The sequence below is a fragment of the Clostridium sp. LBM24168 genome (assembly GCF_052953915.1).
Genome location: NZ_CP196861.1, coordinates 1,153,428 through 1,268,770, shown reverse-complemented (window position 1 = coordinate 1,268,770; position 115,343 = coordinate 1,153,428). Strand labels below are relative to the sequence as shown.

117 protein-coding genes and 1 other annotated feature (2 of these 118 cut by a window edge) are annotated in these 115,343 nt (G+C 31.9%); of the genes, 6 read left to right on the top strand and 111 right to left on the bottom strand.

Features of this window, described 5'->3' with window-relative positions; genetic code table 11:
* The 9 genes from ACSVC9_RS06350 to dprA form a co-directional block, all read right to left on the bottom strand.
* A protein-coding gene (locus tag ACSVC9_RS06350; RefSeq protein ID WP_446899507.1) for a phosphatidate cytidylyltransferase crosses the window boundary here: on the bottom strand, window positions 1-569 show its 5' portion. 229 nt of this gene lie to the left of the window's left edge; 569 of the gene's 798 nt are visible here — the first part of the coding sequence; it begins with the start codon at window positions 567-569; its stop codon lies off the left edge, out of view.
* Between the two features lie 40 nt (window positions 570-609).
* Complete coding sequence (locus ACSVC9_RS06345; protein ID WP_446899506.1) at window positions 610-1,371, bottom strand: isoprenyl transferase; 762 nt, start codon at window positions 1,369-1,371, stop codon at window positions 610-612.
* A gap of 90 nt (window positions 1,372-1,461) precedes the next feature.
* Window positions 1,462-2,019: a ribosome recycling factor gene (frr, locus tag ACSVC9_RS06340; protein ID WP_446899505.1), complete on the bottom strand. Its 558-nt coding sequence runs from the start codon at window positions 2,017-2,019 to the stop codon at window positions 1,462-1,464.
* A gap of 18 nt (window positions 2,020-2,037) precedes the next feature.
* Window positions 2,038-2,751 carry a UMP kinase gene (pyrH, locus tag ACSVC9_RS06335; protein WP_446899504.1) on the bottom strand — a complete coding sequence of 238 codons (714 nt, stop codon included), beginning with the start codon at window positions 2,749-2,751 and terminating at the stop codon, window positions 2,038-2,040.
* 87 nt (window positions 2,752-2,838) lie between these two features.
* Entirely contained in the window at window positions 2,839-3,759 is a 921-nt protein-coding gene (tsf, locus tag ACSVC9_RS06330) for a translation elongation factor Ts (protein WP_446899503.1), read from the bottom strand.
* Window positions 3,760-3,856: 97 nt separating this feature from the next.
* Window positions 3,857-4,558 (bottom strand): 30S ribosomal protein S2, encoded by a 702-nt coding sequence (gene rpsB / locus ACSVC9_RS06325; protein WP_446899502.1) that lies wholly within the window; start codon window positions 4,556-4,558, stop codon window positions 3,857-3,859.
* Between the two features lie 141 nt (window positions 4,559-4,699).
* The gene (codY, locus tag ACSVC9_RS06320) at window positions 4,700-5,476 is read right to left on the bottom strand and encodes a GTP-sensing pleiotropic transcriptional regulator CodY (RefSeq protein WP_446899501.1); all 777 of its coding nucleotides are present in this window, start codon (window positions 5,474-5,476) and stop codon (window positions 4,700-4,702) included.
* Between the two features lie 328 nt (window positions 5,477-5,804).
* Complete coding sequence (gene topA / locus ACSVC9_RS06315) at window positions 5,805-7,919, bottom strand: type I DNA topoisomerase (protein ID WP_446899500.1); 2,115 nt, start codon at window positions 7,917-7,919, stop codon at window positions 5,805-5,807.
* Between the two features lie 109 nt (window positions 7,920-8,028).
* The gene (gene dprA, locus ACSVC9_RS06310) at window positions 8,029-9,147 is read right to left on the bottom strand and encodes a DNA-processing protein DprA (RefSeq protein ID WP_446899499.1); all 1,119 of its coding nucleotides are present in this window, start codon (window positions 9,145-9,147) and stop codon (window positions 8,029-8,031) included.
* A 145-nt stretch (window positions 9,148-9,292) separates the two neighbouring features.
* Between dprA and ACSVC9_RS06305 the strand changes: the two genes are divergently transcribed.
* Together ACSVC9_RS06305 and ACSVC9_RS06300 are read left to right on the top strand one after the other, a co-directional pair.
* Complete coding sequence (locus ACSVC9_RS06305) at window positions 9,293-10,810, top strand: YifB family Mg chelatase-like AAA ATPase (protein WP_446899498.1); 1,518 nt, start codon at window positions 9,293-9,295, stop codon at window positions 10,808-10,810.
* 304 nt (window positions 10,811-11,114) lie between these two features.
* Window positions 11,115-11,483: a YraN family protein gene (locus ACSVC9_RS06300; protein ID WP_446899497.1), complete on the top strand. Its 369-nt coding sequence runs from the start codon at window positions 11,115-11,117 to the stop codon at window positions 11,481-11,483.
* Window positions 11,484-11,487: 4 nt separating this feature from the next.
* Here the strand turns inward: ACSVC9_RS06300 and ACSVC9_RS06295 are convergent, their stop codons facing one another.
* From ACSVC9_RS06295 to pta, 21 genes are all read right to left on the bottom strand, one after another.
* On the bottom strand, window positions 11,488-12,276 hold the full coding sequence (locus ACSVC9_RS06295) for a ribonuclease HII (RefSeq protein WP_446899813.1): 789 nt from the start codon (window positions 12,274-12,276) through the stop codon (window positions 11,488-11,490).
* Window positions 12,277-12,374: 98 nt separating this feature from the next.
* The gene (gene ylqF / locus ACSVC9_RS06290) at window positions 12,375-13,220 is read right to left on the bottom strand and encodes a ribosome biogenesis GTPase YlqF (protein ID WP_446899496.1); all 846 of its coding nucleotides are present in this window, start codon (window positions 13,218-13,220) and stop codon (window positions 12,375-12,377) included.
* 47 nt (window positions 13,221-13,267) lie between these two features.
* Window positions 13,268-13,789 carry a signal peptidase I gene (lepB, locus tag ACSVC9_RS06285; protein WP_446899495.1) on the bottom strand — a complete coding sequence of 174 codons (522 nt, stop codon included), beginning with the start codon at window positions 13,787-13,789 and terminating at the stop codon, window positions 13,268-13,270.
* Window positions 13,790-13,848: 59 nt separating this feature from the next.
* Window positions 13,849-14,196, bottom strand: coding sequence for a 50S ribosomal protein L19 (rplS, locus tag ACSVC9_RS06280; RefSeq protein WP_446899494.1), 348 nt, complete (start codon window positions 14,194-14,196; stop codon window positions 13,849-13,851).
* 128 nt (window positions 14,197-14,324) lie between these two features.
* Window positions 14,325-15,053 carry a tRNA (guanosine(37)-N1)-methyltransferase TrmD gene (gene trmD / locus ACSVC9_RS06275; RefSeq protein ID WP_446899493.1) on the bottom strand — a complete coding sequence of 243 codons (729 nt, stop codon included), beginning with the start codon at window positions 15,051-15,053 and terminating at the stop codon, window positions 14,325-14,327.
* Window positions 15,038-15,532 carry a ribosome maturation factor RimM gene (gene rimM / locus ACSVC9_RS06270; RefSeq protein WP_446899492.1) on the bottom strand — a complete coding sequence of 165 codons (495 nt, stop codon included), beginning with the start codon at window positions 15,530-15,532 and terminating at the stop codon, window positions 15,038-15,040. The genes trmD and rimM overlap by 16 nt, the downstream gene beginning before the upstream one ends.
* A 58-nt stretch (window positions 15,533-15,590) precedes the next feature.
* On the bottom strand, window positions 15,591-15,818 hold the full coding sequence (locus ACSVC9_RS06265; RefSeq protein WP_291719745.1) for a KH domain-containing protein: 228 nt from the start codon (window positions 15,816-15,818) through the stop codon (window positions 15,591-15,593).
* 18 nt (window positions 15,819-15,836) lie between these two features.
* Entirely contained in the window at window positions 15,837-16,094 is a 258-nt protein-coding gene (rpsP, locus tag ACSVC9_RS06260) for a 30S ribosomal protein S16 (protein WP_446899491.1), read from the bottom strand.
* A 43-nt stretch (window positions 16,095-16,137) separates the two neighbouring features.
* Window positions 16,138-17,493, bottom strand: a complete 1,356-nt coding sequence (ffh, locus tag ACSVC9_RS06255; RefSeq protein WP_446899490.1) for a signal recognition particle protein — start codon at window positions 17,491-17,493, stop codon at window positions 16,138-16,140.
* Between the two features lie 13 nt (window positions 17,494-17,506).
* Entirely contained in the window at window positions 17,507-17,842 is a 336-nt protein-coding gene (locus tag ACSVC9_RS06250) for a putative DNA-binding protein (protein ID WP_446899489.1), read from the bottom strand.
* Window positions 17,843-17,986: 144 nt separating this feature from the next.
* Window positions 17,987-18,898, bottom strand: a complete 912-nt coding sequence (gene ftsY, locus ACSVC9_RS06245) for a signal recognition particle-docking protein FtsY (RefSeq protein ID WP_446899488.1) — start codon at window positions 18,896-18,898, stop codon at window positions 17,987-17,989.
* A 29-nt stretch (window positions 18,899-18,927) separates the two neighbouring features.
* Complete coding sequence (gene smc / locus ACSVC9_RS06240; RefSeq protein WP_446899487.1) at window positions 18,928-22,494, bottom strand: chromosome segregation protein SMC; 3,567 nt, start codon at window positions 22,492-22,494, stop codon at window positions 18,928-18,930.
* A gap of 6 nt (window positions 22,495-22,500) precedes the next feature.
* Window positions 22,501-22,599 carry a DUF4044 domain-containing protein gene (locus ACSVC9_RS06235; RefSeq protein ID WP_446899486.1) on the bottom strand — a complete coding sequence of 33 codons (99 nt, stop codon included), beginning with the start codon at window positions 22,597-22,599 and terminating at the stop codon, window positions 22,501-22,503.
* A complete protein-coding gene (locus ACSVC9_RS06230) occupies window positions 22,596-23,684 on the bottom strand; it encodes an elongator complex protein 3 (protein WP_446899485.1) in 1,089 nt (362 codons plus the stop codon). Before ACSVC9_RS06230 ends, ACSVC9_RS06235 begins: the two co-directional genes overlap by 4 nt.
* Before the next feature lie 28 nt (window positions 23,685-23,712).
* Window positions 23,713-24,429, bottom strand: coding sequence for a ribonuclease III (gene rnc, locus ACSVC9_RS06225; RefSeq protein WP_446899484.1), 717 nt, complete (start codon window positions 24,427-24,429; stop codon window positions 23,713-23,715).
* Between the two features lie 123 nt (window positions 24,430-24,552).
* On the bottom strand, window positions 24,553-24,786 hold the full coding sequence (acpP, locus tag ACSVC9_RS06220; protein WP_446899483.1) for an acyl carrier protein: 234 nt from the start codon (window positions 24,784-24,786) through the stop codon (window positions 24,553-24,555).
* 136 nt (window positions 24,787-24,922) lie between these two features.
* A complete protein-coding gene (plsX, locus tag ACSVC9_RS06215) occupies window positions 24,923-25,924 on the bottom strand; it encodes a phosphate acyltransferase PlsX (RefSeq protein ID WP_446899482.1) in 1,002 nt (333 codons plus the stop codon).
* A gap of 110 nt (window positions 25,925-26,034) precedes the next feature.
* Window positions 26,035-26,217 carry a 50S ribosomal protein L32 gene (gene rpmF, locus ACSVC9_RS06210; RefSeq protein ID WP_446899481.1) on the bottom strand — a complete coding sequence of 61 codons (183 nt, stop codon included), beginning with the start codon at window positions 26,215-26,217 and terminating at the stop codon, window positions 26,035-26,037.
* A gap of 14 nt (window positions 26,218-26,231) precedes the next feature.
* Window positions 26,232-26,738, bottom strand: coding sequence for a YceD family protein (locus ACSVC9_RS06205; protein ID WP_446899480.1), 507 nt, complete (start codon window positions 26,736-26,738; stop codon window positions 26,232-26,234).
* 79 nt (window positions 26,739-26,817) lie between these two features.
* Window positions 26,818-28,017, bottom strand: coding sequence for an acetate/propionate family kinase (locus tag ACSVC9_RS06200; protein WP_446899479.1), 1,200 nt, complete (start codon window positions 28,015-28,017; stop codon window positions 26,818-26,820).
* 40 nt (window positions 28,018-28,057) lie between these two features.
* Window positions 28,058-29,062 carry a phosphate acetyltransferase gene (gene pta, locus ACSVC9_RS06195; RefSeq protein ID WP_446899478.1) on the bottom strand — a complete coding sequence of 335 codons (1,005 nt, stop codon included), beginning with the start codon at window positions 29,060-29,062 and terminating at the stop codon, window positions 28,058-28,060.
* Window positions 29,063-29,250: 188 nt separating this feature from the next.
* Here pta and ACSVC9_RS06190 point away from each other — a divergent pair, with 188 nt between their 5' ends.
* Together ACSVC9_RS06190 and ylbJ are read left to right on the top strand one after the other, a co-directional pair.
* Window positions 29,251-30,477 carry a nucleotidyltransferase gene (locus ACSVC9_RS06190; protein WP_446899477.1) on the top strand — a complete coding sequence of 409 codons (1,227 nt, stop codon included), beginning with the start codon at window positions 29,251-29,253 and terminating at the stop codon, window positions 30,475-30,477.
* A 111-nt stretch (window positions 30,478-30,588) separates the two neighbouring features.
* Window positions 30,589-31,755: a sporulation integral membrane protein YlbJ gene (gene ylbJ / locus ACSVC9_RS06185; protein WP_446899476.1), complete on the top strand. Its 1,167-nt coding sequence runs from the start codon at window positions 30,589-30,591 to the stop codon at window positions 31,753-31,755.
* Here ylbJ and ACSVC9_RS06180 read toward each other — a convergent pair.
* The 6 genes from ACSVC9_RS06180 to ACSVC9_RS06155 form a co-directional block, all read right to left on the bottom strand.
* Window positions 31,738-32,262 (bottom strand): ATPase, encoded by a 525-nt coding sequence (locus ACSVC9_RS06180; RefSeq protein WP_446899475.1) that lies wholly within the window; start codon window positions 32,260-32,262, stop codon window positions 31,738-31,740. The genes ylbJ and ACSVC9_RS06180 overlap by 18 nt on opposite strands.
* Window positions 32,263-32,280: 18 nt before the next feature.
* Entirely contained in the window at window positions 32,281-32,775 is a 495-nt protein-coding gene (gene coaD, locus ACSVC9_RS06175) for a pantetheine-phosphate adenylyltransferase (RefSeq protein ID WP_446899474.1), read from the bottom strand.
* 1 nt (window position 32,776) lies between these two features.
* A complete protein-coding gene (rsmD, locus tag ACSVC9_RS06170) occupies window positions 32,777-33,343 on the bottom strand; it encodes a 16S rRNA (guanine(966)-N(2))-methyltransferase RsmD (protein WP_446899473.1) in 567 nt (188 codons plus the stop codon).
* A 98-nt stretch (window positions 33,344-33,441) separates the two neighbouring features.
* A complete protein-coding gene (recG, locus tag ACSVC9_RS06165) occupies window positions 33,442-35,466 on the bottom strand; it encodes an ATP-dependent DNA helicase RecG (RefSeq protein ID WP_446899472.1) in 2,025 nt (674 codons plus the stop codon).
* A 55-nt stretch (window positions 35,467-35,521) separates the two neighbouring features.
* Window positions 35,522-37,168 carry a DAK2 domain-containing protein gene (locus ACSVC9_RS06160; RefSeq protein WP_446899471.1) on the bottom strand — a complete coding sequence of 549 codons (1,647 nt, stop codon included), beginning with the start codon at window positions 37,166-37,168 and terminating at the stop codon, window positions 35,522-35,524.
* A gap of 16 nt (window positions 37,169-37,184) precedes the next feature.
* Window positions 37,185-37,535, bottom strand: coding sequence for an Asp23/Gls24 family envelope stress response protein (locus tag ACSVC9_RS06155; RefSeq protein WP_446899470.1), 351 nt, complete (start codon window positions 37,533-37,535; stop codon window positions 37,185-37,187).
* A gap of 282 nt (window positions 37,536-37,817) precedes the next feature.
* On the opposite strand from ACSVC9_RS06155, the gene rpmB reads away from it, so the two are divergent.
* The gene (gene rpmB, locus ACSVC9_RS06150) at window positions 37,818-38,009 is read left to right on the top strand and encodes a 50S ribosomal protein L28 (RefSeq protein WP_446899469.1); all 192 of its coding nucleotides are present in this window, start codon (window positions 37,818-37,820) and stop codon (window positions 38,007-38,009) included.
* A 151-nt stretch (window positions 38,010-38,160) separates the two neighbouring features.
* Here the strand turns inward: rpmB and ACSVC9_RS06145 are convergent, their stop codons facing one another.
* The 33 genes from ACSVC9_RS06145 to ACSVC9_RS05985 form a co-directional block, all read right to left on the bottom strand.
* Window positions 38,161-38,331: a hypothetical protein gene (locus ACSVC9_RS06145; protein ID WP_446899468.1), complete on the bottom strand. Its 171-nt coding sequence runs from the start codon at window positions 38,329-38,331 to the stop codon at window positions 38,161-38,163.
* 68 nt (window positions 38,332-38,399) lie between these two features.
* Window positions 38,400-39,035 (bottom strand): thiamine diphosphokinase, encoded by a 636-nt coding sequence (locus ACSVC9_RS06140; RefSeq protein ID WP_446899467.1) that lies wholly within the window; start codon window positions 39,033-39,035, stop codon window positions 38,400-38,402.
* A 2-nt stretch (window positions 39,036-39,037) separates the two neighbouring features.
* Window positions 39,038-39,688, bottom strand: coding sequence for a ribulose-phosphate 3-epimerase (gene rpe, locus ACSVC9_RS06135; protein WP_446899466.1), 651 nt, complete (start codon window positions 39,686-39,688; stop codon window positions 39,038-39,040).
* A gap of 35 nt (window positions 39,689-39,723) precedes the next feature.
* On the bottom strand, window positions 39,724-40,593 hold the full coding sequence (rsgA, locus tag ACSVC9_RS06130; protein WP_446899812.1) for a ribosome small subunit-dependent GTPase A: 870 nt from the start codon (window positions 40,591-40,593) through the stop codon (window positions 39,724-39,726).
* A gap of 30 nt (window positions 40,594-40,623) precedes the next feature.
* Window positions 40,624-42,471 carry a Stk1 family PASTA domain-containing Ser/Thr kinase gene (gene pknB, locus ACSVC9_RS06125; protein ID WP_446899465.1) on the bottom strand — a complete coding sequence of 616 codons (1,848 nt, stop codon included), beginning with the start codon at window positions 42,469-42,471 and terminating at the stop codon, window positions 40,624-40,626.
* Complete coding sequence (locus ACSVC9_RS06120; protein ID WP_446899464.1) at window positions 42,446-43,195, bottom strand: Stp1/IreP family PP2C-type Ser/Thr phosphatase; 750 nt, start codon at window positions 43,193-43,195, stop codon at window positions 42,446-42,448. The genes pknB and ACSVC9_RS06120 overlap by 26 nt, the downstream gene beginning before the upstream one ends.
* A gap of 14 nt (window positions 43,196-43,209) precedes the next feature.
* Window positions 43,210-44,247 carry a 23S rRNA (adenine(2503)-C(2))-methyltransferase RlmN gene (gene rlmN / locus ACSVC9_RS06115; RefSeq protein WP_446899463.1) on the bottom strand — a complete coding sequence of 346 codons (1,038 nt, stop codon included), beginning with the start codon at window positions 44,245-44,247 and terminating at the stop codon, window positions 43,210-43,212.
* A 13-nt stretch (window positions 44,248-44,260) separates the two neighbouring features.
* Window positions 44,261-45,586, bottom strand: coding sequence for a 16S rRNA (cytosine(967)-C(5))-methyltransferase RsmB (gene rsmB, locus ACSVC9_RS06110; RefSeq protein ID WP_446899462.1), 1,326 nt, complete (start codon window positions 45,584-45,586; stop codon window positions 44,261-44,263).
* A gap of 22 nt (window positions 45,587-45,608) precedes the next feature.
* Entirely contained in the window at window positions 45,609-46,286 is a 678-nt protein-coding gene (locus tag ACSVC9_RS06105) for a zinc metallopeptidase (protein WP_446899461.1), read from the bottom strand.
* Window positions 46,287-46,308: 22 nt separating this feature from the next.
* Window positions 46,309-47,244, bottom strand: a complete 936-nt coding sequence (gene fmt, locus ACSVC9_RS06100) for a methionyl-tRNA formyltransferase (RefSeq protein ID WP_446899460.1) — start codon at window positions 47,242-47,244, stop codon at window positions 46,309-46,311.
* Between the two features lie 3 nt (window positions 47,245-47,247).
* On the bottom strand, window positions 47,248-47,703 hold the full coding sequence (def, locus tag ACSVC9_RS06095) for a peptide deformylase (RefSeq protein ID WP_446899459.1): 456 nt from the start codon (window positions 47,701-47,703) through the stop codon (window positions 47,248-47,250).
* Window positions 47,704-47,733: 30 nt separating this feature from the next.
* A complete protein-coding gene (priA, locus tag ACSVC9_RS06090) occupies window positions 47,734-49,941 on the bottom strand; it encodes a primosomal protein N' (RefSeq protein ID WP_446899458.1) in 2,208 nt (735 codons plus the stop codon).
* A gap of 58 nt (window positions 49,942-49,999) precedes the next feature.
* Entirely contained in the window at window positions 50,000-51,193 is a 1,194-nt protein-coding gene (gene coaBC, locus ACSVC9_RS06085; protein WP_446899457.1) for a bifunctional phosphopantothenoylcysteine decarboxylase/phosphopantothenate--cysteine ligase CoaBC, read from the bottom strand.
* Complete coding sequence (rpoZ, locus tag ACSVC9_RS06080; protein WP_446899456.1) at window positions 51,193-51,411, bottom strand: DNA-directed RNA polymerase subunit omega; 219 nt, start codon at window positions 51,409-51,411, stop codon at window positions 51,193-51,195. Before rpoZ ends, coaBC begins: the two co-directional genes overlap by 1 nt.
* Entirely contained in the window at window positions 51,404-52,021 is a 618-nt protein-coding gene (gene gmk, locus ACSVC9_RS06075; protein WP_446899455.1) for a guanylate kinase, read from the bottom strand. Before gmk ends, rpoZ begins: the two co-directional genes overlap by 8 nt.
* On the bottom strand, window positions 52,021-52,299 hold the full coding sequence (gene remA / locus ACSVC9_RS06070; protein ID WP_446899454.1) for an extracellular matrix/biofilm regulator RemA: 279 nt from the start codon (window positions 52,297-52,299) through the stop codon (window positions 52,021-52,023). Before remA ends, gmk begins: the two co-directional genes overlap by 1 nt.
* 19 nt (window positions 52,300-52,318) lie before the next feature.
* A complete protein-coding gene (locus tag ACSVC9_RS06065; RefSeq protein ID WP_446899453.1) occupies window positions 52,319-53,197 on the bottom strand; it encodes a YicC/YloC family endoribonuclease in 879 nt (292 codons plus the stop codon).
* A 250-nt stretch (window positions 53,198-53,447) separates the two neighbouring features.
* Entirely contained in the window at window positions 53,448-54,926 is a 1,479-nt protein-coding gene (gene spoIVA / locus ACSVC9_RS06060; RefSeq protein ID WP_446899452.1) for a stage IV sporulation protein A, read from the bottom strand.
* Between the two features lie 83 nt (window positions 54,927-55,009).
* Window positions 55,010-56,008 carry an NAD(P)H-dependent glycerol-3-phosphate dehydrogenase gene (locus ACSVC9_RS06055; RefSeq protein ID WP_446899451.1) on the bottom strand — a complete coding sequence of 333 codons (999 nt, stop codon included), beginning with the start codon at window positions 56,006-56,008 and terminating at the stop codon, window positions 55,010-55,012.
* A gap of 2 nt (window positions 56,009-56,010) precedes the next feature.
* Complete coding sequence (gene der / locus ACSVC9_RS06050) at window positions 56,011-57,327, bottom strand: ribosome biogenesis GTPase Der (RefSeq protein WP_446899450.1); 1,317 nt, start codon at window positions 57,325-57,327, stop codon at window positions 56,011-56,013.
* Between the two features lie 20 nt (window positions 57,328-57,347).
* Window positions 57,348-58,688 carry a DUF512 domain-containing protein gene (locus tag ACSVC9_RS06045; protein ID WP_446899449.1) on the bottom strand — a complete coding sequence of 447 codons (1,341 nt, stop codon included), beginning with the start codon at window positions 58,686-58,688 and terminating at the stop codon, window positions 57,348-57,350.
* 105 nt (window positions 58,689-58,793) lie between these two features.
* The gene (locus tag ACSVC9_RS06040) at window positions 58,794-59,792 is read right to left on the bottom strand and encodes an anion permease (RefSeq protein ID WP_446899448.1); all 999 of its coding nucleotides are present in this window, start codon (window positions 59,790-59,792) and stop codon (window positions 58,794-58,796) included.
* A complete protein-coding gene (locus ACSVC9_RS06035) occupies window positions 59,785-60,408 on the bottom strand; it encodes a DUF47 domain-containing protein (RefSeq protein WP_446899447.1) in 624 nt (207 codons plus the stop codon). The genes ACSVC9_RS06040 and ACSVC9_RS06035 overlap by 8 nt, the downstream gene beginning before the upstream one ends.
* A 153-nt stretch (window positions 60,409-60,561) precedes the next feature.
* Entirely contained in the window at window positions 60,562-61,266 is a 705-nt protein-coding gene (locus ACSVC9_RS06030) for a glycerophosphodiester phosphodiesterase (RefSeq protein WP_446899446.1), read from the bottom strand.
* Window positions 61,267-61,416: 150 nt separating this feature from the next.
* On the bottom strand, window positions 61,417-62,073 hold the full coding sequence (phoU, locus tag ACSVC9_RS06025; protein WP_446899445.1) for a phosphate signaling complex protein PhoU: 657 nt from the start codon (window positions 62,071-62,073) through the stop codon (window positions 61,417-61,419).
* Between the two features lie 77 nt (window positions 62,074-62,150).
* A complete protein-coding gene (gene pstB / locus ACSVC9_RS06020) occupies window positions 62,151-62,900 on the bottom strand; it encodes a phosphate ABC transporter ATP-binding protein PstB (protein ID WP_446899444.1) in 750 nt (249 codons plus the stop codon).
* Window positions 62,901-62,914: 14 nt separating this feature from the next.
* Window positions 62,915-63,802 carry a phosphate ABC transporter permease PstA gene (gene pstA / locus ACSVC9_RS06015; protein ID WP_446899443.1) on the bottom strand — a complete coding sequence of 296 codons (888 nt, stop codon included), beginning with the start codon at window positions 63,800-63,802 and terminating at the stop codon, window positions 62,915-62,917.
* Window positions 63,802-64,695, bottom strand: coding sequence for a phosphate ABC transporter permease subunit PstC (pstC, locus tag ACSVC9_RS06010; RefSeq protein WP_446899442.1), 894 nt, complete (start codon window positions 64,693-64,695; stop codon window positions 63,802-63,804). Before pstC ends, pstA begins: the two co-directional genes overlap by 1 nt.
* Window positions 64,696-64,780: 85 nt before the next feature.
* Window positions 64,781-65,683: a phosphate ABC transporter substrate-binding protein PstS family protein gene (locus ACSVC9_RS06005; protein WP_446899441.1), complete on the bottom strand. Its 903-nt coding sequence runs from the start codon at window positions 65,681-65,683 to the stop codon at window positions 64,781-64,783.
* A gap of 130 nt (window positions 65,684-65,813) precedes the next feature.
* Window positions 65,814-67,526 carry a two-component system histidine kinase PnpS gene (gene pnpS / locus ACSVC9_RS06000; RefSeq protein ID WP_446899440.1) on the bottom strand — a complete coding sequence of 571 codons (1,713 nt, stop codon included), beginning with the start codon at window positions 67,524-67,526 and terminating at the stop codon, window positions 65,814-65,816.
* A gap of 10 nt (window positions 67,527-67,536) precedes the next feature.
* Window positions 67,537-68,232 carry a response regulator gene (locus ACSVC9_RS05995; protein WP_446899439.1) on the bottom strand — a complete coding sequence of 232 codons (696 nt, stop codon included), beginning with the start codon at window positions 68,230-68,232 and terminating at the stop codon, window positions 67,537-67,539.
* A 41-nt stretch (window positions 68,233-68,273) separates the two neighbouring features.
* Complete coding sequence (gene pgeF / locus ACSVC9_RS05990) at window positions 68,274-68,981, bottom strand: peptidoglycan editing factor PgeF (RefSeq protein ID WP_446899438.1); 708 nt, start codon at window positions 68,979-68,981, stop codon at window positions 68,274-68,276.
* A gap of 208 nt (window positions 68,982-69,189) precedes the next feature.
* Window positions 69,190-72,057 (bottom strand): cell wall-binding repeat-containing protein, encoded by a 2,868-nt coding sequence (locus ACSVC9_RS05985; protein ID WP_446899437.1) that lies wholly within the window; start codon window positions 72,055-72,057, stop codon window positions 69,190-69,192.
* A 241-nt stretch (window positions 72,058-72,298) separates the two neighbouring features.
* On the opposite strand from ACSVC9_RS05985, the gene ACSVC9_RS05980 reads away from it, so the two are divergent.
* Window positions 72,299-73,456, top strand: a complete 1,158-nt coding sequence (locus ACSVC9_RS05980) for a YibE/F family protein (protein WP_446899436.1) — start codon at window positions 72,299-72,301, stop codon at window positions 73,454-73,456.
* On the opposite strand, the gene ACSVC9_RS05975 is transcribed toward ACSVC9_RS05980, so the two are convergent.
* From ACSVC9_RS05975 to ACSVC9_RS05770, 42 genes are all read right to left on the bottom strand, one after another.
* Window positions 73,453-75,579 carry a methyl-accepting chemotaxis protein gene (locus ACSVC9_RS05975; RefSeq protein ID WP_446899435.1) on the bottom strand — a complete coding sequence of 709 codons (2,127 nt, stop codon included), beginning with the start codon at window positions 75,577-75,579 and terminating at the stop codon, window positions 73,453-73,455. The genes ACSVC9_RS05980 and ACSVC9_RS05975 overlap by 4 nt on opposite strands.
* Before the next feature lie 20 nt (window positions 75,580-75,599).
* Window positions 75,600-77,375 carry an EAL domain-containing protein gene (locus ACSVC9_RS05970; RefSeq protein ID WP_446899434.1) on the bottom strand — a complete coding sequence of 592 codons (1,776 nt, stop codon included), beginning with the start codon at window positions 77,373-77,375 and terminating at the stop codon, window positions 75,600-75,602.
* A gap of 203 nt (window positions 77,376-77,578) precedes the next feature.
* Complete coding sequence (locus ACSVC9_RS05965; RefSeq protein ID WP_446899433.1) at window positions 77,579-77,986, bottom strand: group II intron maturase-specific domain-containing protein; 408 nt, start codon at window positions 77,984-77,986, stop codon at window positions 77,579-77,581.
* A gap of 348 nt (window positions 77,987-78,334) precedes the next feature.
* A complete protein-coding gene (nrdR, locus tag ACSVC9_RS05960) occupies window positions 78,335-78,790 on the bottom strand; it encodes a transcriptional regulator NrdR (RefSeq protein WP_446899432.1) in 456 nt (151 codons plus the stop codon).
* A 108-nt stretch (window positions 78,791-78,898) separates the two neighbouring features.
* On the bottom strand, window positions 78,899-79,174 hold the full coding sequence (locus tag ACSVC9_RS05955) for a YlmC/YmxH family sporulation protein (protein ID WP_446899431.1): 276 nt from the start codon (window positions 79,172-79,174) through the stop codon (window positions 78,899-78,901).
* A 47-nt stretch (window positions 79,175-79,221) separates the two neighbouring features.
* Window positions 79,222-79,995: an RNA polymerase sporulation sigma factor SigG gene (gene sigG / locus ACSVC9_RS05950; protein ID WP_446899430.1), complete on the bottom strand. Its 774-nt coding sequence runs from the start codon at window positions 79,993-79,995 to the stop codon at window positions 79,222-79,224.
* 73 nt (window positions 79,996-80,068) lie between these two features.
* A complete protein-coding gene (sigE, locus tag ACSVC9_RS05945; RefSeq protein WP_446899429.1) occupies window positions 80,069-80,776 on the bottom strand; it encodes an RNA polymerase sporulation sigma factor SigE in 708 nt (235 codons plus the stop codon).
* 85 nt (window positions 80,777-80,861) lie between these two features.
* Complete coding sequence (gene spoIIGA / locus ACSVC9_RS05940; protein ID WP_446899428.1) at window positions 80,862-81,647, bottom strand: sigma-E processing peptidase SpoIIGA; 786 nt, start codon at window positions 81,645-81,647, stop codon at window positions 80,862-80,864.
* A 264-nt stretch (window positions 81,648-81,911) separates the two neighbouring features.
* Entirely contained in the window at window positions 81,912-83,045 is a 1,134-nt protein-coding gene (gene ftsZ, locus ACSVC9_RS05935) for a cell division protein FtsZ (protein ID WP_446899427.1), read from the bottom strand.
* 16 nt (window positions 83,046-83,061) lie between these two features.
* A complete protein-coding gene (ftsA, locus tag ACSVC9_RS05930; RefSeq protein ID WP_446899426.1) occupies window positions 83,062-84,339 on the bottom strand; it encodes a cell division protein FtsA in 1,278 nt (425 codons plus the stop codon).
* A 170-nt stretch (window positions 84,340-84,509) separates the two neighbouring features.
* Window positions 84,510-85,784, bottom strand: a complete 1,275-nt coding sequence (locus ACSVC9_RS05925) for a glycosyltransferase family 2 protein (RefSeq protein ID WP_446899425.1) — start codon at window positions 85,782-85,784, stop codon at window positions 84,510-84,512.
* A gap of 135 nt (window positions 85,785-85,919) precedes the next feature.
* The gene (locus ACSVC9_RS05920) at window positions 85,920-86,975 is read right to left on the bottom strand and encodes a type IV pilus twitching motility protein PilT (protein ID WP_446899424.1); all 1,056 of its coding nucleotides are present in this window, start codon (window positions 86,973-86,975) and stop codon (window positions 85,920-85,922) included.
* A 156-nt stretch (window positions 86,976-87,131) separates the two neighbouring features.
* A complete protein-coding gene (gene sigK, locus ACSVC9_RS05915; RefSeq protein WP_446899423.1) occupies window positions 87,132-87,836 on the bottom strand; it encodes an RNA polymerase sporulation sigma factor SigK in 705 nt (234 codons plus the stop codon).
* Between the two features lie 71 nt (window positions 87,837-87,907).
* Window positions 87,908-89,590, bottom strand: a complete 1,683-nt coding sequence (locus ACSVC9_RS05910; protein ID WP_446899422.1) for a penicillin-binding transpeptidase domain-containing protein — start codon at window positions 89,588-89,590, stop codon at window positions 87,908-87,910.
* Window positions 89,591-89,666: 76 nt separating this feature from the next.
* Entirely contained in the window at window positions 89,667-90,905 is a 1,239-nt protein-coding gene (locus ACSVC9_RS05905) for a peptidase U32 family protein (protein ID WP_446899421.1), read from the bottom strand.
* A gap of 1 nt (window position 90,906) precedes the next feature.
* Window positions 90,907-91,557, bottom strand: a complete 651-nt coding sequence (locus tag ACSVC9_RS05900) for an O-methyltransferase (protein ID WP_446899811.1) — start codon at window positions 91,555-91,557, stop codon at window positions 90,907-90,909.
* Between the two features lie 14 nt (window positions 91,558-91,571).
* Window positions 91,572-92,528 carry an endolytic transglycosylase MltG gene (mltG, locus tag ACSVC9_RS05895; RefSeq protein WP_446899420.1) on the bottom strand — a complete coding sequence of 319 codons (957 nt, stop codon included), beginning with the start codon at window positions 92,526-92,528 and terminating at the stop codon, window positions 91,572-91,574.
* An 81-nt stretch (window positions 92,529-92,609) separates the two neighbouring features.
* Window positions 92,610-94,433: a translational GTPase TypA gene (gene typA / locus ACSVC9_RS05890; protein WP_446899419.1), complete on the bottom strand. Its 1,824-nt coding sequence runs from the start codon at window positions 94,431-94,433 to the stop codon at window positions 92,610-92,612.
* Between the two features lie 173 nt (window positions 94,434-94,606).
* Window positions 94,607-94,966, bottom strand: coding sequence for a YlbF family regulator (locus ACSVC9_RS05885; RefSeq protein WP_446899418.1), 360 nt, complete (start codon window positions 94,964-94,966; stop codon window positions 94,607-94,609).
* Window positions 94,967-94,994: 28 nt separating this feature from the next.
* Window positions 94,995-96,662: a ribonuclease J gene (locus tag ACSVC9_RS05880; protein ID WP_446899417.1), complete on the bottom strand. Its 1,668-nt coding sequence runs from the start codon at window positions 96,660-96,662 to the stop codon at window positions 94,995-94,997.
* 21 nt (window positions 96,663-96,683) lie between these two features.
* The gene (locus tag ACSVC9_RS05875) at window positions 96,684-97,148 is read right to left on the bottom strand and encodes a Fur family transcriptional regulator (protein WP_446899416.1); all 465 of its coding nucleotides are present in this window, start codon (window positions 97,146-97,148) and stop codon (window positions 96,684-96,686) included.
* A gap of 159 nt (window positions 97,149-97,307) precedes the next feature.
* Window positions 97,308-97,568 carry a DUF1292 domain-containing protein gene (locus tag ACSVC9_RS05870; RefSeq protein WP_446899415.1) on the bottom strand — a complete coding sequence of 87 codons (261 nt, stop codon included), beginning with the start codon at window positions 97,566-97,568 and terminating at the stop codon, window positions 97,308-97,310.
* 15 nt (window positions 97,569-97,583) lie between these two features.
* Window positions 97,584-98,009: a Holliday junction resolvase RuvX gene (gene ruvX / locus ACSVC9_RS05865; RefSeq protein WP_446899414.1), complete on the bottom strand. Its 426-nt coding sequence runs from the start codon at window positions 98,007-98,009 to the stop codon at window positions 97,584-97,586.
* A gap of 56 nt (window positions 98,010-98,065) precedes the next feature.
* A complete protein-coding gene (locus ACSVC9_RS05860; RefSeq protein WP_446899413.1) occupies window positions 98,066-98,317 on the bottom strand; it encodes an IreB family regulatory phosphoprotein in 252 nt (83 codons plus the stop codon).
* A gap of 62 nt (window positions 98,318-98,379) precedes the next feature.
* A complete protein-coding gene (gene alaS, locus ACSVC9_RS05855; RefSeq protein ID WP_446899412.1) occupies window positions 98,380-101,019 on the bottom strand; it encodes an alanine--tRNA ligase in 2,640 nt (879 codons plus the stop codon).
* A gap of 61 nt (window positions 101,020-101,080) precedes the next feature.
* Window positions 101,081-101,261: a binding site (T-box leader), on the bottom strand.
* 73 nt (window positions 101,262-101,334) lie between these two features.
* On the bottom strand, window positions 101,335-102,360 hold the full coding sequence (locus ACSVC9_RS05850) for an AI-2E family transporter (RefSeq protein ID WP_446899411.1): 1,026 nt from the start codon (window positions 102,358-102,360) through the stop codon (window positions 101,335-101,337).
* 17 nt (window positions 102,361-102,377) lie between these two features.
* A complete protein-coding gene (locus tag ACSVC9_RS05845; RefSeq protein ID WP_446899410.1) occupies window positions 102,378-102,821 on the bottom strand; it encodes a PRC-barrel domain-containing protein in 444 nt (147 codons plus the stop codon).
* Between the two features lie 121 nt (window positions 102,822-102,942).
* Window positions 102,943-103,389 carry an RrF2 family transcriptional regulator gene (locus ACSVC9_RS05840; RefSeq protein ID WP_446899409.1) on the bottom strand — a complete coding sequence of 149 codons (447 nt, stop codon included), beginning with the start codon at window positions 103,387-103,389 and terminating at the stop codon, window positions 102,943-102,945.
* Window positions 103,390-103,485: 96 nt separating this feature from the next.
* Window positions 103,486-104,247 carry a histidinol phosphate phosphatase gene (locus ACSVC9_RS05835; protein ID WP_446899408.1) on the bottom strand — a complete coding sequence of 254 codons (762 nt, stop codon included), beginning with the start codon at window positions 104,245-104,247 and terminating at the stop codon, window positions 103,486-103,488.
* A gap of 57 nt (window positions 104,248-104,304) precedes the next feature.
* Complete coding sequence (locus ACSVC9_RS05830) at window positions 104,305-105,231, bottom strand: AEC family transporter (RefSeq protein WP_446899407.1); 927 nt, start codon at window positions 105,229-105,231, stop codon at window positions 104,305-104,307.
* A 96-nt stretch (window positions 105,232-105,327) separates the two neighbouring features.
* Complete coding sequence (locus tag ACSVC9_RS05825; protein ID WP_446899406.1) at window positions 105,328-105,942, bottom strand: phosphatase PAP2 family protein; 615 nt, start codon at window positions 105,940-105,942, stop codon at window positions 105,328-105,330.
* Window positions 105,943-106,106: 164 nt separating this feature from the next.
* Window positions 106,107-106,439, bottom strand: coding sequence for a phosphoribosyl-ATP diphosphatase (gene hisE, locus ACSVC9_RS05820; RefSeq protein ID WP_446899405.1), 333 nt, complete (start codon window positions 106,437-106,439; stop codon window positions 106,107-106,109).
* A 32-nt stretch (window positions 106,440-106,471) separates the two neighbouring features.
* Window positions 106,472-106,819 (bottom strand): phosphoribosyl-AMP cyclohydrolase, encoded by a 348-nt coding sequence (gene hisI / locus ACSVC9_RS05815; protein ID WP_446899404.1) that lies wholly within the window; start codon window positions 106,817-106,819, stop codon window positions 106,472-106,474.
* A 13-nt stretch (window positions 106,820-106,832) separates the two neighbouring features.
* Window positions 106,833-107,594, bottom strand: a complete 762-nt coding sequence (gene hisF / locus ACSVC9_RS05810; RefSeq protein ID WP_291719949.1) for an imidazole glycerol phosphate synthase subunit HisF — start codon at window positions 107,592-107,594, stop codon at window positions 106,833-106,835.
* 5 nt (window positions 107,595-107,599) lie between these two features.
* Entirely contained in the window at window positions 107,600-108,664 is a 1,065-nt protein-coding gene (gene hisC, locus ACSVC9_RS05805; RefSeq protein WP_446899403.1) for a histidinol-phosphate transaminase, read from the bottom strand.
* A gap of 31 nt (window positions 108,665-108,695) precedes the next feature.
* Window positions 108,696-109,409, bottom strand: a complete 714-nt coding sequence (gene hisA, locus ACSVC9_RS05800) for a 1-(5-phosphoribosyl)-5-[(5-phosphoribosylamino)methylideneamino]imidazole-4-carboxamide isomerase (protein WP_446899402.1) — start codon at window positions 109,407-109,409, stop codon at window positions 108,696-108,698.
* Window positions 109,406-110,011, bottom strand: a complete 606-nt coding sequence (gene hisH / locus ACSVC9_RS05795; RefSeq protein ID WP_446899401.1) for an imidazole glycerol phosphate synthase subunit HisH — start codon at window positions 110,009-110,011, stop codon at window positions 109,406-109,408. Before hisH ends, hisA begins: the two co-directional genes overlap by 4 nt.
* 36 nt (window positions 110,012-110,047) lie before the next feature.
* A complete protein-coding gene (gene hisB / locus ACSVC9_RS05790) occupies window positions 110,048-110,647 on the bottom strand; it encodes an imidazoleglycerol-phosphate dehydratase HisB (RefSeq protein ID WP_446899400.1) in 600 nt (199 codons plus the stop codon).
* 13 nt (window positions 110,648-110,660) lie between these two features.
* Window positions 110,661-111,953: a histidinol dehydrogenase gene (gene hisD, locus ACSVC9_RS05785; protein ID WP_446899399.1), complete on the bottom strand. Its 1,293-nt coding sequence runs from the start codon at window positions 111,951-111,953 to the stop codon at window positions 110,661-110,663.
* Window positions 111,950-112,630 carry an ATP phosphoribosyltransferase gene (hisG, locus tag ACSVC9_RS05780; protein ID WP_446899398.1) on the bottom strand — a complete coding sequence of 227 codons (681 nt, stop codon included), beginning with the start codon at window positions 112,628-112,630 and terminating at the stop codon, window positions 111,950-111,952. Before hisG ends, hisD begins: the two co-directional genes overlap by 4 nt.
* A gap of 32 nt (window positions 112,631-112,662) precedes the next feature.
* On the bottom strand, window positions 112,663-113,838 hold the full coding sequence (gene hisZ / locus ACSVC9_RS05775; protein ID WP_446899397.1) for an ATP phosphoribosyltransferase regulatory subunit: 1,176 nt from the start codon (window positions 113,836-113,838) through the stop codon (window positions 112,663-112,665).
* Window positions 113,839-113,993: 155 nt separating this feature from the next.
* Window positions 113,994-115,343, bottom strand: the 3' portion of a protein-coding gene (locus tag ACSVC9_RS05770; RefSeq protein ID WP_446899396.1) for a VanW family protein. Its footprint extends 33 nt past the window's final position; 1,350 of the gene's 1,383 nt are visible here — the last part of the coding sequence; its start codon lies beyond the right edge, outside the window; it ends in the stop codon at window positions 113,994-113,996.

The window sequence follows — 115,343 nt, the reverse complement described above, 5'->3', positions numbered from 1 at the left end:
TTTGCAAAAATTCCAAACAATGTACAACTTATAGTACTTCCAATAATACCTCCTATAGAACCTTCAACAGTCTTTTTAGGGCTTAACTTAGGGCAAAGCTTCTTTTTTCCTAAAAATCTACCTGTGTAATATGCAGTAGTATCACAAATCCAGGATGAAATAAATATAACCCACACTAAATATCTTCCATAGTTTACATTGCTTACAAGTACTATAAAACTAAAAAATACAGGTACATATAAAAATCCAAATACAGTAATAGAAATATCAATAAAATTATATTTTAAATCCAGCACCGCTGTACACATAAGAATAAATACTAATATTATCAATGACAGAAATATAAACTTGTAATTCACCTCATATCCTATTGAAACATAATATACTATACATATCAGATATCCTATTATATTGATTGATTTTATTTCTTTTTTTTCAGCCGCATTGTAGAATTCATACATTCCCATAAGCGATATTATCATAATTGCATATTTTAAATATACACCACCTACAATCAGAAATAAAATAAAAGGAGCTATTAAAACTGCCCCTAAATATCTATTATTCACAATAACACCTCCCCAAAATGAATTAACAGTATAATTTTATCTATTTAATTCCACCAAATCTTCTATCCCTGTTTTGATAATCATATATGGCTTTTAAAAGATCATCCTTTCTAAAATCAGGCCAGTATATATCTGAATACCAGAATTCACAATATGCACACTGCCACAGGAAAAAATTGCTTAATCTTTTCTCACCACTTGGTCTTATTATAATATCTGGATCAGGCATATTCCTAGTATACATATAATTTGAAACTGTCTTTTCATCTATATTCTCATTTTTTAACAATCCATTTTTTATATCTATAGCCATCAATCTAAATGCCCTTACAATCTCAGCCCTTCCACCATAATTCAAAGCTAAATTCAAGACAAGTCCAGTATTGTTTTTCGTATTTTCATATGCCCTTTCCAATTCTTTTTGACAAAGCTCTGGAAGTTTTGATATATCTCCAATATGGTTTATTAAAACATTATTCTTATTCAGTTCATTAAATTCTTTCCTCAAATACTGAACTAGAAGTCTCATAAGCGCAGATATTTCATCTTTAGGCCTACTCCAGTTTTCTGTAGAAAATGCATATAATGTCAAATACTTAACTCCTATATTGTTACACTCCTTTACAATTTCTCTTATGTTTTCAACTCCAGCTCTATGCCCAAAAGTTCTCGGAAGGTTTCGTTCTTTAGCCCATCTTCCATTTCCATCCATTATAATTCCTATATGCTTAGGTATATTATTCTTGTCAATATGTATTATAGTATTTGCATTATTTGTATTTATATTAAAATTTTCTGCCACTTTTAAGTTTCTCCTTTCAATAAAATAGTATTTTTAGGTAGCCATATCTTAATAAAACCTGCGAACTCGCAGGTTTAAAAACATTACAAATTATATTGACATAATTTCCTTTTCTTTAGCTTCAACTATGTTTTCTATATCCTTTATAAAGCTATCAGTTTTCTTTTGTATGTCGTCCTCTGACTTCTTTAACTGATCTTCAGTTATTTCATTATTTTTCTTTAATGACTTCAATTTATCATTGCAATCTCTTCTTATAGATCTTATTGCAACTTTGGAATTTTCCTCAGCTTTCTTAACATTTTTAACTATTTCTTTTCTGGTCTCCTCTGTAAGCTCAGGTACTACTAATCTTATTACTTCACCATCATTTGATGGATTAATACCTAAATCAGACTTCAGTATAGCTTTTTCTATAGCTTTAATAGAACTTTTATCCCATGGCTGAATGGCAAGTATCCTTGACTCCGGTATTGATATATTCCCAAGCTGATTTATAGGGGTATTAGTACCATAATACTCGGCTTCTATTCTATCAAGCATTGCTGCATTAGCTCTTCCAGCCTTCATGGATGCCAATTCCTTTTTTAAAGTTTCTGTAGTTTTCTTCATCTTTTCATCTGCAGTTTTTAAAATATCTTTAATCATAGAAATACCTCCTAAAATTTATTCTTTACACACAATCGTACCAATCTCTTCTCCAATGACAGCTCTTGTTATATTTTCCGGATTATCAAGTCCAAATACCAATATAGGAATATCATTGTCCATGCAAAGTGAAGTTGCAGTAGAATCCATTACCTGAAGTCCCTTTTCAAGCACCTCAATATACGATAATTTATTAAATTTTTTAGCATCATAACATATATGTGGGTCTTTATCATACACTCCATCAACTTTTTTTGCAAGGAGTATTACATCAGCCTCTATTTCTGCAGCACGTAAAGCCGCAGTAGTATCTGTAGAAAAATATGGGTTACCAGTTCCTGCCGCAAATATAACTACTCTATCTTTTTCAAGATGTCTCATAGCTCTTCTTCTTATAAATGGTTCTGCTACTTCTCTCATTTCAATGGCCGTCTGTACTCTAGTATTAATTCCTAAATTTTCAAGTGAATCTTGAAGTGCAAGTGCATTTATACAAGTAGCAAGCATTCCCATATAATCTGCTGTAGTTCTGTCCATATCTCCTCCATTTCTTCCTCTCCAGATATTTCCACCACCTACAACAGCTCCAACTTTAACTTTCATATCTACTAATTTACTTATTTGTTCAGCTATTTTTCTGGTTACATCAAAATCTATACCATATCCATTCTTTCCTGCAAGAGCCTCTCCTGAAAGCTTAAGCATAACTCTTTTATATTTAGCATTGCTCATCCAACATACCTCCAATAATTAAAAGTTAGACTTCATGACGTTCCCTGCTCTAAAAAAAGAGAACACCCAGTGTTCTCTTTTCAGTTTCTATTTACCTTCCATCTGCTTTTTTACTTCCTCGGCAAAGTCTTCAATCTTTTTCTCTATTCCTTCACCTTTTTCGAATCTTTCAAAAGCAGTAACCTTTATAGGCGCTCCAATTTCTTTGGATTTGTTTTGAAGATATTTACTAATAGTCAAATCCGAATCCTTTATCCAGACTTGATCCACCAGACAATTTTCCTTATAGAATTTTTTTATTCTTCCCAAAATCATCTTCTCGATAATCTTTTCAGGCTTACCTTCATTTAACGCCTGTACTTTATATATTTCCTTTTCCTTATTTAAGACATTTTCATCTACCGAATTTTCATCTAAAAACATTGGATTAGTCGCAGCAACTTGCATAGCTATATCTTTTGCAACCTCACCTAGCACTTCACTCTGTTTATCACTTTCAACCTTCACTAAAACTCCAATTCTTCCACCGCCATGTATATAGCTTTCAATTATTCCATTTTTAACGGATAGTTTTCTAAATCTTCTTACTGCCATATTTTCACCAAGCTTTGAAATAAGATCGGTAAGAGCCTGTGATATAGTTTTTGCTTCATCTAACAAATATTTTTCTTCTACAAATTTCTCCAGTGAATCTGCATTTGTAGATGCTGCCTGTTTTACTACTGTATCAGCAAATTTTACAAATTCATCATTGACAGCTACAAAATCTGTTTCACAATTTATTTCAACTATTGAAGCATTCTTTCCATCCTCTGAAACATAAGTCTTAACAAGACCTTCAGCTGCTATTCTTCCTGCCTTTTTAGCTGCTGCAGCCAACCCTTTTTCTCTCAATATCTCAATAGCCTTATCTACATCTCCATTTGCTTCAGACAAAGCTTTTTTGCAGTTCATCATGCCTGCACCAGTTCTCTCTCTTAAATCCTTTACCATTTTTGCAGTTATCATAAGTATCGCCCGACTTTAACACTATTAAAAGCAAATGTTAAATTACGGTTTTCAACTCCCTTCAATATCTGTATTTAATCCTTTTATATAATATAAACTACTCAGCCAATTGTTCTCCCTGTCTTCCCTCAACTACCGCGTCAGCCATCTTTGAAGTAATTAATTTTACCGCTCTTATAGCATCATCATTTCCGGGTATTACATAATCCACTTCATCAGGATCACAATTAGTATCTACAATTGCTACAACTGGAATTCCAAGAATTTTAGCCTCTGATATTGCATTTCTTTCTTTCCTTGGATCTACTACAAATATTGCCCCAATATTATTTGCATCCATAGCTTTAATTCCACCTAAGTTCTTCTCAAGCTTTTGCTGTTCATTTTTAAGATTAATAACCTCTTTTTTTGGAAGAACATCAAACGTACCATCCTCTTCCATTTTTTCTAAATTTCCCAATTTCTGGATTCTTGTTTTTATAGTCTGAAAATTTGTAAGCATTCCACCTAACCATCTATTGTTAACATAAAACATGTCACATCTTGTTGCTTCCTGTGCAATTGCCTCTTGTGCCTGTTTTTTAGTTCCAACAAATAGTACATCTTTTCCACTAAGTGCAACTTCTTTTACAAACTCATAAGCTTTTTCAACTTTTTTAACAGTTTTTTGTAAATCTATTATATAGATTCCATTTCTCTCTGTAAAAATATAAGGAGCCATTTTAGGATTCCATCTTCTCGTCTGATGGCCAAAATGAACGCCTGCTTCTAATAATTGTTTCATCGAAATAATTGACATAATTTTCCCTCCTAGGTTTTTTCCTCCATTACCTTCATACTTTATAGGTACACCTTATGGCACCTGCCTATAAATTAGATAATGTGTGTAATTATTACTGTAAGTAGTATATCACAACAAACCCATCTGTTCAATAAAATTCTACTTTATTTTTTTAAGTTCATCTAAAAGTTTATCATTTAATATCTTTATATGAGTTCCTTTCATACCAAGTGATCTAGACTCAATTACACCTGCACTTTCAAATTTTCTAAGTGCATTTACAATTACAGATCTTGTTATTCCAACTTTATCTGCTATTTTAGAAGCCACAAGTAATCCTTCATTTCCATCTAGTTCATTAAATATATGCTCAACAGCCTCTAATTCAGAATATGAAAGAGTACCTATAGCCAGCTGTACTACTGCTTTCTTTCTAGCTTCCTCCTCAATCTGATCATTTTTGGCTTTTAGAATCTCAATTCCTATTATAGTAGCACTATATTCTCCTAATATAAGATCTTCATCTGTAAACTTTTCGTCAAACCTGGCAAGAAACAAAGTAGCAAGTCTTTTTCCACTACCCATTATTGGAACCACTGTTAAAAATTTATCATCAGGCCTTAATTCGTTTTCATCATTAAATTTAAATATTTCTTTACTTCTTATATTTGAAACTGTTTCATCTGAACTTAACAATTTATTATTATATTTTTCAGGAAATTTCTTATTATCTATAAAACTGCTTACAAAAGTATTATTGTCAAAACTTTCAGAAAAGTTATCGCCTAATACTTCACCATCTTTGCTTATAATGTATACATTACAATTCAATACTTCACCCAGTAAGCCGCATATATCATTAAAAACTACCAGCTCAACACCTGATTTTTGCAATATTTTATTTAACATTCTTGTCTTATTTAACAAAGACATCATTAAAAATTCCTCCTTAGGACAATTTATATTTAACATTAAAATCTGTGAATATGTTTACTTAATTATAAAAACAATTACAAGTAGACAAATATAATACTTATACACATAAATTTCGCATAGACATTAAATTAAAATCTACTAGATTTTTTTAAATATTTAGAATTATTCCATATCCTTAAACATGATACCATAACATATACTATAATTCAACAATATTTTTTAATTTAATTGTATAGTAATATAAATTTAAACATGCTTAATTTGATAGAAAATATATCAAAACATTTTAGATACATTTTCTATCAATCAAGCACATCATATTAATATTTTATTTTATATCATTACTGCTGCTATTTTGTTCACTTTCTACATTATATTCTCTATGTTTGCATTCACTATTAGAACATTCAAGATAGTTTCCCTTTGATTTACTATATTTCTTTACCATATAACTACCACAAGAAGGACATTTCCTATTTGTAGGTTCAAACCAACTTACAAAATCACAATCCGGATAATTAGTGCACCCATAAAACTTTCTCCCTTTTCTACTTCTTTTCTCCACTACTTTTCCTTCACATTTAGGACATTTTACATCTAGCTCCTTAACTATAGGCTTTGTATTTTTGCATTCAGGATATCCCGGGCAGGCTAAGAAATCACCAAATCTTCCGTGTTTTATAACCATAAATCTTCCACATTTATCACACTTTATATCTGTAACCTTATCTTCTATTGTTATTTTAGCAACTTCTTTTTCAGCTATATCAATAGATTTTTTCAAAGGTTCAAAAAAACTGCCTACAACTTTTCTCCAATTCTCTTTACCCTCCTCTATGCTGTCCAATTTATTTTCCATGTCTGCTGTAAATTCCATATCAACTATCTGTTTAAAGTACTCACTTAATATATTATTTACTATATTTCCTAATTCCGTTGGTAACAGCGTTCTTTTATCCCTTTCTACGTATTTTCTATCAAGTAAAGTAGATATTATAGGTGAATAGGTACTTGGCCTTCCTATACCGTTTTCCTCAAGAGTTTTTACAAGGGATGCCTCTGAATATCTAGCTGGTGGCTGTGTAAAATGTTGTTTTCCATCAATAGATTTTCTCATAAGCACCTCATCTACAGTCAATTCAGGCAAATTAGAATTATCTTTTTCATCTTCCGTAGAATAATCATAGACCTTCATAAACCCATCGAAATTTACTTTTGAGCCAGTAGCTCTAAGACCATACTTACCATTTACTATGTCTATTGATTTTACATCAATTATACTAGAAGACATCTGGCTTGCAACAAATCTCTTCCATATAAGATTATATAGTTTATATTGTTCTGGTTTTAAACTTTCTTTAACTATATCCGGTGTTATAGATATATTTGTAGGTCTTACAGCTTCATGTGCATCCTGTATATTTTTCTTTCCTTTGAAATTTCTTGGACTCTCCGGTATATACTTACCTCCAAAATTATCCGTAATAAAGTTTCTGCAGTCCTTCTGTGCCTCTTCCGCAATTCTTACCGAATCAGTTCTCATATAAGTTATAAGTCCTATTGTCCCATATTTTTTAATGTCCACACCTTCATATAATTGCTGTGCTATTGACATGGTTCTCTTTGTAGAAAAATTTAACTTTTTATATGCATCCTGTTGAAGTGTACTCGTTGTAAATGGTGGCATTGGATTTTTGTTTTTTGATGTCTTCTTTATACTTTTTACTATAAAATCTCCAGATTTCAAGTCTTCTATTATTTTATAGGCTTGCTCCTTATTTTTGATTTCAAGCTTCTTTTTATTTAAAGTTGTAAGCTTAACTTTAAAATCCTTTGTGGAAGAGTTTTTGCTTAAAAAACATTCAATTGTCCAATACTCTTCTGGTACAAATTCTTTTATTTGCTTTTCTCTTTCACATATCATTTTAAGTGCTACAGACTGAACTCTTCCTGCACTTAATCCCCATTTTACTTTTCTCCAAAGTATTGGGCTTATCTTGTATCCTACAAGTCTATCTAATACCCTTCGTGCCTGTTGGGCATTTACTAGATTCAAATTTATCTGCCTGGCATTTTTTATAGATCCTTTTACAGCTGACTTTGTTATTTCATGAAACTCTATTCTGCACTTTTCACTGTCATCCATTTTAAGAACATGGGCCAGATGCCATGAAATGGCTTCTCCTTCTCTATCAGGGTCTGTTGCCAAATATACTTTATCACTTTTTTTAGCTTCTTTCCTTAATTTATTTAAAAGTTCACCCTTGCCTCTTATAGTTATATATTTAGGATCATAATTATTATCTACATTGACTCCAAGCTGACTTTTGGGGAGATCTCTTACATGACCCATAGAAGCTTCTACTACATAGTTTTTCCCTAAATACTTGCCTATTGTTTTAGCTTTTGCCGGTGATTCAACTATAACTAATTTTTGTCCCATATCTAACTCTGGCTAAAATTAAACCAGAGTATCACACCCCCTCATTTTTTCAAGTATAAAATAATCATTTATAATTTATCTATCAATAATTCTGTATTCCAAGAATATATCAATTTATAATTAAGCCTTTCTCCGGTTCTTTAACATAATAATTGCCGGGAAGGCATATTATTTGTTTTTTTAACTGCAATTCAAATAATAACTCATATAATTGTTTTATGTCAATATTAGTTATTCTAGAAATATCATCCATATGAATTGGAGTATCTCCTAAAATACTACAGATTTTTTGCCCATTTTTTGTTAGAACATCTTGTTTTTTGGCACTTTCAGTCGACTTTGTATCATATTCAATTTTTAATAGTTGAAACAAGTCTTCAAAGTTTGTAAATGGATATGCCCCATCTTTTATTAATCTGTTTGTTCCCTTGCTTTCCTCGGAAAAAATCGACCCAGGAACTGCCATAATACTTTTTCCTTGTTCCAAAGCCATATCTGCAGTTATTAAAGCTCCACTTCTTTCTGCAGCTTCTACTACAATCAATACATCACTTAATCCACTTATTATTCTATTTCTTTTAGGAAAATTGTATGACAAGGGCTTAACACCAGGCATAAATTCTGAAATAACAACACCATTTACTAAAATATCTTCATATAATTTTCTGTTTTCTTTTGGATATACAACATCTACTCCTGACCCAAACACCGCACAAGTATATCCATTGGCCATAATACAACCTCTATGAGCAAAGGAATCTATTCCCCTTGCCATACCACTAATAACATTAATTTGATTCCTAGATATTTCTTTACTTATTATTTCAGCAGCCCTACTGCCATATATACTGCACTTTCTAGCACCTACTATACCTACATTTAAATTTTTATCTAATTTTACTATATTTCCTATATAAAATAAAACAGCCGGAGAATCCTCATAATATTTTAATCTTGAAGGATAGCAAGCATCATTGAAATTTATACTATTTATGCCTTTTTTATAGCAATTTTCAGCTTCTAACTCTAGTTTATCCCTATTCCACGCACTTTTTAATGCTGTAATTATTTTCATATTCTCATATTTATTTTCACACAAGTCCATTATAGTATTATCATGAATTATATTAATCCATACTTCCTCTATGCTATCAAATTTTTTCAATATATTTAGTTTTAATCTATTGGATATTGCCACTGAAGAAAACCATATATCATAGATATTCATTTAAATTTTATCCTCCATTTTAAGAATTGATATTTTAATTATTAACACTACCCACAATTTTATTCCACCATCTTTTTAAAAATAATATTGAAGTTTTCAGTTTAGTTTGAATTATTTATGGCAATAATTAAGCAGAGGTGATACTATGGCTGTAAAAATCAACACCGCTTTTATTTTAGGAATAGTTGGAAACATAATATCTGTAGAGATAAATATTGAAAATGGATTTCCATGTTTCAATATAGTTGGATTGGCAGATACTTCCGTAAGGGAATCCAGAGATAGAGTTAGAGCCTCCATAATAAATTCCGGTTTTAATTTTCCGATAAAAAAAATAACAGTAAATTTGGCACCAGCTGACATAAAAAAAGCTGGTTCTCTATTTGACCTTCCCATAGCGTTGGGCATACTATATGCCACAGGTCAGATAGAATTCAAAGACTCCGAAGATTTTATAGTACTTGGCGAATTATCTCTTTTCGGAAACTTAAATGGAGTCACTGGAGTTCTGCCAATAACAATCGAAGGCATTAAAAACAATATTAGAAATTTCATAGTACCTTCTGACAATTCTGAAGAATGTTCTGTTGTAAAAGGAATACATTGTTATCCCTTCAACAATTTAAAAGAAGTAGTATGCTTTATAAAAAATAGAAACATACGTCCATATGTAAATAAGGGCTTCAAAAAAAATACAAGGTACAAATTGGACTTTGAAGATGTACTTGGTCAGGAAAGTTGTAAGAGAGCTATAGAAGTCGCTGCTGCCGGCCACCACAATATATTTATGATTGGTCCAGCAGGATCCGGGAAAACTATGCTTGCCAGAAGAATACCATCAATACTTCCCAATTTAAACTATAATGATGCATTAGATGTAACTAAAATATACAGTATTGCCGGTATACTCAGGAAAGATCAATCCCTTATCCAGGAGCCTCCTTTCAGAAATCCACATCACACTACAACTCCCATTGCACTCATAGGTGGCGGTTCCAACTTGATGCCAGGAGAAATTTCACTTGCCCATAACGGAATATTATTTTTAGATGAAATACTTGAATTTAAAAGAAATGTCATTGAAGCACTAAGACAGCCTATAGAAAAAAATTTCATAACTATAAGCAGATCAAACAGAAAAGTAAGTTATCCTTGTAATTTTATAACAGTAATGGCTGCAAATCCCTGTAAATGTGGAAATTTTGGTTCTAATAAACATTGCAGCTGCACAGAATATGAAAGAAAGCGCTATATATCTAAGCTTTCAACACCTTTACTTGATAGACTCGATATATTTATTTTCGTAAATACACCTTCTTTTACAGATTTGAAAGGCAGCTATAAAAATAAAAATTCCACAAGTATGAAAAAAAGAGTTATATCATCCAGGAAAATTCAAAGGGAAAGGTTAAAAAATGAAAATATACAGTATAATTCACAGATGAATGGTAAACTCATAAAAAAATATTGTCTGCTTGATGATAAGACAAACAAATTGCTGAATAAGATATTTTCAAGATATGATTTAAGTGCAAGAGCCTATAATAAAATACTTAAAGTATCTAGAACTATAGCTGATCTAGATAATAAGGAACTAATAGAAGAACAACATGTAATAGAAGCTCTTTACTATAGAAAATTTATGAATAATAAAATAATATAATATTTTTTAATATTCTCTTTTATTTAGGATCACAAGATATTATAATATTTTATATATAAGGTATTTTTTACCAATAACTACAGATAAATTTTTATAGATAGGAGTTAATGTAAATGAATTTTTCTATAATCATATTATTTTTAATATTAAGTTTTTTATTGTTTATACTTGGCCTAAAAAACAAAAATTATCACATGATAACATCAAGTGGAGTTATAATAGTATTTCTTTTATTGATATCCGTCAATATATATATTACACCCATATTAAGCGCATTCAAAAAATAAATTTTAAAGGAGAAGCTATGAAAACTTCCAATAAATATATAGGTGATCTAGGCGAATCCATAGCTGAAATTTACTTGTCATCAATTGGTTATAAAATACTCGAACAAAATTTTAGATGCAGGATAGGAGAAGTAGATATAATAGGAAAAGACAAAAATTTTTTATGCTTTATAGAGGTCAAAACCAGAAAATCAAAAAAATACGGATTACCTGGTGAAGCCGTAAATCACAGAAAAAAAGTAAAAATTTATAAAGCCGCAAATATATATATTTTAAAAAACAAGCTATATAATTGCAACTTCAGATTTGATATAGTAGAAATTATGTTGAACACAAATTACAATACTCACAATATACGATTAATCAAAAATGCCTTTCATTTATAATGTTTTAAATTATATTCTTCAAAAAACTCAACCTGTGAAGCTTACATACTCCATATTTTTTTATAGCTTCAATATGTTCCTTCGTTCCATAACCCGAATTGCTTGAAAAATTATAATAGGGGTAAACCTTATCATATTCCTCCATAAGTTTATCCCTATAAACCTTGGCTATAATAGATGCTGCAGCTATACTAACACTCTTAGCATCCCCCTTTATTATAAATTTATTGTCTATGTCTAAATTATTCACAGCATAGCCATCGGATAACACCATGTCTACAGGTACTTTTAATCCTTTAACTGCCCTTCTTAAAACTTCATTATTACACCATGATATTCCTCTTCCATCTATTTCACTGTTATTTATAATCGCAATACTATAGCTTACAGCTCTTTCTTTTATAATTTCAGAAAGCTGCTCTCTTTTCTTAGGTGATAGTTTTTTTGAATCTTTAATTCCAAGTATTAGGTCACTATCTTTCCTGCAATTTAAATTAAATACAACAGCTCCGGCAGCAATAGGTCCTGCAAGAGGCCCTCTTCCTACCTCATCAACTCCAGCTATGTATATATAATTTCCAAAGGAATTATCAAAACTATACATCTTTTTTACTCTGCTAATTTCATCTTTTCTTTTTTCAGCAAAATTCATCAAATTTTTTGATAAATTTTTCACATTTTTTCTACTATCCGAACTCAATGAATCAACTATTTTTTTTAGAACACTATCATCAAGATCAAAATAATTGAGCTTCAATTTTCTAACCATATTATTTATGTCCGAAAAACTCATACTAGATCTCCCAGTTAAAATAGCCCGCTGTATCACTTGTATATCAAATTCTTCTGCATCAGTATTTTCCATTACGTCCAACCTTCCTATATTAAAAGTCAATTCGGAATCTCAAGAGAGATATTTCCAAGCTTTCCCGATCTATATTCATCTAAAATTATATTTGAAACTCTATTATAATCTATCTCTCCACCACGCATTATAGCCCCTCTTTTTCTAGCTATATTGTCAATATTTTCTATTGCATTTTCACTTAACGAATCAAGTTTATATCTCTTAATAATTCTGTCACCATAATTTTTAGATAATACCTCTATGAGATTTAAGGCCAGTTCCTCTATATCCATTACTTCATCCTTTATAGCACCAGTAAAAGCCAAATTCAACTGCACCTCCTTGCTTTCAAGCTTAGGCCACAGTATTCCCGGAGTATCCATAAGCTCTATTCCAATCTTAGTCTTGATCCACTGTTTTGATTTTGTTACACCTGGCCTATTTCCTGTCTTAGCTATTTTACTTCTAGCTATCTTATTTATAAGAGAGGATTTCCCCACATTGGGTATACCAACTACCATAACTCTGTCTATTATATTTTTTATGCCTTTTGATTTCAATTTCTCATGTTTAGACTTCAAAAGATTATTCAATGTAGGTTTTATATAATTCAGACCAAATCCCGTATTACAATTAATTGAAAGTACACTAACATTATCAGATGACAGAATTTCAGACCATTTTTTTGTTATACTTTCCTCAGCTAGATCACATTTATTTAAAAGAATTATTCTAGGTTTATCTTTGCACAAATAGTCTATTTCTGGATTTTTACTTGATATGACTATTCTAGCATCTCTCATTTCTATTACGGCATCTACAAGCTTTATACTTGCACTTATTTCCTTTTTTGTCTTCACCATATGCCCTGGAAACCAATTTATATTCATACAAATAAACCTCCTTTAATTATTTATCTTTTAATAAAATAGTCTACTTATCTATAGGCCTTAAATGTTCCCATTTTATTAAATGGATATAGTCTAAAGGCAGCTCTTCCAACTATTAATTTATATTTTACAAAACCTACATCTGAAAATCTACTATCCCGACTGTTGTTTCTATTATCCCCCAGTACAAAAATCGTATTGTTAGGTACTGTAACTTCTCCAAAATCTCCAAGCATAGTTTCTAGTATATATGGTTCATCTTTAATTTTATCATTTATATAAAGTTTTCCATTTTGAATTTTTACTCTATCCCCACCTACAGCAATTACTCGCTTAATGAACTTTTCACTTGGATTAGCAGGATATTTTATTACCACTATATCTCCAGGCTTCGGATCTCTAAAATAATAACTGACCTTTTCCACTATAAGCCTATCTCCATTACTTAGAGTTGGATCCATTGAATGACCATCAACACTTACAGTTTCAAATATAAAAGTTATAATTAAAAAAGCAGCAACTACTGCAATCAATACTGATTTACCAACATCGAGCAATTCCTTTAACAAATTCGACACCACCTTAATATACAAAAAGGGGACTATTACAAGCCCCATTTAAATTCATCTTATTTTAATATTTCTTTCACCTTTGCTGCTTTGCCAACCCTGTCTCTTAAGTAATACAATTTAGCTCTTCTTACCTTACCTTTTCTTATAACCTCTATCTTATCTATTATAGGCGCATTAACCGGAAATGTCCTTTCAACGCCAACACCATAGGCAACTCTTCTTACTGTAAATGTCTCTCTTAAGCCTCCATTTTGCCTCTTTAAAACTACACCTTCAAATACCTGTATTCTCTCCCTATTTCCTTCACTTATCTTTACATGAACCTTTACCGTATCACCAACATTAAATTCTGGCAAATCATTTCTAATCTGTTCTGCTTCTATTGCTTTTATTACATCTAACACTGTGCATTACCTCCTTATGATTACTAAACGTTCATATCCAGTATAATACAGACAGAGGACCGTTCGTGCAGCACAAAGTTCATTTTATCATATTCAAGATTCATTTTCAATATATATTTTCAATTTTCCTATTTATCCGATATATAGCTCTCCAATAATTTTATGTCTTCCTTTGAAAGTTGTATTTTTTTTAAAAGGTCAGGTCTTTTTTCTCTTGTTATCAAAATAGACTTAAGTCTCCTCCATTTTCTTATATTCTCGTGATGTCCTGATATCAAAACCTGTGGGACTGATTCATTTTCAAAGTATTCAGGTCTTGTATACTGAGGATATTCTAAAAGTCCATTGTAGAAAGACTCCTCGACATAACTTTCACTGCTTTTAAGTACCCCTGGAATCATTCTGCATATACTATCTACAATTGGTATACAAGCAGATTCACCTCCTGTAAGGACAAAATCACCTAATGATATTTCCATATCTATATGCTTATAAACTCTTTCATCTATGCCCTCATAGTGTCCACATAAAAATATAAGTTCCTTTTCTTTTGAAAGATGCTTTGCCATTTCCTGATTGAACGTCCTACCCCTTGGTCCCAAAAATATTACGTTTCCACTATTTACTTTCCTAACGGCTTTTATACAATCCACTATGGGCTGAGCAGCCATTATCATACCTGCTCCTCCTCCATAAGGATAATCATCAACTTTCCTATGTTTGTCTTTTGTATAGTCTCTTATATCAACTGTATTTATATGCAAAATGCCTTTTTCTTTTGCCCTACCAATTATACTATAGTTGAATAAGTTAAACATATCTGGGAAAAGTGTTAATATATCTATTCTGACATCCATGTACTCACCGGCTTTATAAGTATTCTAGATTTTTTTATATCTATATCCAAAATTATATCTTCCAGTGCCGGAATCAGAAGTTCTTTTTCCTCTTTTATCCAATAAACATCATTATTAGGAGTATGTATCACATCTGCAATCTTTCCGTAATTTACTCCATTGCTATCTAAAACACTGCATCCTACTATATCCGAAATAAAATAACTACCTTCTTGAAGTTCTACTGCATCTTCTCTCTTAACTTTAATGTAATTTTCTTTATAAATGCTGGCCTCTTCTATTGAATCTATACCTTCTATTTTCAATACAGCTCTTTTCGCTTGTAATTTACAACTTAATATTTTTCTCACTTTTCCATCGATATACACATATGTCAATTCTTTAAATCTTTCTAAATCATCAGTAAGTGGATATATCTTCAATTCACCTTTTATTCCATGAGTATTCACTATTTTACCTATTGTAATGAATTGTTCCATAAGGATATTCACCTCTTTCAACTGATAATGCCAATATAAGAGTTAGGCAGCCTAACTCTTATATTATCTCTACAACAACTCTCTTGTTTTCCTTTATAGCTGCCGCCTTTACTACAGTTCTTATAGCCTTAGCTATCCTTCCTTGTTTTCCTATTACTTTTCCCATGTCTTCTTGTGCAACTTTCAATTCAAGAATTATAGATTGTTCTCCTGCAATTTCATTTACCTGAACCATATCTGGGTTATCTACTAATGATTTAGCTATGATTTCAACTAATTCTTTCAAGTTATCCACCCCCAGTAGCTACTTAGCAACTTTTTCATTTAATCCAGCCTGCGTAAAAAGCCTTTTTACAACATCAGTTGGTTGAGCACCATTTTTTATCCATTTTAAAGCTTTCTCTTCATCAAATTTTATAGTAGTTGGATCTGTTGTAGGATTGTAAAATCCTAACTCTTCTATAAATCTTCCATCTCTTGGGAACCTTGAATCTGCAACAACTATTCTATAAAATGGAGCCTTTTTTGCACCCATTCTCCTCAATCTTATCTTTACTGCCATTTATATCACCTCCTTAACTGTACTAAAATACATACATTTATTTTTAAAAAGGCAGCTTTCCAAACATACCTTTATTAAATCCTTTCTTACTATTCATTCCATTAAATTGCTTCATCATCTTCTTGATTTTCTCAAAATCTTTTAGCAATCTATTAACCTGTTGTATAGTAGTTCCTGATCCAGATGCAATTCTCTTTTTTCTTGAAGAAGAGCTACTTATAATAGCTGGATTAGCCCTCTCCCTTACAGTCATCGATTTTATTATAGATTCCTTTATCTTTAGATCTTTTTCTCCTTGCGAGAGATCTACTCCACGAAGCATCTTTGAATCTACGCCTGGTATCATTTCCACAAGTTTGTTGATCGGTCCGAGTTTCTTAGTTTGTTGCATTAGGTTTAGAAAATCCTGAAAATTGAATTCCTTGTTTAACATTCTCTTTCCAAGCTCTTTAGCTTCATCCTTGTCTATGGACTGTTCAGCCTTTTCTATAAGTGAAAGCACATCTCCCATTCCAAGTATCCTGGATGCCATCCTATCTGGATGAAAAATCTGAAAGTCATTCATCTTTTCGCCCACACCTACAAACTTTATAGGTGTTCCTGTCATTGCCTTTATGGAAAGTGCAGCTCCACCTCTAGTATCGCCGTCTAACTTTGTAAGTATTACGCCACTTATGCCTATTTGTTCATTAAAAGCTTTGGCAACATTAACTGCATCCTGACCTGTCATCGAATCTACAACCAACATAGTTTCACCCGGATGAACGGAATCTTTTATATTTTTAAGTTCATCCATGAGTTCTTCATCTACCTGAAGCCTTCCTGCAGTATCTATTATTATTACATTTAAATTATTACTCTTTGCATATTCAACTGCCCCTTTAGCTATATCTACAGCAGTCACCTTATCTCCCATTGAAAATACAGGAATGTCTATTTGTTTTCCAACTACCTGAAGCTGTTTTATTGCTGCAGGCCTATATATATCACAGGCTACTAGCAATGGTTTTTTATTCTTTTTTCTGAGTTCCAGAGCCAATTTACCACACATTGTAGTTTTACCTGCTCCCTGAAGACCAATAAGCATTATTACTGTTAATCCGCTAGACGAATATTCAAGAGAGCTCTCACTGCTACCCATCAAATTAGTTAATTCTTCATTTACAATTTTTATAACTTGCTGTGCCGGGGTTAAACTCTTGAGTACTTCTTCTCCAAGACATTTCTCACTGACACTTTTTATAAAATTACGTACAACTTTGTAGTTAACATCTGCTTCTAAAAGTGCCAATTTTACTTCCCTCATAGCATCCTTTATATCTTTTTCTGAAAGTTTACCTTTTCCTCTAAGCTTTTTCAATGTATCCTGAAGCTTAGATGCCAATCCTTCAAAAGCCATGTTAATCCTCCTACTAAATATTATCCATTATATATTTCTTTATATCGTCTATTTTAGCCTTGTTCTCAGTATTCTCAATAGAATTAAGCATTTTTAAAATATCATTTATGCTTTTTTTTAATTTCAATTTTCTATCCATCAAAGTAAGCTTTCTTTCATACTGCACCAGAAGTCTGTTACATCTCCTGATAATATCATATACTGCCTGCCTGCTTGTATTTGTATGCTCAGCTATTTCAGACAATGACAGATCAAAATTATAATACAAATCCATTATATTTTTCTGCTTATCCGTCAATAGTTTTCCATATATATCTAATAGCATAGAAAATTGCACTTTTTTTTCCATGAAATATCCGGCAAATAATGCCTTCTCACTTCCCTAAAAACTTATTCAAATTCACTAAAGCTTATAACTGACTGCTGACAGAAACTATGATATCAAAATTATCAGGAGCTGTCAAGTAAATTTACTTAACAGCTCCTGGCCATATTAAAACAGTGCTTCCACAAAACTCTTCGGATTAAATTCCTGGAGATCTTCAATACCTTCACCTATACCTATTAATTTAACAGGTATATCAAGAGAATGTTTTATTGATATTATAATACCACCTTTTGCAGTGCCATCTAATTTAGTCAGGATTATACCATCTATTTTACATACTTCCATAAATTGCTTTGCCTGTTGTACAGCATTTTGTCCTGTTGTAGCATCTAAAACCAGAAGTGTTTCCCTATGAGCTTCCTGATATTCCCTATCAATAACCCTGTTTATCTTTCCAAGTTCATCCATTAAATTTTTTTTGTTATGAAGTCTTCCCGCAGTATCACATATTAGTACATCAACTTTTCTGGCCTTGGCTGCCTGAACAGCATCAAATATTACAGCGGCAGGATCTGAACCTTCTTGATGTTTTACTATATCCACACCGGCCCTGCTGCTCCATATTTCAAGCTGATCTATAGCAGCGGCCCTAAAGGTGTCCGCAGCCGCCATAAGAACTTTATAACCACCATTTTTAAATTTTGAACTTATTTTTCCTATTGATGTCGTCTTTCCCACTCCATTTACTCCTATAACCAAAACAACCTCTGGTATTTTCACAGGCTTTATGCTACCATTTTCTGTACCTAATATATCTAAGATGACTTCTTTTAAGCAGTCCTTCACAAGTGCAGGTTCCTTTATCTTTTTCTCCTTTATATTATCTTTTAATCTATCTATTATGTATAGCGTCGTATCCACGCCTATATCAGCTGTTATAAGTATTTCTTCAAGTTCTTCATAAAGATCATCATCTATGGAAATTGATCCACTAAGTACTTCCATTATTCTTCCCGTAAAATTATCTTTAGTTTTTATAAGGCCACTTTTTAATTTATCAAAAAATCCCTGTAACATACAAATTACCTCTTTTCATATATAATCTATTAGGATACTTTTTCATTTAAATCTACAGATACAATTTTAGATACTCCTTTTTCTTCCATGGTAACTCCATACATAACATCACTGGCTTCCATTGTTCCTTTCCTATGTGTTATTACGATAAATTGAGTATCTTTTGAAAATTTTCTGAGAAATTCTGCATATCTTGATACATTAACATCATCAAGTGCAGCCTCTATTTCATCCAATATACAAAAAGGTGAGGGCTTCATCTTAAGTATTGCGAACAAAAGCGCTATTGCAGATAATCCTTTTTCACCACCAGACATGAGATTTATATTTTGAAGCTTTTTGCCAGGTGGCTGAACAGTTATATCTATATTACCGGTAAGTTCATCACCATCTATAAGCTTCAAATCTGCACTTCCACCCTTAAACAATTCCATAAAGGTTTCATTAAAATTTTTTCTCAGTGTGACAAAATTTTTACTGAATAATGTTTTCATCTTTTTAGTCATCTCAAAGATTACATTTTCTAATTCTCTACCTCCATTTATTAAATCTTCTTTTTGAAGATTCATAAACTCAACTTTTTCCCTTACTTCCTTATATTCCTCAATAGCTCCCAAATTCACTGATCCTATACTGGATATCTCTTTTTTTAAAAAATCTATTTTCTTTTTAAATGCATCTATATTTTTTATGTACGTCCTATATTTTATTCCATCTTCATACGTTATTTCAAGATCTGAATTCAATTTTAAATTTAAATTTTTCTTTTCAGTAGAAAATTTAGTCAGCCTAAGCTGATACTTATGAATTTCATCTTCAGTTTTATTTATCCTAATCGCCAGTGACCTTGAGTTTTCATCACTATTTCTTATTTTTTCTTTAATACTTATCTGTTCCTTTTTTAATTTGTCTATATTATGTTCAAATTCACATATATTTCCCTCTATAGTTTTTATTTTAATTTTATTATCATCAATTTTTAGAATAAAACTTTCCCTGCTACTATTCAGCTCTTTCTTTTCAGTTTCTAGATTACTCATTCTAAGCTTCATTTCCTCAATGTTATTTTCAATCTCTTTAATAGAATTAGATTTATTAGTTAAACCTTCTCCAAGTTTTGCCTTTTTTATCTTCATTTCTGTAAGGCTATTTCTAAAATCATCAATATTCGAGTTTTTTTCTTTTAATTCTTTTTCCAAATCCAGTATATTTTTGTTATTAGCTTCCTGCTTTAAATTTAACTCCTTCAAATTATGCCGTTTGTTTTTAAGTTCAGAAATAAATCTTTTTATATTCTCAGATATATTAGATATTTCATTTCTAGATACATTTATGTTCTTATTTAATTTCACATTTTCATTGTTTATATTATTGATCTTTTCCTTTAATTTAATTAAATCTATATTTTTAGAATATATTTCATCTTTTAAATTTAAATTTGCTTCATCATACTCTTGTACATTATTTTGATATTTACTTATAATATTTCCTATAGACTTTTTATTTTTCTCCATAACTTTGATTTTATTCTCTAAATCACATATTTCCCTTTTTCTACCAAGTACATTTCCTGTCCTGGATTTCAAACTTCCTCCAGTCATGGATCCACCAGGACTTATGATTTCTCCTTTCAAAGTAACTATCTTTATAGTATAATTTGTGGATTTTGCTATCTTCAATGCACTATCCAAATCGGCTGAAATTATAGTCCTACCCAAAACACTTTCAACTGCATTCTTAAACTTTGGATCATAGTTTACAATATCACTTGCAATTCCTAAATATCCATCTATATTGTAAGGGCATCTAGATTTTGGAATTTTTCTGCTTTTAATTATATTAAGTGGTAAAAAAGTAGCCCTACCAATATTATTGACTTTCAAATAAATTATAAGTTTCCTAGCAAGATTTTCATCTAAAGTTATTATATCTGAAATAGCTGCCCCTAGGACTATTTCAACGGCAATTTCAAATTTCTTTTCAACTTCAATTACTTCTCCCAGTAAAAAGCAACTATCACTATTCACTTTGGCCTTGCCTGATTTTATATCTGTCATAAGAATCTTAGCTGCCCTATTGTATCCTTCATATTGTTTATCTAAACTAATAAGCATATTACGGCTTGTAGTGAATTTCATATAATCATCATTAATTTCTTTTAGTTCATCTGTATACTTTTTTAAAAATTGTCTAAAATTTTCAATCTCACATTTATTTTTTCTAATTGCAGTTTTATCCTCTTCTACTTTTTTTTCTATATCTTCTATTTGAGATTTAATAACAGATATGGTTGCAATATTTATTTTTATAGAGTTTTCATAATTACTACAGGATTTCTTTATGTAATCCTCCTTATCCTTTATCTTTTTTATATCTTCTTCAAGAGAAATTATATTATTTTTAATATTTGATATAGAACTTAAATATTCTATTCCATTGTCTTTTAAATTTTTAACTAAAGTATCTTTATCATATATATTCTTTATGATTTTATTTAGAGTCATTTCCCTTTTATATATTTCACTAATCAGTTTCTTCTGTATTTTAATTTGTGTAGAAAATTCACTTTCCCGTAAATCCTTTTGCTTAACAGCAGCAATAAATTTATTTTTAATTGTCTCATGCTCCAAAACAATTTTTTCAATATTCTTTTCTGCATTTGATATCTTTTCTTTCAAAATATCTATATCCGAATTCAAGGCCTGAACCTTTGATTTGCTTTCATAATATTTCTTTTCATGATCCATTTTATCCTTCTCTATATCGGATAATCTTTTATTATAATTATCTACATCACATTTTAATAGAGCAAAATCTAAATTCAATTTTTTTACACAATTTTTGCCTTCTACAATTACCTTATCTAAATTATCAATTTCTATTTGTAATTTATCTATTGAATTTATTAATAAATTTATTTCTTTTTCCCTTAATCCTTCTGAAAGCTTTAAAAATCTAACCGCCTTTTTATTTTCAACATTTAATGGTCCAAGTCTTTCTCTGTAAGTTCCAAGTATATCCTCTATTCTAGTAAGATTTTCATTAGTACTTTTAAGTTTCTTCTCCGATTCTTCCTTTCTCCACTTGAATTTTACAATTCCAGCTGCTTCCTCTAAAAGCCTTCTTCTGTCTTCGGGCTTTCCACTTAACACTGCATCAATTTTTCCTTGTCCTATTATTGAATAACCTTCTTTTCCTATACCTGTATCCATAAAAAGTTCATATATATCCTTTAATCTGCACTTAGTATTGTTTATATAATACTCACTTTCTCCAGATCTATAGATCCTTCTCAAAATAGTAACAGAAGCATATTCCAATGGTAGTAATTTATCCTCATTGTCCAGAGTCAAAGAAACCTGACATAATCCTACAGGTTTTCTAAACTGTGTTCCTGAAAAAATAACATCCTCCATCTTGCCTCCTCTTAGATTTTTTACACTCTGCTCCCCCAGTACCCACCTAACTGCATCGGAAATATTGCTTTTACCACTTCCATTTGGCCCAACTATTGATGTAATTCCATTTGTAAATGTCAATTCAGTCCTATCTGCAAAAGATTTGAATCCTCTCAGTTCTATACTCTTTAAAAACATACTAATCTATCTCCCAAACAGCATTGGAAGTAATCCAATTATAAACATAATCGCTATGCCTATTGCAAATATTTTAGTCATTTTTGTTCTAGTGTTCTTTTTCATATTTTACACTCCTTTAATTTATTTCTTACTTCATCCATGTAATTCTTCAAAAATATCGTACTTTCTTTTTCCCCAAGGACTAATTTTAAACTTTCTCTTTCTATGGATTCATCTTGAATCACTGGAATAGAAGACAATCTTAGATTAGATTTCATATTTTTAAAAAACTTTTTGCCATCAGCATATAATCTTGATACATCCCGTGGATTTATCCTTATTTTCACCAAATCACTATATCCTTCAGGTACAATGGATTGCAACATTTCGCTATAAAGGCTTCCAAATACAAGTTCTTTAAATGCAGGATGAAAAGGCCCACCTACAACCTCAGCTCCTAAATTTATTTCTTCTGTAGGCTGAAGCCCAATTCTTATCACATTTATTCCTTCAGATACAAGCATACAATACAATATCTTACTTATATAGACTGCGTCATAAAGGCTATATGGATTATAAATTCCTTTATTGTACATGTACTCCATAGGAGTACCTTTTATTATAAGTGCTGGATAAATTCTATAGATATCTGGTTCCATATCTATTGATTTTTTAACTGTGGTTATATCCTTGTCAAATTTGTCGCCTGGAAGTCCAAGCATAATTTGATGTCCTAATATAAATCCATACTTTTTGATTAACAAGGAAGCTTTTCTCACATCCTCTTCTGAATGTCCCCTTCCCGATTTTAAAAGCACTTCCTTATCCAGAGACTGAACTCCAAGCTCTATAACATCAACGCCATAATATTTTAGATTATCTAAAATTGGAGCATCTATATAATCTGGCCTCGTAGAAAGATGAATAAAATCTATAAGTCCTCTATCTTTATATTGTTTAGCTACCTTTAAAAGTTCAATTTGCTTTTGAATATCTATTGCAGTAAAAGTTCCACCAAAAAAAGATACTTCTATACAAGCTTCCCGATTTTTTATTGTATCAAGATAAGTATTTATAGTATTCCTAGTAAAAGCTGCATCCACCTTTTCCTCATTACCTGTAATCTTTTTCTGGTCGCAAAACACACAATTATGTAGACAGCCTTCGTTTGGAACAAATATAGGAATTATATAGTGTCTATTGCCCATTCACATTCACCTCCATTAAAACAGCAAATCAAATTAAAGAATGATCATCATTAATTCTTATATTTTCAAGTGCCCTATATGCGGCATCCTGTTCAGACTGTTTTTTGCTGTATCCTATTCCCATTGCAAGTACATTGTTATCCACAACTACCTGAGTATAGAATTTTCTTCTATGAGGCGGACCTTCAAATTTAACGAGTTCATAACCTATATACACTTCTCCTTTTTGTTGCATAATTTCTTGGAGCTTTGTCTTATAGTCAAGTACTATTTCATCTTTTACAGCCTTTTCTATAATGTCATAGAAATTTTTTATTATAAATTCGTCAACCTTTTTGTACCCATTGTCTATATAAAAGGCTGCAATTATTGCTTCAACACAGTCCGCAAGTATCGAGACTCTTTTCCTTCCACCAGTCATCTCTTCACCTTTGCTCATCTTTATATACTTTCCTATGTCCCATTTCTTTGCTATTTCATAAAGCGACGTCTCACATACTATAATCGACCTTTTCTTTGTAAGAACCCCTTCTGGTTCATCCTTATAATTCAAGAACAAATGCTCAGATATAGCAAGCTGAAGTACTGCATCTCCTAGGAATTCTAGTCGTTCATTAAACTTTATAAATTTTTTTCCATTTGCATAGGAACTGTGCGTAAGTGCAATTTCTAAGATTTTCTTATCCTTAAAATGTACATTTAACTTTTCTTCTAAATCTTCAAGACTATCTGAAATATTCTCCATTTTCTCTCCTTTTTGAAGTTTATTCCTCAGTCTGTTCTATTAAGGACAAATTCAAGAATAAACTACCTATTAAATCATTATAAAATTTAAAGCCCCGCAATATAAAAAACGGGACTTGCCTTTCTACTCCTCTGTATGAGCTTTTATGTACTCAACTACATCCCCTACAGTAGATATTTTCTCTGCTTCTTCATCTGGTATCTCTAAATCAAATTCTGTCTCAAGAGCCATAATCAATTCGACTATATCAAGTGAATCTGCACCTAAATCATCTATAAAAGATGATTCCATAGCTATTTCCTCTTCACCAATTCCAAGTTGCTCAGATATTATTTTTTGTATCTTTTCAAAAATCATAGTTCCACCTCCTAAAAATTTATACATAAATAATATTACACAAATATTTTATACCGTCAATATTAATTAATGTCAAATTTATTATAACAAGTTATTTTACATTAATACATTTATATTATAACTTTTTTATATTATTCTAAATGTTTCCAGACAAGTTCTCTATTTCAGACTTTATTTTATCTATAACTGAATTTTCTACACATTTTTCAGCCTGAAGAATAGCATTTTTAAATGCCCTGATATCAGAACTTCCATGGGCTTTTACACATATTCCTCTTGATCCCAGAAACGCTGAACCTCCATACTCTGAATAATCAAATTTTATCTTTAATTTTTTAAAAATATTTTTCATAAACAAGGCACCTATTTTTGCGGAGGATGACTTCATTATTTCTTCTTTTAACATCCCAATTACATTCAGAGATACTCCCTCATACATCTTCAAAACAGTATTACCAATAAAACCATCACATACCAATATATTAACATCTCCATCTGATATATTCCTAGGCTCCACATTTCCAACAAAATTTAAATTGGTATCCTTCAAAAGCTTGTATACTGTTTTCGTAAGCTCATTTCCTTTTTCTTCCTCAATGCCTATATTTATAAGCCCTATAGATGGGTTATTTATCTTAAGCACATTTTCAAAATATATTTTTCCCATCATAGCAAACTGAAGCAAATACTTTGGTTTGCAGTCCACATTAGCTCCAGAATCTATAACCATAAAGTTTCCATTTCTACCTGGCATTACAGGTGCAAGAGCAACTCTATCTATGCCTTTGATTCTACCAACTATCAGCGTAGCTCCGGTCATAAAAGCCCCTGTACTTCCGGCAGAAACAACAGCTTCAGCTTCACCACCAGATACAATATTCAACGCCCTGACAAGGCTTGAGTTCTTTTTTTTCCTTATTGCCATAACCGGTGGTTCATTAGTATCTATTACTTCCCTTGCATCAATAACGCTTATTTTATTCTTGTCATATTTATATTTTTCAAGTTCTTTATTTATTTCTTCTTTCTTACCTGTGATTGCAACTTGTATATCACGTTCTTGTGAAGCTTCAACTGCACCCCCTACAGCCGCCATTGGTGCTAAATCTCCACCCATACCGTCTACAATGATTTTCATTTACTCACATCCTAACTGATTATGCTTCCCTAAGTTAAATTTAATTATATCATATATATATATAACTAATGTATAAAGTCAAAAAAAGAAAGTCTACCGACTTTCTTTAGCTATTTTCCAACTGAAATAACTTCTTTACCATCATAATAACCGCAACTTTTGCAAACTCTATGAGCAAGCTTCATTTCATGACATTGTGGACATTCTACAATTCCTGGCAATCCTAATTTAAATGTCTGTGCCTTTCTTGCGTCTCTTCTTGCTTTCGATGCCTTTCTTGCTGGACTTGTCACAGTAAAACACCTCCTTAATCTGTAGAAAAAATATTTTTTAATTCTTCCCATCTTGGATCAATTTCATCCTTATGGCAATTGCAGGCCGCAATATTTAAATTAGCGCCACACTTATGGCATAATCCCTTGCAATCCTCCCTGCAGAGTCTCTTTATAGGCAGAATCAATATAATATCATTTTCTAACACTTCAGTAATATCTATACAGTTGTTATCAATAAAGGTAATATCTTCATCACCTTCATTAATTATTCTCCTATCTGTAAATTGATCTTTTATATTAATATTTACAGTATAGGCAAATTTACTTAAACATCTTGAGCATATAAGTTCCAGAACAGTATTTACTTTACCATCTAATATAAATATATCTCCAACTTTCTTCAAAGTTCCTGAAAACCTAATTGGTTCTAAAATATTAATGTACTCATTACCATCATAAAAATTATCTTCTTTCAAAACCATATTTAATTCTTCCGTATTTAATTCTCTATTTGACAGTTCAGATACATCAAATTTCATAATGCTCACCTCTATATATTAGCCACAATCAATTATATAGAGATGAGCATTAAAAGTCAAGAGCTATTTAATTACTATTCTATCTACTGGATTCAGCTATTCTTTTCGTATCTCTCGCTATCATTAACTCCTCATTAGTAGGTATAGCAAGCACTTTGACCTTAGAATCTGATGCACTGATTTCAGCAGCCTTTCCTGCTATATCATTTCTTTTTTCATCCAACTTAACTCCAAGATATGCAAGGCCCTCACATATTCTAAGTCTTGCAGATGAAGAATTTTCTCCGAGGCCCGCTGTAAATACTATACAGTCAACTCCATTTAATACTGCAGCATAAGAACCAACTACAGATCTAACCCTATAATAAAACAAATCAAGGGCAAGTTTTGCTCTTTTATTTCCTTTATCTGCTTCAGCTTCGACATCCCTAAAGTCACTACTTACTCCTGATATTCCCAATATTCCTGATTTCTTATTCATTAAATTATCCACTTCATCAACTGTCATTCCAACTGTCTTTTGAAGGAAAGGTACTACAGCTGGATCTATATCACCACATCTCGTTCCCATACATATACCTGCAAGTGGAGTAAATCCCATACTTGTATCAACAGATTTTCCACCATCTACAGCACATATGCTTCCACCATTTCCAAGATGACAGGTTATAATTTTAAGAGATTTTATATCCTTATTCAGCATCTTAGCTGCCTCACCAGAAACAAATCTATGTGAAGTTCCATGGAAGCCATATTTTCTGACACCATATTTTTCATAGAGTTCATAAGGAATAGCATATGTGTATGCATAATCAGGAAGAGTTTGATGGAATGCAGTATCAAATACAGCTATCATAGGAACATCAGGCATTAGCTCCTTGCATGCATTTATTCCTATCAAATTAGGTCCATTATGAAGAGGAGCCAATTTGATACAATCCTCTATGACCTTTATTACATTATCATCTATAAGTACTGATTCAGCATACTTTTCTCCGCCATGAACTACTCTATGACCTACAGCAGATATTTCAGACATATCTTTAATTACTCCATGTTTCTTATCTACAAGGGCATTGAGCACAAGTTTTATAGCCACTTTATGATCTTCCATCGGCTGCTTAATAACGTGTTTTTCTCCATTCACTTTATGTGTTAATATGGATCCTTCTATTCCTATCCTTTCAACAAGTCCTTTTGCAAGCACCTTTTCATCTTCCATATTTATCAATTGATATTTTAGAGATGAACTACCACAATTTATTACTAAAACTTTCATAATAATAACTCTCCTTACCTTTATTTTCCTATATGTAAAATTATTTTCCTGCTGATTGAGCCTGTACTGCTGTTACTGCTACAACATTTACTATATCATCTGAACTGCATCCTCTGGACAAATCATTTATAGGCTTTGCAAATCCCTGACATATTGGTCCTATAGCTTCTGCTTTTGCAAATCTTTGAACAAGCTTATATCCTATATTTCCTGATTGAAGTTCCGGAAATACAAGTACATTGGCCTTACCTGCCACAGGGCTACCTGGTGCCTTTAAGTTTGCAACTTCTTCCACTATGGATGCATCAAGCTGAAGTTCTCCATCTATTTTAAGTTCAGGATCCATTTCTTTTGCAAGCTCAGTTGCTTTTCTAACCTTATCTACAACTTCATGCTGGGCACTACCTTTGGTTGAAAATGAAAGCATAGCTATTTTAGGATCCATATCACATAACTCTTTAGCAGTCTTTGCAGTGCTTACAGCTATTGCTGCCAATTGCTCCATAGATGGATTAGGATTTACGGCACAATCTGAAAACAGCAGCATTCCATGATTACCATAATCACAATTTGGAACCTCCATCATAAATACACTAGAAACAACTGAAGTCCCGGGAGCAGTTTTTATAATTTGAAGACCTGGCCTTAAAAGATCTCCTGTAGTATGTATAGATCCAGAAACTAATCCATCTGCTGCCCCAACCTTAACCATCATAGTTGCAAAATAAAGGGGATCTCTAACTATCTTATCAGCTTTCTCTGGTGTCATACCTTTTTTCTTTCTAAGTTCATAAAACTCATTGGCATATGTTTTTAGAGATTCTGAAGTTTCAGGGTCTTCCAACTCAACGCCTGTTAAATCCACTCCCAATTTTTTAGCTTTTTCTGTTATTATATCCTTATTACCAACCATTATTACATTTGCTAGTCCATTTTTAACTATTTTTTCACTAGCTTTAATATTCCTTTCTTCTTCTCCCTCTGCTAAGACAATTTTCTTCTTATCCACTTTAGCCTTAGCCCATATTTGTTTCATTAATTCCATTTTCGTTTCTCCCTTCAGATACTAAATTAATAAAAAATATATATTATAATTTTAATATAATCATTTTTGAGCTCAGATTTCAATAAAGGTAACCAAAATTTGAGCTTCATAAACAAATTTTTTACTGCTATAATAATTATACATGAAAAAATCAATTATTACAAAAAAACAGGAGGATAAATATAATAATGAATATAACTGGAATCATAGCTGAGTATAATCCTTTTCACAATGGCCATATATATCATATCAAAAATACATCTAAATTGACAGAGTGCCAGGGAATTATAGCCGTAATAAGCGGTAATTTCGTTCAAAGAGGAATACCCTCCATAATCGATAAATGGAACAAAACAAAAATTGCACTTTTAAATGGAATTGATCTAGTAATAGAACTTCCCGTTCTATACAGCACATCTTCCGCTGAGTTTTTTTCTAACGGTGCAGTAAGTCTTTTAAATAGTCTTGGAATTGTAGATAATCTTTGCTTTGGAAGTGAATGTAGTGACATTAAAATATTAAATTTAATATCCGAAATTCTATTGAATGAATCATTAGAATTGAAATCACATCTAAAAAATGAACTTAAAACTGGCAAATCTTATGCCAAAGCCAGAAGCAATTCCATAATTGCTATCTTAAATGAAAAATATAATTACAATACATCCATTAATTTGGAATCAATATTGTCTTCCCCAAACAATATACTTGCAATAGAATATATAAAAAAGCTGAAAAAATCACACAGTGATATAAAAATTTTTACCGTGAAAAGACATGGTGAGAATTATAATAGTGAAACCATAGATGAAAATTTTTCAAGTTCGTCTGCAATTAGAAATTTTTTAAAGTCAGGAAATGACATTAAAAAAATTCGTTGTAATCTTCCCAATGAAACCTATAATCTTATAAATAAACTTTACAACTGTAATTATAATTTCTCCATGGAAGATTCAATTGTACCCTATTTAAAATATAAATGTTTTTTTAAGAAAAAAAGTATAAGAAATCTTCCCGATGTTTCAGAAGGAATAGAAAATAGAATTTTTAAGGCAATAGAAAATAATTCCTTATACAACGACATAATACTTTCTTCTAAATCCAAAAGATATGCTTATACAAGAATAAGCAGAATACTGTGTCAATTTTTCCTTGGATTCGAAGATTTTAATACTGCAGACCTTAGGCAGCAGAACTGTCCTTATGCTAGAGTCCTTGGTTTCAACGAAAAAGGAATGAAAATATTAAAAAAATTAAAAAGTACATCTTCCATACCAATTTATACAAAATTACCCCATAAATTAAATGACTTTTTAAATCTTGACTTACTTGCTACAAAGGCATACAGTCTTTTAAACAGATATGTAAGCTTTGATTCTGATTACAAAAACGGACCAATTGTATTTAAAAATTGATATATGTGTCACAAACAATATTTATATGGCGGTAATAAGTACCACTGCTTTTTAATATAATCTAATATATTTATATAAAATTCAATTGATGAAAAAGCAGGTGTTTTATTCATGGAAATATTGTTTTATATACTTCTAATAATAATAATATTATTATTATTCTTTCTTTTAAAGGATAGGAACTTATTTATCACTATAATATGTTCTATTTTTATAATACAGATAATACTTGCTCCCAAGATCTGCATTGATGGTGCAATAAATGGAGTCCTACTTTTTTTCTACAAGGTATTTCCATCTTTATTTTCTTTTTTAATAGTCTCCAACATAATAATAAACTGTGATGGAATACACATATATGCAAAATTATTTGGGAAAATATTGTGCCGTCCTTTGAAACTGCCACAAAATTGTAGTTTTACACTCATTATAAGCATGCTGTGTGGATATCCTCTAGGTGCAAAATATGCCTGCGATCTGTATGAAAGCAAATCAATACACTTAAATACACTTCAAAGGCTTCTTAATATTGCCTCTAATTCAAGTCCTCTATTTATGCTTGGTTCCATAGGAATCTCCATGTTTAAAAGTACTTCTATAGGATACATATTTTTGCTGTCAAATTTAATATCATGCATGATTATGGGGGTAATGCTCCCATCTGAGCAAAATTATAAAAATATAAACTATATAAAAAACTCATCACATTCAAAAGATACTGCAGTTGGTATATTTAAAACCAGCATAGAAAATTCCGTAAAAACCTGTCTTTCCATAGGAGGTTTTGTTACTACTTTTTCAGTTGTAAACAATATATTGAATCACAACTCAATATTCAATTTAATTACTATGAAGATTTCAAGTATTCTTGGTATTTCAAAGGATGTGGTATCAGGAACATTACTTGGAATAGTAGAAATGACAAATGGCTGCAATCTAGTTTCCAGTTCTGATACAGATATATACATAAAAATATTCATAGTAAGCTTTCTATTTACATTCAGCGGTTTTTCTATAATATCCCAGGTGTATTCTTTTACATATAAATTCAATGTCTCCATGAAAATATATACTATAAGGAAAATACTTCATGGAATAATATGTTCATCTATAAGTATAGTGATATTCAAAATCTACGAAACTGTAGCCTCTACAGAAATATTTTCCTATTACTATGAATCAAGTGATGGTAGAAACGGACTCTTTATAATCATATTATTTATACTAATACTTCCAATTGTAATATCTGAATTCAAAAAACTATTTCATATTATTTAATTCCTTTATATTTTCTTTTATAGAATCCGTATTCAATCTTATATTGCCATCAAGGTTGTCTATAAAATGCTGAAATTGTAATTTTAAACCTGAAAGCATTTCTTTACTTTTAATATCTATTTCGGCATCTAATTGTTTTAATATGTCATTTGCATAATCTCTTGCTCCAATACGTATAGCCTTTGCATTTTTCTTTGCAGATGATATTATCTCTGCGGATTTTCTGTTTGCCTCTTTTGTTATATCATGATTTTCTATTTGACGCCTCAGTATATTCAAATTTTCCTTTTTCATATTCTCAGCTTCCTGTATGGCATCACTGAGTATCCTTTCTTTTTCTTCTACTACCCATTGTGCTTTTTTAAAATCGGCGGGAAGATAATTTAATATCTTGTTTAGTATGTCAAGTATTTCTTTTTTATTTACCATTACTTTTCCCGTCATAGGTACCTTAGCAGACGTTTCTATAATTTCTTCAAGGTATTCTAGCAACTTGATAGTTTCCATAATTTTTCCTCCTAAGGATCAACTTTCTATATGATATTTATTAGTTTTCTCTACTATATCAGGTACAATTTCATCTGGGACAAGATCATTAATACATCCTCCAAACATTGCAACCTGTTTTACTGCCGAAGAACTCAAATATGAATTTATTGCACTGGTCATCATAAATACAGTTTCTATTTCAGGACAAAGTTTTTTGTTCATAAGTGACATTTGAAATTCATATTCAAAGTCGGATATTGCCCTAAGACCTTTTATTATAATTCTTGCATTTTTTCGTTTCATAAAATCTATAAGAAGTCCACTGAAACTATCCACCTGTACATTCGGGATATCACGTACAACTCTTCTTATCAAATTTACTCTTTCATCCTTATTAAAAAGCCCTCTTTTATCTGGGTTAATGAGAACAGTCACTATTAATTGATCAAATACTTTAGATGACCTTTTTATTATATCCAGATGTCCATTTGTAATTGGATCAAAGCTTCCAGGATAAACTGCTATATTCACTTCATTTAGTCCCCCTTAATTTTTTATAAATACAAACAGTCGTTTTTCCATATTTTCTATGTTGATTTAAAACAATTGACTCATTATCATCATATATATCTTCTCTACTGTCAATTTTTGTAATTATAATACCATCTTCATTAAGCATATCATTGTCTTCAATTTTTTCTATAGCTCTTGGAATCATATTTTTTCTATAAGGTGGATCTATAAATATTAGATCAAATTTTATATTTTTACTCGCAAGTTCTTCCAGTGCCTCATAGGAATCCATATTCAGACATTTGCATTTCCCTTGGAATTTTAAATTTGTCACATTTTCTTTTAGAAGCGAAAAAGTTTCTCTGCTACCCTCCACCAGATAACAGAATTTTGATTCTCTACTTACAGCTTCTAATCCGAGACTTCCTGTCCCTGCAAATACATCCAGCACTACTGAATCCCTTATTTTATTTTGAATTATGCTGAACATGGCCTCTTTAACTCTATCCAAAGTGGGTCTCGTAATATTATACCCATTTGGGGACAATAGCTTTCTCCCTTTTGCAAGTCCTGCAATTATCCTCATTCATAATTCCTCCCTAAAGTACACTTTTTATTACACAATATAATATCGATAACATTTTAACACAAATATAGTTTATACACAAAATTATAAAACAAAGATCAATTAAAACATATATATTTTGAACTTCTCTTTATTTTATCCAATATTCCATTTTTAATCTGTAAATCATCATATTTATTACTCATTATAAGTTTTCTAGCTTCTAAATTAGCTGCTTTAAATATATCTAAATCTGAAATCATAAGATTATCTTGACCATGCTGCCTGAATCCAAAAATTTCACCAGAGCCTCTTATTTTTAAATCTTGTTCTGATATAAAAAAGCCATCCGTACTGCTTTTCATAATTTCCATCCTTTTTTTTATTATATCATTTTTTATATCAGCAATAAGAATACAATAAGATTTATATATTCCCCTTCCCACTCTTCCCCGCAGCTGATGAAGCTGGGCAAGTCCGAATCTCTCTGCATTTTCTATTATAATCAAAGAGGCATTTGGAACATTTATTCCCACTTCTATAACAGTTGTAGATATTATAACTTTAATTTCTCCCTTTTTAAATTTATTCATTATTTCTTCTTTAATTTTTGATGGCATTTTACCATATAATATTTCAGAGGATATATTTTTAAAATATTTGTCATTTAATTCTTTATATAAATCTTCCACAGAAGTCAAATCTATATCTTCATTTTTATCTACCAAAGGACATACTATATATACCTGTCGTCCCTTTTTTATCTCCTTTATCGCAAATTCATAGGCTCTATTTCTACAGGCCTTATTAATATAATAGGTTTCTACTTTCTTTCTTCCTGGAGGCAGCATATCTATATTAGAAACATTTAGATCTCCATATAGATACAAAGTCAATGTCCTTGGAATAGGAGTAGCTGTCATTACCAGAATATCGGCATTTCTGCCCTTGTTTAGAAGTTTATTCCTCTGCATTACTCCAAATCTATGTTGCTCATCTGTAACTATAATTCCAAGATTTTTAAATTCCACGTCATCTTCGATAAGTGCATGAGTTCCTATTATAATATCTATATCTCCATTTTTTAATCTTTGCTTTATAATGTTCTTATTTTTTTTAGAAGTACTGCCACATAAAATATCTATACTTATGCCAAATCCTTTCAGTATAGCTACAGTTTCGTTATAATGCTGTTTCGCCAGTATTTCCGTAGGTACCATTAATGCAGCTTGATATCCATTTTTAATTACATTAAAAATGGCAATTAATGCAACTATAGTTTTCCCACTTCCAACATCGCCCTGAACCAATCTGTTCATAGGTATATCTTTTTTCTCATCTACAAGTATTTCCCTTATAACTTTGTTTTGTGATTCTGTAAGGCTGTATGGAAGTTCCTCTTTTAACTCCACAAGATCTTTTGAAATCTTGAATGCTATACCACTTTTACTTTTATTATAATACTCTTTTATCATTAAAATCTTAAGCGAATAAGTAAATAGTTCCTGAAACTTTAACCTTTTTATAGCTTCTTTTAGATCCTCAAAATTAGCAGGACGATGAATCACCCTCAAGGAGCTATCAAGACTGCAGAGTTTATATTTCTCTATTATCCACCCTGGAAGGTTTTCAGATATATCAATAGACTTTAATATGTTAGAAATTAATTTGATAAATAGGTTATTTGTCAAACCATCTTTTAATGGATATACAGGTAATATCTCACCTTTAATTTCTAAGTTTTTATAGTTTGCCACTATATTAGGATTTATTATGTATAACTTCCCCCTAAATTCCTGAAATTTCCCGATTAGAGTATAATCACAATTTATTCTAAATTTCTTCTTGATATAAGGTTGATTAAACCATTTTCCAGTAAAACTTCCCTTTTCATTTTCAAATATAATTGTAGATATTATTTTACCATTTCTGGTTCTTATATCCTTTTTAATAGATTTAACTCTACACTTAAATACAACTTTATTATTTTTATAATCCGCATCCTGTAAAGTTGATATACTTTTGTAATCCCTTGGGAAATAGAGAAGCAGGTCCAATATACTAAATATATAACATTTATTTAGACTTTTTAAAGTTTTTGGACCGACTCCCTTTAAAGTGGCTACATCATCATATACATTCATAAAATCACCAGTCCCTTTCTTTCAGATATAAATAAAAAAAGCCATATGGCTTTTTTTATTCAACTGAAACTATAAAATAATACAGAGGTTGCTGTCCATTATAACATTGTATATCCATATTAGGATAAATTTTTTCCACTTCTTCTGTAAATGATTTAACCTTCTCTAAATCACAATCTTTGCCATAATATATGCTTACAAGATCACTGTTTTCATTTATCATATCTGCTATAATATTTTTACACACTTGAAACATATCATTTCCAACCTGTACTATCTTACCATCGATAATTCCTAGTATATCTCCTTCTTTAATAGATTTTCCATCTATGTCCGTATCCCTTACAGCATAGGTTACTGAGCCTGTAGCTACATTATTTATAGAATCTTCCATAGCCTTCACATTGTCTTCTAAATCAAGATCAGAATTAAAAGTTGTAATAGCAGTTATACCCTGTGGTATAGTTTTTGTAGATATGACTTTTACAATCTTGTCACTTATTTCTGAAGCCTGATTGGCTGCCATGAATATATTCTTATTATTTGGAAGTATAAATATATTCTCTGCATTTATATTATCTATTGCACTTAGTATATCCTGTGTACTTGGGTTCATAGTCTGTCCTCCCTCTATAACACAGTCAACTCCTAAATCTTCAAATATATTTTTAAATCCTTCTCCCATCGCTACAGAAACAAATGCATACTTCTTGCTTTCTTCATCATTTTCCATATTAGTATCTTCAAATTTATCCTCAGTTGAAATTTTTTCTATGCCAAGTACATGTCTGTGTTCTTCCCTCATATTATCTATCTTTATTTTTGATAGTTCTCCTAATTTAACGGCCTGTGACAATACCCAACCAGGATCATTAGTATGTATATGAACCTTTATTATATCATCATCATCTACAATTACCATTGAATCTCCAACTGAAGAAAGTTCACCTTTAAATGAAGGTACATCAACACCTTTAGCATGTATCAGGAATTCAGTACAATATCCATATTTTATATCCTGTGTACCCAAATTTCTAGCTGAAGATTCTACTTTGACATTTTTGGAATCCTTTATCTCTATGTTTTCAATTCCATCTCTTAATGCACTATACATACCCTGAAATATTATAAGAAGTCCTTTTCCTCCTGAATCTACAACCTTTGCCTTTTTTAATACTGGAAGCATATCAGGTGTCTTGTTCAGTGTAGTTTCACAATGCTCACATACCTCTTTTAAAAGAAGAGTTATATTTTTTTCTTTAAAGTTCAAAGCACACTCACCTGCTGATCTTATAATGGTAAGTATTGTACCTTCAGTTGGTCTCATAACAGCCTTATACGCAAACCTAGCACCTTCACTTATACTATTTGCAAATTCCTCCGAACTAGCTTCAGTCCTATCCTGAAGCCCTTTTGCTATACCTCTAAATATTTGAGAAAGTATTACACCTGAATTTCCCCTTGCTCCCATAAGAGCACCTTTAGCCAGCTGTTTTGCTATCTGACCTAGAGAGTCGTTTCTCATATTTTTTATCTCTGATACAGCTGTTTTTAACGTCATGGACATATTGCTTCCAGTATCTCCATCCGGAACTGGGAAAACATTTAGTGAATTTACAACATCTTTTTTCTCTTCTAAATAATTACTAGCACTCACTACCATGTTATAAAAACGATGTCCATCTATCTTTAAGTAATCCATATTTATAAATTCCTCCCTAGATTCTAACGCCTTGAACATTTACTGTAATAGTTGAGACTTTAAGTCCAACGTAATTCTCTACATTATATTTTGTCTTCTGTATTATATTATTTGCAATTACTGATATTTTTGTTCCGTATTCAACCATTATATATAGTTCTATTAAAAGCTCATTGTTTTTAGAACGAATTTTTACCCCTTTACTAAGACTCTCGCCTTTTATCAATTCCCAAAGACCGTCTTTTGCATTTTTAGATGCCATTCCTACTACGCCATAACATTCCATAGTAGATATTCCAACTATATTAGCAACAGCTTCATCAGAATAATCTACGTTACCAAATCCGCTTTCTATACTGCCTATCATATTCAAAACCTCCTTCTATAAAATAACTTTACAATATATAAAGTATTATAAATTCGTCATCTTTTTCTTAACTGTAATTTATCCCGTATTTAGATCAAGTATTTACCTGAAATATAGTATTACATAACATATTTTATATTAAATGAAATATTTATTCAAGAAAATATTGATTTAAGTACCTAAAATCAATTAATAATACATTATTAAATTTTACTATATACTTGCAAAAATTATTCATTTTGTGGTAAAATAATTAATGTTTGAGTTGAGGAGGTGTTTGTAATGTCAAGGAAATGTGAAGTATGTGGAAAAGAAGTTGTATTTGGTGTACAATACAGCCATTCACACCGTCAGTCAAAAAGAAATTGGGCTCCAAACATAAGAAAAATAAAGGCAATTGTTAATGGAACTCCTAAGAAAATTCATGTTTGTACAAGATGCCTTCGTTCAGGGAAGGTTCAGCGTGCAATATAGAAAATAAAAAATGCAGTTGTCAAATAGCAATTGCATTTTTATTTTCTAATAAAATATATGTTTTTAGCTATTTCTTTCTTTTGAACAACCTTAAGATAGCAGATAAAACCCCTGGAAGTTTAAATGTAATAATCTTCATAAGATACTCCCCCTATCTATAATTTCCTATAAGACACCATCCGCAATAAATAAGTACAGCTCCTCCAGCTATTATCCATCCCCATATAGGGATAATAACTGTAAGCAAAAGCCCTGCACCTACTGATAAAACAACTAATCCTATTTTCTTTTTAGTTCTTCTTCTTAAAAACTTTTTCCCCATGGCTATTATCCCTCAAAATTACTTTATATCATTATATGTGTACAGATTTGATTTTGTTACTATAAAATTTAATCTTTGCTTCTAAACAATAAAATAAGACCACTTTTAAATAATATTCTTACCTCATCATCTAAAAATTCATTTGACACCGTTCTGGAATCTCCTAATGCCAGATTATAGTTGTTCAATTCATATTTAGCTCCTATTATACTCAGATTTTCAACTATATCACAATAAGCATATAATGAAAATACTTCTCCCCTTTTTCCACCTATAACGCTGGATTTATTCATAATTTCTATTGAATTATTTTCATCTTTTATATATGCTTTTATACCATGCTCCAAGCTTTTCTTTAACATTCCAATATTCCCCATCAAGTGATCCAATCTGTTTCCAGTACATCCTAAAAATGTTATTTCATTTGCATTTAACTCAAGTGCTTTATTAAACACAGCTTCTGTATCAGTAAAATCTTTTTTTACTGGATATTTTGATATTTTAGTGCCTGAATTTTTTAAAAAATTAAGTGCCTCATTACTTATTGAATCAAAATCTCCAATTAAATAATCAGGTTTAATATTATATTTATAAAGGCAATTTCCTCCTCCATCAGCACATATCAAAAATGAACTTGATTTGAGTTCATTTCGTAATAAATTTAAAGATGGTGCATTACCGCCTGAAACTATTGTCACTTTCATTACTAGAGTTCACCCCTCAAAGCAGACATATTTTCTTTTATTTTTCCATCTTTAAATACTGCAGAACCTGCTACAATAACATTCGCACCGCTTTCGACAACTTTTTTTATATTTTTTACTCCTATTCCCCCATCTACTTCTATCATCATATTTCTGTTATATTTATCACTTAATTTTTTAATACCATTTATTTTGTTATAGCAGTAGTCTATGTACTTTTGGCCACCAAATCCTGGATTTACGGACATTATAAGCACCATATCCAAATTTGGTATTATATATTCTATATTTTCTATTCTGGTGGCTGGATTTAATGCTACTGCAGCTTTAATTCCAAAACTTTTTATATAATTTACAGTTCTGTCTATATGTCTGTCCGCTTCAAAATGTATTGTTATAATATCAGCTCCAGCTTCAACAAAATCTTTAATATATCTTGAAGGCTCCTCTATCATAAGATGTACATCAAAAGGAAGCTCTGTTAAAGATCTTATAGACTTTATAATTGGTATACCAAAAGATATATTTGGCACAAACATTCCATCCATTACATCAATATGTACCATATCTGCTCCATAATCATCTATCTTTTTTATATCATATCCTAAGTTTGAAAAGTTTGCTGACAATATTGAAGGTGCTATCTTTATCATAAGTTTTTCCTCCTACATAAAACTGGTTATAAAATTCACCACATATTTTTTTTACTAGTCAATATTTCTTTTAAAGTCTTTATATAAAATTCATATCTTTCTTTGTGTACTATGCCTTGTTGCACAAGTTTTTTTACAGCACAGCCAGGCTCTTTATAATGTATGCAAGTTGAAAATTTACATTTTCCTAAAGCATACTTGAATTCTGGAAAACAATATGGAAGTTCTTCCTTTTTTATAAAATCTACTTTTAAAGATGAAAATCCGGGAGTATCAACCAAAAATCCACCATCAACTTCTATCAATTCACTATGTCTTGTAGTATGTTTTCCCTTTTTCAACTTATTGCTTATAATGCCTGTTTCCATCACTCTTTTTCCTGCAATATGATTTAAAATAGTAGATTTTCCAACACCTGAAGGCCCACATAAAACTGTTATCTCTCCTTTTAATCTTTCCCTGATTCTATCTATTCCAAATCCTTCCTTTGCCTTTAAAAACAAAATATCATATCCCGCACTTTTTACCATATCTACAATATAATTTTCGTCTATGTGAGGATCCAAATCCAATTTATTTATGCAAACTATAGTCTTCAAATTATTAATTTCACAATTTAAAAGAATTTTATTCAAAAGCTCCTCATTCATTTCAGGGTTTTTACTTGCAAAAACTGCTATTGCCTGTGTTATATTTGCAACAGCTGGTCTAGTTATCTGTGTTTTTCTTTTATATATTTCTTCAATAACACCTGTAGTCCCATCTAAAGTCACTTCAACCATGTCGCCAACTATTGGGGAAAGTCCATTATACCTGAACTTTCCCCTTGATCTACATTCAATTATTCTATTTCCTAACTTTACATAATAAAATCCTGCTATTCCCTTAACTATGGTTCCCTGCATAATTTCTCCAATCAAATTTTTCATTTATTCTTAATTTCCTGTTTTAGTTTTAGGATTCTGACCTTTAGATGGTGGGTTCTGGTTATTTCCACCTTCATCATCATTCTTTCCACCGCTTCCATCATTATTTTGATCCGAGTCCTTTCCTCCATTGTTATCTCCCTGGTTACCTGAACCCTGGGAATCACTCGGATTATTTTTCTCCTCTACATATTTATAATATGTTAAATTGACAGTAGTACCTTCTTTAACCTGTGAACCCACTGCACTCTGATACTTCACTATACCATCTTTCGACTGATCGCCGGTACTTTCTGGTGATTCCGTATAGCTTATTCCTGCACTTGACAGTATTGAAGCTGCTTCATTAACATTTCTGCCAGTTACATCAGGTACAGTAATGTATCTTTCCCTCGGTCCATTGCTTACGACCAGATCTATGGAAGACCCCTCTTCTACATTTGAATCGGGTTCAGGATTTTGTCTTATTATATAACCGCTTTGGACATTGTCATTGTACTCGTAGCTTACATTTCCTACCTTTAATCTACTGCCTTCTATAATATCTTTAGCCGTATTATAATCAACACCTGCAACATTAGGAACTGTAAGTTTATCCTCTCCACCGCTTACACTTACCCTCACCTCTGAATTAACCTTGACTTTAGTTCCAGCTTCCGGTAACGCTTTTATTACAGTGCCCTCAGGTTTATCACTTTTTTCCTTACCAACTACTACGAATTTCAACTTTCTTGCTTCTACAGCCTTTTTTGCTTTATCCTGCTTCATTCCAATTATATTTGGAACAGTTGTTTCTGATAATCCAGCAAATTCTTTACTATAATAAAAATATCCAAGTATAGATCCTATAACAATTGTCATTACAATTATAGCAGCTACAAGAATATTCCTCTTCTTTTTTGGATCAAGTATTTTTCTATTTTTTACACTTTCCGGTTTTGAATAATTATTATATTCCTGTTCTCTATTATTTATATCCACAGGATCCATTACCCTTGTCATGTCCTCTTCAAAATCATCATCTACAATATTAGGGATTTCATTGTTCTGTATCTTCTTTAAATCCACAAGCATATCTGTCATAGTCTGATATCTTCTAATAGGTTCTTTTTCTACAGCTTTTAGTATTAGTTTATTCAAACTTTCGGGAATATTTTCGTTTAATTCCTTTGGTGGAACTACCGGTTCCTGTATATGCTTTAATGCAACGGAAACAGGACTTTCAGCATCATAAGGTACCTTACCTGTAACCATTTCATAGATTACAATTCCAAGAGAATAAATATCAGTTCTAAAATCTACAAAACTTCCCTTTGCCTGCTCTGGTGAAAAATAGTGTGCCGACCCCATTATTTTATTCGAATTAGTTATAGTCACAGAATTTGAAGCTTTTGCTATACCAAAATCAGTTACTTTCACTATGCCATCTTCCGTTACAAGAATATTATGAGGCTTTATATCTCTATGTATAATATTATTTTTATGGGCACATTCTAAAGCCTTTGCTATTTGAATAGATATCTCTACAGCTTCACCTGGAGCAATTCTCACCTTTTCTTTTATAAACTGCTTCAAAGTCTTTCCTCTCACATATTCCATAACTATATAATTTATGTTATTTTGGCTACCTACATCATATATATTGACTATATTGTTATTTGAAAGACTGGCTGCTGCCGTAGCTTCCCTTTTAAATTTCTCTACAAATTCACCGTCACTGGAAAACTGATCTTTTAATATTTTTACTGCCACATTACGATTTAATAGATGATCTTTTGACTTATATACAACAGCCATTCCTCCTTCACCTATTTTTTCCAGAACTTCATATCTATTTCCTAGCATAGTCCCTATCATCTTTACACTCTCCTTCAAATACAATAACCGATATATTATCTCTTCCACCTTTAAGTTTACTTAAATCTATTAGCTGTCTACAAGCATCACTGTTATTGTTATTTCTCATTATAATATCATACATTTCATTCAAACCTACCTCATTAGATAATCCGTCAGTACACATTAGTACCTTATATACGTCTTTTAAATCTATCTTAAAGATGTCTGCTTTTACGGATACGTTCGTTCCAAGGGCTCTAGTTATTATATTTTTATTTGGGTGTATAGCAGCTTCTTCCTCAGTTATACTTCCTTCATCCAGCAGCTGTTGTACAAGAGAATGATCCTTTGTAATTTTAGTTATACCATTCTTTTTTAAAATATAACATCCACTATCTCCAACATTCGCCGTTATCATTTCGCATTCTTTCACAAGACAGGCTGTTATAGTTGTTCCCATTCCAGACAATTTTTTATTTTCTTTTGATAGTTGGAATATTTTCCTATTGGCTATGTTTATTGCATATAACAAATGATTTTCCATATTCTTTAGCTTTACGTCTGCAGTCTTCATATAAGAAATTGTAGTGTCCACAGCAATCTTGCTCGCTACTTCTCCCGCATTATGTCCTCCCATTCCATCAGCTATGACATATATACTAAAATCACTGCCCCTATAGAAACTTAAACTGTCCTCATTCAATTTTCTAACTTTTCCTATATCTGATAAGATCCCCACCATTTTTTACACCCTTTCTACTTCTTTTTCGATTCTAGATAGCTTCTTCTAAGCTGCCCACAAGCTGCATCTATATCTGCTCCCATTTCTTTTCTTATGGTAGTTTCTATTCCATTTCTAGATAAAATGCGTAAAAATTTTTCTATATCATTTTTAGATGATTTCATATAGTCTTTCTCCTTAACATCATTTATTGGTATTAAATTTACATGACATAGAATTCCTTTTAAAATTTCAACAAGTTCATGAGCATGTTTATCGCTGTCATTTACACCTTTAACCAGTGCATATTCAAAAGAAACCCTTCTTCCTGTTTTTTCTATATAATATCTACAAGCATCAATAATTTCCTTTATTGAATACTTATTAGCAACAGGCATCATCTGTCTTCTAAGAGTATTTTCTGGAGAGTGCAGTGATATAGCAAGAGTTATTTGGAGATTTTTATGTGCAAGTTCTATTATTTTAGGAACTATGCCACAGGTGGACAGTGTTATATGTCTCTGACCTATATTCAAACTATAATCAGCATTTATTATATCAATAAATTTTATAACATTGTCATAATTATCAAGAGGTTCACCGCTTCCCATCAAAACAACATTTGATATTCTATCTTCTATAATTTTCTGGGATATTAAAATCTGTGACATTATCTCTCCTGAAGACAGATTTCTAACCATCCCACCTATAGTAGATGCACAGAAACTGCATCCCATTCTACATCCAACCTGAGTTGAAACACATATTGAGTTCCCTCTATTGTATTTCATTACAACTGTTTCTATGACATTCCCATCATCATATCTATATAAAAACTTAATAGTATCTCTTTTCCTGGATTCATAGTACTTCACTAATTTTGGAATTCCTATATAAAAAATTTTTTTCAGAAGCTGTCTTAATGTTACCGGTACATTTTCCATTTTATCAAAATTCCATATATTATTTCTATATATCCAATCCATTATCTGATTCGCTCTAAATGAACTTTCTCCATTTTCCTTCATCCATTTTTTCATTTCATCTATATTAAAATCTAAAATATTATACATTTGACACACCTAACTATTTTTTTGTAATTTTTGCTATGAAAAATCCATCCATGTTTTTATTTGGAAGTATTGTAACATAACCTTTATCATGATAAATAATATTATCTACTTTCCCAAAGTCAAGCTTTTCAACTGTAAGTTCAGGGTTGTTTTGAATAAGCCAGTCTACATTTTCTTCATTTTCTAATTTATTCAAAGTACATGTGGAATATACTAATTTTCCACCTGGTTTTAAATACTTTGATGAATTAGCAAGTATATTTCTTTGAATATTTACTATGTTATTTAGCTGTGTAATGTTTTTATTCCATTTGATTTCAGGCTTTTTCCTTATTATACCAAGCCCAGAGCAGGGAACGTCCACAATAACCCTGTCTGCAATTTCTCTTATCTCAGAATTATAGTTTTCAGCATTTTGCAATTTTACCCTGACATTTTTTATTCCAAGCCTATCTAAATTTTTTTCTATCAATTTTATCTTGTTACTATATATATCAAAGGCATAGACTATGCCCATATTTTTCATTATTTCTGCCATATAGGATGTCTTCCCTCCAGGGGCACTGCACATATCAAGTACAATCATATTTTCAGCCACATCTGCAGAAACTACAGCAAGCATAGCACTTTCATCCTGAACAGAAATCATTCCCTCTTTAAAAAGAATATTCTTTTCTATACTACTTCCTCTATTTATAATTATAGCATCTTTACAGACTATTCCTTTTTCTAAATTATATCCGTTTTTTATAAGTTCATTCCATACTTCCTTAGAATTTGTTTTCAAACTGTTTATTCTAACTGTTATCTTTGGCACGGCATTCAGCCCACTAAGTATGCTTTCCACCTTGTTTCTTCCATATTGCTCCATAAAAAGCTTTACCATCCATGGATCAAATGAATAGTCAAAGCACAATTTATCAATATAGCCATTACTATCATAATACCTTTCATTTTTGTTTCTCAGATAATTTCTAAGAACTCCATTTACAAGTTTAGAAAATTTAATGGACCTTTTCTTTGACAATTCTACAGCTTCATTCACTACTGCAAATTCTGGTATCTTATCTAAATATTTTATTTGATAAATTGACATCCGCAGTATATTTATTATAAAGTTGTCCATACTATTCAAATTATTTCTTAAAAAATGACTCAATATACTGTCAATAGTATACTTATACTTTAGAGTTCCATAAACTATTTCAGTAACGAGTCCTCTATCCTTTAAGTTTAAACTATTTCTATTCAATTTGCTGCTTAAAGCTATATTTGAATACGCCCCTTTATACAATACATCTTCTAATATCTCCACTGCAATAAGCCTGGCATTTTTCATATTTTCTCCTTTTTATATACATTTAATTTCTATCTCTGCTTATGAATATCAATCTAAGAAGATTTGCTATTGCCGTAAGAGCAGCAGCTACATAGGTCATAGCAGCAGCACTCAATACACTTCTGGCTCCATCTAGTTCATCTCCATATAATATTGACTTATTATCTAATATTCTGATAGCCCTTCTTGATGCATTCAATTCTACGGGAAGTGTTATTATTTGAAACAAAACAACTGCAGTAAATAATATGATTCCAAGGTTAACAAGTTCTCTAATTTCAAACATGAAACCCAATATAAATAGCAACCAAGAAGCATTGGACCCAAAGTTTGCCAATGGTACTATGCTATTTCTTATAATCAATGGAATATATTTTCTCTGGTGCTGAATCGCATGGCCAGTTTCATGTGCTGCAACACCTATTGATGCCACTGAATTTCCATAATATACCTCCTGTGATAAGCGCATTATCCTCTTCCCAGGATCATAATGGTCCGTCAATCTTCCAGGTATTACTTCCACGGGTACATCATATAATCCACTTGAATTCAGAAGACTTCTTGCAACCTGTGCTCCTGTATATCCATTTCTACTTCTATACTTAGAATATTTATTGAAAGTAGCTGACACTTTGTACTGTGCATAGGCAGCAACTAAAAGAGCAGGTATCAATATAACAAAACTGCTGTCAAAAAACATATATTATCTAACTCCTTTCCATTTATTGTATTCCAAATATTTTCCCCTTTTCTATAGAATTTCCCCTTATATATTCGCTTACCTTCATAACTCTTTTTCCCGGGAATTGTATTGTGTCAATTAAAATTATTTTGTCCTTGCAGCATACTTTTATACCTTTTTCAGACACTCCAACTATAAGCCCAGGCTGTCCTTTTGAATTTTCTTCCGTAATTTCAGCTCCGTATATTTTCATATTTTTTCCTTCATATATTGTGTATGCAACAGGCCATGGATTCAATCCTCTTATAAAATTCTTTATACTTTTCGAATTTAAATTCCAATCTATTATAGCCATATTCTTATTCAACATTGCAGCGTATTCTGTAGTAGTTTCACCTTGTTTTTTTCTATTCACAGTTCCATTTTTAATACCCTCTAATGTTTTGACAACTAGTTCAGCTCCATCCTCCATAAGGATATCATGAAGTTCCCCAGCTGTCATGTTCTTTGTAATTTCAACTCTACTGCTCATTAATATATCACCTGTATCCAGTCCTTCATCCATGAACATGGTTGTATTTCCTGTTTCATTTTCTCCATTTATTATACACCAATTTATTGGTGCAGCTCCTCTATATTTGGGTAAGAGTGAAGCATGGAGATTTACGCATCCATATTTAGGTATATCCAGCACCTGCTTAGTTAATATCTGACCATAGGCAACCACAACTATAAAATCAGGATTTATCCTTTTTAACTTGCTTAAAACATCTATATCATCTTTTAACTTTTTAGGCTGATACACCTTTATTCCATAGGATAAACCAATTTGCTTTACTGGAGACTGCGAAAGCTTTTTCCCTCTTCCACTAGGTTTATCCGGCTGTGTAAGAACTGCTTTTACATTATATCTTTCTATCATTTTTTTTAAAGTCGGTACTGCAAAATCAGGAGTTCCCATAAAAACTATATCCATAAATTACCTTACTCCTTCTGTTTTCTTAATTCTATCTATAAATAAAATGCCATCCAAATGATCTATTTCATGACAAAAGGCTCTTGCCAAAAGTCCCTCTCCTTCTATTGTAATTTTTTCACCTTTTTCATTAAGTGCCTCTACTCTCACCTTTTCTGGCCTTTCTATTTCTTCCTGTCTTCCTGGAATACTCAAGCAACCCTCCGTATCTAAATAACTTCCCTCCTTGTATACTATCTCTGGATTTATAAGCTTTATTATTCCATCCCCCACATCTATCACCACTACCCTTTTTAGGACACCAACCTGTGGAGCTGCAAGCCCTACTCCATTTGCAGCATACAGGGTTTCTTCCATATCATTAAGAAGTGTAATTATTCTATCATTTATAACATCCACTTTTCTACTTTTTTTTCTGAGTAAATCGTCACCATATTTCACTATATTTCTCAATGCCATTATTGACTCTCCTCTCTAAATTAAAATATATTATAGTGTATTATTTGGATTTAAATCTATGCTAATCTTCACAATGCCAAAGACATCCTTGCTTAGATTATACACTGCTTTTTTTATATTTTGTGCCGTCTTTAAATCAATTTTACCCTTTATAATCAACTGCCATCTGAACAGTTCTTTTATACGTGATATAACACAGGGACATGGCCCTAGCACCTTAATTCTATCATTTTTTTTAAATACATTGTTGAAAAATATACCAACATTTTGTATATTTTTTATTAATATGTTTTCATCTTTGCTACTCATATTTATAAGCAACAAAGATGAAAAAGGAGGATATTCCATTTCCTGTCTTATACTCATTTCTTTATCATAAAATTTATTATAATCATTAGCGGCAGCAAACCTTATACTGTAATTGTCCGGACTATAAGTTTGAATTACTACATTTCCTCTTTTCTGACCTCTTCCAGCTCTTCCTGACACTTGAGTTATAAGCTCGTAAGTTCTCTCCGCAGATCTAAAATCTGGCAGATTTAGTGAAAGGTCTGCAGCTATAACTCCTACAAGGGTGACATTTTCAAAATCCAGTCCTTTTGCAACCATTTGAGTCCCTATTAATATATCTGCTTTTTGTTCTTTAAATATATTATAAATATTTTCATAGGAATGCTTAAATCTCGTAGTATCAAAATCCATTCTCAAAACTCTTGCTTCAGGAAAATTTTCTTTTACGGACTGCTCTACCTTTTCCGTACCTACTCCAAAATATTTAACATATCTGCTTCCACACTTTGGGCACACCTTTGGCACATTTATTCTACTTCCACAGTAATGACAAACCAATTTTTTTATGTCACGATGATAAGTAAGTGATATATCACAATTGCTGCATTTAAATATATATCCACATTTTCTGCAGGATACAAATGTAGAAAAACCTCTTCTATTCAAGAATAGTATTATTTGTTCCTTCTTTTTTAATCTATCACATATCAATTCATAGAGCTTTTTACTAAATATTGACTTATTGTTGTTCATCAATTCTTGTCTCATATCAACTATTTCTACCTCAGGCATAGATGCACCATCTGCTCTGTTCTTTATTTCAATAAGTTCTATATCCCCATTTTTGCACTTCCTATAAGTTTCTACAGAAGGTGTGGCTGATCCTAGTATCATCTTGCAGCTGAGTTTTCTACATTTCATTTCACCAATTTCCCTGGCGTTGTACTTTGGATTGCTGTCAGATTTATAACTTTCTTCATGTTCTTCATCTATTATTATGAATCCAAGATTTCTAAACGGCAGAAATATGGCAGATCTAGCACCTATAGCTACTTTTACCTTTCCAGTTTTAACCCTCATCCATTCGTCATATCTCTCTCCATCTGAAAGTCTACTATGAAATACACTTATATTTTTCCCAAAACGTCCCTTGAATCTTTCTACCATCTGCGGTGTAAGTGCTATCTCTGGTACTAATACTATGGTTTCCTTGTTTTCCAAAACTGCCCTTTCAACAAGATACATGTATATCTCAGTTTTACCACTTCCTGTAACTCCGTGAATTAGAAACATACTACTTTTAGAATTCAATATGAAATTTACTGCATTCATTTGTTCCTCATTTAAATTTTTTCGTGAATATGTTTCATAGCTGCTATTATCATATCTTTCAACAGTCTTTTTTTCAGTTAATATAAATCCATGTTTAATCATTGTATTTATAGATGACAATGACAAACCATACTTTTTACTCAATGAGTTTCTTGTATATTTTCCCTCATTTTGCCCTAAAATATCATAAATCTGGATGTATGGAGAATTTAAAAATCTCCCTTTTAAATTACTTCCTTTATACAGAAAAATTTCTTTCTTAGTTTTTATTCCTTTAAATATGCCTGTAGGTATAAATACCTTTATACATTCCAAATACGTACATAAATATCTTTTTCTCATCTCTTCTATCAATTCCAGATCCTCTTCTGTAAAAAGTGGAAATCCTTCACATACCTTTAAAATGGATTTAATTTCTGTCTTAAAATTCATATTATCTATACTATTATATATTCTGACTACAAACCCATCTATATTTTTATTTGCAATCCCAAATGGAACTTTAACTCTACTACCTATATATATTGAGCTTCTCATATCATCCGGTATTTTATAAATAAAAATTTTATCTAATTCAATAAAAGTATTGTTTACAATTACACCTGCATAATTCACCCTATCACCTTTTAACCTTATACATCAAATAAGAGAGGTATTTATGAACCCCTCTCAACTAGCACCCCTCATTTATTATATCAAATAATTCTCTCGCTAGATGTCTTTTACTCATCTTAACCAAATCTAGCTTTCTTCCATCTTTAGATATTATAACAACCTTATTATCATCTGATGCAAAGCCTGTATCATTTGGTACTATATTATTTGCCACTATGTAATCCAAATTCTTCTTTTTAAGTTTTTGGCTTGCATTTTCCACTAAATCATTACTTTCTGCTGCAAATCCAACAAGAATTTGTCCTTTTTTTATCTCCCCAAGCCTTTTTAATATGTCATTATCCTTCACAAATTCAAGTAAAAGCTCATTTTCGTTTTTCTTTATTTTCTTAGTTGAGTATACCTTTGGCTTATAATCAGATACTGCTGCTGCCTTGATCACTATATCCTGAAATTCAAAACTATTCATTACAGCTTCAAGCATGTCATTATTGGTAGTTACCTTTATATATTTAATGCCAAAGGGTACAGGCAACTTCGTAGGTCCGGAAACAAGTGTAACTTCAGCTCCTCTATCTCTTGCCTCTTCAGCTATTGAATACCCCATCTTGCCCGAAGACCTGTTAGTTATATATCTTACAGGATCTATATTTGCAAGAGTAGGTCCTGCCGTTACAAGTACTCTCTTTCCTGCCATATCTTTCTTATCATAAAGCATGCTTTCTACAAAATCTGCTATAAACTCTGTATCTGCAAGCTTTCCTTCCCCTACATCACCACAGGCAAGTCTTCCACTTTGAGGTTTTATAAACCTATAACCAAGTCTTGACAAGCTATCTATATTTTTTTGTACAATTGGATTAACGTACATATTTGTATTCATTGCAGGAGCAAAAACAACTGGTGCTTTAGTTGCCATAATTGTAGTAGACAGAAGATCATCTGATATTCCAGATGCAACCTTACCTATTACGTTTGCAGTGGCAGGTACAATCAACATTAGATTAGCCCGCTTTGCCAAAGATATATGTTGTATCTCCCAGGCCCTCGGCTCACAAAACATATCTGTGCTCACCATATTCTGGCTAATTGTCTGAAAACTAAGGGGTGAAACAAATTTAGTAGCAGACTTTGTCATTATAACTTGAACATCAATATCCCGTTTTTTTAGTCTGCTTACTATGTCAAGGGCTTTATAGACGGCTATCCCACCCGTTATACCCATAACTACTGTATTCTTTTTTCTGTCCATTATTTTATACCTTCTCTTAAACTTTCAAAATGTATCAATCCTCTGTCAATCTCATTTATAGCTATAGTAACTGGCTTAGTTGAATCTATTTCAACAAGTGGTTTTGCCCCTTCCACCAACTCTCTTGCCCTTTTGGAAGCTACAGTAATTAAAGTATATCTACTGTCAACCTTTTTTAACAAATCTACAATAGATGGATTAATCATAGAATTATTCATGTTCAATGTCCTCCTTAAATTTAAATATATCATCCTTCAATCTATATACTCTACACTTTTCAGCTGTAATTATACTTTCAATTTTCACCACCGCATTTTCTACAGTATCATTTATGACAGCATAATTATATTTTGATATGTAATTTATTTCAGTGTATGCTGATTTAAATCTAGTCATTAAGGATTCCGCAGTTTCACTTCCCCTGTTTATTATTCTGTGTTTTAGTTCATTCATAGAAGGAGGAAGTATAAATATAAAAACACCATCTGGATAGCTTTCCTTTACTTTAAGAGCTCCCTGTATGTCAATTTCAAGCAATACATCTTTTCCTTGATTTATTGCTTCAAGTACCTTATCTTTAGGTGTGCCATAATAATTTCCATACACCTCAGCATATTCCAAAAAATCTTTATTTTTTATTTTAATTACAAAATCTTCTTTTGTCAAAAAATAATAATTTATGCCGTCTACTTCACCAGCTCTCGGAGTCCGAGTAGTTGAAGAGACAGACAGCCAGATATCATTTTTCTTTAAAAGTTTCTTACATACCGTTCCTTTTCCAGTACCTGAAGGTCCTGATATTACTATCAAAAGTCCACTTCTTTCCATTATTCCTCAACCTCTGTTATATCTTCTTCTACATCCTTATTTGATGATAATCTATGTGCTACAGTTTCAGGTTGCACGGCAGATAATATTACATGATCACTGTCAGTTATTATAACTGCCCTTGTTCTTCTTCCATAAGTTGCATCTATAAGCATCCCCCTATCTCTTGCCTCCTGTATTATTCTCTTTATTGGAGCAGATTCAGGACTCACTATAGCTACCAATCTATTCGCTGAAACAATATTTCCAAAACCTATATTTATTAATTTTATGCCCATATGTTTCCTCCTAATTACATTATTCTATATTTTGAACTTGTTCTCTTATTTTCTCTATTTCATTTTTTATGTTTAGAACCAATTTAGTTATTTTCAAGTTTGTAGATTTAGAAGCTATAGTATTTGTCTCCCTATTCATTTCTTGCAATATAAAATCCAATTTTCTGCCTACAGGCTCATTCAACTCAAGGGTATCTTTAAATTGTTCTACATGACTTCCAAGTCTTACAATTTCTTCATCAATACAGGACTTATCTGCAAATATTGCAACTTCCATTGCAATTCTGTTTTCGTCTAGATCATATCCCTTAAGTAATTCTTTTAATCTTTCGTTTAATTTTTGCCTGAACTCGTCTACTAGAACATCTGACCTTTCATTTATAGCATTCAAATATTTTGTAATAGAATTACATTTTAAAATGACATTGTTCTTAAGTTTAAGTCCTTCTCTTTCTCTCATAGCCAAAAGTAGATGCAATGCTCCCTCAAGTGCAGGTTTCAATACATTCCAAATTTCGTCGAGATTCTCATCCTTTTGTTTTATAGTTATTACATCTGGGAACTTAGAAATAAGCTCTAGAGAAGGTTCTTCTTTTATATGATATCTATCTCTTATATTTTCGAGACACTCAACATAACTATCTGCAAGATTTTCATCAAGTACAGCTTTAGCCATTTTATTTTCATAATTGACTTGAGCAATAAATACATCTACTTTTCCTCTGTTTATTTTCTCCAGTATAAATTTTCTTATTCTGTCCTCAATAGGCATAAAGCTTTTTGGCATTCGTATATTCAAATCACAATATCTGTGATTGACAGTTTTCATCTCTACCATAAAGCTTCTATCAGGACTATCTACATTTCCCCTACCAAATCCTGTCATACTTTTAATCATTAAAATTTCATCCTTCCAAATTACCTTATATAAGTCAATACAATTATACGTTAATACCAATTATAATTTCAAGAGATTTTATGTTATTAAATATTCTGGACTAAATGATGATTTAAAACGATTATACCATAAAATATCTATTGTTGGACTCTTTCATAATAGTTTTTGAAAAATATTTTTCTAATCATCTATAAAAATAGGATTTAATGCTGAAAATAAAACTATTTTAGCATTAAATCCTATTTTTAATTTAAAGTATTATACATATCAATCCGCCGTTGCCTTCATTTATTATCTTCTGAAGGGTTTTTTGTATTTTAACCTGAACATCTTCAGGCATTTTATACAATTTGTTCTGTAGTCCCTCTTTTACCAATATTTCAAGGGATTTGCCAAACATATTACTCTGCCATATTTTTGAAGGATCGCTTTCAAATTGCTCTAAAAGTGATTTTACCATTTCCTCACTTTCCTTCTCTGTTCCCATTATAGGTGATATTTCCGTCTCGATATCAGCCCTTATAAAATGAAGTGAAGGTGCACTAGCTTTTAATTTCACGCCAAATCTATTTCCCTGTTTGACTATCTGTGGTTCCTCCAATTTCATTTCAGATAATTGGGGTGCAACCAATCCATATCCATTTTCCTTTACATCTTTCAAGGCATCTGCTACCTTGTCATATTCAACTTTTGCGCTGTGCATATCGACTATTGTATTTAAAAGATCGCTTTCACTATGAAGCTCTTTATCACATATTTCACTGAGTATTTTATAAAACAGATCCTTTTTAGGTTCAATTTCAATTCTCGACGTTCCTTCTCCCATATTTATTTCTTTAATCGTGGATGTTCCTATAAATTCAACATCACTAAATCCATCTATAGATTTCTCTATATCCCTTACCTTGTATATGTTCTGACACATATCTCTTGCCAGATTTACAAAATCCACTTTTAGCCAATGGGACAAATCCAATTTTTCTATCCATTCTGGAATATCTATATTAATTTCTTTTATAGGAAATTCTTTTAAAATTCTCTGAAATGCATTTGTTATATCTTCATCTTTCATATTCAAAACATCTATTATCTGGACTGGAACATCATATTTTTCCTCCATGGATTTTTTAGTCTCTATTGTTTCCGGTTCATAGGGATGCTTTGAATTAAGTATTATTATAAATGGCTTATTTATGGATTTCAGTTCTTCAACAACTCTGGATTCAGGTTCCACATAATCTTCTCTTGATATATCTGCAATAGAACCATCTGTAGTTATCAAAAATCCTATGGTTGAATGTTCATTTATTACTTTTTTAGTACCTATTTCAGCAGCTTCTTCAAAAGGTATCTCATGATCATACCATGGAGTAGATACCATCTTGGCTTTTTCTCCCTCCATATACCCAAGCGCCGTCTTAACAATATATCCTACACAGTCCACCATTCTAACCTTAAATTTTGTACTCTCATTCAGATTTATTTCTACAGCCTCATTAGGAATAAATTTGGGCTCCGTAGTATGGATTGATTTGCCAGACGAACTCTGCGGCAGCTCATCTTTAGCTCTCTGTTTTTTATAGGAATTATCCATATTTGGTAGTACCATAAGTTCCATAAATCTCTTTATAAAAGTTGATTTGCCTGTTCTAACAGGTCCAACAACACCTACATATATATCTCCCTGTGTCCTTTCAGATATGTCCTTATATATATCAAAATTATCCAAAATATACCCCCCAAAATTCTAATAATAACAATATATATATATTTAACATACTTGAATATTATTCTTATTATCACGAAAATTTTTTAATTATTTTCATCTTTTTTATCCCTTGTCATGAGTTCATAGACAGCTGATTTAGGATCCTTATTTTCAAAAAGCACTCTGTATAGTGCATCTGTTATTGGCATCTGAACTTTAAGTTTATTTTTTAAATTATAAAAAGCCCTACATGCCCTTATACCTTCAACTACCATTCCCACTTCTTTAACAGCTTCTTCCCTTGACTTTCCCTGCCCTATAAATATTCCGGCCCTTCTGTTCCTACTGTGCATACTTGTACATGTAACTACAAGATCCCCTATTCCTGTAAGTCCTGAAAAAGTATCTTTTTTTCCACCAAGCTTTATTCCTATTCTTGTTATTTCACTTATTCCTCTTGTCATAAGTGCCGCTTTTGAATTGTCACCATATCCTATACCATCACATATTCCTGCTGCAAGTGCAATTATATTTTTAACTGCTCCTCCTATTTCAACCCCTATTATGTCAGGATTGGTATATACTCTGAATTTATCCATCATAAAAGTATCCTGAACATTTTTCGCCGCATCCATGCATTTTGAAGATGCGACTATAGCCGTAGGTATAAATTTTGCTACCTCTTCAGCATGAGTTGGCCCTGAAAGTACAACTACCCTATTATATGGGAGCTCTTTTTCTATAACCTGCGAAAGTCTTTTTTCAGTTTTTTCATCAATACCTTTCGCAATGTTTATAATTATCTGTGAACTTTTTACATACTCTTTAATGCTCCTGCACATGTCTCCAATAACATGAGAAGGAACAGAGAGAACTACATAATCACTTCTATTAACTGCATAATGCAGATCATTGGAAGCTTCTATTCCATCTGGAAGTATTACATCCTTTAGATATTTTATATTTTGCCTGGTCTTATTGATATTTTCAACCAAATCTTTATTTCTATCCCATAGCAGAACCTCCTTGCCACTGCTGGCCAATATTATAGACAGAGCAGTTCCAAAACTGCCTGCTCCTAAAAAACATATACGAGTTTTCAATATCATTCCTTCCTTTCTCTAAACTCAAGTTTTATCCCTGTACCAGTAAAATCAAAATTATCTCTAAGCTGATTTTCAAGATATCTCCTATATGAGAAATGAACACGTTCACCGTCATTTACAAAAAATACAAATGTTGGAGGTTTTACTCCAATTTCCGTAACATAATAAATTTTAAGCCTCTTAGTTCCTATTATAGGAGGTTCTTTCATCATGACAGCTTTGTTTATCACATCATTCAGTACTCCTGTTTTAATCTGTTTGTTGTAATTATCATAGCATTTTTTTACTGTATCCAAAACTTTTCCAACTCTCTGACCTGTTTTGGCAGATATAAAAAGATATGGAGCATAGGACATGAATGATAGACTTCTTTCTATCATAGTTTTAAATTTGTTCATTGTCTTCGTATCTTTTTCTATGAGATCCCATTTATTTACTAAAACCAATATGGATTTACCCATCTCATGCGCATATCCTATTATTTTTTCATCTTGATCACTTATATTCTGGGTAGCATCCAGCAACAAGATGCACACATCTGCCCTTTCTATGGCAGTATAGGTTCTTATAACACTGTATTTTTCAATTTCCTCTTTTACCCTACTTTTTCTCCTTATACCTGCAGTATCTATTAAAAGGAACTTGTCACCATCCCTTTCAAGATGACTATCTACGGCATCTCTTGTAGTCCCTGGTATATCGCTTACAATTACTCGTTCTTCTCCAAGAATTTTATTTATCAATGAAGATTTTCCTACGTTCGGTTTCCCTACGAAAGCTATTTTTATATATTCATCATCTTCAGAATTAGCATCTCCACTTTTAAAATATTTAACAACCTCATCCAGCATATCTCCAAGTCCAAGTCCCTGTGAAGCCGATATTGTTATAGGGTCACCTATCCCTAAATTATAGAATTCATAGGCGTTGTTTTCAAATTTCAGGTTGTCTATTTTATTTACCGCAAGCACTATATTTTTTCCACTTTTTCGAAGTAGTTGGGACACTTCTCTATCCGCACCAGTAAGTCCTTCTCTTCCATCTACTATGAATATTATTACATCAGCTGTTTCTATAGCCATCTGTGCCTGCCTTCTCATTTGAGAAATAATAATATCACTACTTTCAGACTCAATTCCTCCAGTATCTATTATTGTAAAATTGTTATTAAGCCATTCTGCCTGGGCATATACTCTATCTCTTGTAACTCCTGGTTTATCTCCTACTATTGATATTCTTTTTCCTGCTAACTTATTAAATAATGTAGATTTTCCTACATTAGGTCTTCCTACTATGGCTACTATAGACTTTCCCATAATTTATTCCTCCCTTATTATTACAAAGTTGAATTCTCCATAATGATATCTATTAGATCTTCACCGCTATATTTACATATACATATTTTTCTACCTATTTTATGTTCAAGATCTTCTACTGTTACATCATCTAAAAATACTCTTTTTTTATCCATATTAATTTCATATCCCTTTCTAAGCATGCACTCCGGGATGACCACATTCTCTCCTAAATTGCATCCACTTAACTGCCCAACTATATCACAGGCTGTAACAAGACCTGCTACAGTTATCGTGGTGCCAAAAAAATTATTCACTATCCCTTTAACATCTATAGAAATATTATTATTTAATTTCATAATTTCATCCGCTGCATTTTTTATTTCATTATAAGCAGACTTTCCTGTAATAAACGTAAAAGAGCCTTTTAGCTTCCAAAATTCGTTTTTAAGACTTTTTAGACTCCTATCTATATTATTTCTAAAAAGTCTTATCATTCCAACGCCATCTTCCAATTGACTGAACCCACCATAAAAACCGGAATCTGGAACATCTCTATCAGCAATAATATAAAATTCATCTGACATTCTGACAAATGGCATTCCTATCTTAGATATATATTTCTGCTGAAGAACATTCATTCTATCAAGCTGCTTTCCCGCCGAGTACTTATCATATAATTTCATATCAAAAAGCCCCTGTCTATATTTAGTAACGCCAACAGGTACTACTGCTACATTTTTAACTTCGGGATATAACACAAAAAGATCCTCTACTGTTTTCTCCAGCTTCTCATTATCGTTTATATCAGGACACAAAACTATCTGACAATTCATCTTTATATTGGCAGCAGCCAGCTTTTTCAGTCTTTCATATAAATTACCGGCAAATTTGTTATTAAGCATTTTTATTCTTAATTTTGAATCAGTTGTATGTACAGATATATTTATAGGACTTATTTTATATTTAATTATTCTATCTATGTCATTTTCATTCATATTTGTGAGAGTCACAAAATTTCCTTGAAGAAATGCTAATCTCGAGTCATCATCTTTAAAATATAAGGTATTCCTCATTCCCTTTGGTAATTGATCTATAAAACAAAATATACACTTATTATGGCAGTTTTTTGGTTTATCCAATATAAAATCCTTAAATTCAACACCAAGGTCCTCATCATACCGCTTATCTATTTCAAGATCCCATATTTCTCCATTTTTCTTTTCTATTTCAACTTCTACATAATTATCGCTTATTAAAAATTTATAATCTATTATATCTCCAACTTTTTTATTATTGATAGTTAAAAGTCTATCCCCAACCTCTACCCCCATTTCTTCTGCTATGCTACCTGTTTTTACTGCAGATATTTCATTCTTCATTTAAAAAACTCCTAGCTAAATTTGTGTTTATTCCATATTATACTCTTAAAATATATATTAATACTTCTATTTAGTCAAATCGGCTTGAATATAGGAAAGACAGTATTAAAATAAACACAATAGTTTCATTATTATACTTGAAATAACAGCACATCCAGGTATTGTGAATACCCATGTTATAAGTATATCTTTTGCAACAGCCCATCTTACTGCTGAAAATCTTTTGGATGCACCAACTCCCATTATAGCAGTAGTTATTATATGGGTTGTACTCACAGGAGCATCAAACATAGTAGCTGTAAGGATTACACTAGATGCACCCAGTTCAGCTGTAAATCCACTGACAGGTGATATTTTTGCCATTTTTGATCCCATTGTCTTGATTATCCTTTTCCCACCAAGTGCCGTACCCAGTGCCATTGAAAGTGCACAAATTATTTTTACCCACAGAGGTATAGAAAACTCCTTAATAAATCCAGCACTCATCAATGTCATAGTTATAATTCCCATTGTCTTTTGTGCATCATTCCCTCCATGATTTAAAGCTAAAAACATAGTAGATAATATTTCAGCTTTTGAAAATATTTTTTTTACGCTAGCCGGTCTTGCATTAACTAGAAATGCATTTATAATATTCATATAAATAAATCCTATTACAAATCCTATTATAGGTGACAATATGAGCCAAACTATTACTTTCCAAAAAAGATTTGACCAATACACAATTAGAAATGAGCTCTTATATACAACAGCTGAACCTATTAATCCTCCTATAAGAGCATGCGAAGAACTACTTGGTATTCCAAAATACCAAGTTATCAAATTCCATATTATAGCTCCAATCAATGCAACTATGATTACTTTCTGGGTTATATCACTTGGATGAACTATACCACTTCCCACAGTTTCAGCAACTTTCACACTCATAAAAGCACCTATAAAATTTAGTGAAGCAGAAATAATTACAGCTTGTCTCATAGATAGAACTCTGTTTGATACTGAGCAAGCTATTGCATTAGAACTGTCATGAAAGCCATTAATAATATCAAATACTACAGCAATTAGAACTATTATAATGGTTAGTATTAAAGTATCATTAGGCATTTTTCATTACTACTCCTTCAACAATGTTGGCTATATCTTCACAAGAATCCAATGTATCTTCAAGATATTGATATATTTCCCTCCATTTTATTATATCTATAACTTTCATATCGCTTCTGAATATTTTCTTAATGGCTTCCCTTGAAATTACATCGCCTTTTTCCTCTATACCATTAACTTTTATTATTTTTTCTGAAAGTCTTTTAGTTGCCTTCATGCCTTTCAATTCTTCCATTATAGTTATAATCTCATTACAACAGCTTAAAATCATTTCCGCAAGTTTTTTAGCCTCATCTGTACAGACACCTACATTTAACATAACAAACCTGCTGGCGGTAGATTCTATAAGATCGATAATGTCGTCCATTCCCTTAGCTATACTATAAATATCTTCCCTGTCAAAGGGAGTAATGAATGTATTGTTTAGCTCTTTTAAGATTTCATGCTGCTTTTTGTCACCTTCATGCTCTATATTTTCTACTTTTTCTATATTTTGTTCTGCATTCTTGAGATTATGCAAAAAATCCATCAACAAATTAGCAGCCCTATATGCTATGTTAGCCTCTTCTATAAAGAGATTATAAAACTTATCTTCCTTAGGAGTAAAACTGAACATTATATTTCCTCCAATCATTGAAATATATATACTTAACCTTATAAAGTATAACATAAACTTAACAATATTGAAATATAAACTTAACATATAAAGGCACGTAAAAAAGCTGCTACAAAGCGAAATTTGCAGCAGTTCCTTATTAAATATAATTCTCTAAATTAACTTTTTGAGTATATTAGGATAGTTTGTTATGATACCATCTATATTTAAATCTATAAGCTTTCTGATATCATTTTCTCTGTTTACTGTATAAGCATTTATCAGTATACCATATGCTTTGATATCACGAACTATTTTTGTATTCATAACAAGTGAAAAAAGTGGATGAAGTGCATCTGCACCCATTTTCTTTGCATATATCTCCGGTTTATAGATTGGAGAACCATATAACAATCCTGTTTTTATACTGTTATCATACTCCTTTACTTTTTGCATTGAATTATGATTGAAAGAAGATAATATCACATTTTTTTCTAATCCATACTCATATACCTTATCTATTGTATTTCTCTCTAAATTGTCATAATGGAAGACATCATTTTTAAGTTCCAGATTTAAAAGTAAATTCTTATCCCTCATATAGTCTAATACTTCATCTAAATTTGGAATCTTTTCTCCATTTCCTGCATTAAGTTTTCTTATATGCTTATAAGTATGATCCTTTATGAATCCAGTCCCATCAGTAGTTCTGTCTACAGTTTCATCATGACATATAACTATGACACCATCCTTAGTTACATGAAGATCTGTTTCTATACCATCCGCACCAGCTTCTATAGCCTTTCTAAAAGCCAGCATAGTGTTTTCAGGATATATTCCGCTGTATCCTCTGTGTGCAATATTCAAAGCTCTAGTCATACATAATATCTCCTTATTACTTTTTATTATTTTGATTATATTTCTTAATAGCTAAATTTATACTATCCGCTAAATTAAAAAAGATTACCTGAAAATATTTTGAAATTATCTTCAGGTAATCTTCCAAAATTAAAGATATGGAATTAAGCTTCATTCATTTAAATCTTTTAACTCTCCTGTCACCAGATATATGGCTCCTTCACATATATTAGTTACCCTATCAGCTATTCTTTCTAAATATTTACATACAAATAAAAATTGAGTCATCTGATTTATCTTACTATTGTCATCAGCCATAATTTGCAGCATTTCTAAAAACGTGTTTTTAAAAATACCGTCTATTTCATCATCCATTTCACACGCTTTATAAACAGCCTGCACATCTCTTTTTACATAAGCGTCCAGAGCTACTTTTATCATCTCATTTACCATTTCAGACATTTTAGGTATGGCCACCAATTCCTTTTCATACTTTTCATCTTTCAACCTTATAGTAACTTTAGCTATATCCACCGCATGATCTGCCATTCTTTCAAGATCCGCTATAAGTTTAGTAGTAGTAAATATTGTTCTTAAATCTATAGCAAGTGGCTGTTCTTTCGCAGTCAATTTTATACATTTGTCCTCTATTTCTTTTTGAAGATTATCAACCAGATCATCATTTTTTATAGTTTGTCTGGCCAAATTTTCATCATGATTAACTAGAGATTTTATACACTGATGAATCTGTTTTTCAACTATACTTCCCATTCTTAATACATCATTATGCATTTCATCTAATGCATAATCAAACCCAATCCTTGTCATAATCATCACCTTCCTCTTATATTTCTATAATTATAGCTACAGTTAGTGCAATGTTCAATTTTAAATTTAAGCCAGTATTACCCAAATCTTCCAGTTATATAATCCTCTGTTCTCTTATCCTTAGGTTTATAAAATATATCTTCCGTTTTTCCATCTTCAACTATTTCACCATTCAAGAAAAAAGCAGTATAATCTGATATTCTACCTGCCTGCTGCATATTATGAGTTACGATTATTACGGTATACTTCTTTTTAAGCACATCCATAAGCTCTTCTATCTTCAAGGTTGATATAGGATCCAAAGCTGAAGTTGGTTCGTCCATTAATAATACCTCCGGTTCCACAGCTAAAGTCCTAGCTATACAAATCCTCTGCTGCTGTCCTCCAGATAATCCAAGAGCATTTCTATCTAATCTATCTTTGACTTCATCCCATATGGCAGAACCTTTTAAACTGTTCTCGACAATCTCATCCAAAGTATTTCTGTTTTTTATCCCATGTATCCTAGGTCCATAGGCAACATTGTCATATATGGACATCGGGAAAGGATTAGGACTTTGAAAAACCATTCCCACTCTTTTTCTGAGTTCTATTATATCATAATTTTCATATATATCCTTTCCGTCAAACAGAACTTTTCCCTCTATCTTTACTGAACTTATAAGATCATTCATTCTATTAATTGTCCTTAAAAAAGTAGATTTTCCACATCCTGAAGGTCCTATCAATGCTGTAACTGAATTTTTTTCTACATCAAGATTTACCTTTTTAAGGGCCTGAACACTTCCATAATATAAATCCAAATCCCTAGTCTGTACTATATACATCAGTTTCCTCCTTCTTATCTTTTACCTGTATAGGATTCATATATCTTTCTGCCAAGTATTCTAGCAATAATATTAAATAATAGTACCATAACCACCAATACGGCAGATGCTTTGTTTGCAATTTGTGCTGCATCAGGTACCATACCTTCCGAATTAAGCTTCCATATATAAACTGCCAGTGTCTCTGCTGGTCTGAACAAACTGAAAGACGAGGCACTATTTGACAAACTTATGGTTGAAAAATTCAGTTTAGGTGCGCTCATACCTGCCGTATAGAGAAGTGCTGCAGCTTCTCCAAATATTCTACCTGCCGCAAGTATTACACCTGTTAAAATTTCCGGTATTGCCGATGGCAGAACTATCTTCCATATAGTCTGCCATCTTGTAGCACCAAGTCCAAGACTTGCTTCCTTTACAGGCTTTGAAGCTTCCCTTATAGCATTTTCACTAATACGGGTAAGAGATGGAAGATTAAGTACAGATATAGCCAATGCACCTGACAAAAGTGTAAATCCCCAATTTGTCATACCTACAAATATCAGCAAACCAAACAATCCAACTACTATGGAAGGAAGTGATGCCATAGTTTCTATACACAATCTTATTATATTCAGTAAAATCCCTTCTTTTGCATATTCAGCCAGGTATATTCCGGCTCCTAATCCAAAAGGTATACTTATTATAAGCGCCACAATCAACATATAAAAAGAATTAAAAAACTGAGGTCCTATTCCACCTCCAGCTTCACCAAACTTGGCATTTCCAAACAAAAAAGATGGGCTATAGAACCCCTTTCCCTTAAATAGTATATATGCTATTAAAGCCACTAAAAGTATTATAACAAATCCAGATAATCCATATAAAATTCCAGTCCAAATTTTATCTTTAACTCTAGCATCCACTATTTAACCTCACTCCTCTTTCCAATTATCCTTATTATAATAATAAATATAAATGATATTATAAGCAACAATAGAGCTAAGGACCATAATGCATCGTTCCAGGCAGTACCCGATACCGTATTTCCCATGTCCATAGTCAATATACTTGTAAGTGTAGACGTTGGACCTAAAAGATGATTCGGGAACTTTATTGAATTACCAATTACCATCTGTACTGCAAGTGCCTCTCCAACAGCTCTTGCAAGCCCCAATACTATTCCAGTAAGTATACCATTTTTTGCAGAAGGCAGTATAACCTTGGATATAGTTTGCCACCTTGTAGCTCCAAGTCCGTAAGAACCTTCCAGATAACTTCTTGGTACAACTTTAACTGCATCCGCAGATATGCTTGCAATAGTTGGAAGTATCATTATACTCAACACCAATATGCCAGCCAGTAAGCTGAATCCTATTCCTCCAAAATTCCACTTTAAAAATGGAATGAGTACACTGAAACCTATCCATCCATATACAACAGAAGGTATTCCTACAAATAATTCTAGTGCTGGTTGAAGTACTTTGGAACCAAATTTAGGAGATATGTAATGCATAAACACAGCAAGTGCAACTCCTACCGGTGCACTTATTAAAACTGCCCCAAGTGAGACAAATGTGGATCCTGCAATAAATATCAGTGCTCCAAGTTTGGGAGTATCACTATCAGGATTCCATCGGGAGGTAAATAGAAATTTGCTTAATGAGTATTCACCTTTAGTAAATGTATTCAATCCCTTTGATGTTATAAATACTATAATGGTAAGTGTAAGAATTATTATTGCTATTCCACAAAATATTGAAAATCCTCTTCCTATGTATTCATTCTTTAAACTTTTCCATAAAGACTTATTATTCATTTTATCAACCTCAAAATCAGACTTCACTAATAATTTGATAGACCGGGCACGCAATAGAGCCCGGCCACCTAAAGTGTAAGATATTTTATTGTGCTTTTATATCGCTCATTGGAATGTATCCAAGTTTAGTTATTGTCTCCTTGTTTGCATCATCCAGCACATAATCTATAAATGCCTTTGTAAGATCTTTAGCTTCCCCTTTAGTATACATATGTTCATAAGACCAGAAAGGATATTTTCCACCTTCTATATTCTCGTTAGTAGCTTCAACACCTTCTATTTTTAATGCTTTAACATTTTCCTTAACAGCATCAGTCAAATAGGACAGTGCAAGATAACTTATTGCTCCTTTAGTAGTCTTTATTGCATTTTCTACATTTCCATTTGAATCCTGTGTTGTACCAAGACCTTCTTTTTCATCTTTTCCACCCATTACAGTATCCTTGAATGTAGCTCTAGTACCTGATGATTTAGTTCTATTGATAACATTTATAGGTAAATTATCTCCACCTACCTGTTTCCAGTTAGTTATCTCTCCTGTAAATATTTTTTGGATTTGATCTTTTGTAAGGCTATCAACTTTAACCCCTGAATTAGTTACTACTGCAAATCCTATTGCGCATACTTTATGATCTACTAATTGTTTTGCATCATCTGGTGATAACTTGGATTCTGCTGTAACATCAGAATTTCCTATATTAGCAGTTCCATCTAGTGCAAGCTTTAATCCTGTACCGCTTCCACCACCTTGTACATTAATAGTAGCATCTGGATTCTTTTCTGAAAAAGTTTTTCCAAGCTGCTCTGCAAGTGGTTGAAGTGCTGTAGATCCTGCCAAAGTTATTGAACCTGATACCTTTTTTTCCGATGCCGAATTATCCTTAGTTGAATTATCTCCACTTCCAGTGGATCCACATCCGGCAAAGACTCCAACAGTCATTGCGACTGTCATTGCTGCAATAAGAGCTCTCAAGCTTCTTTTTTTCATAATTAGTGTAGACCTCCTCAAATTTGCTATATTTTACATAAATTCATTCTACATGACTATATTATTCCACGAAAGTTAAGACCTTATTACTCAAATGTTAAATAAAATTAACAAAACCTCCACAATTAAATTAGGATATACTTTTTATTGGAATCGTTACTATAAACTTACTTCCTTTTCCAAGTTCACTTTCAACTTTTATGCTTCCACTAAAGCCTATAACAATATGTTTCACTATAGCAAGGCCCAAACCTGTTCCACCCTGACTTCTTGATCTAGCTTTATCTACCCTGTAGAACCTCTCAAACAATCTTCCCTGATGCTCCTTTGATATACCTACACCATTATCTTCAACCCATATTACACAATTATTATCTTTAAATTGTGCGACTATTTTTACTTCCCCTCCTTGGTCAGAATATTTTATTGCATTATCCACAAGATTTATCATCATCTGCTTGAATTTATCTTCATCGCCATAGATATCGGGACCTCTTGATATGTACCTGACTATTTTTATATTTTTCTTTTTGGCTGCTTCCTCCACTAAATAACATACACTTTCTATAGACGAAGCTATATTAATCCTCTCCGTAACACCAATTTTACTATTTTCTATATGGGACAGCGTAAGAATATCATCTATAAGCCTTGTAAGCCTATCAGCCTCATTATTTATTATATCCAAAAATTTATTTCTATTTTCCACATCATCCGCATATCTTAGAGTTTCAGAAAAACCTTTTATAGAAGTAAGTGGTGTCTTCAATTCATGGGAAACATTTGCTACAAATTCTGACCTCATATTCTCAAGTCTTTTAACATCAGTTATATCCTGGACTACTGCCACCGTACCAATTTTATAGCCAGAATTATTTATTATGTCAGCGGTTTTTATTCTTAAGTTTCTTTCTTTAGGCCATATAATTTTTATTTCCTTATATTTTCCATCTTCATTTTTGAATACATTCTCAAGTTCAAAATCTCTTATACTATCCATTAAGTTTTTACCTATTATATCTTCTTCTATTCCAAAGATGCCTTTTGCATAAGGATTTATCATTATTATTTTATAATTTGTATCTATAGCTATAACTCCACTGTCCATACTTGTAAGTATAGCCTCCAGTTTATTGTTCTGGTCTATGGAATCATTCAATGTTGATTGAAGTTTTCCAGCCATATTATTAAAAGTATTTGCAAGTTCACCTATTTCATCTTTTCTATCTATTTTTACCCTTTTGTTCAAATTGCCGTCTGCCATACCTCTAGTTATCTCCTGAAGCTTTTTAATAGGCGCTAACATTGATTTTGATAATCGTGTTATAAAAATTGAAGACATAACTATAGACAGTATCATTATAAAAATATAATATTTATAATATCTTATTTCTACACCTTTTATTGTCTGCATTGTTATCGCACTTCTAACCACATTTCCATCTTTCATCATTGTAGCAAAATATAACGTTTTTTTATTTGTGGTATCACTCAGTCTAACATTATAGCCTGTTCCATACTTTCTAGCATCTTTTATTTCTTTCCTACCATTATGATTTCCAAGATTTTTTTCATATTCCTCAGAATCGCTTATTACATTTCCCTTATTATCTATATAAGTTCCCCTTAAAGTAGTATTTTTAAAATAGTCCTTAAAAATACTACTTTTATTTACGTAATTACTCTTTTCTAGTGCATTTATTACTACCTGATTGTTTATTTTAAGAGTCTGCTTCATATTCTGCATATATTCATAATTCTCGATTATCATAAATAGTGTAGTCATAATTATTAAACTTGGCATAAGTATGTAGAGCATTGATTGCATTAATTTTTTTTTCATTATATCACCATTATTCCCCTGGGTTAAATCTATATCCTATTCCACGAATAGTTTCAATAAACTTTGGTTTTTTGTCATCTTCTTCAATTTTTTGTCTTAAATGCCTTATATGTACATCAACTGTTCTAGTTTCTCCTATATATTCATAACCCCAAACCCTATCAAGAAGGCAATCTCTTGTAACAACCCTTCCCTTATTTTTTATAAGTATGTGGAGGAGTTCAAATTCCTTTAACGTAAGTTCAACCTTTTTATCAGATTTCAAAATTTCATGTTTGTCAAAATCTACTTTCAAGTCTCCAAATACATAATAACTATTATTATCATTAACATTCGTTCTCCTCAAAAGTGCCTTCACCCTTGCCACAAGCTCCCTTACAGAAAAAGGTTTCGTAATATAATCATCTGCACCAAGTTCTAATCCAAGAACCTTATCGAATTCCTCGCTCTTTGCAGTTATCATTATAATTGGAATCGATGATATCGAACTGTCTTTTCTTATCTCCTTGCATACATCATATCCATCCATCCCTGACAGCATGACATCAAGAAGTATTAATTCCGGCATTTCCCTGCGTATCTTTTTCAAGGCATCTATTCCATTAGTGGATATAATGGTTTTGTACCCATTCTTTTCAAGATTGAATTTAATTAACTCACATATATGTTCTTCATCGTCGACTATCAAAATTGTTTTTTCTGACATATTTACCTCCAAAATTTTATTAGAATCTATTTTATTGAAATTTATTTTAGATAGATAAACGAAAACATCCTTCCACAGTTTTTATCCTTTCTATAAGAATGCATATCATATTTCTTTTCACAACATGTACATATATCCACATATTTTATATTTTCTTTTCTAATTTTTTCACTTTCAAGCTGATAAAAAAGACATTTTTTCAAATCCAAATTTCTACCTTCAAATATATCTTTTCCCTTATAGAAATCGGATTTTTTAAATCTATCCATAAGCTCTTTTCCAATTTCATAGCAGCATACCTGTATATGCGGTCCTATACACACAAATATATTATTTTCCCTACTATTATATTCTGATTTTAACTTTTTAATAGCTTTTTTAAGTATAAGACTTAAAGTTCCTCTCCATCCACTATGTACAGCTGCAATTATAGAATTTTCCCTGTCATATAAAAGTATAGGAGCACAATCGGCATTGAATACACCCACAGCTGTATTAACTTTATTTGTAAACAATCCATCAGCACTTTCTAATTTTTCATCATAGTTAACTAATCTATCTCCATGAACTTGATTTAAATAACCTACATCATCTAGGCCAAACCAATTCTTTAAATTCTCAATATTTTTTATTCCATAGTCTTTTAGCTTATTAAAATCCAAATTATTTCTAGCCGTTGAAAATACTGCTACCGCACCATCTAAATCTATCTTTATAAATTTATATTCATCTTTCAAAATATATTCCATATATTTCCTCCAAATTGAACTTTATTATTGTTACTACTCAATATTTTAACATTGTTTATTTATGAATTACACTTTATGTCTATAATTTAAAATTTTTAACATAAACTTAACATAAATAGAAATAAAATTTTAGCTTTAAAAATAATAATAAAAAGAGATATTCTGGAATCTTATCCCAGAATATCTCTTTTTATTAAATACCGGTTATCTATTGAAGAAGCTGACTGACTACACTTTGTAGAATTGCTCCGTTTCCTCCAAGAATAGTTACCTGGTCAAAACTATTTAATTTTGATCTAATATAATTTTTTGTACTGTTAGAATTGTTTTTGCTAATCAATATGATTGGTGCCTTTTCCTTGCCAGCTGCTGAAGAACCACAAAGAGCATCTGCAAAATCACTCCCTGATGCAAAATAAACATCTGACAAATCATAACTATCATTAAATTTATTCAATACAGCAATGTTTGTAGCATATCTGTCTGCTCCTGATATTCTCTCAGCCTTCAAACTCTTGACTATACTATCGCTTACGACGCCATTTCCTCCAATTACATATGATTTACTGCCATTTTCCGTTATATACTGCAGCACATCATTTTCCAGATGGCTTCCATCTACCAGAAGTATTGGACTTCCCGATAGAGCCGCATAAGATGATATTGTCAATCCATCTGCAAAGCCTTTTCCTGAAGCTATGAATATCTGTGCAGGTTTTCCAATCTGTTTTGCAACTGCAAGTGAAGTGGCATATCTGTTTGCTCCAGATATTCTCTCTACACTTATTTTCATACTCTTTACAGCATTTGTCACTGAATTAGACACGACTCCGGTACCACCAATTATATAAACTTTTTTAACTTTCAGTCTCGAAAGTTCTGCCGATGTACTTTTATCCAGTGAGTTATTTGAAGTCAGCAGTATAGGTGCATTCAACTGCTTTGCAAATGGTGCTGCACTAAGTGCATCTGCAAAAGCCTTACCTGATACCAGTATTGCCGAATCTGCACTTGACCATTTGTTCTGTGATATTTTTGCCGAGGTTTCATATCTGTCTGATCCACCCAGTCTCACCTGCTTCAGGGAAGTCAATTCTTTATCCGATATTATATAATCACTATTATGTGTTACATCAAAACTTATATAATTATCAGAAGCAACTTTTAAATTGTTTGCTATATTGCTGAAAGTATCGTTGGATTCATTGTAATAATATACATTCATATTATTTTTGTCTTTATCTTCAAGCCAGCTATTGTCAAGTTTAATCTTAACTGTAGCTTTCCCAGGAAGTTCTCCATTATCTGCAAAAGATACTACAGTAACATCCGCATTATTTGTCTTCTGCTGAATTGCTTCCTTATTTGACGACTTGGAATCTTTAATTTTAGCTATATCAACTGTCATATCAACCGATTTAGTATCTGATATGTCATTTCCATTAAATGTCCATTCTATTCCATCTTCTGTGAACACCAATTTTTTGTCGGTCCCCTTCACTGCATCAAATACATCTTTCTCCACTTTTTTATTGTCATCTACCTTTATAGTTACAGTTGCATTATCACTTGATTTCTTTATTGCATTAACAACTGAATTTGTATTTGAGTTTGTTACATTAACTGATGAATTTGAACCACTACTTGAACTACCACCACCCGATGAAGTTTTCTTAGTTATAGTATAGGTGTCTATAGCTTCCATTGTATCAGTTCTATACGTTGTTATTGTAAAGTTGTTGCTGTCCACTTTTACATCAGAGAATGTTGGGACATGATCCTGCCATTTTACAGCTTCATAGTAATTGTTCTGATTTGGTTCCTGTATTTCATAGTACTTACTTCCACTTGCCGAATTTGCAGTTATATACAGAACCCCTTCCGGATTGGTAACCTTGCCGTCTTTTGCATCCTCAACATCAACTGCTTCCCCAGCCTTCATCTGGTATGTTCTCGTATAGCAGTGGTCATGTCCGTCCAGGACAACATCCACTCCAAGTTCCTCGAATACCTCAGGATGTGTAAGTCTTCTCTGCGCTATATCCTTGTCCGTCTCATGGTTTGCAGAACTGTAGATTGAATGGTGCATTGCCGCTATCTTCCATTTTATATTTGGATTCGCTGCTATCGCCTCTTTCATGAATGCCTTGTGATCCTCTGCATTAATGTCGTTGCTGTTCAGCATCATGAAAAGCGTATTCCCATATACATAGTAGTAGTCATTTCCTGTTGTTCCATTACTTTTATCTTCCTCGAATCCGTTGTTGGTGAATATACCATACTTGTCTGACATATTAGGAACATTGAAATTAGTTATGTGACCCGGTCCATATCCTTCGTGGTTACCCGGAATTGCTGCAAGAGGTATATTTTTTAGCTGTTCCGGTCTGAAGAACTGGTCGTATTCTCCTTCATTCTTGACTGCGCTGTTTTCATCCAGAGATTCCTTGCCGTTATTTACCTGATCTCCTATCGACATTATAAAATCCGTATCCTTGAATTTATCAAAAGCTTTATTCAGTGTATCAACCCATCCGTTTCCATCTTCAGTTATCTTGCCACTGGCACCGATCTGAGGATCTCCTGCAAATAGAAAATTGAATCCCTTCGATATATCCTGTGTTGTATAGTCATTAACCTGACTCCAGTTGGTTCCGTCTCCTACACGGTATACATATTTTGTAGACTGTTTGAGTCCTGTTACTGTTACTTTATTGGAAGTGTATCCTTCATTTCCTCCTGATTTCTGTCCCTTGAATGTATTTGCTTTGTCTTCAGGGAACTTGCCTTCAGTCATGTCGGAATTAAGTGCAATCTGTACCTGTGGATCTGCAGTACCCTTTGAATACCATGTAAAACTTATCTGTGATGGATCTGCTCCAGGTGCAAAGGTTATATCTTTAATACTTGGCTGAGTTCCTTCTTCTGCTGTTACTGTAACTGACTGACTCGTAGAAGTATCATCATTTTCAGCTGCTTTTGTCGATATCGGCATTCCCAGTCCTGAAAATACGACTAAAGAACATAGCATGAATAATGCTATTTTTGACGTTGCTTTTTTAAGATATTGCATCATGATGAACTTTCCTCCTAAAAATAATAGTTTTATTAACAGTTCATTAATATACACACTATTATATTAACAATTTTTATGTTTTTATCTGTTACACTCATGTAAAGTTTATGTAAAATAATGATAACATTTCATATTTAACCTAAATTTTACATATGTTTTATAATTACATTTCATTGAAATAATATAATGTTGAGTATGCATCAAAATTTAAATGATTTCTATATTAAATGGAGGAATAATTATGATTAAATTTTCAAAAACATTTCAAGTATTAATTTTTTCAGCATCTGTACTGTTATTCGGTATTTTTTTATACTATTTTAACATAAGCCATCCCGTAACATACAACAGACAAAATGGAAAGTCTTATATAAAATACGAAAAAGCTCAAGTTATATCCATAAAAAATAATTCCCTAAAACAATTTAACGAATCAAAAAACATATATTTTGGAACTCAGCAGCTTCAAATTAAAATTCTTTCAGGAGAACATAAGGGAGATGTGGAAAATGTAACAAATTATTTAAGCGATACTCACAACGTATACCTAAGACCTGGAATGAAAGCTATAGTAGAAATTTCCACGGCAAATTCCTCTTCACACGGTATAACAATATACAATTACTATAGAGCTCCCGTTCAATATGCTTTCATTTTTATTTTCTTTGCAGCACTCTGCATAATAGGTGGTAAAAAAGGCTTTAGATCTGTAATGGGACTTGTATTTACCCTGTCCTGTATTATATTTTTATTTGTTCCCATGTTATACAGAGGATATTCGCCAATTATGGCTTCAATTCTAATAATAATTATAACAAGCTGTATCACACTGTTTTTGTTAAATGGGTGGAGTGCAAAAACTTTATCTGCCATACTAGGTACCATATCCGGCGTTGTTATCGCAGGAATAATTGAACTTATTTTGGGCCGCTTAGCCCATCTAACGGGACTTAACTTTTCTGACGTAGAAAGTCTGAACATGATTTCAAATGTATCCGGTATGAAAGTACACGAATTGTTAACTGCAGGAATTTTAATAGCATCCCTGGGAGCTGTAATGGATCTAAGCATATCAATAGCATCATCCATACAGGAGATATATACATCCAATCCTACTATGAGTAAAAAAGAATTACTCAAATCTGGAATGAATGTTGGAAAAGATATGATGGGAACCATGGCAAATACATTGATTCTGGCTTTTGCAGGAGCATCACTTACCATGATTATAATAATTTATTCCTACAATGTGAGCTACAACCAGCTTATGAATATGGATATGGTAAATTTAGAAATAATTCAAGGATTAACTGGAAGCATGGCAATAATTTTCACAGTTCCCATTGTATCATTCATTTCATCAGAGATTATCACAAGATTTTCAAATAGAACCAACTAGTCCTGTACTTTAAATTGATCTACAATATCAATGAGTTTCTTTGCTTCATCAGCATTTTGGGCAGTTTTTACAGATATATCCGTATTTTTTTCTTCTATTGAATTCATACTACCGGATATATTTATTACTGCCTCTGTACATTTACCCACAGAATTTGTAATATCATCAATTATATTTGAAAACTCCTGCTGTGATAAATTTATATCGTCCGTAAGAACATAGAACTTTTTTATAACAGACTCAATCTTCATACCTTCATCCTGATATTCCTTGCTCATTTCAATTATTTTAACATAGTCATCCATTACATTTTCTTCTATAAGCTGCAGTATATTTTTTGAAGAATCTATAAGTTCCCCAACTGCCATCATTATATCCTTTATATTGATCTGTATATTATTTGCCATATTCGAAGATTGGTCTGCAAGCTTTTTAACTTCCCCAGCAACTACCATAAATCCTCTTCCAAACTCTCCGGCCCTGGCAGCTTCAATATGAGCATTTAAGGCAAGTATATTCGTCTTTTTTGATACCTTTCTGATTTCATTTAACATCTTGGATATATTATTCACAACCTTTATTGTTTCCAGTGAATTTTTAAGTTTTTTACTTGATTCTGTATAATAAATTTTCAAATTTTCTCTTGATTTTTCTATATTATCTCTTATATATACAGCTTTTTTATTCATTTCATCAGACAAATTCAATCCAGCACTGGCTTCGTCAACGGTTTTTTCTACCATTTGTTTAACCAGACATACCTTTTCACCCACATTTTCAATAGATACTAATGTTTCCTGCATATTTGTGGTTATTTCATCAGACATATTAGATACCGTTTCAATGTCAACCTGTGATTCCTGAAACATCTGATTTACATAGTTACTGGACTCTAATGCAGTGCAACTCCCTTTTTTAGCATGTCTTATCATGTTTCCTATATTTTCCAAAGCAGAATTCAGGTCATTTACAGTTTGTCCAAACTCATCTTTGCTCTTTATATCTATTTTATATTCCAAATTGAAATTGGATAATTCTTCGGCATATTTTCTTATTTTTACCAGAGGTTTTCTTATTTGTCTCGCTATAATGCTACCAATAAAAATTCCTATCAATATAAATATTATTGTAGCAGTTATCATCTTATATTTAAGTACATTTACAGAAATAAATACTTCTTCTTTAGCTATAGTAATTCCTAAATACCAGTTCATCTCCGGTATAGGTGAATAAGCCAGAAGCATATACTTTCCATTTTCTTTATAATACCCAGATCCACTTTTACCTTGTATCATCTTTTTTTCAAGATTTGATAGTTCTATAAGTGATTTATCTTTTTCTGCATTTTTTATAGTATTATCTTTATTTAAAACTAAAGTTAAATTCTTATGTATTACCTTATTTCCACTTTTATCAATTATAAAACAATATCCACTTGCACCAACCTTCATTCTTTGGACAAGTTTATTTAATTCTGCAGTGCTTATATTTGAAAATAGAACTCCTACAATTTTGTTATTATCATTTTTTATTGGAACTGCCACTGCTATTATTTGATCTCCATTAACATTAAAGTATGGTCCATCAATCTTAGGTTTCCCCTGTAGGGCCGTTTTTAGATAAGCCGACTCGTTGCTATTCAAATCTATATTTGTTTTCCCGCCGGTTTGCATATAGGCTAATCCATTTAAATCCATTACATTAAGACTTGAATAGTTTAATTCTTCAGCTCTTTTGGCTAAAACTGGAATTTGAATTTTAGGATCCATCGATCTTATTTCCGTTCTATTTGCTATTTCAATCATTGCTTTAACTTGCTGCTGTAACATTGAATCTATTAATTTAGATGACTCTCCAGCCTTGTCCTGAAGTGAAGATTTTATATTTTGTTCCATAGCTGTGTAAGAACTATGATAAGATATTAATCCAATAACTCCACAAATTGCTATTACCAATACTCCAATTTGGGCAATTATTTTTATTCCAACACTATTTAAAAATGATAAATCAATCAAATTGATTTTTTTCTTTTTGGCAGATATTTTTTCTTTTAATTTGTCAAATATTTTTTCTTTCATACCACTGAATATATGTACAAACTTAAAATTGAACATCTTTTTCATGTCAATTCCTCCAAATATCGTTAATTTATAATGTTAATCATACAATTGATATCAAAAATAACATAGCTGCTATTTTTGTTCTTTTTTGCTTTTTTCTTAATCTTGCTCATATGCATACCGATCTCGTCAATTTCCTTAAATCTAGTAAAGTTTCCATACATACACCCCAATGCTATAGACGTTAGAGGAAAAATATCTTTATTGCCCTTTCTATCCAAAGATTCAATGTATCCATTACTTTTATCTTTCTCATTAAAAAAATCAAGTATTTTTGAATCAAATTTTGAAATTATACTTTGGCACAATTTCTCACATATTTCTTTTTCATTTTCAATTATACATACAAAATCGTCTCCTCCTATATGGCCTACAAAACCATTGTATGTACAAAATTTCTTAGTTTGTTCTTCTATAAGTCTGGCAGTAAATTTTAAAACTTTATCTCCATTTTCAAAACCATATGTATCATTATATATTTTAAAATTATTTAAATCTGCATAAATCAAAAAAAAATTAGCATTATGATGCAGCATATTATAAATATTTTCATTTATAATTTCATTTCCAGGAAGTCCTGTTAGTGGATTCAAATTTTTAGCACGGTTTTTTTCAAATTCTAAAGTATACTCAAGTAAATTTTTAATTGTGACAATTCCATAGTATTTATTTCCTTTTGTAACTATAACATAATCATATATTTTTTTAGAAGGTCTATCCATTGCAATTTTTGATGCATCGCTTATGGAAGTATAATAATCTACTATCAAAGGCGAAGAATCCATAACTAAGGATACAGAGCGTTTTGAAAAAACTGAAAGGCCATATTGAGTAGCAAGCGCATAGTCAAGATCATGCTGCATAATCAATCCTATGGGATATCCACTTTCTTCAATACATGCCCCCATAATTCCTGAATTATCAAAGAATTTTTTAATGTCTTTGCTTTTGGTCACCAGCGAGAAAGCTGGATTCTTTATTGCAATGCTGCCAACATAATTTTTTTCAAATTTATTGCTTTGTATTTTACTGTATTTCATTATTTTTTTTCTTACATTTTCAGAAATATCAAGAAATGTTCCCGAAGGTCTTTGAATAAAGTATCCCTGACCTATAGTAACACCAAGGTTTATCAATTTCAAAAGCTCACTTTCAGTTTCAATTCCTTCTGCAATAATTTCCATATTTGTAGAATGAGCTAGCTCCAAAAATGTCTTTACAAGTTTTTGTTTGAATATATCCTTATCTATTCCTTTAATAAATGATATATCAATCTTAACATAGTGAGGTCTTGTTTCCATCAAAGTTTTAAGTCCCGAATAGCCTGTACCCATATCATCGATTGCAATTTTATATCCCTGATTAATATAATTATCAAGTGCTACTTTAAAACTTTTATAATCTTCTATAGCAGTTTTCTCTGTTATTTCAAAAATAATTGAGTTTGAAGATATACCATTCTCTTTTAAAAATTCTTTTGTAAATCCACTTTTGAACCTGTCATCTTTAAATATTCTAGGATCTACGTTTATAAATAATAGTTTATCCTTATCTATCCTATTAGCTTTTTCTATAGCTTTTAATCTGCATAGTAACTCAAGATCCCAAACTCTATTGCAGCTTTCTGCTACTGAAAAAAGCTTATTTGGAAAATGCAAAATTGAATCTTCCGGTCCTCTACTTAAAGCTTCATATCCTATAATAGAAGCATCTTTGAGAGATACAATAGGTTGAAATACTGTACTAATGCTTCCACAAGATAATATCCTATCCAGTTCGAGTTCATATTGTAGATTCATTCTAACTCACCCCGCATACCGACTTCTTAGAAAATTATACAATTCTTATATTAAATGCTTACTAATTATTTGTTAAATTTAGTTAATATACTCATAATATAACTACGCAATCGAGTAGGAGCTGAATAATTATTTTATTCAGCGACCTCTCACACCACTGTGCGTACCGTTCGGTACACAGCGGTTCAATAAGAATTACCTAATTATAGATATCTTTCGGTTAATGTTATAAAGCCTTGCTTTTTAAGATATTTATTAGATAGTGTCTTTGATAGAATAGGGCTGCAGGATATCCTCCAGTAGCCTTTTCTTGTATTTGCATATTCCCAAGCTTTATATTCATCAATACCAAGCCTTTTAAGATTATCGTGTTTTGTTTTGAGTTTTTTCCATTGTTTCCAATAACACATCCTAATCCTTCTTCTAAGCCACTCATCTAACGTCTTTGTACTTTTCATATCTGCCAGTTTGAAGTAGTTAATCCATACCTTTATTGTTGATTTAGCTACGCCATATTCACGATTTATCTCACTTAGTGACTTCCCTAAATTGTAAAGTTCCACTATAGTATTTTTGAAATCTTTTGTGTATCTCTTAGATCTATTTGACATTATGTAGACACTTCCTTTTCTCTATTTTATATTGTTCGAATTTTGTGTCTACATTTTTATACTAGCACCATAAAGCAGCGACTTTCAAGTCGCACACTATGACATCTGCTGACTTCTGACAGTTCAGCCACACATTACTGTATGGGTTATTATTTCTAAATTCATATCTATAACTTATCTGTCAGACCAGAGTTTTGCTGCCGACTTCCTTCAGATTCCACGTCACCATGGACACCCTTGTCTTAAGCTGTGCACTTGGCACTATCAACCCGTGCTTGGGACTTTCACCCATTAGATTGCACCCATGCTGGGCGCACATAAAAAATAGACGATATTTAAATATATCGTCTATTTTTTCGAAATAAGATTTTTAATTTCCTCCATAAATGTATTTATGTCCTTAAACTGTCTATATACAGATGCAAATCTTACATAGGAGACCTCATCAATATCCTTAAGTCTTTTCATCACCATTTCACCTATATCGGAAGAACTTATTTCAGTTATCATTTTATTATTTATACTTTTCTCAATATCATCTGTTATACTTTCAAGCTGCTGCCTAGAAACAGGTCTTTTTTGACATGCTTTTATAAGTCCGTTTAATATCTTATTTCTGTCAAAATATTCTCTATCCATAGTTTTCTTTATAACCAGTATTGGCAGATCTTCGATTTTCTCATAAGTAGTATACCTTCTCTTACAGCCTAAGCACTCTCTTCTTCTTCTAATAGCTTTATTGTCCTCAGTAGATCTGGAATCAACAACTTTACTTTCTACATATCCACAATAAGGGCATTTCATTTATTTCACGTCCTTTTATATCTATATATAATTTATATTATACTCTCTTTTCGCTAAATTTTCATCAATCTTTAGACATATATAGATACTTAATAAAACAAACATGCTCTAAGTTAATACATTTTCTGCATCTACAAGTAATACATCTATTCCTATCTTTTTTACATTGTCCCAAGGTAATTCTACATCATCATTTTTACCAAACCAACTTATTTTAGATGTTTGAGATGGTAATATTATAGATAGTATCCTGCTATTCTCACAATCTATTTTTAGATCCTTTATAAAGCCCAGCTTTGCTCCTGTGTTTATATCTATAATTTCCATAGATCTCAAACTTGCCAATGAGTATAATGAATTTTCTTCTTCAATATTATTTTCCATATATGTAAGCACCCCCCAACAACTATATAAAATCTAATATATTATATTTATATATATTTTTTCATATGTCTTAAAGCTGTTTTTTCCAGTCTTGATACTTGAGCCTGTGATATTCCTATTTCTTCTGCCACCTCCATCTGTGTTCTTCCATCAAAGAATCTGAGATTTAATATTAGTTTTTCTCTGTCATTTAACTTTTTCATTGCCTCTTTTATGGATATATCTTCAAGCCAGTTTTCATCCACATTTTTTCTATCACTTATTTGATCCATAACATATATAGCATCTCCGCCATCACGATATATTGGTTCAAACAGCGAAACAGGATCTTGAATTGCATCCAATGCAAATACTACTTCTTCTCTTGGCATATCTAATTCTTTCGATATTTGTGATATTGTAGGTTCCTTGTTGTTTTCCCTTACAAGCTTATCTCTTGCCTGAAGTGCCTTATAAGCTATATCTCTAAGGGACCTACTTACTCTTATAGAATTATTATCCCTTAAATATCTCCTTATTTCACCTATAATCATAGGAACTGCATAGGTAGAAAATTTTACATTTTGCTTCAAATCAAAATTATCTATTGCCTTTATAAGTCCCACACATCCCACCTGAAAGAGATCATCCGCATTTTCACCCCTATTGTTGAATCTTTGTATTACACTCAATACAAGTCTCAAATTTCCTTTTATGAATTTTTCTCTAGCTTTAAGATCTCCATCTCTAGTCTTAATTAAAAGTTCCTTCATTTCACTTTCCTTAAGAACTGGCAATTTTGATGTATTTACGCCGCAAATTTCAACTTTGTTAATTATCATGCAATCAGCCCCTTTAGAATATATAGCATTTTAAGTATTTACTAAGAAGCTGTATTTTATACTAAAGACAAGCTCATAACATTTTATTTATTTCTTTTTTTAAACGCTTTATTATCCTTTTTTCAAGTCTTGATATGTAAGATTGAGATATACCAAGCATATCAGCTACTTCCTTCTGGGTTTTTTCACTATATCCATTTAATCCGAACCTTAAATTTACTATTTTTCTTTCCCTCTCGCTTAACTTTTTCATAGCTATTACTAAAAGTTCTTTGTCTACTTCATCTTCAATAAGATCATACACAATATCATTTTCCGTACCTAATATATCAGATAATAACAATTCATTTCCATCCCAATCCACATTCAATGGCTCATAAAATGATATTTCGGCTTTTACTTTATTATTTCTTCTAAGATACATAAGTATTTCATTTTCAATACACCTTGATGCATAGGTAGCAAGCTTTATTTTTTTATTTGGATCAAAAGTATTTACAGCCTTTATAAGACCTATGGTACCTACTGATATTAAATCCTCTACATTTACACCTGTATTTTCAAATTTTCTTGCTATATAAACAACTAGTCTTAAATTTCTTTCAATTAAAGTTGATCTTACTTTTTCATCTCCAGATACCAATTTCAATACCAAATCCTGTTCTTCTTCCTTAGTAAGAGGAGGAGGAAGCACATCACTGCCTCCTATGTAATACAAACTCCTAAAAAATATTTTAAATTTTAACATCAACCTATTTAGTATCACATTTATTTTAAACATAATTGACCCCCCAATTAACCCTAGTTTTTAATTCTATATCTCATGCATGCTTACTTTTTTGCCAATAGTTAATGCCCAATTTTCTTTAGATCACCCCTCTTGGAAGCAGTGCGTGATAATCACTAAACTCACTTAATCTATCTTCACAAAAAGCTATTATGACTTCTCTAATTTCAACATTATCTCCTATTCCTATCTTTACTGCTTTTGGTTTAAATCCCTTCAGCTTGTCACGCTTTCCATTTACAACCTTATATGGTATGTAAAATTTATCATACTTCTCAATATCTATATTACAAAACATGGATTTCTCAACTATTATTACTGGAAGATTGGTTGCAGGTTCCTTTAATTCATTTCCAGTATCCAAAAAAGCCTTTACTCTCTTGCTTCCATTATTTAATATAATGTCTACATTGAATATCAAAGTAGTAAGTGTCTTTCTATCTCTTATAAATACTACCAATCTGTCAATCACAATATATACAATCATAATAGCGATCATAAGCCATTTATATGAAAAATAGTACGTATACTCTCCGTAGATATTATATTGAATAAAAATGCATATTCCAGCCAAAAGCATTGAATACATTATAAATATTGATAGAGCTTTCAAATTGAATACAATATTTTTTTTTCTAAAAGTTATCAATATCAAGATAGCAGCCGTCAGCACTTTAAAAAATAAATTAGAAAATACTGAAAATGTTGGAAAAATTATCGTTATAACATATATTCCTCCTAAAAGAGATGATAAAATCATGTATCTAAATTTCACCATTACCCTAAGAGTTTTTGCTGTAATATACATAATAAAAAAATTGACCACTATATTTACAAAAATTAGTACATCCAAAAATACAATCAAATATTCATCATCTCCTCCTTATTGTTTTCCCAATATTTAACTCTATTATATACTTATATTCTTCAAAATTTTGTCATTTTATAATCTTATATAATATTTTTATCTTCTATAATATGCCATAGTATTTAAATTTATACTTAATATAAGGTTACATGGATACATATGTATATAAAAAAAAAGAAATGTAAATTTGATATGAAAATTTAACAAGGATGAAAAACAAATAGAGTTCATGTACAATTAATTGTACATGAACTCTATTTGTTACCTGCCATTTCTCTGTCTTCTGAGAAAAGCTGGAATCTCAAGATCCTCTTCGTTTAAATCACTGTAATCAGAAGTTGCTGCTGCCTCATTTTTTGCATCTATTCTATTCTTAAACTGTCCATTATTATTATTATTAATATCCTTTTTTAAACTGTCATTAGATTTGATTTTTTTCTTTTCCTCTTCAAATCCGGTAGCTATTACTGTAATCCTTATTTCATCTTTAATATCTTCATCTATTACTGCTCCAAATATTATATTAGCATCTGGATCAGCAGCATCTTGAACAATTTCTGCTGCCTCATTAATTTCAAGCAATCCAAGATCTGAACCACCTGTTATATTGAGCAATACTCCGGTAGCACCAACTATGGAAGTTTCAAGAAGAGGACTTGATATAGCCTGCTTAGCAGCATCCTGAGCTCTATTGTCACCGTTCCCTTTTCCAACTCCCATATGGGCAAGTCCACGATCTAGCATTATAGTTCTTACATCCGCAAAATCCAGATTCACAAGTCCAGGTATTGTTATAAGATCAGATATACCCTGTACACCTTGTTTTAAAACATCATCTGCAAATTTAAAAGATTCCATTAAGGTAGTTTTCTTGTCAACTATAGACAGCAATCTTTCATTGGGAATTGTAACTAGAGTATCTACCCTATCCTTTAAATTCTTTATTCCCATTTCAGCATGTATCATTCTTTTTCTTCCCTCAAAAGGAAATGGCTTTGTCACCACTCCTACTGTAAGTATTCCCATAGATTTGGCTGTCTCTGCAATTACGGGAGCTGCACCAGTTCCTGTTCCTCCACCCATACCTGCAGTTATAAAGACCATATCTGCACCTTTTATTGCCTGAGCTATTTCATCCTTACTTTCATCAGCAGCTTTTTGGCCTATTTCAGGATTTGCTCCTGCCCCCAACCCCTTGGTAAGCTTTTCTCCTATTTGTATTTTTTGTGATGCCTGCGAAAGCATCAAAGCCTGCTTGTCTGTATTTATTGCTATAAATTCTACATTTTTTAATCCTTCAGTTATCATTCTGTTTACAGCATTGTTTCCTCCACCACCACATCCTATTACTTTTATTTGAGCAAACTGCTGAACATCAACATCAAAATCTAGCACAATAAAACCCTCCTCATTAGAAAAAATCTGTAAAAAACTCTTTTATTTTTGATACAAACCCATTATTCTCATATTTTTTATTTTCTATTTTAATATCTTTTTCCTTCCATTTTTCCATACTTTCTATATCATTCTTCCGATGCTTGTCTAATTGTCTTCCATATTTGTTTATCATAGAATTAGCTGCATCTTCAACTATTCCAACAGCAGTTACATACATTGGACTTGATGCCCCTATGTAGTTTGGTGCACCAATTCTAATCTGCTTATTTAATATATTCCTGCTAAATTCCTGTATTCCCTTAATTTGAGATATTCCACCACCTACAAAAACTATTTCTGATATATTTTCATAGTTGTTAAGTAACCTTAATTTGTTATCTATTATAGACAATATTTCTTCTACTCTAGCTTCTATTATCTGAGTCAACATATTATAATCTATTTGAATTTTATTGTCATAATCTGTATTTACTTCTATTTTTAAAGTTTTTTCTCTGGATATTGCTCCAACAATACCGTATTTCTTTTTTAAAGCTTCTGCTGAAGATATAGGAATTTTTAGACAAACAGAAATATCATTTGTTATGCTATTTCCACCAAGAAATATAGTTGTTATATTATTTAATTTTCCTCCTTCATAGTCATAAATATTTATAGAATCTGCGCCGATGTCTATAAGCGCAACACCTCTCTGCATTTCTTCATCTTTCAAAACGACCTGCGATATGGCCATAGGTTCAAATACCAGACCCAGTACTTTAATCCCGGCCTTGTTTACACTTTTAAAAAAATTATTTATTATACTGGATTGAGCCAATATAATTTGTGCATCTACTTCAAGTCTAACTCCACTCATGCCTATTGGATCTTTTATCTTATCATATCCATCAATTATATATTGTTCAGGTATTATACCTATTATTTCTTTATCGTTCGGAATAGTAACTATTTTAGATGCCTTTAGAACTCTTTTTACATCATTTTCTTTTACCTCTCCGTCTTCTGAAGATATAGCAACCACTCCCTTGGTTTCTATAAGTTCACTTAACCCTCCTGGAAGCGCTATATATGCCTCTTCTATTTTAATGTCTATCATTCTTTCAAGATCATATACACACTTCTTTATGGATTCCGATGTAGTATCTATATCTATTACAACTCCCTTTTTTACGCCATTACAACTGGAAGAAGTAATTCCCATTATCTGCATTTTACCATACTTATCTAATTTACCTGCTGCAGCACATATATTAGATGATCCAACATCTATTCCTATTATATATTCATTCATTAAATATTTTCCCCCTTATAACAGAACCATCAAAATATATATTCAACAAGAAAGTTAAATTTCCTCTTATATTTTATCATATTTTAATAAATTCTAAAATATAATTAACTGAATTACTCACATACAATAAAAGGAAAAGGTATTTTGATCCTTTTCCCCCAGTCTACAATTCAATTAGCTTTACTAAGATCTTTCATTTTTACACTTCTTGTATGAATTGTATGATTCCAATCTTTATTATTCTTATTTAAAATTCCCTGAATAGAAATCGGGAACCATGTAAACACATATATTGGATATATTATATAGTAAAAAAATACTTTATAATTTAATTTCTTTTCCATTATAAGTATAATTGGAGTATATACATATTGAAGTACGGAAAATATTATTGCCAAAATAGTAAACAAATTAAAATTTATAGAATATATAACAGTATTAAAATTTGATATTATATTGTAGGTTATCATAAATTCTTGAATTAAACCACTTACAGCAGATATACCTATTAAAACTGTAATTATAGGTTGAATACTATAAAGTGCACAATCTATAGGGACAAAGCTAAAGCTAGTTATACCTTTTTTAATAAGCTTAAAAAAATATCTGCTTGACACATCTGCAAATCCCTGCATCCACCTTTTTCGCTGTTTCCATGACTGGAAAAGTGTAAGAGGCTTTTCATCATATACTATAGCATCGTGAGCCCAACCTACCTTATATCCATTTAGTATAAATTTACAAGTAAATTCCAGATCTTCTGTAAGACAGGTAGCTCCCCATCCTAATTTCTTTAATATATTTGTTTCTATGCAAAAACCAGTACCTCCAAGCTGAGTAGATAACCCTAAATTACTCTTTGCAAGCTGAAACATTCTGTTATTAGTCCAAAATGCAATAGAATAGCTTCCTGTAATCCATGTATCATCAGGATTTTTACTATCAAGATAACCTTGAACAACCTTATAGCCTTCATTAAGTTTCTTGTTCATAGCATTTAAAAAATTTTTATGTACTAAATTATCGGCATCGAATATAGCAACCGCAGAATATTTTTTGTTCATCTTAAACAATTTATTAAACATCCACTCCAGTGCATATCCTTTTCCCCTCTTATTTTTATTGAATCGCTCATATACTATGGCACCTTTTTCCCTTGCCTTTTTGGCAGTCTTGTCACTGCAATTATCTGCAACAACAAAAATATCATATAATTGTCTAGGATAATCAAGTGCCTTTAAACTCTCAACAATATCACCAATCACTATTTCTTCATTGTGAGCTGCTACAATTAGTGCAAAACTCAATCTGTTTTTTACCTCTTTATTACTTTTTTTTCTCCATAAACCAAAAAACGATATGCATAGATAGTATATCGATATTATATAAACAGCACAAGTTAAAATGCGAGAGGCACTATAAATTATTTCTTTAAAAACGTTCAATTTAATCCCCCCTAATTTAAGGTTATTTTAACACAAATATTTATTAATTACTATAGCAGTTACATATAATTAATACTATTTTGTATAAATTCCTTAATGATCTATATGGAGGTAAAAAATACTCCAGTCACTATCTTATAGTTCTATCATTCTTTTAACCATCTCTCTATCTGTTGCATAAGCAATGGCAGACTCCTCTGATATAATCTTTTTTTTGCATAATTCAGATAGGGACATATCCATAGTTTTCATCCCATATTTTACACCAGTTTGCATAGAAGATTCCATCTGATAAGTTTTTCCTTCTCTTATCATATTCTTTATAGCTTCTGTAGCTATCATTATTTCAAAAGCTGCTATTCTCTTTTTAGCATCTATACTTGCTATTAGCTGTTGAGATATTATACCTTGTATAACTGCTGCCAATTGTATTTTAACTTGTTGCTGCTGATATGGTGGAAATACATCTATAATTCTATCTATAGTTTTTGCAGCTCCTACAGTATGTAATGTTGAAAACACCAAATGTCCAGTTTCTGCAGCTGTAAGTGCAATTGATATTGTATCCAGGTCTCTCATTTCTCCAACTAAAATTACATCAGGATCCTCTCTGAGCACCGATTTCAATGCAGTAGAGTAACTCTTTGTATCTTTCCCTATTTCTCTTTGATTTATAATTGATTTATTATGTTTATGGAGATATTCTATTGGGTCTTCAAGAGTTATTATATGTGCTGCTCTCGTTGCATTAATCTCATTCACCATTGCAGCTAAGGTGGTACTTTTACCACATCCTGTTGGTCCTGTTACCAAAATCATGCCCCGTGTATATGAAACAAGCTGTCTTATTACTGAAGGAAGTTTAAGCTCATTTAGATTCGGTATCTTAAGTCCTACCACTCTTACTGCAATTGCACTGCTACCTCTTTGTTTAAATATATTTACTCTAAATCTTCCAAGACCAGACACTGAAAATGAGCTGTCAATCTCTCCTCTTTCAATATATTTCCCATAATCACTTTTAAGTATCTCTTTTGCATATATTTCTGTATCACCTGGCTTTAATTTTTCTTTCTCAATTTCACTCAACATTCCATTTTTTCTTATAACTGGAGGCACGCCTACAGTTAGATGTAAATCAGATGCATTTTCCCTAATAGTTATTTCTAACAAATCCTCTAGTAACCTCACTATGTTTCTCCTTTCGCTGTATTTACTATAAACAACCCCTACCAAGAACTCTCTATAATTATTATTCGTATTATATCTAAAAGTATTTAATAAATAGTACTTTAATTTATAGAATAATTTTAGACTCAATATAGGTAAATTCAACGAAATAGCTGTTTATCTTTTTTTACTATAATTCATTTCTTTATATAGCTTCTTTAAAGCCTTTTTTTCAATTCGTGAAACATAAGATCTCGATATTCCAAGAAATTTTGCTATTTCTCTTTGAGTTCTTGGTTTACCTTCTGAAAGTCCATATCTCATTTCAACTACACATTTTTCTCTGGCTGTAAGGCATGTATTTATTTTTGAATACAACCTCTTTACCTGCATTTTATGCTCTACAATCTCAACTATAGAGTCTTCATCACTTCCAAGTACATCCATAAGTGATATTTCATTACCTTCCTTATCAATACCTATAGGATCTTGCAGATATACTTCACCCTTTATCTTTTTATTATTTCTTATAAGCATAAGTATTTCATTTTCGATACACTTAGCAGCATAAGTCGCAAGCCTCGTACCTTTGGATGAATCAAAAGAGTCTATTGCCTTTATCAATCCAACCGTCCCAATTGAAATAAGATCATCTATGTCTTTTCCAGGATAAGAATATTTTTTTACAATATGTGCTACCAATCTTAGATTTCTTTCAACTAAAATACTTTTAGCTAATTGGTCCCCCTCTTGTAACTTATTTAAATAGTGTTTTTCTTCCTCGTCATTTAGAGGTTGTGGAAATGAACTGTTATTTGTAACATATGCTGTCATAAACAACATGTTACTAATAATATCTAATAAGCAATTTGTTAAAAACACAGCTGCTCCTCCTAATAGTGCTTATTAATATACTATGAAGTTCATCAATAAAAAGTGCATATTATGCCAATTTAATTTTCACCCAAGTTTTGTTTAAGATCTGATACTATATCTTTAAAAATTGGTGCAGCCGTATTACCTCCACTTTCATTATCTTTATCTATATCCTGAACAAACACTATCATTGAATAATTTTTGCCATTTAAATTGAAGAAACCCGCAAACCAACCGTCAGAATGTTCTTCTATGGACTTGCTCTTTGAGGAAAGTTCCATTCTCTGGGTAGTTCCTGTCTTTCCCCCTATCTCTACATCATCCATATAAGCAGCCATACCAGTACCTTTCTTTACTACATCTATCATCTGACTTTTCATTTCATTAACAGTAGATTCTTTCAGAATCTGCTTATTATTATATGCTGCCTTTTTTATGACATTATTGTCATTATCCACATAAGCATCAATTATATGTGGCTTTACATATACTCCTGAATTTACTACAGTATTGGGTATACTTATAGCTTCAACTGGAGTTATCCTGATATTCTGACCTATGGATGTCAGTCCAAGACTTCCATCTGAAATTTTGGGATCTGTGGTTTCAAAAGCTCCATTTTTTTCCTCATCAAAATTCAGTACTTTTTCAAGAAGCCCCTGTTCACTGGAATTTTTATAAAGACTTTCATATCCAACTTTGCTGGCTATCTGTGAAAATACATCATTACTTGATGCAACAAAAGCTTCTGCTGGAGTATATGTGCCGTGATCAAGCTCTTTTTCATGTTCATCTTCCTTTTCATACAATCCCGTTGACGTAAATTTGTCAGATAAAAATATCTTATTTTCATCAAGCCCGGCTTCCTCCACTATTATTTTAAATATGGAACCAGGAAAAAATCCATGATTTGTAGATACTCCAAGATTTACATTTGGCTTTGTATCGTCTTTCTGAACTATTGCCCGGATGTCACCTGTGTTTGCCTCCATCAAGACTACACCTATCTGGCTGAATTTTTTATATTTATAATTGTTCAATATACTTTTTATATTGTCTTCCATATTCTTGTTCAATGTAAGTCTTAAATTAACATTATTTTTCCCTGTTTTTTTAGTTTCGCTTATTATATTGTTATTCACGTCTTTCTGAAACACAACTTGTGATGTTTTATTATTCTTCGTCTTCTCACTCAGCTGCATTTCTACGGAATTCTTCGATTTTGTGGAATCATCCACGGTTCTCCTCGGATTTATAAGCAAATTTTCAATTTTCCATACACCAGTTCTATCTACAGGCATATATTCATAAGTATAAAATCCTTTTATACCCTTCAGCTTTTTTAATTTCTCATAAGTACTCTCATCTACTTCATAGTACATCTTCTGACTGCTCTTCAATACTCCAATCTTTGAAATGTCATAATTCTTATTATAATTTCTAAGCGTATACACCAAAGTAAGAATTTCCTCGGATTTTATATTCTCATTGTCCCTTACAAATATATCGGGACATATTACTGCATAGTATTTTTTGTTGTAATTCAAAAGCTGTTTGCCATCACAATCAAACAGAATAAAATTAACATCAGTCGTATTTTCTGCATAGGAATACTGTGAATTTGCCATTACACTTAATTTATTATATTCAAAATGCTGAATTCCAAACACCTTAAAACCCAATACTAAAAATAATATAATAAATACACAAAATACACTAATTTGCCTTTTTTGTATTCTGTTTCTATCTATCTTCAACATATAAAAACACCTCATCTAGACTAATTTTTGTCCAAAATAAGGCATTTTATTCATAATTTACTATACTTTTCTTCAACTAATTTATTTCACCACAACCTGCCTTAGGCTTTATAAGCATGTCATCCACTTTCAAATCAACATCAGAATGTATTGTAAATATCATTTGAGCCCTAGGTGCAGACGATATCTTCTCACCTACATCATTCCTCATGTTGTTTAAATTTACATATACATTATCACCCTTCGGACTAAGTACTTCCACCCTGTCACCATCATAAACCTTGTTTCTCTGCTCTATAGTTGCAATACCATTTTTTTCATCATAATCTCTAACTATACCAACTATATCATAGTCCCTTATATATGATGAAGTTTCATATATCTGGGAATCAGGTTTTCCAAAATAAAATCCTGTAGAATAAATTCTATGGCTTACTTTCAACAAATTATCAAGCCACTTTTTTTGAAATACATAACTTTTTGGATTATCATAGTAGGAATCAATTGCCTGTCTATAGGATTTAACTACAGCAGCTACATAGTAGGAACTTTTCATTCTTCCCTCTATTTTAAATGAGTCTACTCTAGAATTTACCAGTTCCGGAATATGCTCTATCATGCATAAATCCTTTGAATTTAATATATATGCACCTTTATCATCTTCAAATACAGGAAAATATTCTCCCGGTCGTTTTTCTTCCATAAGATAATATTTGTACCTACAAGGCTGTGCACACTGTCCTCTGTTAGCATCCCTGCCAGTCATATAATTTGATATAACACATCTTCCAGAATAGGACATACACATTGAACCATGAATAAATATCTCCATCTCACATTCATCTGGAAGATGTTTCCTTATATATTCTATGTCCCCAAGAGATATTTCTCTCGCCATTACTATTCTCTTTATACCTTGCTTATACCAGAATTCAGCTGATTTCAGATTTACACTATTGGCCTGGGTACTTAAATGAAGTTCCAATTTGGGAACCACTTCCTTCGCAGTCATTATTATTCCTGGATCAGATACGATTATTGCATCTACATTCAGTTGATATAAATTGTCCAGGTAATCCGAAATCCCTTTTAGATCATCATTGCGTGGAAATACATTTACAGTTACATAGACCTTTCTATTTCTGTCATGTGCATATTTCACCCCTTCTTTAAGATCCTCATCCGTGAAATTATCGGCAAAAGCTCTTAAATTAAGTTTACTGCCTCCTAAATAAATTGCATCTGCACCAAAATTTACAGCCGCCTTCAATTTTTCAATATTTCCCGCTGGTGCCAAAAGTTCCGGTTTTCTCATATTAACTCCTCCTGACTGTAATAGAAATCCCATCACCCATCGGTATAACAGAGGTTATAAATTTTTTATTATCCGATATCATTTCTAAATACTTTCTCATTCTTTTAACTATGGTTATTTTCCTTTTTACAACCAATTTATCGCAAGCTACCATACCTCTAAAAAGTACATTATCTGCTACTATAATTCCATCTTTTCCAAGAAGTCTCAGACATCGGGTGAAAAAATCATTGTAATGCCCCTTTCCTGCATCTATGAATATAAGATCATATTTACAGTCCAATTTTGAAACCTGCTCCACACACTCTCCTTCTATTACATCTATGTTATTCTCCAATCCACATTTCTCTATATTTTTCCTTGCAAGTCTCACCATATCTTTATCTCTTTCAATGGTAGTTATATGACTTCTATTTTGGGAACCAAAGCTCATAAGAATTGAAGAATATCCTATAGCTGTACCTAGCTCCAGTATTCTGCGAGGTTTTTTTATATTTACCAGTAATTCTAAAAACCTGGCAACTTCTTTTTGAACTATTGGAATAGAATTTTCTTTCGCATAATTCTCAAGATATTTTAATATTCCAGAATGATCTCCAATTAATGACTTGATATAATCTTCCATATATTCAAAGCTAACACCACTGCTCATTTTTTCCTCCAAAATTAATCTCCTTGAGTAAGTTTTTTGACTTTTAAAAAATTTTTTTCGTCATCAGTAAAAAAGTGGGTTCCATCATTCTTGGATACAAAATACAGATAATTTGTGTTATCCGGTTTTATGGCTGATTCAATACATCCCCTACCTGGATTGGATATAGGACCTGCTGGAAGCCCCTCTACAATATAAGTGTTGAAAGGTGATTTAACTTTTAAATCTTTATAATAAAGCTTATCCTTGTGCACATCCAAAGCATAAAGCACTGTAGCACAAGACTGCAGCTTCATCTTTTTTCTAAGCCTGTTATAAAATACAGAAGCTGCTTTTGCCCTCTCATCAGGTCTTTTAACTTCCTTCTCTACAATAGAAGCCATTGTTACTATCCTGTCCAATTCCATATTTGAGAACTTTTTATTGTTTTTCTTTTCAATTTCCGATATAACCTGTGAGAATCTATTCAACATCGTTTTTATTATAATATCTCCACTTGTTCCTTTCAAGAATTTATAAGTATCTGGAAATAGATATCCTTCCAGTGCATATCTTCTTCTTTTATCCACAATTATAAATTCAGGATATTTATATTTCTTACAGCTTGACAAAAATTTCTCTTTGCTTATAATTCCCTTCCTATCAAGTTCTACAGCTACATGCTCTATATCGTATCCCTCCGGTATTGTAACTGTAACAGGCCGATCATCCTTGATACCATTTTTCAAGTACTCTACAAAGCTGTTCAATGGAATATCCGAAGAAAAAGAATAATAGCCTGCTTTTGCCGATATATCTGCATAATTTCGGTTCAAATACCATTTCAGCAAGCTGTTTCCTTCAATAACATTGTGACCTTCAAGATCATCAATAACTTTATCTATCTTCTTGCCCTTATCTACAGTAAAGTTAATTCTACCACTGTTATTTTGAAGGGGATGAAGTATCCCCTCATATTTATAATAAATCATGCCAACGATAAAAACAATTAAAGCAAAACCAAAGATTAGAAAAATTCTTGTCAAATTATTTTTCAATACAAACAATCCTTTCTATTTTCTTCTCATGGCCTTCTTTCTCAGATCTGTCTTCAATATCTTCTTTCTCATCCTTATATTTTCAGGTGTAACTTCAACTAATTCATCAGATGCTATGAACTCAAGTGATTTTTCAAGACTCATAGGTGTAACCGGAACCAGCTTTAATGCCTCGTCTGCTCCAGAAGACCTTGTATTTGAAAGATGCTTTTTTTTGCATACATTTACCTCTATATCTTCCGGTCTGGAACATTCTCCTGCTATCATTCCTTCATATACTTCCACTCCTGGTCCTATAAAAAGTATTCCTCTTTCCTGGGCATTAAACAATCCATATGTTATGGAAACACCAGGTTCAAACACTACAAGAGAACCTTTTGTTCTTTCAGATATATCACCCTTATAAGGTTCATAGCCATCAAGTACATGGTTCATTATTCCATTACCTTTCGTATCTGTCATAAATTCACTTCTAAACCCGATAAGCCCTCTGGCAGGTATTCTAAATTCAAGCCTTGTATATCCATTAACTGCAGAAGTCATATTCACCATTTCGGCTTTTCGAGGTCCAAGCTTTTCCATTACTACCCCCATAAATTCTTCTGGAACATCTATGGTCAAATATTCAATAGGTTCAAGCTTTTGTCCATTTTCTTCTTTAAATATAACCGTCGGCTTTGAAACCTGGAATTCATATCCTTCCCTTCTCATAGTCTCTATTAATATGGAAAGATGAAGTTCTCCCCTACCACTTACCTTAAAACAATCCGGTGAATCTGTTTCTTCAACCCTAAGAGAAACATTTGTCTCTAGTTCCTTAAAAAGTCTGTCTCTTAAATGCCTCGAAGTTACATAATCACCTTCTTTTCCTGCAAATGGTGAATCATTTGTCATAAAATACATACTAAGTGTAGGTTCATCTATATCTACAAAAGGAAGTGCCTCCGGTTTAGATGGGTCTGCAATGGTTTCTCCTATATTTATATCAGAAATTCCTGATATAGCCACTATATCTCCAAGCTTAGCTTCATCTGTCTCTTCCTTTTTAAGTCCATTATACACAAATAAATTAGAGACTTTTACATTTTCAATACTTCCATCTCTCCTTATATGTGCAACTTGCTGATTTTTCTTTATAATTCCCCTAGTTATTTTGCCTACACCTATTCTTCCAACATATTCATTATGATCTATCGTAGTAACAAGCATTTGAAGTGGCATATCTAGGTAACCTTCAGGTGCCTTAACATTTTTAATTATTATGTCGAACAGTGGATCCATATTATTTGATTCATCCTTTATATCCAATTTTGCAACTCCAGTTTTAGCAGAGCAATACACTACTGGAAAATCAAGCTGTTCATCATTGGCTCCAAGTTCTATAAACAGATCAAATACTTCATCTAGGACCTCATTTGGCCTTGCATTTGGCTTATCTATTTTATTTATAACAACTATTGGATTTAATTTTAATTCCAGCGCTTTCTTTAATACAAATTTCGTCTGTGGCATAGGTCCCTCATAAGCATCAACTAAAAGCAAAACGCTATCTACCATTTCAAGTACACGTTCCACTTCTCCACCAAAATCAGCATGACCAGGTGTATCTACGATATTTATCTTTATTCCATCGTGCATAACGGAAGTATTTTTCGAAAGTATAGTTATACCTCTTTCTTTTTCAAGAGCATTTGAATCCATAACTCTCTCTTCAACTTTTTCATTTGCTCTAAACACATGACTTTGTTTAAGCAATGCATCCACCAATGTGGTTTTACCATGATCTACATGTGCAATTATTGCCACATTCCTTATATCGTTTCTTGTAAATAAATTCATTATTATTCCTCCAATTTTATACTTAAACCAATCAAATGCATTAAAATATATAATAAATGCTCAAAAAAATTGGATACTTTTTAGTATCCAATTAAAGTTAACATATCTATTTTAATATCATAGTCTAAAAAAGTCAACTTACTGTAATTAGTTTTTAAATATTCTACATAAAATTATTTTTTGTTTTTATCTACTCCGAAAGAAAAATCAATACCTATGGCGTCATTCAATATTTTCAATATATCCTGCCACATAACAGTAAACTTCTGCTCCAATTGAATATATTCATTTACAGAAGGATTACTCATTATTACAGCACCCATATCATTAAATCTCTTCCTAGTATTATCTGATATTTTCCCGTTTTTCATCTGTTCTGCATATGCATCCATCTGTACAGTTCTGAAATCATCCAGAACTTTCTTGTTAGAATCACTGTTTTCTATATTTTCACTTGCTTTTCTCAGCTTAACAACTTCTTCACAGTTTTCAAGTTCTCTTGCGAGTTCCCTTGCCTTATCATATATATTCATTTTAAATTAAACCCCTTTTATAAAAATTCTATATTTCCATAATTATCGGAAGTATCATCGGTTTTCTCTTAGTCTTTTCATATAAAAATGTCCTTAAAACTTCCTTAACATTGGATTTAATATTTGCCCACTCCGTTATGTGTTTTTCTTCACAATCTTTAAGCACATCACGTACAAGCTCTTTTGCTTCTTCAATAAGGTCTTCTGACTCCCTGACATATACAAATCCTCTTGAAATTATATCAGGTCCCGCAATAACACTTCCACTTTCCTTCTCAATAGTAACAACTACTGTAAGTATTCCATCCTGTGAAAGATGTTTTCTGTCTCTCAATACTATATTTCCTACATCTCCAACACCAAGACCATCTACAAATACCTGCCCTGAAACCACAGTACCATTCTTTCTTATGGAATCTTTGGAAAGTTCTATTACATCTCCATTATCCGCTATAAGTATATGCTTTGAAGGCATACCAAGCTTCATTGCTAAATCTGCATGTTGTTTCAGATGTCTGTATTCTCCATGAACTGGCATAAAAAATTTAGGCTTTACCAATGTATGCATAAGCTTCAGCTCTTCCTGACATGCATGGCCTGAAACGTGGACGTCAGCAAGTGCTTCATATATAACTTCTGCACCTTTTTTAAACAATTGGTTTATTACCCTAGATATCAATTTTTCATTTCCAGGTATAGCACTTGCTGAAATTATTATTCTATCTCCTGGTATTATATTTACCTTTTTATGCTCTGAAGCTGCCATTCTAGAAAGTGCAGACATTGGTTCTCCCTGGGTACCAGTAGTTATTATTACCAATCTATTATTAGGATATCTATTTATATTATCTATGCTTATAATCGTGCTTTTATTTGCTTCTATATATCCAAGATTTACAGCTACCTCCATTATATTCTCCATGCTTCTTCCAGATATTGCAACTTTTCTATTATACATCTGGGCTGCTGTTATTATCTGCTGTATTCTATGAATATTAGATGCAAAAGTCGCTACTATTATTCTGTTTTTAGCACTTGCAAAGAACTTTTGAAAAGTTTCCCCAACTGTACTTTCAGACATAGTATATCCAGGTCTCTCAACATTTGTACTGTCCGCCAACATAAGAAGTACACCCTTTTTACCAAGTTCGGCAAATCTAGCCAGATCAATTAGAGTCCCATCAATAGGAGTATAATCCACTTTAAAATCTCCTGTATGAAGTATTACTCCAATTGGAGTGTGTATGGCTATAGCAGTTGAATCAGCAATACTGTGGCTGGTCCTTATAAACTCAACTGACATATTTTCAAGTTTTATTACATCCTTTGGCTTTACAGTATTGAGCTTAACCTTGTCTAAAAGTCTATGCTCTTTCAATTTAGTTTCAATTATTCCAAGAGTTAATTTTGTACCATAAATAGGTACATTTACCTCTTTGAGTACATAGGGAAGAGCACCTATATGGTCCTCATGTCCATGGGTTAGGAATACCCCCCTTACTCTGTCAATATTTTTCTTAATATAAGTGATATCAGGTATAACCAAATCTATTCCCAGCATTTCTTCATCCGGAAATTTAAGTCCACAGTCAATTATTATGATGTCATTTTTATATTCTATGACTGTCATATTTTTTCCTATCTCACCCAATCCACCCAATGGAATAATTTTTATTTTGTCTTTTTCTTTACGCAAAAAAATCCTCCTTTCTTTTATTTATCCTTTTTCTAATTTTTTTAAACAATCACTACATATTCCGTAAAACTTTAGACTATGATTTAAAATTTTAAAATTATATTTATTCTCTATCTGCAATTCCAAACCTTCAAGAAGATGATCCGGAACTTCAATTATCTTTGAGCATTTAGTACAAATAAGATGGTGATGATGATGTATTTCCTTTTCGTGAACTATTTCATATCTGCTGCATCCATCACCTAAGTCCAATTTACATATGACTCCTATATCTTCTAACAGCTGAACTGTTCTGTAAACTGTTGCCAGACCTATTTCCGGACAATCTTTTTTTACAAGATCATATATTTGCTCTGTTGTAAGATGTTTACCTTCATTCCTTATTATTATATCAACTATAGCCCGCCTCTGCGGTGTAAGTTTATAACCCTTTTCTTTTAAGCTATTCTTTAATCTCTCTATTTCTCCAGATGAAAGCCTTGACATTATAATACCTCATTTCAATTAAAATTTTATAAGTCCACTTTATTTTCAGTTTAATACTCGAAAAGGTAATAGTCAATTGAAAATCAATTAATATCAAAATTAAAAGCTATGGAATCATAGCTTTTAATTTTGATATTAATATTTTATAAAAAACTTATACTATATATCATCTTCAAAAAGCATTTCATATTTGCTAACTACATCCGAAAATTCTCTATCATCTTCTACGGTACTAAGTACATTATTCCCATTTTCGTCTTCATCTATTCTAAGAGCTATGGCCTTTTCTGAATTATTTTCATCTTTAGGAATCACAATAACATATTCTCTATCCTCTATATCAAATTTAGTAACAACTTCAAATTCTAATTTATTTCCATTTTCATCTTCAAGAACTATATCTTTTAAATTATTTTCCATAATACAACTCCATTTTTATAGAAAATCGCTTTTATAAACACTATCCAGATATCCCTGCAATATATAAGTAGACGCCATTTTATCAATTATTTTTTTCCTTTTCTTTCTTGACATGTCTGCCTCAAGCATGGCCCTATTGGCTGCTACAGTAGTTAATCTTTCGTCCCACATCTTTACCGGAAGCTTTATCTTCTCTTCTATAATATCACAAAATCCAATTACCTTCTCACTTTGGGGTCCAAGAGTACCATTCATATTCTTAGGAAGTCCAGAAACAATTAACTCTATGTTATAATTATTACATATTTTAGCCAATTCTTCTATATCTTTATCTATATTTTTTCTTTTTATAGTTGTAATTCCCTGTGCTGTAATTCCAAGTGGATCACTTACAGCCACTCCTATAGTTCTGTCTCCAATATCCAGTCCCAGTATTCTCATCTATATTCTCCTACATCAATAATATCATATAAATAAAAGTGCCTTAAAGGTCACTTTTATTTTATATCTAAATATGACTTTAATACTTCTTCCAATATTTCATCTCTCTCAAGCTTTTTAATTAAAGATCTTGCTCCATTATAATTGGTTATATAAGTTGGGTCATCAGAAATCAAGTATCCAACAAGTTGATTTACCGGATTATATCCCTTTTTAATTAGCGAATCATAAACTTCAGTCAATATCTCCTTAGTAAGAACTTTTTTGCTTTTTGATATATCAAACTGAATAGTATTATCTTCATTCATTTATATCACCCCGCTAACAATTGTAATAATTATATTATAAAACATATTTTATAAAATGTATACTACTTAACTATATTTTGCATAATTGACAAAGAACTGTTTACAGCTTTCTCTAGCTTATCCGGCAATCTCCCACCTGCTTGAGCCATATCAGGCCTTCCGCCGCCGCCGCCGCCACAGATGGCTGCTATTTCTTTTATTATTTTTCCACAGTGAACTCCTTCCTTTACTGCAGTCTTGGATGCCATTGCAATCAATTTAACTTTTCCACCCACATTACTACCTAAAACTACAACCGTTCTTTCGTTCCTAGCCCTTATCTTGTCAGCCAAATTTCTTAATGCATCTCCATCTATATCCTTCAATACTCCAGTATATACTTTAATATCGCCTATACTCTTTTCATTCTTTAGTATTTCATCCTCAGAATCTCCTGCCAGTTTCAACTTTAGATCATTTATTTCTTTTTCTCTATCCTTTAGCTCAATTGTAAGATTATCTATCTTATGAATTATTTCTTTTTCAGAGCATTTAAGCTTGAGCGATATATTTTTTAGTATATCATCTTTTGACTGTATGTATTCAAGGGCATATTTTCCTGTAACTGCCTCTATTCTTCTTATGCCAGCAGCTATTCCCGTTTCATATGCTATTTTAAACAATCCAATTTCCCCTGAATTCTTGACATGAGTCCCTCCACAAAGTTCCTTACTAAAATTTCCTATTGAAACTACCCTTACCTTTTCCTTGTATTTATTATCGAATAAAGCAATGGCCCCACTTTTTTTCGCTTCTTCCAAACACATTATCTCTGTTTTTACATTTAATGCTCCCATTATAATTTCATTTACTAAATTTTCTATTTTAATAAGCTGTTCATGACTTACAGATTCAAAATGATTAAAATCAAATCTCAATCTTCTATCGTCTACATAGGAACCTGCCTGATGAACATGTCCTCCAAGCACTTTTCGAAGTGCCTCATCTAAAATGTGAGTTGCAGTATGGTTTTTCCTTATATTGCTTCTTCTAACCTCATCTACACTTAAATTAACCTTGTCTTTAACATGAATTTCACCAGACATTATCTCAATAAAATGAAGTATCTTTCCTGCCACATTATTTTTACAATCCAGAACTTCTCCTTTGAATTCATCATTATATATTATACCTCTGTCACCTATCTGTCCTCCCATTTCTGCATAAAACGGAGTAGATTCTGTTAATATTACTCCTCTGTCACCCTCTGAAAGGCTGGTCACTATTTTTTCATCCTTTATAATAACACTAACACTTGATTCCAAACTTAAGGTATCGTATCCTTTAAATTGAGTATTGATATCAAGAGGTATTTTATCAAGAATTGTATCATCTATTCCCATATAATTTGTATGTTCTCTTGCAGCCCTGGCCCTTTCTTTTTGCTTTTCCATCTCTTTCTGAAAAGTTTCAAGAACTACAGTCATATCATTTTTTTCAAGTATTTCTTTTGTAAGCTCTATAGGAAATCCATAAGTATCATAGAGCTTAAATGCTCTTTCACCTGAAAGTTCTTTAATTTTGTTTCTTTTCATATCCTCTATAAACGAATTTAATATTGTCATTCCACTATCTATTGTTTCATTAAATCTCTCTTCTTCAAGTCTTATAACTTTCTCAATATATTTTTGCTTATCATCCAATTCAGGATAACCCTTAATGGAATTCTGTACTACTACATTCACCAATTTCCACAAGAATATTTTATCTATGTTCAAAGCTTTGCCATGCACAACGGCCCTCCTAAGAAGCCTTCTCAAAACATATCCTCTTCCCTCATTTGACGGTAATATCCCGTCACTTATCATAAAAGTAACACTCCTTATGTGATCGGTTATTACCCGCAAAGATACATCATTATCACTATTTGTTCCATACTCAATTCCTGCAATTTTACATATCTCTTTTAATATATTTTGTATGGTATCCACCTCAAATATGCTGTCCTTACACTGCATTACTGTAGCCATTCTTTCAAGTCCCATGCCTGTATCTATATTAGGATTAGGCAATTTATTATAATTTCCCTCCTCGTCTTTGTCAAATTGTGTAAAAACAAGATTCCATAACTCAACTACTTTGTCTTCATCACCTGCTTTTACAAATTCCTCTGCATTAGCTATATCTAACCCAACCTTGTCAAAATGGATTTCAGAGCATGGACCACATGGTCCTTCACCATGTTCCCAAAAATTATCTTCTTTACCGAGCCTAAATATTCTAGATGGATCTATATCCGTTTTCTTTGTCCATATATCATAGGCTTCATCATCATCCAGATATATAGTAACATAAAGCCTTTCTTTAGGAAGATTCATAACCTCAGTTATAAATTCCCACGCCCATGGTATTACTTCAACTTTAAAGTAATCTCCAAAGGAAAAATTCCCAAGCATTTCGAAAAATGTACCATGCCTTGACGTTTTACCTACATTTTCAATATCACCGGTTCTTATACACTTCTGACATGTAGTAATTCTCCTTCTCGGTGGAATCTGAAGTCCAGTAAAATAAGGTTTGAGAGGAGCCATCCCTGCATTTATCAAAAGTAGACTCTTATCATGTTCGGGAACTAGAGAAAAACTTGGCAACCTCAAATGTTCCTTGCTTTCAAAAAAGCTTAAGTACATTTCTCTTATTTCATTTAATCCTAAATTTTTCATTATATGTATCTCTCCTTTTCCTATTAAAAAGAACGATGTAAAATAAAAAAAGCTTACATCCCTAAGGGACGAAAGCTAATTCCGTGGTACCACCCTAATTACATAAATTAAATTTCAATTTATGTCTCTTAATATTCAAATGACTCCTGGATAGCTTCAATATACTTTAACAAGAAGTTTCCACCTTCCACTTCCTCTCTTCATGAAAAAATATACTTACTTATTCCCATCATTGCTCTAACTTATTCAATTACTATAGAATTATAAATAAAATATGTTCTGATGTCAATACATATCTTATATTGTATATATGCTTCAGAATATATAGTATCTCAAATCTTCATAAATTATTTTGACTATAACGCCGAGAGGTACAGCAGCCACCATTCCTATAAATCCTGCTGCCTTATCTCCTATAAGGAGCAATAAAATTACCGTAAGAGGATGCATGCTTATGCTATCTGCTGTTATTTTAGGACACAATATGTTTCCTTCTATTTGCTGAAGTGCGTATAGCCATATTGTAACCTCAATTGCAGTTTTCGGAGAATTCATGAAAGCTATAAAAATGGCTGGAAGCGTTCCAAATATGGGACCGAAATATGGTATTATATTAAAAAAAGCATTTATCAAAGAAAGTATAATTGGAAAATTCACTTTTAATAGTACAAGTATTACAAATGTAGCTATTCCTACAAATAAACTTAAAATCAATTGGCTTACTATATATCTGCCAAGTATCTTATCTATGTGACAGCTTATTTTATAAACTGTACTTCTACTCTTTATAGGGAAAAAATTCAATATACCATATTCTATACGTTTTCCATCTACTAAAAAGTAATATACTATTATAGGTACTATAATTGCATATATTAGTATGCTACTTAGATTTAATATAAAATCATATATTTTCCCCGATATTCCTATTATTACATCTTGCAGTTTATAATATATATTATTTGTAAAAGTATGAAATATTCCACTATTTTTAATAGGTTTTAAGCTGGTATATATATTATTTATCAAATCCTGTATGCTGTTTAAAGCATTTTTTACATTTAGATTCCCCTTGAAAAAATATGGGAGAGCAGCTAAAAATCCTCCTACTATTATTAATACTATGATACATATAAGTATAAGAGCTGATATTGACTTGTTGACTCCCTCATCAACAAGTTTCATGTGAAAGGGCTTCAAAGCATATGTTATTAAAAAAGATATGATAAACAGATACATAAATTCCCTAAATATAGAAACTTTCATAAAAAATACGATTATTAACGTTGCTGCAGAAAATATTGAAATATACTTTAATATCTTCTCTCTTTTAATCTCCATTTCAATTTTCCTCTTTATTATTTATAGATTTCCATATGTAAAATATTTTTCTCTCCAAGTATCAAATTCTTAGCAGACAATATCTTCCTCCCATGTAGAATATCATATATAAATCCTCTTGACATGACAAAAGCCCTTATATTGAAACTTTTCTCATAAAATATTATATCCTCCAGACGCCCCATTATATTTCCCCTTTTGTCCACAACATTTACAGCTTTTATATCACCGAATTTAAGACCTTGCATTCCATTCAATTTTGATGCAATAATGACAGGATCAAGACTTAACGTATTTTCTACATATACACTAGTATCCTTTTTCAATATACTATTTGAAATTACATTAAAACCTTTTACCGCTTTTAAATTAAAATCTATAAGCAGATCTCCTACAAAGCCTAAATTTTTACCATCCATACCTACAACTTCCGTAAAAATAAAATCTCTTATCCTATACAAATTATCACCTTTTTCAGTTCAGCATTTCAATATACATAATATAAATTATAAATAGTTTTTCCAAATAAATAAAAAATATAACTCTTAGGGGAAAATCCTTTAAGAGTTATATTATAAAATATTATACTTTTTTAAGTACCTTCTTGTTATTCATATTATTATAGTCATTTACAATATCTTGCAATGTCGTTGATTCCATAACACTATCTATGCTGTCTCTAATTTTTGACCACAAGAGCCTTGTTGCGCAACAGTCGATATTATCACATGAATTACCATTTATATCATCTATACACTCAGATATTTCTATAGGGCCTTCAAGTACTCCCATAATATCACCTATCGTTATATGCTCAGGGTGTCTACTAAGCATATACCCTCCCTGGGCTCCTCTCACACTTCTAATTAAATTTGCCTTCCTAAGTGGAGAAAACAGCTGTTCTAAATAGTATTCAGATATGCCTTGCCTTTTTGAAATCTTCTTTATAGATGCAGGCTCATCGCCATAGTGAATAGCAAGATCAACCATAGCCTTAACTCCGTATCTTCCTTTTGTGGATAGTTTCACTTAACCACTTCCTTTGACACTCAACTTATAATACTCCTATTTAATATTATCAAATCCGAGTAAACCTGTCAACAATAATAAAAATACCCCTTAAAATCAGTATTCCATTTTTCTGTCTTTAAAATATACTATTTTCAAATTATAATCCTCCGATATCTGTACTGCTTCTTTGAAATTATTTCCTATATCTCCCGGCATATGTGCATCCGATCCTATGGTTATATACTTTCCACCAAGTTCACTGTACCTTCTGTATATTTGACATAAACTTTTAAAAGATGATTTGTTGCTTAACCTTCTTGTGTTTAATTCTATACATTTTCCTCTTTGTATTATAAGCTTTAATATTTCATCCAAAATATCCGAAAATTCTTCATAATACAACTCTTTATCTGCATAGACTGCATATCTGCATATGTAATCTATGTGTGCAAGGCTATCTATAAAATCAAACCTTTTCAAATTCAGGAACATGTCCTTAAGATATTTGCCATAAGCTTCATTTTTGCTTTTCCCTTTATAAAAATCATCGTAATATAAATCTATATTATCTAAAAGATGAATTGATCCTATCACATAGTCAAAGGGATTCTCTAATGCTATAAGTCTCGACTCTTCTACGCAGTCCTCTTTCATTCCAATCTCTACGCCTAAAAGCATAGTATCATCTCTAAAATCAGAATATGCCTTAAAATAGTCTTCTACATTAAATGAGAATTCACCTTTTTTAGGATATCCGATATCCATATGCTCAGTGAGTATAAGGCATAATTCATTGTTTTTTGCCGAATTTAATGCATCTTCTATTTTCATACTGGAATCAGTAGAAAATTTTGTATGTACGTGGGTGTCAAACATAATTGTTCACCTCATTCTATTAATATCTATTTACTATAATAATTTATTTTTAAAAAATTAGAACATATTATTTAAATATTGAAGAAGTATTACAATAATAGGTATTGTTATCATGGATACTATAGTAGTTATAAAAACACTTTTTGATGCCAATTTTTCATCAGAACCATATCTCTGGGCAAGTATTGGAGATAGAACAGCAACAGGCATTGCCTCAATTACCACAGTTATCTGAAGCATCAAACTATCAGCATTTATAAGCTTCAATATTACAAAACTTAAAATTGGGGCCATAATCAATCTTAAAAAACAGATATAGTATACAATGCTTCCACTAAAAATATCTTTTAATCTCATTTCCGCTAGCATCGAACCAACTATAATCATGGAAAGCGGTGTAGTCATAGATCCTATAGATCCTATAGCCGTATTTAAAACCGAAGGTATTTTTATTGAATACAGAAACATGATAAATCCTACTACGGTTGCAATTACAGCCGGATTTAATATAACTCCTTTCATAGTCTTTATATCCTTTTTGCCGGTGTATATCATAACTCCTAAACTAAATATTATTATATTAAATGGTATATTAAAAACAGCTCCGTAAAATATACCTGTCTTGCCAAAAAGTCCTTCCAAAACCGGATAACCCATAAACCCACTATTTGAAAATATAGTTGCAAACCTAATAATTTTACTTGAATTTATATCATAATTCAATGTAATAAATCTACTTAAAAACACCATAATAATATTTATTATAAAAGAATATATAAATATACGTTTTGCTTCCATAAACATATCCAAAGAATAATTATAATCAAAAGAAGTTAGAAGAAGTGCTGGAAGCGTTATATTTATAAGCAAATTTGAAAGATCTTTATTCCCTCTTTCTGTTATAATATTTTTCTTTCTTGCAAATACACCGAACCCCATAATAAGAGACAAAATAATCACTTCATTTATTACATTATAATTCAAATGTGTCTCCCCCCAAAGTCAAAACTAAAAGCACATTTTATATTATATTTAATATTCTATAAAATCTCAAATATAGTATTAAACCTAATATAAATTTTAATAAGCCTGTTTTGCGATAACCCTATATATTATTTCACCCAGCATCATTGCTGTAGCCAAATCCAAAATTACATGTTGCTTTATAAATTGAGTTGATAATATTATCAAAATACCAACTATCCATATTAGTATTGTCGATCTCACATTTTCACGTGGTAGCTTCAATGATCCTCTCATTACGGCGTATGTAGTCAAAACATGTATACTCGGACAACAATTGAATGGTTTGTCAATTTTATAAGTATCTCTTACAAGATCTGATAAAAAATCATTTCCATACACTGCAGGTCGTGGCACATTAGTTTGAAAAAACAAATAGACTATATAACATATTATCATTCCTAAAATTATAGTAAGCAGTACTTTATAATAAATTTTTTTGTTTATAAAACAAAAAAACATCAGAGATATAATTATAAAAGGATACCATATCCAATAAACAAGAATAAATTCTTTTACAAAAGGAACATACCTATCTACATTCATAGTCAACACATAATATCCTCTTGATGAATTATCAAGTAATAAATAAACTATATTTACAATGGGTATAGCTATCATCGGACTCAGATACAATATATTTTTTCTAAAATTTTTCATTACCTTTTGCATATCCAAATTCTCCAATATAAACATTTCTAAATTACAATTCATTCCCAATATATATTTTAATCTTAAAATGGCGGTATTTTCACAATAAATTTCTTATAAAAAAGAAAATATTATTAAAATAGCCGTCTCCAAATTGAATAGAGCACAGCTACTTTTAATTTTTTCTAGATCTTATCTATACTTCTTCTCTCCGGCTTTTTATTTTTTATCTTCTTTCTTCTCTTCTCAAGCTCTTCCTCTATTTCATCCAGAGTTATACCCTGGTTCACCATAAGTACAACCATATGATATATAAGATCACATATTTCTGGAATTTCTTCATCTTTTTTTCCATTTTTACTTGCAATTATAACTTCAGTGGATTCTTCACCCACCTTTTTCAAAATCTTGTCTATCCCTTTTGCAAATAGATAATTTGTATAGGAATCCTCTACAGGATTTTTCTTTCTATCCTCTATCACCTTGTAAAGTTCTTCAATAACACTTTTAATTTTCATGAGTATACGTATCCTCCTTCAGTTTACATTTATCAATTATCTCTTGTCAATTGATTGAAAAAGCAGCTCCTGCTTCCTGTATGGCAGGCTGCTCCTATTTGATCCACCTTTATTAAAAGTGTATCATAATCACAGTCCACAGCTATACTCTTCACATGTTGAAAATGTCCTGAAGTGGCTCCCTTGTTCCAGTATTCCTGCCTTGATCTGCTCCAGAACCAGGTAGTACCGGTTTCTATAGTCCTTTTAAGTGATTCTGCATTCATGTAGGCAAGCATGAGTACCTGGTTATTTTCAAAATCCTGAACTACTGCCGGAATAAGTCCGCCTCTAAAATCAACCTTTTCAAGCAGCTTGCCGTCATAATTTAGTTTGGGCATATTCTGTACCTCCCTATAACCTGACCGGTATATTTTTTTTATAAAGATATTGTTTTACTTCTTTTATGGTAAGTTCTCCATAGTGGAAAAGTGATGCAACTAGTGCTGCATCTGCACCGGTATCTTCAAAGACGTCATAAAAATCCCTCAATGAACCACAGCCTCCAGAAGCAATTACAGGAATATTGACCAAATCTGAAACTGCATTTGTTACAGGTATGTCATACCCTTCCTTCGTACCATCCGCATCCATGCTTGTAAGCAGAATCTCACCTGCTCCAAGTTCTTCAACCTTTCTGGCCCATTGGAGTGCATCAAGCCCGGTATCTATTCTCCCTCCATTTATTACTACATTCCAGCCGCTCTTGTCCTTTCTCATTCTGGCATCAATGGCAACTACTACACATTGACTTCCAAATCTATCTGCCGCCCTTGTTATTAGATCAGGATCTCTGATAGCCGCTGAATTAACCGATATTTTATCTGCCCCCGCCCTCAAAATATTTTTGAAGTCATCAAGGTTTCTTATTCCGCCACCTACAGTAAGTGGTATAAACACCTGCTCTGCCGTTCTTCTCACTACATCTATCATGGTCCTGCGTTTTTCATGAGTTGCAGTTATGTCCAGGAATACTATCTCGTCTGCCCCATGAGAATTATATACTTTTGCTATTTCAACAGGATCGCCTACATCCTTCAAATTCACAAAATTTATTCCCTTTACAACCCTTCCCATATTTACATCCAGGCATGGAATTATTCTTTTTGTAAGCAATTTTTTCACTTCCTATCCATTATTTGCTCAAGTACCGATATAAAAAATTTCATATCCTCTTCCGAACCTATACTGACTCTAAGATAATTATCTATTTTTTTCTTATTAAAATATCTGACAAGAACACCTTTCTTCCTCAATTCTTTAAAAAGTACATCAGCTCTATAAAACGGGTGGTTTATAAAAATAAAATTGGCTTTTGAAGGTATAACCTTGAATCCAAGTTTATTGAGTTTAACTGTGACCTTTTCTCTTGTATTAATTATACGTACTGTACATTTTTTAAAATATGCATCATCCTCTATGGCAGACACCGCTGCCGCATTGGCTATTCTGTCCACTGTATAGGAATTGAAGGAATTCTTTATTCTGTTCAATCCATCTATGAGCTCTTCCTGTCCCATGGCAAAACCCACACGGATTCCTGCAAGTGAACGTGATTTGGAGAATGTCTGAACTACAAGGAGATTCTTATAAGCCTTTATAAGTCCAACTACTGAATCACATCCAAAATCAACATAGGCTTCATCGATTATTACAACTTTGCTTGAATTATAATCAAGTATTTTCTTTATTGAATCCACATCAAGACATCTTCCCGTAGGAGCATTTGGATTTGGAATTACTATGCCTCCATTTTCAGAAAGAAATCTATTTACCGGAATGGAAAAATCCTCATTCAGTTCTGCAAGTTTGTATTTTATATTGTACAATGATGCGTACACAGGATAGAAGCTGTAACTTATGTCCGGAAAAATTATAGTTTCATCGGTATTGAAAAATGTAAGAAATGAAATTGCCAGTACCTCATCAGAACCATTTCCAACAAAAACTTGATTTTTATTCAGTCCATAGTATTCTGCAATAGTCTCTCTAAGCACATCACAATCCGGATCCGGATAGAGTCTCAAATCTCCATTTGCCGTATTCTTTATTGTTTCAATAACTTTCGGCGATGGCGGATATGGACTTTCATTGGTATTCAATTTTACATATTTTTTGTCTTTAGGCTGTTCCCCGCATACATAGGGTTCCACACTTTTTGTAAGTTTGCTCCAATATATACTCATAATCGGTTCACACCTCCCCTGTATAATCTTTTTATCTGCATAATTCTATGGCTTCCTTTAAATCTATGTTTCCCGAATATATAGCTTTGCCTGTAATAGCACCATAAATTCCCATTTCATTTATATGCTTCAGGTCATCTATATTTTTAATTCCACCTGAGGCTATTATATTGCACCCCACGTTATCATTGATTTCGGAAAGTTGTTCAATATTCGGACCCTGCAGCGTTCCATCCTTGCTTATATCTGTAAATATAATGGTTTTGACCCCTATGTTCTCCATCTGCCTTGCGAAATCTATGTAATCCACACTGCTTACATCGAGCCATCCATTTACAGCAACTTTTTTATCCTTTGCATCTATACCTACAGCTATCTTGTCTCCATGTCTTTTCACTGATTTCTTTACAAAATCCGGGTTTTTCAGTGCTGCAGTTCCAAGTATTACCCTTGACACTCCACCTTCAACAAGCATATCTACAGTTTCCATGTTCCTTATTCCACCGCCGAGTTCTACTGGAATTCCTACAGTTTTAACTATATTCAATATGACATCCAAATTTTTTATTTTTCCATTTAGTGCCCCATCCAGATCCACCATGTGAATATATTCTGCCCTAGCTCTTCTAAATTCCGATGCCACCTTCAATGGATCTTCTCCTACGACTTCTGATTTTTCAAACTTTCCCTGATACAACCTTACACATTTGCCATCTCTTAAATCTATAGCTGGAAGTATTATCATTTTATCAGCTCCCAAAAATTTTTTAACATCTGCATGCCAGGTTCTCCGCTCTTTTCAGGATGGAATTGAAGCCCATATACATTTCCCTTGCTCACTACTGCAGGAGTATCTATGCCATAAACGCTGTGGGCATTCAGTATTCCCTCCTCCTCAATTGCAGCATAGTAGGAATGTACAAAATACACATAACTTCCTCCCTTGACATTCCTCAGTATCTTGCATGGCTTGTCAATTACAAGATTGTTCCATCCCATATGCGGTATTTTCAAATTCACTTCGAATTTTTTGATCTTTCCTTTTAGAAAACCAAGTCCTTTTGTCGGTCTTACTTCTTCACTTTCTTCAAACAGCAGCTGCATTCCAAGACATATTCCCATAAGCGGTATTCCAGCTTCCACTGCTCTTTTCAAAACGCCGTCTATACCCAATTTCTTTATATTTTCCATGGCATCCGGGAAAGCCCCTACTCCAGGAAGAATTATCCCCAAGCTTTTTAATATTCTATCCCGGTCACCAGTTATCTCAGCTTCAGCACCTATGAACTCCAGAGCTTTTTGCACACTTCTCAAATTTCCCATTCCATAATCTATAATAGAAATCATTCCACAGCCCTCTTTTCATCTAATAAATTATTGCACTTATATTGTTCCCTTTGTAGACAATACACCCTTTATATCATCATCTATAGTATAGGCCTCTTTAAAAGCATGCCCAAATGCCTTGAACATCCCCTCTATGATATGATGGGTATTCTTACCGTAAAATGACTTTACATGCAGTGTCATATCTGAATTAAATGCCAGTGCCCTAAAAAACTCCTCTACAAGTTCCGTATCCATTTCGCCTACCTTCTGGCTTTTCAGCTCACCTTCAAATACAAGATAGGGACGGCCGCTCAAATCTATAGATGCCATCTCGAGGCTCTCATCCATTGGGACAAAGAATGTACCATAGCGTCTTATATGCTTCTTGTCTCCAAGTGCACCTTTTATACACTTTCCAATGACTATGCCTGTATCTTCAATTGTATGGTGAAAATCCACATTCAGGTCCCCCTTCGCCTTTACATTCAAGTCGACCATACCATGCTTTGATATCATGGTAAGCATATGATCGAAGAACCCTATTCCTGTATCAATATTGTAATTTCCTTCTCCATCTATATCCATGTCAGCAGTTATATTTGTCTCCAAAGTATTTCGTGAAATCGAGAATTTCCTGTGATCTTTCAGTTCCATAAATTTCACCCCTCTAGTTTTTCCTTACATATATGGAGTTTCTGTGGGCTGTAAGCCCTTCGTCTTCCGCTATGGTTATAATGCTGTCCGCCGCCTTTTGAAGCTCCTCTTTTGAATAATATATATAACTTGATTTCTTTACAAAGTCATCTACGGAAAGAGGTGAAAAAAATCTGGCCGTTCCGCTTGTAGGCAGCACATGATTTGGGCCTCCAAAGTAATCTCCAAGAGGTTCTGGACTATATGACCCCAGGAACACAGAGCCTGCATTTCTCACATATGGAAGATATGAAAATGGATCTTTTATACACAGTTCCATGTGCTCCGGTGCTATTTCATTTCCCATGTCCAGTGCCTCCTCCAGACTGTCCACTACAATGATTATTCCGTTATTTCTGATGGATTCCTCTATTATATCCTTTCTTCCAAGTTGTTCTATCTGTCTTTCTATTTCCTCATCTACCTGTTTTGCAAAATCATAGGATGTAGTTACAAGTGCAGCCGATGCCAGTTTGTCATGCTCCGCCTGTGACATGAGATCTGCTGCCGTAAATACTGGATTTGCAGTTTCATCTGCTATAACGAGTATTTCGCTGGGTCCTGCTATCATGTCTATGTCCACTTCTCCATAGACAAGCTTTTTTGAAGTTGCAACGTATATATTCCCCGGGCCAACTATCTTATCCACTTTTGGAATTGTTTCCGTACCATAGGCAAGGGCTGCTACAGCCTGAGCCCCTCCTATCTTGTATATTTTATCCGCACCCGCTATGTCTGCTGCTACAAGCACACTGGGATTTATGTCAAGATTCTTTCTAACCGGCGTTACCATTATTATTTCATCCACCCCTGCAATCTTGGCAGGAATTATATTCATGAGTACAGATGAAGGATAGGCTGCTGTTCCTCCCGGTACATAAACACCCACCCTCTTTAGAGGTATATATCTCTGGCCCATTATTTTTCCAGGTTCATCTGCCACTACAAAGGAATTATGTCTCTGCCTTTCATGGAATTTTTCAATATTCTTTTTTGCTTTCTTTAAAGCTTCAATAAATTTTTTGTTCACTTTTCCATAGGCTTCATCTATTTCATCTTTCTTTACTAAAATATTAGTTGAATTCAGTTCTTTTGAATCAAATTTGTTAGTATAATTAATTAAGGCCAGATCACCTTTCTTCCTTACTTCACTCAGTATGTTGCTAACTGATTTAACAACGCCTGAATCCACTTCAGTTCTTCTGTTTTTTAAAAGTTTTAAATAGTTGTCTTTCCCTTTTTTATTTCCTTCAATTATTTTAATCAATTCATGGCCTCCTTAAATTCCACTGCTGTCTGTTCTCTTCTTACTACTTCATTCTTCAAATTGTCTACTATATCTTCTATCTCATCCTTTTTCATCTTCAAGCTTGCCATATTTACTATAAGCCTTGTACTTATATCACATATATCATTATAGACTTCAAGACCATTTTCTCTTAAAGTTGTTCCTGTCTCCACTATATCCACAATAGCATCAGACAATCCAAGGATCGGTGCAAGTTCTACAGAACCCTCTATTTTTATTATTTCGATGTCGTACCCTAGTTTTTTAAAATAATTTCTTGCTACATGAGGATACTTTGTTGCTATTTTTTTTCTGCTGTATCCTTCATAAAAGTTTTTACCTTTAGGTCCTGCCAGAGCAAATTTACATCTTCCAAATTTTAGATCCATTATTTCATAACAGTTTTTGTCAAATTCCATCATAGTATCTTTTCCAACTATACCGATATCAACAACTCCATGCTCCACATAAGTAAGAACATCCGGTGCTTTTACGAGTACAAAATCCACATTGTACCTGTCATCATGAAAAATTAGTTTTCTTCCCTTATTTTCAATTCCACTGCAATCAGCACCTATTGATTTGAACATCTCTACTGCATTTTTTTCTATTCTTCCCTTTGTCAATGCTATCTTTAAAAGTCTTCTATTATTCAAAAATTTCACTTCCCCATATTATTACTTCACATTTATATTACTATAAATTCATCCATTCCTTTTAAATTAAAATATTTATGAGCCTCATTTTCATCATCAAAAATACTTAATTCCACAACAGCTCCTTCCTTTCTAAGTTTTTCAGCCATTGCATATGCATTTTTATAATTTCCATCATTATAATATATAAGTATCTTTCTTTTATGCATTCTATACTTATCCACACTACCAATTACTTTCATAATATTGTTGACATCTATAGCAAGTCCTGTAGCGCACTCATCATCACCAAATTGACTTGCAAGATTATCATACCTTCCTCCACTTAATATGCTGTCTCCTACACCTTGTGCATAACCTCTAAAAATTATTCCAGTATAATAATCAATATTTTGTATCATTCCCAAATCAACTGATATATGTTTTTCATACCCTGCATCACAAACGGCCATATATACCTTTCTTAAATTATCAATGGATTCAATCGCCTCAATATTATCCGTCATCGATTTCGCTCTATCTAAAATTTCAATATCTCCAAATAACTTTGGAAGCTCTGAAAATATACATCTATATTTTTCATCCATACAATATCCATTTTCATCTATAAAGTTTTCAAGAGCTGTAAAATTTTTATTTTCTATATAGTATTTAAGTAAATTCTCCTTTTCATAATCCATTCTAGCTTCTTTTATTATACTCTTGAAAAAATCAATCTGCCCAAGTTCTATTTTAAAATCTTCAAGCCCACATTTCAAAAGAGCTCTTATGGCAGTTGTTACAATCTCCACATCTGCCTTCATACTTTCTGTTCCCAATATTTCTATACCTGATTGTGCAATTTCTATATCTTTGCCATTTAAGTTCTCATTTTGCCTATATATATTTTCCATATAGCAAAGTTTCAGAGGATGTGGCGCTCTTTTCAATTTAGTAGCTGAAATTCTAACTGCCGGCGTAGTCATATCAGGCCTCAACACCATCATTCTTCCCTGTTTATCAAACAATTTGTACATGTCTTCTTGTTTAAATATTGTTTTATCATAATTGAAAACATCATAAAATTCTAAAAGTGGTGATGAAATTTCCAGGAAACCAGCATCAATATAAGTTTGCCTAAGTATATTTTGTATCTCAACTTTTTTGCTGCACTCCTCAAAAATAAGATCTTTAGCCCCTTCCGGTATATATCTATTCCAGTTTTCCATCTATGTCCTCCTAATTTTAGTTTATCGTGGTAAAGTGATAAATCACTATAGCGTTACTATATCAAATATTTAAACAAAATTCAATAGTTTTTCATTTAAAAATACCTGACCAAATTGAACAAATTCTACCCGGTCAGGTATAAAAAACAACAAATTTATTTGGATATTAATGTTCCTATTTTAGTTATGCCCGGAACTGCCATATATAAATCATCTGAAATAATTTCAGATGCAACTAATTTTTCATTTTCATACACATTTCTTATAATTTTTGATCTGTATCCATTACGTCCCTGCTGAATAACAACAGATTTTCCTTTTGGCATATTAAAAGCATTTACAACCTTGGTAACTGATGGTATTTCTTCATAAACATTATCTGAAACAATATATTTTCTCTTCAATAAACTTGAATTCGAGTAGATATTTATATGTATGTTTCTATTTTCGGTATGTGATTCTATATAAATGGGATAATTCAAAGTATTTCTAAATTTAAAATCTATATTATTCCAATCAACTGTGGCATCCAAACCTATATCTACATATGAAGGAGGTATAGTATGGTGTGATCTTTCAACAGGCACAAGTCCAGCCCTCAATACAGCATTATACAAAGTACTTGATACCTGACAAATTCCACCTCCTATACCGGAATCAATCTTGTCACCCACTATAACTGGTGCCTCCATAAAGCCTCTTTCCTGTGTCCTCTCCCCAACACAATAATTAAAGCTGAAAACCTCCCCTGGCATAATGAGCTTATCATTTATTAGTCTTGAAGAAAGCTCTATATTATGAGCCCTTTCATAAGATGATGAACTAAAATCCGTACTGAAATGTGCTATATTTGCATTAATTGAAGAAAGTTTATTCTTGTCAACATAGGCTCTATATTCTACAACAGGTGCAATTATCTTTATATTATGAATATCTTTACTGTTGATTTTTCTCTTTATTTCATCTTCAAGCTTGTCTTCCTGTAGTTTATAGCCCTTAATATCAGGATTGATGCCTATTTTCCCATTATGCATATTTTTAATACCGGCATTAATAGGTTTTTTATCCACATTGCTCCTTATATTACCTATTAGACTTTTTATGTAATTTTGATCATAGATAAAAACTACATTATATAATTTTGAAAATCTCTTTTTCAAGATTTTATCTCTTTCACTCAACGTCAATTTCCTTTTTTCAGCGCCAACTTTGCTATCAAATTTATTTTCAATATAGTAGTCCTTGATCAATTTGGAATTTTCTAAAGTGTAAATCCTACCATTTGCCTGTATACTTATTTTTTCTTTCATCAATGGCTCTATATATTGAACCTTAATCATCTCTTTATCTTCGTTTATACTTCTACTTTTAAAATATAGCTCATTTACCTTTACACCATAATATACTAGATTATCCCATTTTCTATTATTGGTATACGCTTTCCACATCACTCCACACATGGTACTAACGGAAAAAAGTATTACCTGTAAAATCAAAAATTTTGC

Excerpts from the sequence above, each read along its gene's own strand:
- ACSVC9_RS05995 (WP_446899439.1), bottom strand. The coding sequence starts at position 68,232 with ATGTCAGAAAAAACAATTTTGATAGTCGACGATGAAGAACATATATGT.
- pstB (WP_446899444.1), bottom strand. The coding sequence starts at position 62,900 with ATGTATATAGTACAGACTAGGGATTTGGATTTATATTATGGAAGTGTT.
- ACSVC9_RS06140 (WP_446899467.1), bottom strand. The coding sequence starts at position 39,035 with ATGAAAGTGACAATAGTTTCAGGCGGTAATGCACCATCTTTAAATTTA.
- hisC (WP_446899403.1), bottom strand. The coding sequence starts at position 108,664 with ATGAGTATATATTGGAGCAAACTTACAAAAAGTGTGGAACCCTATGTA.
- remA (WP_446899454.1), bottom strand. The coding sequence starts at position 52,299 with ATGGGCATAAAATTAATAAATATAGGTTTTGGAAATATTGTTTCAGCG.
- ACSVC9_RS05980 (WP_446899436.1), top strand. The coding sequence starts at position 72,299 with ATGATTAAATTTTCAAAAACATTTCAAGTATTAATTTTTTCAGCATCT.
- ACSVC9_RS05985 (WP_446899437.1), bottom strand. The coding sequence starts at position 72,057 with ATGATGCAATATCTTAAAAAAGCAACGTCAAAAATAGCATTATTCATG.
- sigE (WP_446899429.1), bottom strand. The coding sequence starts at position 80,776 with ATGTTTAAAATAAATGTGATACTAAATAGGTTGATGTTAAAATTTAAA.
- frr (WP_446899505.1), bottom strand. The coding sequence starts at position 2,019 with ATGATTAAAGATATTTTAAAAACTGCAGATGAAAAGATGAAGAAAACT.
- ACSVC9_RS06045 (WP_446899449.1), bottom strand. The coding sequence starts at position 58,688 with ATGAAGAATGAAATATCTGCAGTAAAAACAGGTAGCATAGCAGAAGAA.
- ACSVC9_RS06145 (WP_446899468.1), bottom strand. The coding sequence starts at position 38,331 with ATGGGGAAAAAGTTTTTAAGAAGAAGAACTAAAAAGAAAATAGGATTA.
- coaBC (WP_446899457.1), bottom strand. The coding sequence starts at position 51,193 with ATGGACAGAAAAAAGAATACAGTAGTTATGGGTATAACGGGTGGGATA.
- ftsA (WP_446899426.1), bottom strand. The coding sequence starts at position 84,339 with ATGAATGAATATATAATAGGAATAGATGTTGGATCATCTAATATATGT.
- ftsY (WP_446899488.1), bottom strand. The coding sequence starts at position 18,898 with ATGTTACAGGGATTTTTTGATAAATTAAAAAGTGGCCTTATAAAAACT.
- ylbJ (WP_446899476.1), top strand. The coding sequence starts at position 30,589 with ATGGAAATATTGTTTTATATACTTCTAATAATAATAATATTATTATTA.
- recG (WP_446899472.1), bottom strand. The coding sequence starts at position 35,466 with ATGAATGTATATGATGATGTAGCCACTTTAAAGGGAGTCGGTCCAAAA.
- ACSVC9_RS05835 (WP_446899408.1), bottom strand. The coding sequence starts at position 104,247 with ATGTTTGACACCCACGTACATACAAAATTTTCTACTGATTCCAGTATG.
- dprA (WP_446899499.1), bottom strand. The coding sequence starts at position 9,147 with ATGAATATCTATGATATATGGTTTTCTTCAGTGGCAATATCCAATAGA.
- sigG (WP_446899430.1), bottom strand. The coding sequence starts at position 79,995 with ATGATAATTAACAAAGTTGAAATTTGCGGCGTAAATACATCAAAATTG.
- plsX (WP_446899482.1), bottom strand. The coding sequence starts at position 25,924 with ATGAAAATCATTGTAGACGGTATGGGTGGAGATTTAGCACCAATGGCG.
- hisI (WP_446899404.1), bottom strand. The coding sequence starts at position 106,819 with ATGCCCAAACTAAATTATGACGGCAAGCTGCTTGAAAAGGTTGATTTT.
- rsgA (WP_446899812.1), bottom strand. The coding sequence starts at position 40,593 with ATGCAGGGAACCATAGTTAAGGGAATAGCAGGATTTTATTATGTAAAG.
- rpe (WP_446899466.1), bottom strand. The coding sequence starts at position 39,688 with ATGATAAAGATAGCACCTTCAATATTGTCAGCAAACTTTTCAAACTTA.
- ACSVC9_RS06235 (WP_446899486.1), bottom strand. The coding sequence starts at position 22,599 with ATGAAAAAGAACACTAGAACAAAAATGACTAAAATATTTGCAATAGGC.
- phoU (WP_446899445.1), bottom strand. The coding sequence starts at position 62,073 with ATGACAAGGATTGGGTTTGATTATGCATTAGATGAAATGCATAATGAT.
- ACSVC9_RS06305 (WP_446899498.1), top strand. The coding sequence starts at position 9,293 with ATGGCTGTAAAAATCAACACCGCTTTTATTTTAGGAATAGTTGGAAAC.
- pnpS (WP_446899440.1), bottom strand. The coding sequence starts at position 67,526 with ATGAAAAAAAAATTAATGCAATCAATGCTCTACATACTTATGCCAAGT.
- hisE (WP_446899405.1), bottom strand. The coding sequence starts at position 106,439 with ATGAAAATTAAAAGTGTTATTGAAGAACTTTACAAGGTGATAGAGGAT.
- ACSVC9_RS06180 (WP_446899475.1), bottom strand. The coding sequence starts at position 32,262 with ATGGAAACTATCAAGTTGCTAGAATACCTTGAAGAAATTATAGAAACG.
- gmk (WP_446899455.1), bottom strand. The coding sequence starts at position 52,021 with ATGGAAAGAAGTGGACTTTTGATAGTAATATCAGGACCTTCAGGTACT.
- ACSVC9_RS06035 (WP_446899447.1), bottom strand. The coding sequence starts at position 60,408 with ATGTTCAGTTTTACTCCTAAGGAAGATAAGTTTTATAATCTCTTTATA.
- typA (WP_446899419.1), bottom strand. The coding sequence starts at position 94,433 with ATGAATTTATTTACAAGAAACGATATAAGGAATGTGGCAATAATTGCA.
- nrdR (WP_446899432.1), bottom strand. The coding sequence starts at position 78,790 with ATGAAATGCCCTTATTGTGGATATGTAGAAAGTAAAGTTGTTGATTCC.
- ACSVC9_RS06160 (WP_446899471.1), bottom strand. The coding sequence starts at position 37,168 with ATGGATTACTTAAAGATAGATGGACATCGTTTTTATAACATGGTAGTG.
- pta (WP_446899478.1), bottom strand. The coding sequence starts at position 29,062 with ATGGAATTAATGAAACAAATATGGGCTAAGGCTAAAGTGGATAAGAAG.
- rsmD (WP_446899473.1), bottom strand. The coding sequence starts at position 33,343 with ATGAGGATAATTGCAGGACTTGCAAAAGGGAGAAAGCTATTGTCCCCA.
- rsmB (WP_446899462.1), bottom strand. The coding sequence starts at position 45,586 with ATGAAAAATGCCAGGCTTATTGCAGTGGAGATATTAGAAGATGTATTG.
- ACSVC9_RS06205 (WP_446899480.1), bottom strand. The coding sequence starts at position 26,738 with ATGAAATTTGATGTATCTGAACTGTCAAATAGAGAATTAAATACGGAA.
- ACSVC9_RS06200 (WP_446899479.1), bottom strand. The coding sequence starts at position 28,017 with ATGAAAGTTTTAGTAATAAATTGTGGTAGTTCATCTCTAAAATATCAA.
- pstC (WP_446899442.1), bottom strand. The coding sequence starts at position 64,695 with ATGAATAATAAGTCTTTATGGAAAAGTTTAAAGAATGAATACATAGGA.
- ACSVC9_RS05885 (WP_446899418.1), bottom strand. The coding sequence starts at position 94,966 with ATGAATATATATGATAAGGCAAGGGAACTCGCAAGAGAACTTGAAAAC.
- ffh (WP_446899490.1), bottom strand. The coding sequence starts at position 17,493 with ATGGCTTTTGAAGGATTGGCATCTAAGCTTCAGGATACATTGAAAAAG.
- ACSVC9_RS06190 (WP_446899477.1), top strand. The coding sequence starts at position 29,251 with ATGAATATAACTGGAATCATAGCTGAGTATAATCCTTTTCACAATGGC.
- ACSVC9_RS05825 (WP_446899406.1), bottom strand. The coding sequence starts at position 105,942 with ATGCAAAAGGTAATGAAAAATTTTAGAAAAAATATATTGTATCTGAGT.
- ACSVC9_RS05905 (WP_446899421.1), bottom strand. The coding sequence starts at position 90,905 with ATGAGAAAACCGGAACTTTTGGCACCAGCGGGAAATATTGAAAAATTG.
- rpsB (WP_446899502.1), bottom strand. The coding sequence starts at position 4,558 with ATGTCAATTATTTCGATGAAACAATTATTAGAAGCAGGCGTTCATTTT.
- topA (WP_446899500.1), bottom strand. The coding sequence starts at position 7,919 with ATGGGACAAAAATTAGTTATAGTTGAATCACCGGCAAAAGCTAAAACA.
- def (WP_446899459.1), bottom strand. The coding sequence starts at position 47,703 with ATGGCATTGAGAAATATAGTGAAATATGGTGACGATTTACTCAGAAAA.
- ACSVC9_RS06120 (WP_446899464.1), bottom strand. The coding sequence starts at position 43,195 with ATGGTGGGGATCTTATCAGATATAGGAAAAGTTAGAAAATTGAATGAG.
- ACSVC9_RS05875 (WP_446899416.1), bottom strand. The coding sequence starts at position 97,148 with ATGTCAAGGCTTTCATCTGGAGAAATAGAGAGATTAAAGAATAGCTTA.
- pyrH (WP_446899504.1), bottom strand. The coding sequence starts at position 2,751 with ATGAGCAATGCTAAATATAAAAGAGTTATGCTTAAGCTTTCAGGAGAG.
- rlmN (WP_446899463.1), bottom strand. The coding sequence starts at position 44,247 with ATGTATAATATTTTAGATTTTAATATAGATGAAATGAAAAAATGGATG.
- ACSVC9_RS06065 (WP_446899453.1), bottom strand. The coding sequence starts at position 53,197 with ATGATTAAAAGTATGACAGGATTTGGTAGGGGAAATGTAGATAGTCCT.
- pknB (WP_446899465.1), bottom strand. The coding sequence starts at position 42,471 with ATGATAGGGACTATGCTAGGAAATAGATATGAAGTTCTGGAAAAAATA.
- mltG (WP_446899420.1), bottom strand. The coding sequence starts at position 92,528 with ATGATTTATTATAAATATGAGGGGATACTTCATCCCCTTCAAAATAAC.
- codY (WP_446899501.1), bottom strand. The coding sequence starts at position 5,476 with ATGATGTCTTTGTTAAATAAGACAAGAATGTTAAATAAAATATTGCAA.
- hisZ (WP_446899397.1), bottom strand. The coding sequence starts at position 113,838 with ATGGAAAACTGGAATAGATATATACCGGAAGGGGCTAAAGATCTTATT.
- ACSVC9_RS05850 (WP_446899411.1), bottom strand. The coding sequence starts at position 102,360 with ATGGAGATTAAAAGAGAGAAGATATTAAAGTATATTTCAATATTTTCT.
- acpP (WP_446899483.1), bottom strand. The coding sequence starts at position 24,786 with ATGATTTTTGAAAAGATACAAAAAATAATATCTGAGCAACTTGGAATT.
- ylqF (WP_446899496.1), bottom strand. The coding sequence starts at position 13,220 with ATGAATATAAATTGGTTTCCAGGGCATATGGTGAAGACAAAAAAGGAA.
- ACSVC9_RS06295 (WP_446899813.1), bottom strand. The coding sequence starts at position 12,276 with ATGAGTTTTTCGGACATAAATAATATGGTTAGAAAATTGAAGCTCAAT.
- ACSVC9_RS06040 (WP_446899448.1), bottom strand. The coding sequence starts at position 59,792 with ATGCCTAATGATACTTTAATACTAACCATTATAATAGTTCTAATTGCT.
- ACSVC9_RS05975 (WP_446899435.1), bottom strand. The coding sequence starts at position 75,579 with ATGAAAAAGATGTTCAATTTTAAGTTTGTACATATATTCAGTGGTATG.
- hisB (WP_446899400.1), bottom strand. The coding sequence starts at position 110,647 with ATGGAACTGAAAGATCACAGGAAATTCTCGATTTCACGAAATACTTTG.
- ACSVC9_RS06155 (WP_446899470.1), bottom strand. The coding sequence starts at position 37,535 with ATGATAGGCAGTATAGAAAGCGGATTTGGTAACGTAGATTATTCTGAT.
- ACSVC9_RS05970 (WP_446899434.1), bottom strand. The coding sequence starts at position 77,375 with ATGAATCTACAATATGAACTCGAACTGGATAGGATATTATCTTGTGGA.
- hisH (WP_446899401.1), bottom strand. The coding sequence starts at position 110,011 with ATGATTTCTATTATAGATTATGGAATGGGAAATTTGAGAAGTGTGCAA.
- der (WP_446899450.1), bottom strand. The coding sequence starts at position 57,327 with ATGGGAAAGTCTATAGTAGCCATAGTAGGAAGACCTAATGTAGGAAAA.
- ACSVC9_RS06005 (WP_446899441.1), bottom strand. The coding sequence starts at position 65,683 with ATGAAAAAAAGAAGCTTGAGAGCTCTTATTGCAGCAATGACAGTCGCA.
- hisA (WP_446899402.1), bottom strand. The coding sequence starts at position 109,409 with ATGATAATACTTCCAGCTATAGATTTAAGAGATGGCAAATGTGTAAGG.
- fmt (WP_446899460.1), bottom strand. The coding sequence starts at position 47,244 with ATGGATATAGTTTTTATGGGAACTCCTGATTTTGCAGTACCGACTTTA.
- ACSVC9_RS06250 (WP_446899489.1), bottom strand. The coding sequence starts at position 17,842 with ATGGAAAAAAAAGTGCAATTTTCTATGCTATTAGATATATATGGAAAA.
- rpmB (WP_446899469.1), top strand. The coding sequence starts at position 37,818 with ATGTCAAGGAAATGTGAAGTATGTGGAAAAGAAGTTGTATTTGGTGTA.
- trmD (WP_446899493.1), bottom strand. The coding sequence starts at position 15,053 with ATGGATGTCAGAATAGATATATTAACACTTTTCCCAGATATGTTTAAC.
- smc (WP_446899487.1), bottom strand. The coding sequence starts at position 22,494 with ATGTTTTTAAAGAGTATAGAACTGAGAGGATTCAAATCTTTTGCAGAT.
- pgeF (WP_446899438.1), bottom strand. The coding sequence starts at position 68,981 with ATGGAATATATTTTGAAAGATGAATATAAATTTATAAAGATAGATTTA.
- ACSVC9_RS05860 (WP_446899413.1), bottom strand. The coding sequence starts at position 98,317 with ATGAATGAAGATAATACTATTCAGTTTGATATATCAAAAAGCAAAAAA.
- ACSVC9_RS05965 (WP_446899433.1), bottom strand. The coding sequence starts at position 77,986 with ATGTCAAATAGATCTAAGAGATACACAAAAGATTTCAAAAATACTATA.
- ACSVC9_RS06105 (WP_446899461.1), bottom strand. The coding sequence starts at position 46,286 with ATGTTTTTTGACAGCAGTTTTGTTATATTGATACCTGCTCTTTTAGTT.
- ACSVC9_RS05900 (WP_446899811.1), bottom strand. The coding sequence starts at position 91,557 with ATGAGCAGTGGTGTTAGCTTTGAATATATGGAAGATTATATCAAGTCA.
- ACSVC9_RS05870 (WP_446899415.1), bottom strand. The coding sequence starts at position 97,568 with ATGGAAAATAATTTAAAAGATATAGTTCTTGAAGATGAAAATGGAAAT.
- rpoZ (WP_446899456.1), bottom strand. The coding sequence starts at position 51,411 with ATGAATAATTCTATGATTAATCCATCTATTGTAGATTTGTTAAAAAAG.
- ACSVC9_RS05910 (WP_446899422.1), bottom strand. The coding sequence starts at position 89,590 with ATGTTGAAGATAGATAGAAACAGAATACAAAAAAGGCAAATTAGTGTA.
- ruvX (WP_446899414.1), bottom strand. The coding sequence starts at position 98,009 with ATGAGAATACTGGGACTGGATATTGGAGACAGAACTATAGGAGTGGCT.
- rnc (WP_446899484.1), bottom strand. The coding sequence starts at position 24,429 with ATGGAGAATATTTCAGATAGTCTTGAAGATTTAGAAGAAAAGTTAAAT.
- tsf (WP_446899503.1), bottom strand. The coding sequence starts at position 3,759 with ATGATAACTGCAAAAATGGTAAAGGATTTAAGAGAGAGAACTGGTGCA.
- ACSVC9_RS06230 (WP_446899485.1), bottom strand. The coding sequence starts at position 23,684 with ATGGGCAATAGACACTATATAATTCCTATATTTGTTCCAAACGAAGGC.
- rimM (WP_446899492.1), bottom strand. The coding sequence starts at position 15,532 with ATGGAACAATTCATTACAATAGGTAAAATAGTGAATACTCATGGAATA.
- ACSVC9_RS06300 (WP_446899497.1), top strand. The coding sequence starts at position 11,115 with ATGAAAACTTCCAATAAATATATAGGTGATCTAGGCGAATCCATAGCT.
- ACSVC9_RS06030 (WP_446899446.1), bottom strand. The coding sequence starts at position 61,266 with ATGACTAGAGCTTTGAATATTGCACACAGAGGATACAGCGGAATATAT.
- alaS (WP_446899412.1), bottom strand. The coding sequence starts at position 101,019 with ATGAAAAATTTAGGATTAAATGAAATAAGAGAAATGTACTTAAGCTTT.
- rpsP (WP_446899491.1), bottom strand. The coding sequence starts at position 16,094 with ATGGCAGTAAAGATAAGATTGAGGAGAATGGGTGCAAAAAAGGCTCCA.
- ACSVC9_RS05955 (WP_446899431.1), bottom strand. The coding sequence starts at position 79,174 with ATGGAAAATAATATTGAAGAAGAAAATTCATTATACTCATTGGCAAGT.